Consider the following 105,471-nt stretch of genomic DNA (forward strand, 5'->3'; position numbering starts at 1 on the left):
GGGCGGCGCGTCGCCCGGCTGCCGGGCGAGGTGCGCGGGGATCTCCACGGTCACCCGGGTGCCGTGGAGATCCCCGCCCACCTCGCTGTCCAGGGTCAGCCTGCCGCCGAGCAGCTCGGTCAGCCGGCGGGCGTAAGGCAGGCCAAGGCCGGTGCCGGCCCGGCCCCGCTGGTGCGGTCCGCGCACCTGGTAGAACTCCTCGAAGACGCGCTCCAGTTCGTCGGCCGGGATGCCGACCCCGGTGTCCTGGACGCGGAAGACGAAGCGGTCGACGCCCTCGTGCTCCTCCACCGTGACCTCCAGCGCCACCCGCCCCTCGACGGTGAACTTCAGGGCGTTGGACAGGACGTTGCGCAGGATCCTGGTCACCATGACCTCGTCGGTGACCAGGGGCCGCGGCGGAGTGTGGTCCGGAATGCTCAGGTGCACCCCGGGCTGCGCGGTGCTCTGCAGCATGCCGCGCAGCTGGTGCAGCAGCGAGCGCAGATCGACGTCGACCGGATGCGGCTCCAGCCGGCCCGACTCCGCCTTGGCGATGTCGAGCAGCTCGTCCACCAGGGCCAGCAGGGTGCTGCCCGACGCCTGCACCATGGACACCTGCTGCCGTTGCTCGTCGGTCAGCGGATCGCCCGCGGAGTCCAGCAGCAGCCGGGCCAGCGCGATGACGGAGTTCACCGGGGAGCGCAGCTCGTGACTGACGTTGGCCCAGAAACGGGACTTGTACTCGTCGGCCAGTTCCAGCTGGCGGGTCTTGTCCTCCAGCTCCGCGTACAGGGCGACGACACCGCTGTTCGTCTCCTCCAGCTCGCTCGCCAGCTCGGAGTAGAGCGCCACGACGCCGGCGTTGGTCTCCTCCAGCTCGGCGTTCAGACGCTGGAGTTCCTCCTGCTGGTGCTGCGACTCCTCCAGCGAGGCGAGCAGCTGGCGGTTCTGGGTGCGCAGCGCGTCGACCAGGTCGGCCGCCGCGTCGGCGCCGGAGAGCCGGCCGCGGACATCGGCGGCCAGGTCGCCGACAGGGACCGACGGCGCGGGAAGGCGCTGGGCGAGGAGGAGTTCCTGGCCGTCGCCCACAGGCCGCAGATCGCTCACGTCGAGCAGCCGGGCGGCGGCGGACAGCAGGGTCGCCGGCGGCCGGCGCGCCTCGGCCCAGCCGAAGCGCACGGCCAGCAGCACGGCGTCGCTCCCCTCCAGGCCGATCCGGGCCATGAGTCCTGAGGCGCCCAGCAGGTGTTCGCCGGCCTCGCTCACCACGGTCGTCAGCCGCACCAGGGCACTGCCCTTCAGGCCCGCCGCCCGGCACGCCGACTGGGTGCAGCGGCGCAGGGTGACGACGTCGCCCCCCTCCCGCAGGGCGACCGTGACCAGCTCGTGGCCGGACGGACCGGTGGTCATGGCCGCCCGTGCACGGCCACGACGATCCCCGCGTCGTCCTTGCGCACCGCCGCCTGGTTGAGGACCTGCGCGGCGACCAGGACCGGGTCCTGCGGGAACAGGCCGGGGAAGTCCGCCGGCTTCCAGCGGTCGCTGAGACCGTCGGAGTGCATCACCAGGGCGGCGCCGGGCGGGAACGGCGCCTCGAAGGTGCGCGGCCGGGGCAGCTGCACACCGGCGATGCCCGGCATGGACAGCAGCCCGGTGCGGGCGCCGTCGGCCACGACCAGCGCCGTGATGTTGCCGGCCCCGCTGAGCCGCACCCGCTGTTCGGACGGGTCGACCAAGGCGATCGCCAGGGCCGCGCCGCGGGTGCCGCGCAGCCCCCGGTGGATCTCCGCCAGCACGTCCGCCGGGCTCGTGTGGTGACCGTCACGGAACACCTCCCGTGCCCGGTCGGCGACCCGGGCCGCCAGCGGCCCGTGGCCCAGCCCGTCGCACATCATCAGCAGCAGCGCGTCGGGGCCGTGCCCGTCCACCGTGCGCACCGCCCAGCTGTCGCCGCACACCTGCTCGCCGCCGATCGGACGGGTCAGCCCGCTGGTTCCCACCGGGCCGGACGCCGGGGCCCCGCCGTCCGCCCAGAAGCGCGCGGAGAGCACCGTGCCGCGTCCGCGCAGGGTGTGCACGCCGAAGACGTCGGCGAGGCGTCCCATGGCGCCGAGACCGATCCCCAGGCTGCCGGCGGCGGACATACCGTCGCGCAGCGCCCGGGGGACGTCCTCGATGCCGGGACCGCTGTCCAGGGACAGGCACTCGACGGCCGCGTGGCCCCGCGCGCGCACCACGCGCAGCACCAGGGAGCCGTCGACGGCGTGCTTGAGGAGATTGGTGGCCATCTCCGTCACGCACAGTTCGGCCCGTGCCACCTGTTCCTCGGGCAGGCACAGGCCGCGGGCGAGCTGCCCCACCTGGCGGCGCGCCGCCGCCGCCAGGGCGACGTCCGCGCGCAGCCAGTGCACGTCGCCCGCCTCAGCGACCAACGCGCCTTTCACCGGCCCCACTTCACGATGCGCACCGTGGTGCCGCCGGGTCCGGTGTCGATGTCGAAGTCGTCGACGAGCCGCTTGGCGCCGCTGAGCCCGAGCCCCATGCCGGAGCCCGAGGTCCAGCCGTCCGTCAACGCCAGGTCCAGGTCGCCTATGCCGGGCCCCTGGTCCTCGAACGCCACGTAGATGCCGGAGCGTCCGGCGTCGGTGATCGTCGCCGCCCGGACCACGCCCCCGCCGCCGTAGACCAGCATGTTGCGGCCGAGTTCGCTGGCCGCCGTGACCAGCTTGGTCTGGTGGACCAGCGACATGCCGCTGCGCTGGGCGAGGGTGCGCACCATCTGCCGGGCGGAGACCACGTCGCTGCTGTTCGCCACGGAGACGGTGTCGGCCGAGGCCAGCGCGGCGCCGTAGTCCTTCATGCTCGGTCCGCGCTGAGCCGGCGTAGCAGTTTCAGCCCGCGCTCCAGGTTCAGGGCGGTGCGGACGCCCTGGAGGGACAGCCCCAGCTCCACGAGTGTCATGGCCACGGCGGGCCGCATGCCGACGACGATGGTCTCCGCGCCGAGCACACGGGAGATGGAGGCGTTGGTGGCCAGCATGCGGCCGACGAAGGAGTCCACGATCTCCAGCGCCGAGATGTCGATGATCACGCCCTTGGCGTTGGTGTCGACGATCCGGTTCGACAGGTCGTCCTGGAGGTCCATCACCATCTGGTCCTCCAGGTCGACCTGGATGGAGACCAGCAGGATGTCACCGATCTTGAGGACGGGGACGCGGTCGGTCACAGCAGGCCCCGCGCGTCGTCGGCGGCGTCCTGGGCGACTTCCTTCAGCGCCTGGCGCAGCGCGTCGGACAGCGAGGCGTTGGTGGGGATGTCACCGAACTCGATGCCGAGCGCCACGATGGTCTGGGCGATCTGCGGGCGGATGCCCGAGATGGTGCACTGCGCGCCCATCATCCGGGCCGCGACGACGGTCTTCAGCAGGTGCTGGGCGACCTGGGTGTCCACGGTCGGGACGCCCGTGATGTCGATGATGGCGTGCGTGGAGTCGGTGTCGACGAGCGTCTGGAGCAGCTTCTCCATGACGACCTGGGTGCGCGCCGAGTCGAGCGTGCCCACCAGCGGCACGCCGACGACGCCGTCCCACAGCTTGACGACGGGCGTGGACAGTTCGAGCAGCTGCTCGGCCTGCGAGGAGATGATCTCCTCGCGGGTGCGGACATACGCCTCCGTCGTCAGCAGCCCGAGGTCGTCCAGCAGCCGGGCGAACTGGAGGTACTGCTGCGCGCCCTTGCCGTCGGCGGCGAGGGACGGCTCCAGCACCTCCTTGAGGGAGAAGACGCTGCGGGCGGTCTCGGTCGGGGTGAAACCCTGCCGGGCCCGGCTGCGGGACAGCTCGATCAGCAGACTGCGGGTCTCGGCGAAGTGCTCGCCGCGGCTGTCGAAATCCGCGGCGTTCAGTCCGCGCAGGATCGAATCGTACAATTCGCCTAGTTCGCGGCCTAGTTCGGCCAGGCTCAGCCGGCCCTGGAGGTCTTCGCCGACGGCCTGGGTCCACTGCGCGAGGAACGCGTCACGCTGTGCGGTCAGTGTCTCGACCAGGACGGGCATCTTGCTGTCTGTCGTCACGTCTTCCCTGCCAAGCTTCGATCGAATATGCCAGGTAGACGATACGGCACACGGCCCTACGCCCACCCGGGCGCTCTTCGGCCCCGCTCACCCCTCCGGATACGCCGCCATGACGACCTCGATGGTCTTGCCGCCCGCGACGGGAGTGACCGTGACCTGCCGGCACAGCCGCTGGACGATGCGCCAGCCGAACCCGCCCGGGGTGGCGGCGTCGGTGCGCGGCACGGTGTGCGGCGCGGTGGGCGAGGCGTCGGTGACGCTGACGACGAGGGCGCCGCCGTCGAGCCGGGCGGCGAAGGCGGTCAGACCGCCGCCGTGCCGCAGCGCGTTGGTGACCAGTTCGGTGACGACGAGCAGGACGTCGTCGAGAACGGTGTCCGCCGGCTGCGCGGCGGGGGTGGTCAGCAGGCGGCGGACCTGGTCCCGGGCGTCGGCCGCGGTGGGCGGCCGGCTCAGGTCGGTGCCGGGTGCTGCGACGGTCACGTCTGCTCCTTCGCCGTGCGCGGATCCGTCGCCCGGCCCCTGGGACGGCCGGCGCCGGTGCGGCGTACGGTCGGTCATGGGCGGGTCAGCTTCAGGGCGGCCGCGAGATCGGGTGCCTGGGTGAAGGCGCGGGCGGTGTCGGTCAGCTCCAGCAGCCGCCGCACCAGCGGGCTCACCGCGGCCAGGACGAACGGCACCCCGGCCTCCTCGTGCCGCTGGCGCGCCGTGAGCAGCGTGTGCAGCAGGGAGGAGTCGGCGAAGCTGACCTCGGCGAGGTCGACCACGGTGGCCCGGGCCGGCCCTTCGGCGGGGACGGCGAAGCACCGAGCCGCGTCGTCGGCCTCGTCGGAGTCGAACTCGCCCGTCACGCGGACGATCCGCACCCCGTCGAGCACGGTCTCGGATATCTCGGGTTCGTCGTTCATCAGGGCATTCTCACAAGCCGTCGCCGCCGCGCGACAGTCGGGGCACCGCCGTATCCGCTCACGGCTCGGTGAACAGGTGCGCGGTGCCGGTGACGTCCAGCAGCCGCTGGAGTGCCGCGGGCCGGTTGTCCAGGTGGAGCCGGGTGCCGGTCCCGGCCGCGCCGCGGTGGATCATCAGCAGCGCGGCCAGGCCGAGGGAGTCGCACAGCGTCATCCCGGCGCAGTCCAGGCGCAGCCGGCGGGGCGGCGGATCGGCCGCGAGGAACGTCTCGGCCGCCGTGGTGAGTTCGTCGGCGGTGTCCCAGTCGAGGTCGCCGGTGATCCGGATCCGGGCATCGCCGTCGTCGTCCAGGGCCGAGGTGAGGAGGAAGGCGTCGCCGGGAAGAGTGGTCATGCCGGGGCGCCGGGTTCGGGGACGCGGGCGGGTGCGGTACGGGCGGCCAGGACGGCACGGCCCCGGGTGAGGAAGTCCAGGGAGCGGGGGAAGTCCTTCAGCAGGTCCTGGAGGAGGGCGAGGCCCGGATCGAGGACGCGCGCGGGCACCCGGCGGGCTTCGAGGATGTCGCCGGTCCAGTCCAGGAAGCCGGTGAACAGGCGGCTGTCGTCGGCGTAGAGGGCGCAGGAGAGGAAGTCGACGATGTGCGCGACGTCCTCGGCGGTGCGCTCGCGCTGTGCCTCGGTGTAGGCGCGCATCGCCGGCAGGCGCTCCTCCAGACCGGCCAGCGTGTCCCTGACCAGCTGCCGTTTGCCGCGCAGCACCAAGGAATACTCCTGGTCGATCAGATGCGGCAGGTCGTCGACCCGCTGCCGGATCGCGCCGGGCACCGGCCGGGGCAGACCGCGGGCCAGCAGGTCGGCGGCGGCGCGCGCGTCGGGCGCCCAGGCGTCGGCGCCCAGCAGCCGGGCGTGGCGCCCGTCGTCGCCGAAGGCGGCGCCGCCGACCAGGACGGGGATCCCGAGGGCCTGCACCGCGGTGATCGCGCTGTGCGCGTCCGGCAGCCGCACCGGCAGCGAGGAGGACAGCGCCACCACGTCGGGCGCGGTCCGGTGCAGATGGGCGATCAGGTGCGGGGTGGGGACCTGCGCGCCGAGGAAGTCCACCCGGTGGCCGCGGTGGCGCAGCACCTCGGCCAGCAGCCGGGCCGGCAGGGCGTGCCACTCGCCGTCCACGCAGGCCACGGTCACCGTGCCGGCCGGCTCGCGCGGGGGCGCGGGCGGGACGCGGTGGGCCATGGCGGCGATGACCCGGTCGTGGATCGCGGTGGCCGCGTGCTCCTGGGCGACGGTGAACCGGTCCGCCGCCCACTCCCGGCCGACCTTGTGCTGGACGCCGGCCACGACGTCCAGCAGGACGTCCTCCACGGCGGCGCCGGCGTCCAGCGCCGTGAACACGGCCTGTCCGGCGGCGTACTCGTCGCGGTCGCACACCGCCTGCCACAGGGCCGCGCGGGCGTGTGTCAGTACGGCGCCGTCGTTCTCGACGGCGGTGGTGTCGGTCATGCGGTGTACCTGCCCGGGGTGCGTCCGTCCACCGCCGCCAGGTGCGTGGTGCGGGGAGTGGTGATCGCCATGACGGCGATGTCGTCGTGCCGGTTGTCGCCGATCCACGCGGCGACCAGCATCTGGATCCGCTCGACGACGGCCTCGGCGGGCATGCCGGCGCACTCCGCCAGCGCCGCCTGCAAGCGGGCGTCGCCGAACATCGCGTCGCCCAGCGGCCCGCCCCGGGCCTCGGTGACGCCGTCGGTGAACAGCAGACACGTCTCGCCCGGCCCGAGGTCGACCTCGGCGGTGTGCGCCCGGACCTCGGGCAGCGCGCCGATGAGGGTGCCGGAGGTCGCCGCCTCCCGCACCGTGCCGTCCGCGCGCACGATCAGCGGCAGCGGGTGGCCGGCGCTGGTCAGCCGGAGCCGGGTGGCGCCCGACCGGCGCCGCACCGAGGCCAGCACCAGGGTGGCGAACCGGGTGTGCCGGCTGCTCAGCAGCGCGCCGTTGAGCAGGCTCAGCAGGTGCTGGTGGTCGTCGGCCAGGGGCAGCAGTGCCTGGAGGGTGCTGCGGATCTTGCCGGTCAGCACGGCGGCCTCGAGTCCCTTGCCGCACACGTCGCCGAGGACCGCCAGCGTCTCGTCGCCGGGCCCGGCGCCGGGGTGGACGTCGTAGAAGTCGCCGCCGACGCGCTCGGTGTCCGTCGAGGTGCGGTAGCCGCCGGCGAACTCCACGCCGTGCACCTGCCGCAGGCTCGGCGGCAGCAGCTCGGCCATCAACGCGGCCGTGATGCCGCTCTGCTCCCGGTACAGCCGGGCCGCGGACAGCGCGGCGCCCGCCCGGGCGGCGAACACCCGTGCGAAGACCTCCTCCGAGGCGTCGAAGGCGGCGTGGTCGCTGCGCCGCAGCAGGATCAGCGCCCCGGCCGGGACGCCGTGCCCCGGCAGCGGTGTGACCACCACGGACCCCACCGGGCCCGCGAAACCGTCCGGCACCGCCCACTCGGGCAGCACCGCCGGGTCGATCCAGCGCGAGGGCACCGGCGGGAAACCGCGCAGCGCCTCGGCCAGACCCGGCACCGTGGCCGGGTCGAGGCGCACCGACCGGTGCACGACCGCGCCGCCCACGCAGCTCGCCAGCGGGTGCCGCTTGCCGGCGGCGGGCGTGACCAGGACGGCGGCGTCGGCCAGGTACGCGGTGGCCAGCTCCACCGCCAGCTCCATGCACCGCTCGACGTTCAGCGAGGCGAGCAGCCGGGAGGAGGCGTCGGCCAGGAAGGCGGTGCGCTCCTGCTCGGTGCGCAGCGCCGCCTCGGCCAGCGACCGGTCGGTCTCGTCGACCAGCCACCACACCACCTCGCCGCCCGCCCCGAGCGTGGCGTGCGCGGCCAGCGTCCACGGGCCGTGCCGGCCGCGCACCGTGTCCACGGCGCCGCTCCCGCCCCGGACCGCACGCCGGTGGCCGTCCACCAGCCAGTCGGGCGCGACCTCGGCGAGCGCCGTGCCGGGGATCGCCGCCGGGAAGAGGTCGGCCGCTCTCGCGTTGATCTCGACCACGGAGCCGAGGGCGTCGACGACCAACGCCGGGTAGGGCGCCCGCATCCACGAGGCGCCCACGGACGACAGCAGCCCCCGCGCGGAGCGCGAGGAGCCTTCCACACTCGTCATGATTCTCAGACCCGCTTCCGCGCGCCTGGTCACCTTCCACTGGAAGACACGGCTCCGTCACCCTCTCGCACTTCGGGCACCGCATCAACCAGCCCTCACCCCGCGGCGGTCGTCCGGGCGGTCGGCGGCGCCGCCCGGCGGGGCTCGCGGCGCGCTCGCCCGCGCGCCCGCCGGACGCCCGGGCGACCGGCGGAAACAGTTCCTCGCGGTTCTGTTAATTCTTGCTCCGTTCGCCCTCCTTGCCAGGGGCGCGCCCCTGAGAGGAAGGTTCTTCTGCGGTGGTCACGGCCCGTCTCTCCCACCGCCACCCGCTCACCCCGCACCGGCCGGCGACGACCTCGCCGAGCCGCGCCGGGGCGGTGGAGGACCCGCCGGCGGCGCCCCGCCGGTGCTCCACCACGGCAGGACCGCCCTCCCCGCGACCACGGCGGTCCTGCCGGCTCATCGTCCCCCCGCCGACCGGGAGCGTTCATGAACCAGCCAGGCCACGGCCCGCGAGCGGACCGGCCCGGGACGGCGGACGGGACGACCGGGACGACCGGGGCGAACGGGGCCGCGACCGCGGCGTTCGCCGGGGCGGTGGGGGCCGTGGGGGCTGCTGGTGTCGTCGGGGCCGCCGGGGGCGTGGGGGCAGCCGGGGCCGCCGAGAGCGTCGGGGCCGCTGAGACCGTCGTCGGAGCCGTCGGAGCCGTCGGAGCCGTCGGAGCCGTCGGAGCCGCCGGGACTGCCGGAGCCGCAGGGGCTGTCGGGGGTGCTGAAGGCGGGGCTGCCGGGGCCGTCGGGGGTGTGGGCGGTGCCGAGGTCACCTTTGGGGAGGCGTTTCAGCGGGCGTTGCGGGCCAGTGGGCTGTCGCTTCAGCGGCTGCACCACCATCTCGCCCGCCGGGGCATCTCGGTCAGCCCGGTGACGCTGAGCCACTGGCAGCGCGGCCGCAGCCAGCCCGAGCGCCACCAGTCCCTGCTGGCCGTGACCGAGATCGAGGCCATACTCGGCACGCCCAGGGGCCACCTCCGGAACCTGCTCAGCCCCCGCCGCCCCCGGGGCCGGGCGGTGGCCGCGGACAGCGGGGTCTCCGAGGCGATGTCGCGCATCCTGACCCCCGGCGCCCCCCTGGAGAAGATCCTCGGCGCCGCCGCCTACCGCTTCAACGAGCACCTCGTCAGCCTGTCCGTGCACGAGACCGTGCACCTGGACGCCTACGGGTGCATCGCGCGCTACACGGTCAGTCACGTGGTGCGCGCCACCAGGGACGGCGTACGGCGGCTGACCGCCCACCACAACCTGGACGACCCCGCCACGCCCTCCGTGCAGGTCACCGTCGGCTGCGGACGCCTGGAGGCCCTGCTCTTCCGGCAGGAACTGGCCTCCGCGGTCATCGACATCGGCTTCGGGCGCGAGCTGCGCCGGGGCGACACCGCGATCGTCGAGTACGCGCTCGACGTCGGCCCGCGGTGGAACCCCTCCGACCACCACGAACGCACCCTGCCGGTACCGGTGCGGCAGTACCTGCTGCACGTCTTCTTCCACCCCCGCAACCCGCCCCCGGCCGTCTACGGCTACTACCGGCACAGTTCCCGGGCGGCGCGGGAGAACGTCCGGCCGCTGGCCCTGGACGCCTCGCACAGCGTGCACATCCTGCCCGCCAAGTGCCGTCCCGGGATCTACGGCGTCTGCTGGAACGGGAGTTCGGTCGCCGAGCCGCCCGACCGTCCGGCCCGGCGCCCCGGCGACTGACTCCGCACGCCCACCCCCCATGCCCGAGGAAACACACCATGCCCCGAGCCCGCTTCACCCTCGAAGCCACCGCCGCCGACGTACGCAGGACCCGCGGCAGGATCTGTGCCGCGGTACGGTCCTGGGGCGTACCGCTCGACGCGGAGGCGCACCTGCGTCTGGAGCTGGTGGCCTCGGAACTGCTGACCAACGGCCTGGTGCACGCGGGCGGCCGGATGACCGCCGAGGTCGCCCTGACCGGGTCCTTCCTCGTGGTCGAGGTCCACGACGACAGCCCGCGGCTGCCGCGCAGGCGCGAGGCGGACGTGGACGACGAGCGGGGCCGCGGGCTCGCGCTGGTCGAGGCGTGCTGCCTGTTCAGCGGCGCCGAGACGACCGACGGCGGGAAACGCTGCTTCGCGGTGCTCTCCGTGGCGGGGGCCGTCCGCGACACCCCGGCGGGGCCGGCGCTCTGCGATGTCGGCGGCGCCGCCGGGTCCGCGCGGTGGACGCTCACCCCCACCGCGCGGCGGCTGCTGCCCGACCTCCTCAGCGACCTGTCCGCGCCGGACGAGGACGCCGGCGCGGACGCCCTGCCCGGGCGCGCCCGCGCGTAGCGCGCCGGGAACGCCTGCCGGCGGGCGGCCTACCGGCGCGGCGCGGCCACCGTGCTCACGGACGGCTCTCCGGGGCCAGTCGTCCTTCGACGACGCGGAGCGCGGTCTCGCCCCAGCGGATGTTCTCGCGCTCGAAGGCCATGCCGCGCAGCAGCGTCAGATAGGGCCCGACGCGCTCGGCCCGCGCGAAGTGCTCCTCCTCCGTGCGCCCGTCCAGCAGGCGTTCCTGGAGCCGTTCGTACCGGGCGAGCTTGGCCCCGGCCCGCTCGACGCGCGCGGCGATCGCCGTCCGTACGGCCGTGAGGTCGCCGACGTCGGCGGACTGCACCTTGACCATCAGTTCGTCCCGGATGGCCGTCGGCCGGCCCGGCGGCTCGGCGACGTAGGCGCGCACGGCTTCCAGTCCGGCCTCGGTGAGCGAGAACAGCCGCTTGTTCGGCCGGCGTTCCTGCTCGACCACCCGGGCGGCGATGAGCCCCTCGCCCGCCATGCGTTCCAGCTCCCGGTAGAGCTGCTGGGGGGTGGCCGTCCAGAAGTTGGCGACGGAGGCGTCGAACCCCTTGGCGAGGTCGTAGCCGGACGCCTCTCCTTCGAGGAGCGCCGCCATCACCGCGTTGCGCAAAGCCATGGCCGCAAGCTAGCACGCCGTTGACCAGGCAAGGAGGGGACCGATCGAGGCGACTGACCGGGGGTGCGCGGGGGAGGGGACGGGGGGTGAGCGGGGGTGTGGGCAGGGGTGGACAACCCGTCCGGCACGCCCCTACTGTCCGGTACACCTATTCAACTAATTGACCAGGGGTGGCACCGTGCATCCGTTCCGCAAGGCCGTCGAGAACCGCGACACGGCGGCCGTCGAGGCGCTCCTCGCCGACGACGTCGTCTTCACCAGCCCGGTCGCCTTCACGCCGTACCCGGGCAAGGCGATCACCGCGGCGATCCTGCGCGGCGTGCTCCGCGTCTTCGAGGACTTCGCCTACGTCCGCGAGATCGCCGACCCGGACGGCCGCGACCACGCGCTCGTCTTCACCGCCACGGTCGCCGGCAAGCGGATCCAGGGCTGCGACTTCCTCCACTTCGACGAGGAGGGCAAGATCGACGACTTCACCGTCATGGTCCGGCCGCTGTCGGCCGCCCAGGCGCTCGCCGAGGCCATGGGCGCGCAGTTCGACCGCATCGCCCGGGAGGCCGCCGAAGCGAGCGGGGCGAGCGAGGAGACGGCCGGGGAATGAGCGGCGCCGGGGTGGGGCGGGGTCACTCCCACGCGCGGTGCGGAAGCCGCGGCGACGGCGAGGCGCTGGGGCCGCTCCGGATGCACCAGCCGGCCGGCCACGGCCGGCGCCCAGGCCGCCAGCGACGCCACCGCGGCCAGCGCGGTGCGGGGCAGGACGTCGGCGGCGGTCGCCGAACCGTTGGCGGCGACGGCGAACGAGAAGAGCGGCAGCGCGGCCCCGAGGCCGCCGAGCCGCGTGGCGTCGGCGCCGGGGCGCGACCGCGGCGCGGACGGGGCGGATTGCGTCCGAACGGGGTGGTGAAGGAGCCCAGCATGGCATAGACCGCGAGTTCCGCCCGCCCGGACAGCACGAGCGGCAGCGCCACCGCCGCCATGGCCACCGCCGCGCGGAGGGCGAAGTGCCGGACCGGCCCTACGCCCGCGTCGCCGCCCCGAGGAACCGTTCGCGATTGACGATCGCCCGGTCGATCTCCCCGTCGGCGACCAGCCGTCCCGAGTCGTCCACGGCCCGGACGCGGAAGGTGAGCGTCGGCCCGGTGCACGGCGAGGTCGAGGCGGAGATCCTGGACCAGGAGCCCGACTCGCACGCGACCTGGCGGAGTCTGGAGCGGCGCCCCGCGCACCGCGGCGAGGTGCGGTTCCGGCCCACCGCTCTGGGCGGCACCGCGCTCTCACCGGGGCCGGCCGCCGTCACCTGGCGCGGGCCGCCCCCGTGCTCTCCCGTTCGATCAGCCGGGGCACCGGCACCCGCACGGTGCGGGCCGGGCCGCCGTCGAGGAGGGCGGTCAGTTCGCGGGCCGCGGTGCGGCCGAACTCGACGCTGTCCCGCGACAGGGCGGACAGCCACGGCCTGACCATCCGGCACAGGGCCGAGTCCTCCCAGGCCACCACCGACACGTCCGCCGGGACGGAGAAGCCGAGTTCGGCGGCGGTGGCGACCCCCGCGAGGGCCATCACGTCGTTGTCGTAGATCAGCGCCGTCGGGGGAGCGGGCGCGCCGAGGACCCGGCGGGTGACGGCGGCGCCCTCGGCGTCGGAGTAGTCGGTGGTCACCGACTCCACGCCGGTCAGCCCGCGCCGCCCGGCCTCGGCGCGCAGCGTCCGGATCCGGCGCTGGGTGTGGGCGAGGCCGGACAGCCCCGCGATGTGCACGATCCGCCGGTGGCCCAGCGCGTGGAGCCCGTCCACCACGGCCGCCATCGCGCCCGCGTCGTCCGCCCACACGGTGGAAAGGCCAGGGTGCCGCTCGTCCGGCGCGCCGCCGATCACCACGGCGGGCAGCCCGAGTTCGTCGAGCAGGTCCGGACGCGGGTCGTCGGTGCGCGGGTCCACCACCAGGACGCCGTCCACCCGGTGCTCGGCCCACCATCTGCGGTAGACCGCGCACTCGTCGGCCAGGTCCTCCACCACCTGGAACAGCAGCCCGAGATGGCGCTCGGCCAGCACCTCCTGGATGCCGGAGACCAGTTGCAGGAAGAAGGAGTCCACCCCGAGCGTGTCCGCGGGCCGGGCCAGCACGAAGCCGATCGTGGCCGCGCCCTCGCCGGACAGCGCGCGGGCCGCCGTGCTGGGCCGCCAGCCGAGCTGCTCGGCGACCCGGCGGACCCGGTCGCGGGTGACCTCGGAGACACCGGGCCGGCCGTTGAGCGCGAAGGAGACCGCGCTCTCGGAGACACCGGCGCGGCGCGCGATGTCCTTCATCGTCGGCCGGCGCGCCGGAGACCGCTTGGCCGGCATGTACGTCCTCATTTCCCCGCGCCGCGGTGATCGCCGTAGCCCGCGACGCGGTGATCGCTAAAGCGCTTGAGTGAAAGAAGTCAGATCGGGACTCTAAAGCGCATTAGCTGTACTGGCAAGTCATCACCGACATCCCTCTGACCTGCTCCTACGTCCAACTAATCGCTTTAGTGGCACCTCATCCATTGACTTCCCGATGAATCGGCGTGCATCGTCGCTGCCGAAACGATTCGCAACCCGCCGCCGACGCCGCAAGGGAGCCGTGTCACCGTGCCCATGTCCCGCAGAGCACTCGCCGCAGCCGCCGTCACCGCCCTCGTCCTGCCGCTGAGCGCCTGCGGCTCCTCCGACGGCGGCGGGGGCGCCACGGCCGACGCCTCCGGCAAGGTCGAGGGCGACATCACCTTCGAGACCTGGAACCTGCGCGCCAACTTCAAGGACTACTTCGAGGGCCTGATCGCCGACTTCGAGAAGAAGTACCCCGGCACCCACGTAAAGTGGATCGACCAGCCCGCCGAGGGCTACGCCGACAAGATCAGCGCCGACGCGGCCGGCGGCACCCTGCCCGACGTCGTCAACGTCTCCCCGGACCTGGCAGCGCCGCTCGCCAAGTCGGGCCTCGCGCTGGACCTGGACAAGGCCGCCGCCAAGTACCGGTCCGAGTACCTGCCCGGCGCCTGGGCCGGCCACCAGGTCCCCGGCATGACCGGGACGTACGCCTTCCCCTGGTACCTGAACACCGGCCCGCTGTTCTACAACAAGACCCTCTTCGCGCAGGCCGGCCTCGACGCCGCCAAACCGCCGCGCACGTACGACGAACTCTTCGCCGACGCGCTCCAGCTGGCGCACAAGTCCGGCGGCAAGGTCGCCACCCTGGCCAACGTGCCCACCATCGAGGACTTCGGCCGCTACGGCTCGTCCCTGATGAACAAGGCCGGCACCGGCTTCGCCTTCAACGACGCCAAGGGCATCGAACTCCTCACCAAGTACAAGGAGTTGTACGACGCCAAGGCGCTCGATCCGCAGGTGCTCACCGCCACCCCCGAGTCCACCGGCAAGAAGTTCCTCACCGGCGCCGTCGCCATGAACCCCGGCAGCGCCCTGGACCTGGACCACTTCAAGAAGCAGGCGCCGAGCCTGTACAAGAACATCGGCATCACCGACCAGATCACCAGCACCGGCCACGTCAACATGTACGTGATGGGCCTGATGGTGAACTCCCGCACCAAGCGCGCCCCCGCCGCCGTCACCTTCGCGCACTACGTCACCGACGCCGAGCACCAGATGTCGTTCGCCAAGAAGGTCGCCATCTTCCCGAGCACCGCCGGCTCGCTCGACGACCCGTACTTCACCAAGGAGGACGGCACCGACGAGACCCGGGTCCGCGTCGCCGCCGCCAAGTCCCTGAAGAACGCGGTGAACTACACGCCCGTGCTGTTCAGCGAGCAGATGAAGACCGCCCTGCGCAACGAGGTCGCCAAGGCGCTCCAGGGCAAGCAGAGCCCCAAGGAAGCGCTCGACAACGCTGTCAAGGCGTGCGACCTGCTCCTCCAGCAGCAGGGCTGACCGACCATGCCCCCCACCCGGTCCACCCCGGCCGTGCCCCGGACCCGCCCCGCACGCCCGGCCCGCCCCACCGTCCGCCGGCCGGCCCGGCTCACGGGCCGCCGCCCGGCGCGGCTGCCCGTGATCCGGGTGCGCCGCCAACTGCCCACCAGCCCCTGGCTGTTCGCCGCCCCGGGGCTCCTCGTCACCGGTGTGTTCATCCTCTATCCGTTCCTGTCCACGGTGGCCAACGCCTTCACCGACCGCCGCACCCTTGTCCCCGGCCGCTTCGTCGGGCTCGCCAACTTCCGCGAGCTGCTGCACGACGACATGTTCTGGATCGCCCTGCGCAACAGCGTGCTCTACATCGCCGGCGTCGTCCCCGCCCTGGTGATCCTGCCGCTGCTGCTCGCCCTGCTGGTGCAGAAGAACATCCCCGGCATCGCCTTCTTCCGGTCCGCCTTCTACACCCCGGTCGTCGCCTCGATCGTCGTCGTCGGCCTGATCTGGGTGTGGCTGCTGGACGAACGCGGCCTGGTGAACGCGCTGCTGCAGACCGTGGGCCTGGACCGGGTCGGCTTCCTCAGCGACCAGTGGCTGCTGCTGATCAGCGCCATGACCGTCACGGTCTGGAAGGGCCTCGGCTACTACATGATCGTCTACCTCGCCGCGCTGGCCAACGTCCCGCGCGAACTGCACGAGGCGGCCGCCGTGGACGGCGCGGGCGCGGTGCGCCGCTTCCTCACCGTCACCGTGCCGGCCGTCCGCTCCACCATGGTCCTGGTCGCCGCGCTCTCCTCGGTCGCCGCCTTCAAGGTGTTCTCCGAGGTGTACCTGATGGCCGGGCCCAGCGGCGGACCGGCAGGCGAGGACACCACCCTGGTCATGCTCGTCCAGCGCACCGGCACCGGACTGTCCGGCCGGGTCGGCTACGCCTCCGCCCTCTCCCTGGTCGTCTTCGTCGTCACCGTCGTCCTGATGCTGCTCGTCCTGCGCGCCGACCGGAAGGAGGAGTCATGAGCACCGCCGACACCCCGGCCGCGCAGCCACCCGCCGCGCAGCCACCCGCCGCGCAACCCTCCGCCGCGCGGCCACCCGCCGCACCGGCCGCGCGGCCACCCGCCGCCCGGACCCGCAGGTCCCGCCTCACCGACGAGAACGGCCGCCGCGTCCCCGTCTGGGAGCTGGTCCTGCGCTACGCGCTGCTGCTCGCCGTCCTCGCCCTGACCGTCGGCCCGTTCCTGTGGCAGCTGTCCACCTCGCTCAAGGGCCCCACCGAGGACATCTTCAGCTCCCCGCCCAAGTTCCTGCCCGGCCATCCCACCCTGCACAACTACGAACGGGTCGCCGACACCATCCCGGTGTGGGACTACGCCCTGAACTCCCTGAAGGTCGCCGCCGCCAACGTCGTCACCAACTGCGTCGGCTCCGCCCTCGCCGGCTACGCGCTGGCCCGGCTGCGCTACCGGGGCCGCGGCGCGACCACCCTGGTCTTCGTGCTGGCCATGCTCGTGCCCGCCGAGGGCATCATCATCGCCCAGTTCACGACGATGCGGGAACTCGGCCTGAACAACACGCTCGTCGGCGTGGTGCTGCCCGGCGCCGTCGCCGCCCTGAACGTGCTGCTGATGCGCAACGCCTTCCGCAACCTGCCCTACGAGGTGGAGGAAGCCGCCTACGTCGACGGCGCGAACGTGTGGCAGCGGTTCTGGCGGATCGCGCTGCCCTCGGTCAGGGGCACCCTCGCCGTCGTCGCGATCTTCGCCTTCATGGGCGCCTGGGACGACTTCCTGTGGCCGCTCATCGTGCTCAGCGACCCCTCCAGATTCACCCTGACCATCGGCCTCAACTACCTGCACGGCACCTTCGCGGGCGACGAACGCCTCGTCGCCGCCGGCACCGTCATCGCCGTGGCCCCGCTGATCGCCCTCTTCGCCTGCCTCCAGCGGTTCTTCTTCCGCGGCGTCGGCGAGGGCGCCGTCAAGGGCTGAGACCCCGGCCGCCCCGACCGCCGTACCCCACCCCGCAAGGACCCCGTATGCCTGCTGCCGTGCGCTTCGGCGTCAACTACACCCCGAGCCAGGGCTGGTTCCACCACTGGCTCGACTTCGACCTCGACGCCGTCCGCGCCGACCTCGACTCCATCGCCGCGCTCGGCCTGGACCACATCCGCGTCTTCCCGCTGTGGCCCTACTTCCAGCCCGACCGCGCCCTGATCCGCCCCCGCGCCGTGCAACAGCTGGTCCAGCTCGTCGACGCGGCCGGCGAACGCGGGCTCGACGTCAACGTGGACGCGCTGCAAGGACACCTGTCCAGCTTCGACTTCCTGCCCGCCTGGACCCGCACCTGGCACCGCCGCAACCTGTTCACCGACCCCGAGGTCCTCGACGGCCAGGCCGCCTACCTGCGCACCCTGGCCGCCGCCCTCGCCGACCGGCCGCACTTCCTCGGCATGACCCTCGGCAACGAGATCAACCAGTTCTCCGGCGCCCCCCACCCCGACCCCGACCGGGCCACCGCCGAGCAGATCGACGCCTGGCTGGAACGCATGCTCACCGCCTGCGAGAAGGGCGCCCCCGGCAAGCTCCACCTGCACGCCGAGTACGACGCCACCTGGTACCGCGACGACATGCCGTTCACCCCCGCCCAGGCCGCCCGGCACGGCGCCCTCACCGCCGTCCACTCCTGGGTCTTCAACGGCACCGCCCAGCGCCACGGCCGCACCTCCGTGCCCACCGAGCAGCACGCCGCCTACCTGATCGAGCTGAGCAAGGCGTGGGCCGAGGACCCGCACCGCCCGGTCTGGCTCCAGGAGGTCGGCGCGCCCGCCCCGCTGATCCCCGCCGAGCACGCCGCCGCCTTCGCCGAGGCCACCGTCGCCGCCGCCCTGGACTGCCCCGACCTGTGGGGCGTCACCTGGTGGTGCTCGCACGACGTCTCCCGCCGCCTCGCCGACTTCCCCGACCTCGAATACAGCCTCGGCCTGCTCACCAACGACCGCCGGCCCAAGGACATCGCCCGCGCCCTGTCCCGCGCCGCACGCGCCGCCCGGGAGCGCCCCACCGCCCCGGCCCCGCGCACCACCGCCCTGACCGTCCCCGCCGACCCGGCCGCCCGCTCCCGCTGCGCACCCGGCGGCGACGTGTTCGAGGCGTTCTTCCGGCTGACCGCCGACGGCGCCCGCCCCACCACCGTCCTCGACACCCACGCGGCCGACGGCGCCCATCTGTCCGCCCGCGGCATCACCGAAGTCGTCACGTCCGACCAGGTACTCCCCCACCCGCAAGGAGGCCCCCGCTCGTGAACCCCACCCGACGCACCGTGCTGCTCGCCGCCGCCGGCTCCGCGCTGCTGCCCGCCCTGCCCGCCACCGCGACGGCCGCCCCGAGGGCCGCGGCCGCCCTCCAGCCGTACACCTCCTACTGGTACCCCGACTCGCTGCCCGCCGGCAGCCCCGGCGCCGGCATCACCTGGCGCAGCCTCAAGAGCTGGCGCGCCGCCGCCGACGCCGATCTCGCCTTCAACGCCGCCGCCGTCCCGCTCGCCCCCCGCTTCACCCCGGTCCCCGCCAACGCCACCGCCCGCGCGGACCAGGCGCGGATCCAGTCCCTGGTCTCCTTCGGGCCCACCGCGGGCAACCCGTCGCAGGGCTCGGCCACCGCCGACTCCTACGCCCTCACCCATTGGGCGTACCTGGACGAACTGGTCTTCTGGGGCGGCTCGTCCGGCGAGGGACTGATCCTCGCCCCGATCGCGCCGATCGTGGACGCCGCCCACCGGCACGGCGTGCCCGTCCTCGGCAACGTCTTCCTGCCGCCCGCCGCCTACGGCGGACAGCTCCAGTGGACGCGCGACCTCGTGCAGCGGGACGCCGCCGGGCACTACCCGCTCGCCGCCCAACTCGTCGCCGTCGCCGCCGCGTACGGCTTCGACGGCTGGTTCGTCAACGCCGAGACCGGCGGCGGCGACAGCGCCCTGGGCGCCGCCATGCTCGGCTTCGTCAAGGAGCTGAAGGCCCTCGCCGCGGCCAAGGGGCAGCGGGTGACCTGGTACGACGCGATGACCGTGAACGGCTCGGTGAGCTGGCAGGGCGCGCTGAACGGACAGAACCAGGCCCTGTTCCAGGCCGCCGACGCCATGTTCCTCGACTTCCGCTGGAGCGCCGGCACCCTCGCCGCCTCCGGGCGAAAGGCGGAGCAACTGGGGCGCGAGCGCTACGAGTTGTGGGCCGGCGTCGACGTGGAGTCGAACGGCCCGGACACCTCCGTCGACTGGGACGCGATCGTGCCCGCCGACGCCCCGCACACCACCTCCCTCGGCCTCTACCGCCCCGAGCAGACCCGCAACCACCTGCCCGCCGGCCACACCCCGGACGACTTCCACGCCGCCGACGACCGGTTCTGGACCGGCCGCTCCCTGGACCCGGCCCGCCCCGACACCACCGACCGCTGGCGGGCCCCCGCCGTCTTTGTCGCCGACCGCTCCACCGTGACCTCGCTGCCGTTCGCGAGCGTCTTCAGCACCGGCCACGGACTGCGCTGGTACGAGGACGGCGCGGTCGCCTCCGACACGCCGTGGAACCACCTCGGCCTCCAGGACCGGCTGCCGTCCCGCCGCTGGGTCGTCCGCACCGGCGGCGAACGGCCCACCGTCGCCTTCGACTTCGCCGACGCCTGGCGCGGCGGCAGCAGTGTGCTGGTGGCCGGCGCGCTCGACGAGCCCGCCGTGCTCGACCTGTACGCCACCCGGCTGCCGATCGGCCCCGACACCGTGGTCGAGCTGACCCACCGCGCGGAGACCGGCGGCGTGCGGGTCGAGCTGGCCGTCGCCACCGCCGAGCCGGACGCGGCCGGGGCGGCCCCACCGTACACGTATCTCCCGCTGCCCGCCGGGAGCGGCGACGGCTGGCGGACCACGGCCGTCCGGCTCACCGGCCTGTCCGGCACCGTGCACGCGCTCGGCGTCCGCCTCACCGCCGCCGACGGCGGGCCGGTGCGCTGGCGGCTCGGCCGGCTCGCCGTCCGCGACCGCGCCACCACCCCGGCCGCCCCCACCGGCGCGCGGATCACCGCCGCGTCCGGCGGCGACCTGCGCCTGGCCTGGAACCACCCGGCGCCCGGCACGGTCCGCCACTACACCGTGCACCGCGTGCTGCCCGACGGCACCCGCCGCTTCCTCGGCGGCACCTGCCAGCGCGCCCACTTCGCCGGCGGCCTCACCCCCGCGCCGGGCGAACGCGCCGCACGGTTGGAAGTGCGCGCGGTGGGGGAGCTGTACACCTCGTCGGCCCCCGCGACCGTCACCCGCGCCTGGTGACCCCCACCCGGTGCCCCGCACCCCGGTAACCACCCGCCGATCCGCCCGCTGACGTACGACCTACGGAGCATCCCGCATGCATGACGACCGCAGCCTGGTCGAAGCCCGCCTCAAGCGCGTCCTGGACGAGCGCGTCCGCCCCGCCGTGTACCCCGAGTCCGTCCCGCTGGACGTGGCCGTGTGGCACGCGCCCGGCGAGCCGGTGCCGGTCGCCGAGGGCCTGGCCGCCGAGCCCGCGCCGATCGAGGTGGGCGCCCGCTGGGGTGCTCCGTGGGGCACCAGCTGGTTCCGGGTCACCGGGACCGTCCCCGAGGCGTGGGCCGGGAAGACGGTGGAGGCCCTGCTCGACCTCGGCTTCGACGAGAACATGCCCGGCTTCCAGTGCGAGGGCCTGGTCTACCGGCCCGACGGCACCCCCGTGAAGGGCCTCAACCCGCGCAACCAGTGGGTGCGGATCGGCGCGCCGGTCGCGGGCGGCGAACAGGTGCGCCTGCACGTCGAGGCCGCCTCCAACCCGGTCATCCTCGACTACCACCCCTTCCTGCCCACCCGGCTCGGCGACAAGGAGACCGCTGGCAGCGACCCGCAGTACACGCTCACCCGCATGGACCTCGCCGTCTTCGACGAGACCGTGTGGCAGCTCGTCATCGACCTGGAGGTCCTCGGGGAGCTGATGGGCGAGCTGCCGGTGGACTCCCCGCGCCGCCACGAGATCCTGCGCGCCGTGGACCGCGCCCTGGACGCCGTCGACCTCCAGGACGTGAACGGCACCGCCGCACGCGCCCGCGCGCGGCTCACCGGCGTCCTCGCCGCGCCCGCGGTGCCCTCCGCGCACCGGATCAGCGCCGTCGGGCACGCGCACATCGACTCCGCCTGGCTGTGGCCGCTGCGCGAGACCGTCCGCAAGGTGGCCCGCACCACCTCCAACATGACCGCCCTGCTGGAGGACGAGCCCGACTTCGTCTTCGCCATGTCCCAGGCGCAGCAGTGGGCCTGGATCAAGGAGCACCGGCCCGAGGTATGGGCGAAGGTGAAGAAGGCGGTCGCGGACGGGCGGTTCGTGCCGGCCGGCGGCATGTGGGTGGAGTCCGACACCAACATGCCCGGCTCGGAGGCGATGGCCCGGCAGTTCGTGCACGGCAAGCGGTTCTTCCTCGACGAGTTCGGCATCGAGAACGACGAGGCGTGGCTGCCCGACACCTTCGGCTTCGCCGCCGGACTCCCGCAGATCATCAAGGCGGCCGGCTCCACCCGGCTGCTGACGCAGAAGATCTCCTGGTCGCAGACGAACCGGTTCCCGCACCACACCTTCTGGTGGGAGGGCATCGACGGCACCCGGATCTTCACCCACTTCCCGCCCGTGGACACCTACAACTGCTCCATGAAGGGCGGCGAGATCGCCCACGCGGCCCGCAACTTCAAGGACAAGGGCGTCGCCCGGCACTCCCTGGCGCCCACCGGCTGGGGCGACGGGGGCGGCGGCACCACCCGCGAGATGGTCGCCAAGGCGGCCCGGCTGCGCGACCTGGAGGGCTCGGCGCGCGTGGAGTGGGAGACCCCGGCCGCCTTCTTCGACAAGGCCGAGGCCGAGTACCCCGAACCGCCCGTCTGGGTCGGCGAGCTGTACCTCGAACTGCACCGCGCCACCCTCACCAGCCAGGCGAAGACCAAGCAGGGCAACCGGCGCAGCGAGCACCTGCTGCGCGAGGCCGAGCTGTGGGCGGCGACCGCCGCCGTCCGCACCGGATTCCCGTACCCTTACGAGGAGTTGGACCGGATCTGGAAGACGGTGCTGCTGCACCAGTTCCACGACATCCTGCCCGGCTCGTCCATCGCCTGGGTGCACCGCGAGGCCCGCGCCACCTACGACCGGATCGCCGCCGAACTGGACGCGATCACCGAGGCCGCGCAGCGCGCGCTGGCCGGCGAGGGCACGACGGAACTGGTCTTCAACGCGGCCCCGCACCCCCGCGCCGGCGTCCCGGCGGGCGGCGCGGCCGCCCCGGCCGCCCCGGGCGGCACCCGGCTGACGCCCCGCGAGGACGGCGGACACGTCCTGGACAACGGCCTGCTGCGGATCGCGGTCGACGCCCGCGGGCTCGTCGTCTCCGCCTACGACCTGGAGGCCGACCGGGAGACCGTCGCCCCGGGCCGCGCCGCGAACCTGCTCCAACTGCACCCCGACTTCCCGAACATGTGGGACGCCTGGGACGTGGACGAGTTCTACCGCAACACGGTCACCGACCTGACCGACGCCGACGAGGTCACCGCGGGTGAGGACGGCGCCTCGGTGCGGATCGTACGGTCCTTCGGCGCCTCCCGCGTCACCCAGGTGCTGTCGCTGGCGGCCGGGGAACGGCGGCTGGTGCTGGACACGGAGGTCGACTGGCACGAGACGGAGAAGTTCCTCAAACTCGCCTTCCCGCTGGACGTGCACGCCGAACGGTACGCCTCCGAGACCCAGTTCGGGCACTTCCACCGCCCCACCCACACCAACACCTCCTGGGAGGCGGCCAAGTTCGAGGCGTGCAACCACCGCTTCGTGCACGTGGCCGAACCCGGCTGGGGCGTCGCGATCGTCAACGACTCGACGTACGGCCACGATGTGACCCGTACCGTCCGGGCCGACGGCGACCGGGGCACCACCACCACGGTCCGGGTGTCGCTGCTGCGCGCCCCGCGCTTCCCCGACCCGGAGACCGACCAGGGCGTCCACCGCTTCCGGCACGCCCTGGCGCCCGGCGCGGACATCGGCGACGCGGTCCGCGAGGGCTGGCGGATCAACGTGCCCGAGCGGCGCCTGACCGGGGCCGGCGAGGTCGCCCCGCTGGTGACGGTGGACGACCCGGCGGTGGTCGTCACGGCGGTCAAGCTCGCCGACGACGGCAGCGGCGACGTGGTGGTCCGCTTCCACGAGGCGCACGGCGGCCGGGCCCGGGCCACCCTGACGGCCGGCTTCGCCCACGCCGGGGTCACGGCGACGGACCTGCTGGAACGGCCGCTCGCCGAGGCCGCCGCCCCTGAGCACGACGGCGAGCGGATCACCGTACGGCTGCGCCCGTTCGAGCTGGTGACGCTGCGCTTCCGGCGCGCCTGATGACCGTGGCCGGTCGTGGGGCGGCCGGCACGCCGCCCTACGGCCGTCCGTCCGCCCCGGCCACGCCCGCCTCGCTGAGCGCCAGCCACACCCGGTCGCGGGTGAGCGGGAGTTCGGTGAAGCGGATGCCGGTCGCGTCCCGCAGGGCGTTGGCGAAGGCGGGCGCGACCGGGTTGAACGGGCTCTCGCTCATCGACTTGGCGCCCAGCGGGCCGATCGCGTCCGCCGTCTCCATGAAGTGCACCTCGGTGCGCGGGACGTCGGCGTACTGGGGCAGCCGGTAGCGGCGGAAGGCGGCCGTCTCCACCGCGCCGGTGCCGTCGATGCGGACGTTCTCGAAGAGGGTCGCGCCGAGCGCCTGGGCCACCCCGCCCTCGACCTGGCCGCGGCACTGCATCGGGTTCATCACCTTGCCCGCGTCGGCGGCGTGCACGCTGCGCAGGATGCGGATCTCGCCGCTGCCGGGATCGACGGCCACCTTGAACCACTGGGCGTTGAAGGCGACCGAGCGCGGGGTGCCGCCGAAGTGCCCGTCGGCGGCGAACTCCACGCCGACCGCGCGGGCGGTCTGGTGCAGTTCCTTGAGCGTCAGCCGGCCGCCCGGGTGCAGCACGGCCTCCTCCGCGAGCGCGCACTGGTCGCGCGGGACGCGCAGGTGCGCGGCGGCGAAGTCGAGGAGCATGTCCGCGAGGGCGCGGGCGGCGCGCAGGGTGGCCTTGCCCGCGACGACGGTGCCGGTGGAGGCGAAGGCGCCGGTGTCGTGGCGTACGACGTCGGTGTCCGACTGGCGGACGGTGATCCGCTCGACGGTGGTGGCGAGTTCGCCGGCCGCGATCTGCTGGTGCACGGTGGTGGTGCCGTTGCCGAACTCGGCGGTGCCGACCGCCAGATCGAAGGTACCGTCGCCCAGCAGGGTGGCCCTCGCGTCGGCGATGTGGCCGCCGGGCGGGCCGGTCGCGATCATCGCGAGGGCGGCTCCCTCGCCCACCAGCCAGCCTTCCGGGGCCGGCTGGCCGGCGTCGGTCTGCGCCTGCGCCCGGCGGACGATCCCCACGCACTGGTCGAGGCCGTAGCTCGCGATGTGCAGATCCTCCTCGTGGCCGCCGGGAGTGGCCATCGGCTCGTCGGGGCCGATGACGTTGCGGGCCTTGAACTCCAGTGGATCGAGGTCGAGTCGGCGGGCCAGTTCGTCGAAGGCGGACTCGACGGCGAACATCACCTGGCCGAGGCCGTAGCCGCGGAAGGCGCCCGCCGGGACGGTGTGCGTGTACACCGAGTAGGCGTCGACCTTCTTGTGCCGGGCGCGGTAGACGGCCATGGACTCGCCGACGCTGTGGAACATCACCGCCGGCCCGTGGTTGCCGTACGCCCCCGTGTTGGCGACCACCCGCAGCTGGAGCGCGGTCAGCGTGCCGTCGCGGCGGGCGCCCGCCTTGACGTGGACGGTGAAGGGGTGGCGGGTGGTGGCCCCGTAGAACTGCTCGGCGCGGGTGTACTCCAGCTTCACCGGGCGGCGCAGCCGCAGCACCGCCAGCGCCACGACGTCCTCGACCAGCATCTCCTGCTTGCCGCCGAAGCCGCCGCCGACCCGGCCCGCGACCACCCGCACCCGCTCCTCGGGCAGGTCGTACAGGGCGCACAGCGCGCGGCGGGTGAGGAACGGCGTCTGGGAGCTGGTGCGCACGGTCAGCCGGTCGTCCTCGTCGAACCAGGCGAGAGCGCCGTGCGTCTCCAGGCTGGCGTGCTGCGCCCGCTGGGTGCGGAAGGTCTCCTCGTAGACCAGGTCGGCCTCGGCGAAGCCGGCCGCCACGTCGCCGATCTCGCCGTGCGCCTCGCCGACCACGTTGGCCCGCGGCCGCGCGATCCGGGCGGTGGCCGCGTCCTTGTCGTGCACGACGGGCGCCCCCGGCCACATCGCCTCCTCCGGGTCCAGCACCGCGGGCAGCACCTCGTACGTCACCTCGATCCGCCGGCAGCCCTCCTCGGCGGCGGCCTCGCTGTCGGCGACGACGGCGGCGACGCGCTGGCCGATGTAGCGCACCGTGTCGTCCAGCACGCGGGTGTCGTCCGGGTCCTCCTCCGGGTGCTCGTGCCGGGCGGTGGAGAAGTGCCGTTCGGGGGCGTCCCGGTGGGTGAACACGGCGTGCACGCCGGGCACGCGCAGCGCGGCGGAGGTGTCCACGGCGACGACGCGGGCGTGGGCGTGCGGCGAGCGCAGCAGCTTCATGTGCAGCAGGCCGGGCACCTCCACGTCGAAGGTGTAGCGGGCGGTGCCGGTGACGACCTGCGGCCCGGCCGGGGCGGGCAGGCTGCGGCCGACGCTCTCGCCGGGCGCCGGCGCCTCGACGTTCTTCACCCCGCGCACCGCGTCCTCGATGGCCCGGTAGCCGGTGCAACGGCACAGGTTTCCCTTGAACGCCCGGGGCAGATCGGCGAGTTTGTCCTCGTCCAGGGCGGCCGTGGTCATCAGGAAGCCGGCCGTGCAGAAGCCGCACTGGAAGCCCTGCGCGTCGAGGAACCGCCGCTGCACCGGGTGCAGTTCGCCCTCGGGCGAGGCCAGGCCCTCGACGGTGGTGACCGTGCGGCCGTCGGCGCGGAAGGCCGGGTACAGGCAGCTGTGCACCGGCTCGCCGTCGACGTGCACCGTGCACGCGCCGCAGTCGCCCGCGTCGCAGCCCTTCTTCACGCCGAACCAGCCGCGCTCGCGCAGATACGTGCGCAGGCACTGGCCGGGACGCGGGTCCTCCTCGTGCTGCCGGCCGTTGACCTCGATCTTCATCGTGTCGCCCCTCCCAGCTCCCGGCGGATCTCCTCCGCGTACCGGAACGTCATGTGCCGCCGCCACTCGGGCAGCCCGTGGATGTCGTCGAACCACTCGCCGTCGGCGACGGCCGAGCCGAGCGCCGACCGCAGCGCCCCGGCCGTCGGCGGCAGCGGGAACCACAGCCGCACCGGCCGGACCGTCGCGGCGGTCACCGTCACCGCGAGCGAGCCGTCCACCGGGTCCAGCGCCCCGATCACCAGCACCCCGGAGCGCCCCAGCCCGTACAGCGACGCCTGCCGGAAGGCCGTACGGCAGCCGAGGGCGCGGGCGGGCAGGGTGACCGAGCGCAGCAGCTCGCCCTCGGCCAGGACCTTGCGGCCCGCGCCGGTCACGAAGTCGGCGACCTTCACCCGGCGGCGCGCGCCGTCCTGCGCGATCAGCAGACAGGTTCCGTCGAGCGCCGAGGTCAGCGAGGTCATCGGCCCGGCCGGCAGGGCGTTGCAGAGGTTGCCGCCGACGGTCGCCATGTTCCAGATCTTGAACGAGGCGAGGAACGCCCGGCAGCACTGCTCGAACAGCGGCGCCGCCTCGGCGGGCAGCGCCTGCGCGAACCGGGACAGCTGGGCGATGGTGCAGGTGGCCGCGATCTCCAGCGAGCCGTCCGGCTGCCGTCGTACGGGCGTCCAGCCGGTGCGGCTGAGGTCGACCAGGCGGCGCAGGTGGGGCTGCGGCTCCGAGAACAGATAGGTGCCGCCGCCCAGCCAGGCGTCGCCCGGCCGCCAGGGCGCGGGACGCCGGGCGTCGCGAATCTCCACCACCGTGTTGAGGTCCATGGCCGGAAGTGAAGCAAGCCGGAGGGGGTCGCGACGACTGGTTCACAGCACGGAAACCCACTTGTTCCAGGCCCGTCTCCTGGTGAATCAACCAAGAGGCATACCGCTCGTGTGCTCTTGCATTTACCATGCGATGACTCGTATCCACCTGGTGAATGTGAGATGCCGGACGACAAGACCCCGCTGCCCGGCGCCCGCACGAGGAGCCGGAACATGCACGTCGAACACCTGTTGCAGGACGAGTCCCTGGGCCTGCGCCTGCTCTGGGCCGAGGACGCGCTGCTGCGCCGGGAGATCGGCGGCGTCACGGTGACCGACCTGGAGGACCCGGCCCGCTTCGTCCGCCCCGACGAGGTCGTGCTCAGCGGGCTCGTCTGGTGGAGCGCGGACGAGGGGAGGGACAAGGCGGAACGATTCGTCGCCGGGCTGAAGGACGCCGGCGCCGTCGCGCTGCTGGCCGGCGAGGAGACCCACGGCTCGGTCCCCGCCGACCTGGTCGAGGCGTGCGCACGGCACGGGCTGCCGGTCGCGGGCGTCCCCGCCCATGTGATGTTCCGCGCGATCACCGACAGCGTGTACCTGCGCCAGTGGGGAGAGCTGGGCCGCGGACGGGCGCTGCCCGAGCACGTGCGCGGCCGGCTGAACCGGCTGGTCGCGCAGGACGCCGACCCGGCCCTCGTCCTCGCCGCCGCCTTCGCGCACCTGGACACCGTCGCCGCCTACGTCCTGACCGCGACCGGCCGCACCGTCGCCGCCACCCCGGGCGCCGACCCGCTGCCGGCGAAGGCGGCCGCCGCGCTGCCCGGCGGCGACAGCGGCACGACGGCGCCGGTGGAGGCCGACGCGGTGCCCGGACCGTACGAGCGCTGGTGGCTGCACCTGCCGGACGGGGCCGCCGCGCCGCCCCTGCTGCTGCACGAGATCACCGCCGTCCTCGGCCGCTGCCAGACGGCGCTGATCCGCCGCCGCGCCGCCGGACGGCGCACCGCGGACGCGCTGGGCCGGCTGCTGACGACGGCCACGGCCACGACCGCCGCCGCGGCCGGTGACACGGCCGCGGCGCTGCGGGCCTGCGGGCCGGCGGCCGAGGGGCCCTACCGGGTGGTCGTGGCGACCACGACGGCGCGGGGCGCGAACGCGGCGGCGCGGGGCGCGAACGCGGCGGACGGCGCCGCGCCCCGGCCTGCCGAGGCACGGGGCCCGCGGGCACGCGAGACCGACCCGGCGTCGGGCCCGGCCCCCGGTCCGGCGGCCCCGTCCGTGCCCGCGGCACAGAGCGCGCTCGCGGAGGCCGTCGCGCACACCGGCGCGCCGCTCAGCGCGGTGGGACGGCTGCCCGACGGGACCGCGTTCGCGGTCGTGCCCGAGGACGCGGCCGCCGAACTGGCGCGGGCCTGGCCGCTGGTGGCCGCCGCCGACCCCGGAGTCCTGCTGCACGGCGGCCTCGCCGCACCGGCCGCCGACGCGAGCGCGCTGCCCGGCGCCCTGGCCGAGGCCCGCTACGCGCTGACCGCCGCGCGCACGAGCGGCGCGGCCGCTTCCGCCCTGACCGACGTCACCAGCCTGACCAGCCTGGACACCCTGCTCACCGGCGTACCGGCCGAGGTCCGCACCGCCTACAGCCGCACCGTCCTCGGGCCGCTGCTCGACCCGGCGAACGCCTCCGCCGCCGCCCTGCTCGACACCCTGCGGATCTTCCTCGCCCACGACGGCTCCTGGGCCCGCACCGCCGAGGCCCTGCACCTGCACGTCAACACCGTCCACTACCGGATCCAGCGCATCGAGCACTTCACCGGCCGCGACCTGTCCCGGCTGCGCGACCGCCTGGACCTGTGGGCGGCCCTGCTGTGCCACGCCGACCAGGACGCCGACGGAGCCGCTACGACCGCTCGACGTGCACGTTCGTCGACTTCACCCGCGCGACGACCGTGACCCCCACCGCCAGGCCCAGCTCGTCCACCGCCTCCCGGGTCACCAGCGACACGATCCGGTGCGGCCCGGCCTGCACCTCCACCCGCGCCACCACCTCGTCCACCGCGAGCGCCGTGACGATCCCGGTGAACGCGTTGCGCACCGACGTCGGCGGACCGGCCGCGACGGCCCGCTCGTCCTCGGCCGCCCGCTCCCGCACGAACCGCGCGAGCCCCGCCCCGTCGATCACCCGGTTGCCCGCGCCGTCCCGCCCCATCGGCAGCCGCCCCGCGTCCGCCCACCGGCGCACGGTCTCCGGACTCACCCTCAACAGGCGCGCGGCCTGACCAATGCTGTACATGGGCACCCGGGAAACCTTAGGGCCTGTCCGGGGCGCCCCCGCCGTCCGCCCACACGCCAGGCGGGGGTCCGCCCCGGTCCCCAACGCCGTGCTGCTCTGGCCCCCCGGTACGCCGCCGCCGTCGCCCGGCTCCGTGCCGGGGACACGAGATGCGGGACGAGGACACCGCCTGTAAAGGGGTGTACGGGCGGCGCGGGTCGTGGCAGCCGCCGCACTGCCGGGGGAACTGGCCCGGGCGGCCTGCCTCGTGGCCGGGGTCCGGCCGCCCGGGTGGGCGCCGGCGGGCGCCGAGGCGCTGGTGCTCGCGGTGCTGCTGCGGGAAGCCTGGGTGCCGCGCGCTTCGTACGTCGCCGCGCGCGCCCGCCGCGCGGGCCGCCGGGCAGCGCGACGAGCCGCCGTACGAGAGGCGGTGCCGGCTTCCACAACGGCCCGCTCGGCCTGTCCGCGAAGACGTCCGGCGGCGTGGACATGGGCTTCGACCGGGAGCCCGGGGGCACGTTGAACTCCGTGACGACCGGGGGCAGAGCTACTACGGAGGAGCGGGAGCCGTGCCGTGCGCTGTCGGCGGCATGGTGGTCGGCCAGGCATCGGAGTCCGCCTACCAGGACGCCACCAGTTGACGTCCGGTCATCACCCAGAATGAAGGAGTTCCCGTGCACCCGAGCACCGACTCGACTGTACTGGCCTACAAGGGCCTCAGCGGCATACCCCTCTGGCTCCTGGTCGGCATCGCCGTGATCGTCCTCGTGGCGTTCGCGATACGGAGCCGGAACGGCAGGTAATCCCCCTTCCGCCCGCTTGCGTACCCCGCTGGACCGTCCCGGCTGCCGACTCACCCGGGACGGTCCACCGCTGCCGACCCGCCCGGGACGGTCCAGCGGGGTACGGGAACAACCCCTCGCCCACCCCCGAGATCACCCGGACGAGTGGCAGCGGCCCCGCCGCGCCCCCCGGCGGGCCGGGGGGCGACCGGGAGCACGGTAAGCAGGGAACCCCTGCCCGCACCCGCGCCCCGGAGTGACGACGTGGACGCCTACGCCACGCACGAACCGGCGACCGCCGCCACCGGCGAACCGGCGTCGGACGCCGTCGTCGTCGGCGGCGGGGCCGCCGGGCTCTCCCTCGCCCACCGGCTGGCGGCCGTCGGTTCCCTCACCGTCACCCTCGTCGAGGCGCCGGACGGGCCGCGGCGGCCGGCCGAACGGACCTGGTGCTACTGGGACCGGGGCGCCGACGACCTGGACGAGGCGGTCGGCGCCTCCTGGACCCGGCTGCGGGTGCACGGCGCCGACGGCGCCCCCGTCACCGTCGAGGCGTGGCCGTTCAGTTACCGCATGATCCGCTCCCCGGCGCTGGAACGACTGGTGCACGACCGGCTCGCCCGCACCCCCGGCGGACGCCTCCTGCGCGCGACCGCCGACACCGTGCGCACTGCCACCACCGCCGACGGCGCGCGGGCCGAGGTCGACTGCACGACGCCCGACGGCCGGCGGCTCACCCTGCGCGCCCGCCACGTCTTCGACTCCCGGCCGCTGCCCGCCGAGCCGCCCGCCCGGACCCGGCTGCTCCAGCACTTCCGCGGCTGGTTCGTGCGCACGGACACCGCCCGCTTCGACCCCGCCGTCGCCGATCTGATGGACTTCCGGGTGCCGCAGCCGCGCCACGGCCTCGCCTTCGGCTACGTCCTGCCACTCGCCCCCGACCGGGCCCTGGTGGAGTACACCGAGTTCTCCCGCACCCCGCTCACCGCACCCGCCTACGAAGCGGCGCTCGCCCGCTACACCCGCGACGTGCTCCGGCTCGGCGCCTTCACCGTCGAGGCGGCCGAACAAGGCGTCATCCCGATGACCGACGCCCGCTTCCCGCACCGGGACGGCGCGGTCGTCCGGATCGGCACCGCAGGCGGCGCCACCCGCCCCGCCACCGGCTACACCTTCGCCGCCGTCCAGCGGCAGAGCCGGGCCGTCGCCGCCGCCCTGAGCGCCGGACGCGCGCACACGCCCCGCCCCCACCGGCGCCGGACGCTGGCCATGGACGCGGTACTCCTGCGCGCCCTGGACACCGGGCGGATCGACGGCCCCGCCTTCTTCACCACCCTGTTCCGCGACGTCCCGCCGCACCGCCTGCTGCGCTTCCTCGACGGCGCCACCACCCTGGGCGAGGACTGGTCCGTCGGCCTGTGCTGCCCCGTCGTCCCCATGCTCCGCACCGCCCTCGAACTGCCCTTCCTGTCCCGCCGCCCCCTCGCGCCCCGAGCCGAAGAGAGCCACCGATGACCCTGCTGCGCGACCACGACCTGGCACGCGCCTTCGACCACGCCTCCCACAGCTACGACCGCCTCACCGCCCTCAACCCCGGCTACCGCGCCGACCTCGCCCGCTCGGCGCGCCGCCTCCGGCTGCCCCGGGGCGGCGCCGGACTGCACCTCCTCGACCTCGGCTGCGGCACCGGCGCCTCCACCCGCGCCCTGCTGACGGCCGCGCCGCACGCCCGGATCACCGCCGTGGACGCCTCCTCGGGCATGCTCCGGCGCGCCCTCGCCAAGCCCTGGCCGGACCGGGTGCGCTTCCTCCACCTGACCGCCGAGGAGGTGGCGGGCGCCGAGGAAGGGCCGTTCGACGCGGTGTTCGCCGCCTACCTGTTCCGCAACGTCACCGACCCGGACGCCGTCCTCGCCGCCGTACGCGCCCTGCTGCGGCCGGGCGGCCGGCTCGCCGCGCACGAGTACAGCCTCAGCGGCGCGGCCGCGCACCGCGCCCTGTGGACGGCCGTGTGCCACGGGGTGATCATCCCGGCCGGCACGCTCAGCGGCGACCGCGCCCTCTACCGCCACCTGTGGCGCAGCGTCCTCGCCTTCGACACCGCCCCCGAGTTCGCCGCCCGGCTCACCGGCGCGGGCTTCACCGGCGTACGCGCGGTTCCCGTCGCCGGATGGCAGACCGGCATCGTCCACACCTTCCTCGCCCGCGCGGACACCGCCGCGACGACGCGGACCGGCACACGGACCGCCACACGGACCACCCGGTGAACGCCGCCCCGCGCCGGACCGCCCGCCGGGGCCGCGACCGCAAGGCAGAGATCCTCTTCCCGGCGCCCGGCCGGGACCGCTTCCCGCACACCGACGCGCCGAGCGTCGCCGTCGCGGGCGGCGGCATCGCGGGCCTCGCCGCGGCCACCCTGCTGGCCGAACGCGGCGCCCGCGTCACCCTCTACGAACAGCACGACGCGCTCGGCGGCCGCCTCTCCGGCGAACGCACCCGCCTCGCCGACGGCTCCCGGGCCACCATGAGCCGCGGCTTTCACGCCTTCTTCCGGCAGTACTACAACCTGCGCGGCCTGCTGCGCCGTACCGACCCCGGCCTGGACCGGCTGCGCCCGCTGCCCGACTACCCGCTGCGGCACAGCGGCGGACTGACCGACAGCTTCGCCCGCGTCCCGCGCACCCCGCCCCTCAGCGCCCTCGGCTTCGTCGCCCTGAGCCCCGCCTTCGGCTGGCGCGACCTCGCCGCCATGGACGCCCGGGCCGCGCTGCCCCTCCTGGACGTCCGCGTGCCCGAGGTCTACGCCCGCTTCGACGCGGTCAGCGCCACCCGCTTCCTGGAAGGCGTCCGCTTCCCCGAGGCCGCGCACCACCTGGCGTTCGAGGTGTTCTCCCGCAGCTTCTTCGCCGACCCGCGCGAGCTGTCCGCCGCCGAGCTCATCCTGATGTTCCACATCTACTTCCTCGGCTCGGCCGAGGGCCTCCTCTTCGACGTACCGGACGAGCCCTTCCCGCAGGCCCTGTGGGAACCGCTCGGCGACTACCTCGGACGCCTGGGCGCCCGGGTGCGCACCGGCACCGCCGTACGCGCCGTCCGGCCGGAGACCGGCGGCGGCGTCACGGTGCGCACCGACACCGCCGTCCACCCCCACGACGCGGCCGTCCTCGCCTGCGACCCCGGAGCGCTGCGCGCGCTCGTCGCCGCCTCGCCCGGCCTCGGCACGCCCGACTGGCGCGCCGCCGTCGCCGCCCTGCGCACCGCCCCGCCCTTCCTCGTCTCCCGGCTCTGGCTCGACCGGCCGGTCCGAGCCGACCGCCCCGGCTTCCTCGGCACCAGCGGGTACGACGGCCTGGACAACGTCAGCGTCCTGGACCGCTACGAGGGCGAGGCCGCCCGCTGGGCCGCCCGCACCGGCGGCTCGGTGGTCGAACTGCACGCCTACGCCGTCACCGGACCGGCCGACCGGCGGGCCGTGCGGGACCGCCTCCTCGCCGGCCTGCACCGGGTCTACCCGGAGACCCGGCAGGCCCGCGTCGTCGACGCCCGGCACGCCTGGCACGCCGACTGCCCGCTGTTCACCGTCGGCTCGCACGCCCGGCGGCCCGCCGTGGCGACCCCGCACCCGCGGGTGGTGCTCGCCGGGGACGCGATCCGCTGCGACCTGCCCGTGGCCCTGATGGAACGCGCCGCCACCACCGGCTTCCTGGCCGCCGGCGCCCTGCTCGCCGCCTGGGGCGTCCGCGGCCAGACCCTGTGGACCGTCCCGCGCGCCGGCCGCACCCCGATCCTCCGCGCCCTGGCCGCCACCCACCGCTGACCGCCGCGGCGGCCCACCGCCGACCGGTCAGCCCGGGAAACGCCCCGTGCTGCGCAGTTCCCAGCGGCGTTCGGCGTAGGCGAGGTCGTCGCGCCACAGGCGGGCCGCCGTCCGGCGGACCAGGGGGCGCAGGGCGGGGGCGGCGGCGCGGGCCAGGGCGAAGCCGCGGCGGTCCGAGGCGGCGACCACCGCCTCGATCACGGCGGTACGCGGCCGCCCGTCCGCCGCGCCCGTCAGCGGCGTGGCGTGGGTCTCCACCACCGACCCGGCGCCCTCGCCCCCGGTGATCCGCATGACGACCGTACGCGGTCCTGGAGCCGTGAACTCCGCCCGGACCGGCACCACGCACCGCCCCGCCACCCGGAAGGAGACGTCGACGACGAACACGTCGTCCGCCTCGCCGCGCGGCGGCCGGGCCACCGTCAGGTCCACGAACGAGTACGGGTGGAACCACGCGCCGTGCCACGGGTCGAGCCGGTTGGCCACCACGTCCTGCGGCTCGCACCGCCCCACCGCCGTGTACACGGCGTCCAGCGCGCCGCCCGGCGCCGGCCGCCGCGGCACCCGGGGCAGCCGGGTCGGCTCCTCGCCGCCGACCGCGTCCAGCCGCACCCACACCAGCACCCCGTCGTCGTGCACCGGATACGGCTCCCAGCCGGCGAACGGCCCGCCGTCCAGGGCCAGTCCGTGCCAGTGGCACACCAGCGTGCCGCACACCACCCGGCTCTCCCGCAGCGGCGCCCCCAGGTGCGGGCAGACACCCGGGCCCGCGTGCGGCTCGCCGCCCTCCGCCCGCCACAGCACGACCTCCGCCCCGCCGACCGTCCGCCCGAACGGAGGCCCACCGGCCCGTACTTCCCGGGAGGCGGCGACGACGTACCAGTTGCCCGACGGACGCGCCGACGCCCGCTTCAGCGCGTCGGCGATCAGTGCCGGGCGGGCCTGCCGCCAGGTCGGCGGCTGCGCCGCCCAGTCCGCCCGGCCGCCCGGCCGCCGTCGCAGCGGCGGCCGCCAACCGGTGCGCCCCGTCGGGTCGTTCACCGCACCGGCCCCTTCCACTCCAGCGCCGCGGCCTCAGCGGCCTCAGCGGGCGCCGCCGCCGCACGCACCCCGCGCGCCCGCCAGCGCGCCCCGGCGATCTGCACCGCCCCGGAGGCGGCGACGGCCGCGCGGCGGGTGCGGGAGACCGCGGCGCGCCGGTGCAGCACCGTGTACCGCTGCCCGGCGATGGCGTCGAGGATGCCCCCGTAGAGCGTGAACGCCGTACGGATGCAGGGCCGCACCCGCGGGTCGAGCATGGCGATGCCCGGCTCCGCCTCCCGGTACACCCCCCGCGTCAGCGCCTCCGCCGCCACCAGCGCCGCCCGGATCCGCGCGTCCTGCCGTCCGGTACGGCGGCTCCACTCCAGCAGCGGCCGGTCCACCCCGTGCGCGGCGAGCAGGTCGGCGGGCAGGTAGACGCGGCCCCGGTCCAGGTCCTCGCCCACGTCCCGCAGGAAGTTGGTGAGCTGGAAGGCCACGCCCAGGGCGGCGGCGTGCGGCGCGGCCTCGGACCGGGGCACGACCGTGCCCAGCACCGGCAGCATCTGCAGCCCGATCACCGCCGCCGAGCCGTGCATGTACGCCCGCAGGTCGGCGTAGGTCGGATAGTCCGTGACGTCCAGGTCGGCGCGCATCGAGGCGAGGAAGTCGGCGAACAGGGTGTGCTCGATGCCGTGCCGCTCGGCGGTGTCGGCCACCGCGCGGACCACGGGCTCGGTCCCGCCGCCGGTGCGCAGCGCGTGCGCGAGGTCGCTCTCCAGCAGGCGCAGCAGCCGGTCCCGCTCCGACGGCGTACGCCCCCGCTGGAGGTCGTCCACGATGTCGTCGGCCCAGCGCGCGAAGCCGTACAGCGCGTGCACCGCCGAGCGGCGTTCGAGCGGCAGCAGCCGGGTGGCCAGGAAGTAGGTCCGGCCGTGGCGGGCGTTGAGCCGGCGGCAGTGGGTGTAGTCGGCGCGCAGCGCGGGGTCGGTGATCCGCGCGGCGTCCAGTTCACGCCGGGTCATGGGCTCCCTCCGCGAGCGGTACGGCCGCGGTCCGCGCGCGGAGCGGTGCGGCGCGGTGGGTGAGGGGGCGGGCGCCGCCGGTGATGCGGGCGGCGGCGAGCTTGCCGCTGACGAGGACCGTCGGCACGCCGACGCCCGGGGTGGTGCCGCAGCCGGCCAGGACGGCGTTCTCCAGTCCGCGCACCAGATTGCGCGGCCGGAACGGACCGGTCTGGGCGAAGGTGTGCGCGACCGAGAACGGGGTGCCCGCCGCGTGGCCCCCGGCCGTCCAGTCCAGCGGCGTCACCAGCAGCTCCTCCCGCACACTGCCCGCGAAACCGGTCAGACCCCGGCGCTCCAGCTCGGCGACCAGGCTGTCGCGGTAGCGCGGCCCGAGGTCGCGCCAGGCGGCCGCGCCGGGGCCGACGTCGGTGTTCGGGCAGGGCGCGAGCACGTAGTGGAGGTGGCCGCCGGGCGGCGCGAGCGCCGGATCGTGCGCCGTCGGGCGGGTGATGAGCAGCGACGGGTCGCTCATCAGCCGCCCGGTGCGGGTCAGTTCGTCGAAGGTGTCTTCCCAGGCCGCGCCGAAGGACAGGGTGTGGTGCGCCAGGCCCGGCCAGGTGCGGTCGCAGCCGGCGTGCAGCACCACGGCGGAGGGCGCGTGCCGCAGCCGCACCGGGCGGCGCGGGGCGCGGCCCAGCAGCCGGTGCGCGGCGGCCAGCTCGCAGCTGAGCACCACCGCGTCGCAGGCGATCCGCTCACCGGAGACCAGCCGTACGGCCCGCACCCGGCCGGCCGCGCACTCCAGGTCGCTCACCTCGGCCGACCAGCGCAGCTCTGCGCCCGCGTCGGCCGCGGCGGCCGCCATGCCGCGGGGCAGCGCGTGCATACCGCCTTTGGGGAACCAGACGCCGGCCACCGTGTCCATGTAGGCGATCACGGCGTACGCCGCCAGCGCCCGGGCGGGGGCGACCCCTGCGTACAGGGCCTGGAAGGTGAAGACCCGGCGCAGCCGGGGGTCGCGCAGGAAGCGGCCGATCCGCCGGTCGAGCCGCCCGAAGCCGCCCAGCGCGGCCAGCCGCGCCAGGTCCGGGTGCAGCAGCTGGAGGGGCGAGTCGAAGTTGGCGTCGATGAAGCGCCGCATCTGCGCCCGGTACAGCAGGGTGAGCCAGTCGCGCAGCGCGCGGTAGCCGGCGGCCTCGACGGGACCGGCGAAGCGCCGCACCTCCGCCTCCATCGCCTCGGCGTCGGTGTGCACGTCGAGCGAGCTGCCGTCGGCGAAGGCGGCCCGGTAGGCCGGGTGCAGGGGGGTGAGTCCGACATGCCGGTCGAGGCGGTCCCCGACGGCGGCGAAGGCCTCGTCGGCGAGGTGCGGCATGGTCAGCACGGTCGGCCCGGTGTCGATCTCGTAGCCGCCGAGCCGGACCCGGCCGGCCCGGCCGCCCGGACCGGCCTCGCGTTCGACGACCGTCACCCGCCGGCCCGCGCCCAGCAGGTGCAGGGCGCAGGCGAGGCCGGACAGCCCGGCGCCCACCACGACGACGTGCCCGGTCGGCCCGGGCACCGTCCTCACGGTGCCTTCCGGACGCGGCCGGGGGCTTCGGCCGCCGGGGGCCGGGGTCGCAGCATGGACAACGCTCACTCGCTCTCGGTGACCCGCACGGCAGTGCGTGGGCCGCGCGCGCTCGCGCGGATGCGCTGATCCCTGCCCCGCGCGGACCCCTTCGCGCGGCACCCTCACTCCACCGGCCCAGCGGCGTACCGCCCGGTGCGCTCAGTCGCGGCCCCGGGCGTGCTTGAAGCGCGCCAGGCCCTCGGCGAGGTCGACCACCGGGTGCGGGTAGGCGAGGCCGGCCCGCCGCTCCTCGGGCAGCCGCCACGGCTCGTGCACGAACCGGGCCTCCACGTCGCGCAGTTCGGGCACCCAGCGGCGCACGTACGTGCCGTCCGGGTCGTAGCGCTTGCCCTGGACGACGGGGTTGAGGACCCGGTGGGGACGGGTGTCGGTGCCGGTGCCGGCCGCCCACTGCCAGTTGAGCTGGTTGTTGACGACGTCCCCGTCCACCAGCAGGTCGAGGAAGTGCCGGGCGCCGGTCCGCCAGTCCACGTACAGCGTCTTGGTCAGGAAGCTCGCCACCAGCAGCCGGGCCCGGTTGTGCATCCACCCCTCGTGGCGCAGCTGGCGCATCGCCGCGTCGACCAGCGGATAGCCGGTACGGCCCTCCCGCCACGCGGCGACGTCCCCGGCCGCCTCGTCAAGGCCGCGCCAGTGGTCGTCACGGGTGCGGTAGTCCCGTACGGAGGCGTCCGGACGGGCCGCGAGCACCTGATGGTGGAAGTCGCGCCAGCACAGCTGCCGTACGAACGCCTCCGCGCCCGCACCGCCGTGCTCCCGCGCCCGCCGGACCAGCTCGACCGGCGAGAGCGTCCCGAAGTGCAGATGGGGCGAGAGCCGGGAGGTGCCGTCGCCGCCGAGGTCGTCGTGCCGGTCCTCGTAGGCGGCCACCCCCGAGCGCAGCCACCGGGACAGCCGCTCGCGCCCGGCCTTCTCGCCGCCGGCGGGCAGGGCGGGGGAGAGGCCGGACAGGTCGTCGCGGGCGGGCAGCGGCGCGCCGCGCACCGCCTCGGGCACCCGCACGGTGCGCGGCGCCGGGCGGGCCTCCCGCAGCCGCTCGGTGGACCAGCGGCGGAAGTACGGGGTGAAGACGGCGTAGTGGTCGGCGCCGGACGGCACCAGGGCGCCCGGCGCGACGGCGGTGATCACGGCGTCGTGCACCCGCAGGTCGACGCCCCGGCCGCCCAGGTGCTCGCGCAGCCGCCGCTCGCGCCGCTGGGCGTAGCCGGTGACGCCCGCGGCCAGGTGCACCTGGCCGGCGCCGCACTCCTCGGCCACCGCCGCGACCTCGCGGACCACCGGGCCGTCGCGCACCACGAGCCGGCCGCCGCGCCGGCGCAGCCCGGCGTCGAGGTCGGCCAGGCAGTCGGCGAGGAAGGCGGCGCGGTTGGGCACGTCGAACCCGGCCGCGTGGATGCCGGGGTCGCGGACGAACAGCGGGACGACCTCGTCGGCGGCGGCGAGGGCGGCGCGCAGCGGCGGGTGGTCGTGCAGCCGCAGATCGGAGGTGAACAGGACGACGGCGGCGGTCATGGCGTCACTTCCGGTGCGCGGTCGGCGGAGAACGGTGGGGGGGTGGCGGTGAGGGAAACCGGTTCACTTGCGGTGGGCGGACATGCCCTTGGCGGCCGCCTGGGTGATGTTGCGGGCCATCCCGCCGAAGACGACGGAGTGGAACGGGGCGACGGACCACCAGTAGGCGTGGCCCAGCAGGCCGCGCGGGTGGAACAGGGCGCGCTGCCGGTAGCGGGTGCGGCCCCGCGCGTCCGTCTCGGCGAACATCTCCAGCCAGGCGAGCCCGGGCAGCCGCATCTCGGCGCGCAGCCGCAGCAGCCGGCCGGGCTCGATCTCCTCCACCCGCCAGAAGTCCAGCGAGTCGCCGACCCGCAGCCGCTCGGCGTCGCGCCGGCCGCGGCGCAGCCCGACCCCGCCGACGAACCGGTCCAGCCAGCCGCGCACCGCCCAGGCCAGCGGGAACGAGTACCAGCCGTGGTCGCCGCCGATGCCCTCGATCACCTTCCACAGGGACTCCCGGGAGGCGTCGACGGAGGCCGTCCGCTCGTCCTCGTAGAGGCTGCCGCCGGCCCAGTCGGGGTCGGTGGGCAGCGGATCGCTGGGCGCCCCGGGCACGGCGGCGGACGACCAGCGGGTGGCGACCTGCGCCTCGCGCACCTTGCGCAGGGCCAGGGCGAGCGCGTCGTCGAACGGCAGCGGCCGGCCCGGCAGGTCGGGGACGTAGCGGGCGATGTCGTGCTCGCGGCAGACCACCTCGTGGCGCAGCGACTCGGTCAGCGGCCGGGCGATGGCGGCGGGCACCGGGGTGACCAGGCCGACCCAGTGGCTGGAGAGTCCGGGGGTGAGGACGGGCACCGGCACGATGATCCGGCGCGGCAGGCCCGCCACGGCGGCGTAGCGGGCCATCATCTCGCGGTAGGTGAGCACGTCCGGGCCGCCGATGTCGAAGGTCCGGTCGACGTCCGCGGGCATGGTGGCGGAGCCGACGAGGTAGCGCAGCACGTCGCGGATGCCGATGGGCTGGATGCGGGTGCGCACCCAGCTCGGGGTGACCATGATCGGCAGCCGTTCGGTGAGGTAGCGCAGCATCTCGAAGGAGGCCGAACCGGAGCCGATGACGATCGCCGCCCGCAGCACGGTGGCCGGCACGGGCGCGTCCACGAAGATCCGCCCGACCTCGGCGCGGGAGCGCAGGTGCGGGGAGAGCTCCCGTTCCGGGACGGAGCGCGGGGTCAGGCCGCCCAGGTACACGATCCGGCGCACCCCGGCGGCGTGCGCCCGCTCGGCGAAGATCCGGGCCGCGCGGCGGTCGGTGTCCTCGAACGAGGAGCCGGTGCCCAGCGCGTGCACCAGGTAATACGCCACGTCGATGCCGCGCATCGCCCCGGCGACGGAGTCCGCGTCCGTGACGTCGGCGGCGACGGTCTCCACGTCCGGCGCCCAGGGCTGGTCGCGCAGCTTGCCGGGGGAGCGGGCCAGGCACCGCACCCGGTGGCCGGCCGCCAGCAGTTCGGGCACCAGGCGGCCCCCGATGTACCCGGAGGCCCCGGTGACCAGGCAGTGCAGGGATTCCGGTTCGGGCTGTCCGTCCGTGCTCACGCGCGTGTCTCCCACCGGTCGGTCCGACGCCGTGTCCCGCGCCCGGTTCGAACACCGGCGCGGACTGTCCACGTACCCGCTCAACGGGACGACGGCCCGGCGGACGCGCTACGTCACCCGATCGGGCTAACGCCGGGCCCGGCCTGATCCAGACGAGAAGCCCTACCGCCTGCTGCGGATGAGCAGGTACAGGAAGTACGGCGTTCCGATCACCGCGGTCATCAGACCGGCGCCGAGCTGGGCCGGCGCGATGACGGTACGGCCCACCAGGTCCGCCGCGCACACCAGGACGGCGCCGAGCAGCACCGCGACCGGCACCACCCGCGCGTGCCGGCGGCCCACCAGGGCCCGGGCCGCGTGCGGCGCGACCAGGCCGACGAAGCCGATGGTGCCCGCGGCGGCCACGGCGGTGGCGCTCAGCAGGACGCTCAGCGCCAGGAAGCCGAGCCGGCCGCGCCCCGTGTCGAGCCCCAGCAGCCTCGGGGTGTCCTCGTCCAGCGACACCAGGTCGAGTGCGGCGCGGCGGGCGACCGTGACGGCCAGGCCCACGGCCAGCACCGCGCCGAGCGGCGCGACGTCGGGCAGCGTACGGCCGTAGGTGGAGCCGGACAGCCAGGTCAGCGCCTTCGTCGCGTTGAACGGGTCGGTGAGGATCACCAGCAGGGCGATCAGGGCGCTGGTCGCGGTGGCGACGCCGAACCCGACCAGGACCAGCCGCTCCTGCCGGAACCCGCCGCGGGCGGCGAGCCCGAAGACGACGACGGAACTGGCCGCCGCCCCGGCGAAGGCGGCGCCGGCCAGGCTCCACGAGCCGGCCAGGGGGACCGTCGTCACCAGGGTCACCGCGCCCAGCGCGGCCCCGCCGGAGACGCCGAGGGTGGCCGGCTCGGCCAGCGGGTTGCGGGTCACGGCCTGCACGAGCGTGCCGGCCAGCGCGAGCGCCCCGCCGGCCAGCAGCGCCGCGAGGACCCGCGGCACGCGCGTGTCGAGCACGAACGCGACGGTCCGCCCGGCCCGGCCCCGCGTCCAGTTCAGCACGTCGCCCAGCAGCAGATGGGTGTCGCCGAGCAGCACGGCGGCGACGCTGACGCCGACCAGGACGAGCACGAGGACGGCGGTGGTGGTCAGGAAGACGGCCCGGCCGCGGACGCGCAGCCGGTCAGGTGCGGTCGCCGAGGCGGCGGCGCGCGTCCGGGCCGCCATCACGGTCAGGAACACCGCGCCGACCAGGCTGGTGACGACGCCGGTCGGGACGGCGACGGCGGTGTCGGCCGGGACGACGGCGCGCAGCAGCACGTCCGAGCCGAGCACCAGCACCGCTCCGGTCAGGCCCGCGACCGGCGCGCCGAGCCGCGTCCGGGTCAGTCCGCGCAGCCGGCGGGCCAGGGGCCGCACCAGCGCGGGGGCGCACAGGCCGACGAAGCCGATCGGTCCGGCGAGGGTGACGGCGGCCGTGGAGAGCAGCGACGCGCACACCACGACGGTGATCCGGGTGGCCCCGACCCGGACGCCGAGCCCGCGGGCGGCGTCCTCGCCGAGGGCGAGGGCGTCCACGCGGCGGGCGGCCAGGAGCAGTCCGGCGAGTCCGGCGAGGGCGATCGGCGCCATCTGGAGGACGCCGCCGAACCCGCTCTGGGCGATGCTGCCCTGGTTCCACTGGTAGAGGCCCTCGGTCTGCCGGGGGAACAGCAGGAGCAGTCCTTCGGTGACGGAGGTCAGGCCGAGGGTGAGGGCGCTGCCGGCCAGGACGAGGCGGACGGTGCCCGCGCCGAGCCCGGACAGCCCGAGGACCACGGCCGCCGCGGCGAGCCCGCCGGCGAAGGCGATGCCGGAGGAGGCGATCAGGGGCAGCGAGACGCCGGTGACGGCGGCCAGTCCGAGGGCCAGATAGGAGCCCGCGTTGACGGCGAGGGTGTCGGGCGAGGCGAGGACGTTGCGGCTGACGGCCTGTAGGGCGGCGCCCGCCGCGCCGAGGACGACGCCGACGAGCAGTCCGGCGGTCATGCGCGGCAGCCGGGAGGCGACGACCACGGAGGCGTCGCCGGGTGCGGCCCGGCCGGTGAGCGCCCTGAAAACTTCGGGGGCGCCCACCGAGGCGGTGCCCTGGGTGATGTCGACGAGGGCGAGGACGGCGACCAGCAGGACCAGCGCGACCGTCACCGCGACGGCCCCCCTGGGGGATCTCGCCGCGGCCGGGCGGGTGGCGGGAGGGGAGGCGGTGACGGTCACGGTGCTACTTCTTCGTCAGCGCCGCGACGACGGCGTCGGCGTACGCGCTCATCGACCCGGGGCCGCCGAACATCCAGATGCCGTCGGGCAGCCGGTGCACCTCGCCCTTCTTCACGAACGGCAGCGAGGTCCACACCGCGTCCTTGGCGAGGGCGCCGGTGAAGGGCGTGCTGGTCTTGTCGTCGTCGCTGGCGATGTAGGCGAACCGCACGTCGCCGCCGAGCTTGGTCAGGCCCTCGATGTCGGTGGTGGCGAGGCCGTAGTCCTTGTCGCCCTTGAGTGTCCAGGCGTTCTTCAGACCGAGCCGCTCGTTGACGGCGCCGATGAGCGAACCGCTGGTGTACGGCCGGATGGAGACCTGGTTGGCGTTGACGTAGCCGTCGGCGAACGCGTACCGGGCGCCGGCCAGCTTCGCGTCGGCGAGCGCCTTGCGGCCGGCGGCGAGCTTGGCGTCGAACGCCTTCTCCAGCGCCGCCGCCTTGTCCGCGGTGCCGGTGGCCCGGGCGATGAGGTCCAGGTTGCCGGTCATCTGCCCGATGGGGTCGGCTGCGTTCGCGGAGCGCACCTCCAGCACCGGGGCGACCTCGCGCAGTTGCTTGAGCGCGGCGGCGGACAGGTCGGTGGTGGCGACGATCAGGTCGGGGCGGAGCGCGGCGATGGCGTCCATGCTGGGCTCGCCGCGGGTGCCGATGTCCTTGGGGGAGTTCTTGAGCGGGACCGCGCTGTCCCAGCTCTTGTAGCCCTTGACGTCGGCGACGCCGACCGGGTCGACGCCGAGCGAGACCAGGCTCTCCACGACGTTCCACTCGGTGCCGACGACCCTGGTGGCCGGGGCGTCGAGCTTGACCTTCGCACCGGAGGCGTCGGTGAGGGTGACGGGCCCGGCGCCCTTCGTCGCGGCGGACCCGTCGCTGTCCTTGGCGGGCTCGGTGGTGCCGCAGGCGGCCAGGACCAGCGCGGCGGCGGTGGCGGCCGTCGCGGTCAGCAGCGTGCGTCTTACGGGGTGGTGCCTCATGCGGTGGTGCCGAGCCTTTCGGTGCGTGTGTGGTGGCGGCCGAGGGCGCGGGTGCGCAGCCGGCCGGTCAGGGGGTCGGTGCCGACCTCGATGCGGATGCCGTAGACGTCGGTCAGCCGCTCGGGGGTCAGCACCTCCTCGGGCAGTCCGGCCGCGACGACCCGGCCGGTGCGCAGCAGCACGATCCGGTCGGCGACGGCGGCGGCCTGGTCCAGGTCGTGCAGGACGGCGCCGACGGCGATGCCGCCGTCGTCGGCCAGGTCGCGCACCAGGTCGAGCAGTTCGACCTGGTAGCGCAGGTCCAGGTAGGTGGTGGGCTCGTCGAGGAGCAGGACGCCGGTCTCCTGGGCGAGGCAGGAGGCGAGCCAGACGCGCTGCAGTTGCCCGCCGGAGAGGTGTTCGGCGCCGCGGTCGGCGAGTTCGGCGACGCCGGTCAGGGCGAGCGCCCGTTCGACCGCGGCCCGGCCGCCGGGGTCGGTGCGGCCCCAGCGGCCGCGGTGCGGGTAGCGGCCGAACTCCACGACGTCCCGCACGGTCAGTCCGCTGGGTGTGGGGCGGCCCTGGGTGAGCAGGGCGACCCGGCGGGAGAACGCGCGCGGGGTCAGGGCGAGGCCGTCCGCTCCGCCGTCCAGGACGAGTTCGGCGGTCCGGGGCTTCTGGAGGCGGGCCAGGGTGCGCAGGAGTGTCGACTTGCCGCTGCCGTTGGGGCCCACCAGTACGGTGACCTCGCCGGGGCGCAGCGTCAGGGCCGCGTCGTGGACGACGTCGACGCCGTCGTAGGCGACGGTCACACGTGTGGCGGACAGCTCGTGACCGCGCGGGCCCGAGGGCAGGGGTATCTCTTCACCGGGTTGCACGGAGGCAAGGTTAGCCTAACCTAAATACCCCTGGTCGCCGCCCCTGCCGGGCCTCCGGCTCAGGCCGTCCGGGCCGCGTCGTCCCCGTGCGCCTCCAGGATCTGCCCGGCGGCCAGCGTCGGCGTCAACTCACCGTCTCTCACCCGCTGTTCGAGGCTCGGCGCGAGCGCGCGCACCGCCGGGTCGGCGTACAGCCGGCCCAGGATCTCGTCGCGGACCATGTCCCACGTCCAGTCCACCTGCTGGTCACGGCGCTTGGCGGCCAGCCGTCCGGTGGAGTCCAGCAGGGTGCGGTGCTGTTCCAGCCGCTCCCACACGGTGTCCAGACCGGCCGACTCCCGCGCGCTGCAACTGAGCACCGGCGGCGTCCAGAAGGCGTCCTTGCCGTGCATCAGGCGCAGCGCGCCCGCCAGTTCACGCGCCGCCGCGCGGGCGTCGCGCTCGTGCGGGCCGTCCGCCTTGTTGACCGCGATCACGTCGGCCAGCTCCAGCACACCCTTCTTGATGCCCTGCAACTGGTCGCCGGTGCGGGCGAGGGTGAGCAGCAGGAAGGAGTCGACCATGTTCGCGACCGCGGTCTCCGACTGGCCGACGCCGACCGTCTCCACCAGGATCACGTCGTAGCCGGCCGCCTCCATCACCACGATCGACTCGCGGGTCGCCTTGGCCACCCCGCCCAGCGTGCCCGCGGTGGGCGACGGGCGCACGAACGCCGCCGGATCCACCGCGAGCCGCTCCATCCGCGTCTTGTCGCCCAGGATCGAACCGCCGGTCCGGCTGGAGGACGGGTCGACGGCGAGCACCGCCACCCGGTGCCCCAGCGAGGTCAGCAGGGTGCCGAACGCGTCGATGAACGTCGACTTGCCCACCCCCGGCACCCCGCTGACCCCGATCCGCCGCGCCCGGCCGCCGTGCGGCAGCAGCGCGGTCAGCAACTCCTGGGCCAGCGCCCGGTGCTGGGGGCGGGTGGACTCGACGAGCGTGATGGCGCGCGCGATGACGGCACGCTTCCCGTCGAGGACACCCTTCACATACGCGTCGACGTCGACCGCCCCGGGCCTCAAAGGTCGTGCCCCAGCTCGTCGGCGAGCCGGCGCACCAGGTCGTACGCCGCGTCCGGGATCACCGTGCCGGGCGGGAAGACGGCCGCCGCGCCCATCTGGAGCAGCTCCGGCACGTCCTGCGGCGGGATCACCCCGCCGACCACGACCATGATGTCCTCCCGGCCCTCCTCGGCCAGCGCCTCGCGCAGCGCCGGCACCAGGGTGAGGTGGCCGGCGGCCAGCGAGGAGACGCCCACGATGTGCACGTCCGCCTCGACGGCCTGGCGGGCCACCTCCGCCGGGGTCTGGAAGAGCGGGCCGACGTCCACGTCGAAGCCGAGGTCGGCGAAGGCGGTGGCGATCACCTTCTGGCCGCGGTCGTGGCCGTCCTGGCCCATCTTGGCGACCAGGATGCGCGGCCGGCGGCCCTCCGCCTCCTCGAAGGCGGACACCAGCGTGCGGGTGCGGTCCACGGACGGGGACTCACCGGTCTCGTTGCGGTACACGCCGGAGATCGTACGGATCTGGCCGGCGTGCCGCCCGTACACCTTCTCCAGGGCGTCCGAGATCTCGCCCACGGTCGCCTTCGCGCGCGCCGCGCGCACCGCCAGCTCCAGCAGGTTGCCCTCGCCGGCGGCGGCCCGGGTCAGCGCGTCCAGCGCGTCCCGGCAGGCGACGTCGTCGCGCTCCGCGCGCAGCCGCCGCAGCTTCTCGATCTGCTGGGCGCGCACCGAGGAGTTGTCGACCTTGAGGACCTCGATCTGCTCGTCGCTGTCCACGCGGTACTTGTTGACGCCGATCACCGGCTGGCGGCCGGAGTCGATCCGCGCCTGGGTGCGCGCCGCCGCCTCCTCCACCCGCAGCTTGGGGATGCCCGCGTCGATGGCCTGCGCCATGCCGCCGGCGGCCTCCACCTCCTGGATGTGCTGCCAGGCCCGGCGCGCCAGGTCGTACGTCAGCTTCTCCACGTACGCGCTGCCGCCCCACGGGTCGATCACCCGGGTGGTGCCGGACTCCTGCTGGATCAGCAGCTGGGTGTTGCGGGCGATGCGCGCGGAGAAGTCGGTGGGCAGCGCCAGCGCCTCGTCCAGGGCGTTGGTGTGCAGCGACTGGGTGTGCCCCTGGGTCGCCGCCATCGCCTCCACACACGTGCGGGTGACGTTGTTGAACACGTCCTGCGCGGTCAGCGACCAGCCGGAGGTCTGCGAATGGGTGCGCAAGGACAGCGACTTGTCGTTCTTCGGGTCGAACTGCCGCACCAGCTTCGCCCACAGCAGGCGGGCCGCGCGCAGCTTGGCGACCTCCATGAAGAAGTTCATGCCGATCGCCCAGAAGAACGACAGCCGGGGCGCGAACGCGTCCACGTCCAGGCCCGCCTCGCGGCCCGCCCGGATGTACTCCACCCCGTCGGCCAGCGTGTACGCCAGCTCCAGATCGGCCGTCGCCCCCGCCTCCTGGATGTGGTACCCGGAGATGGAGATCGAGTTGTAGCGGGGCATCCGCTGGGAGGTGAAGGCGAAGATGTCGGAGATGATCCGCATCGACGGCTTGGGCGGATAGATGTAGGTGTTGCGGACCATGAACTCCTTGAGGATGTCGTTCTGGATGGTCCCGGCCAGCTTCTCGGGCGGCACGCCCTGTTCCTCGGCCGCCACGATGTACAGCGCCAGCACCGGCAGCACGGCGCCGTTCATCGTCATCGACACGGTCATCCGGTCCAGCGGGATGCCGTCGAACAGCTGCCGCATGTCGTAGATCGAGTCGATCGCCACGCCCGCCATGCCGACGTCACCGGTCACCCGCGGGTGGTCGCTGTCGTAGCCGCGGTGCGTGGGCAGGTCGAAGGCGACCGACAGACCCTTCTGGCCGGCGGCGAGGTTGCGCCGGTAGAAGGCGTTGGACTCCTCGGCCGTGGAGAAACCCGCGTACTGGCGGATCGTCCAGGGCTGGTTGACGTACATCGTCGGGTACGGGCCGCGCAGGTACGGCGCCATGCCCGGCCGGGTGTCCAGGAAGTCCAGGCCCTCCAGGTCCCGCCCGGTGTACAGCGGCTTGACCGGGATGCCCTCCGGGGTCTCCCAGTCCGCGCCCTCGGCGCCGGCCGCCTTCGCGACGGCCGCCCGCCACCGCCCGGCGTCGCCCTCGACGGCCGGGCTGCCCAGCTCGATCCCGGTGAAGTCGGGGATTCCCATCAGGACGCCTCCATACGGTCGAGGGTGGCGCCGAGCACGGCCACGGCGTCGCAGCCCGCGAAGACGTAGGAGTCGACACCGGTGTACTGTCCGGGCCGCCCGGCGAGGAACACGTGTGTGGCGCCGGCCGCCCGCAGCCCGGCGGCCACGGTCTCCGCCTGCTCCTCGTACAGCGCGTCACTGGAGCACAGGCACACCTCGGTGGCCCCGCTGTCCTCGAACGCGCCCTCGGTGACCGGCTCGACGCCGCCCGCCTGGAAGAGGTTGGCGGCGAAGGAGAGGCGCGCGGTGTGCGCGGCGGCCGGACCGATCGGCACCAGGAAGACCCGCGGCCGGGCGCCCGTCGCGGCCAGACGGGCGTCCGAACGGGCGCGCAGCGCCTCGTACGCCTCGTCGCGGCGCACCCGCGGCAGCCCGCCGGACCGCGCCTCGGGCGCGCTCTCGCGCACCACGGGCTTCTCCGCCAGAGACGGGAACTCGCTGACGCCGGTGACGGGTTCGCGCCGCTTGGCCAGCCGCTCGGAACGCACCCGCCAGGTCTCGGCCAGCTCCCGCCCCAGCTCGCCCGAGCGCAGGGCGGCCGCCTGGCCGCCGGCCCGCTCGATCCACCGGAAGAACTCCCAGCCCGCCCGGGCCAGTTCGTCGGTGAGCCGCTCCACGTACCAGGAACCGCCCGCCGGGTCGATCACCCGGGACAGGTGCGACTCCTCGACCAGGATGGTGGAGGTGTTGCGGGCGATGCGGCGCGCGAAGGCGTCCGGCAGGCCGAGCGCGTGGTCGAAGGGCAGCACGGTCACCGCGTCGGCGCCGCCCGCCCCGGCGGCCAGCGTCGCCACGGTGGTGCGCAGCATGTTCACCCACGGGTCGCGGCGCGTCATCATCACCGGCGAGGTCACCGCGTGCTGGAGCTGCGCCCCCGCGCGCGGCGCGCCGCACACCTCGGCGACCTTCGCCCACAGCCGGCGCGCGGCCCGCAGCTTGGCGATCGTCAGGAACTGGTCGGCGCTGGCCGCGTACCGGAACTCCAGCTGTGCGCATGCCTGTTCGACGCTCAGCCCGGCCTCCGTCAGCTCGCGCAGATACGCGACCGCGGTGGCCAGCGAGGCGCCCAGCTCCTGGGCGGCCGAACCGCCGGCCTCGTGGTACGGCAGCGCGTCCACGGTCAGCGCCCGCACCCCGGGGTACGCCGCGGCGCACCGCCGGGCCAGCTCGGCGGCCGGGGCGAGGTCGCCGGGCCGTCCGGTGCGGGCCTCGTGGCCGAGCGGGTCCGCACCCAGGTTGCCGCGCGCCGCCTCGGCGGCCACGCCCCGCTCCTCGTACAGCCGCAGCAACTCGTGTGCGGCGGGCCCGGTGTCCGCGCCCGCGTCCAGGACGACGGGCGCCAGGTCGAGGTAGACGCCGTCCAGCACCGCGCCGAGCTCCGGCACCGGGACGCCGCCCTCCCCGGCGACCAGCCAGAGGGAGGTGACACCGTTCTCCAGGTCCGCGAGCACCGTGTCGCGGTCGGCCACCGTGTGCCGTTGCCGGACGTCCCAGCCGCCCACGGTGTTGCCCTCGGCCCGGCCGCCCCGGACGAAGGGCGCGAAACCGGGCAGACCCGGTTCGGGCGCGGTGTCGCGCGCGGTGTAGAGGGGGCGGGTGCGCAGCCCGTCCTCCAGTTGGGTGGACAGGGCTTCCTCGGCCGCGTCGCCCTCTACGTCCTTGCCCGCTTTGCGCAGGACACCCGCCACGAGGCGCTGCCACTGCTCATGGGTCACGTCAGGGAACTCGGCGGCCAGTTCGAGCCCGTCGTCAGGCAGGACCGTCATGCTCGGATGCTAGGGCACGGAGCCGAATCCGCAGGAGAGGGCACGGCTGTGACCTTGCCCTCCCGGTCTCTGTGACCTCCGCCTCTTCGCGTCGGGCCCGCCCGGCGGCGGCCTTGGCCGGAGGCCGTCCGCCGCCGGGTGGGATGATCGCGGACGCGCCCAGGAGGCGGCCGGGGGCGTCCCGCCCGCGCGCGGATTCGACGGAGGCGGAAGAGATGAGCACGAGCACGGGGACGAACGGCGTCGACCACGAACTCGTGGCGGCCGCGGCCGAGGTGGCCCGCACCCGCTGCCGGGGCGACCACCACACCATGGCGGCCGCGGCCCGCGCCCGGGACGGCCGGGTCGTCACGGCGGTGAACGCCTACCACTTCACCGGCGGCCCCTGCGCCGAGCTGGTCCTCATCGGCGCGGCGGCCGCCCAGGGGATCTACGAGCTGGAGACGGTCGTCGCCGTCGGCGACCGCGACCGGGGCGTCGTCCCGCCGTGCGGCCGGTGCCGGCAGGCCCTCCTCGACTACTTCCCCGGCCTGAGGATCATCGTCGCCGACGGGGAGGGCCTGCGGTCGGTGCCCGTCGCCGACCTGCTGCCCGCGACCTACGTATGGGCCGACCACCAGCTCGACGCCGGGTAGAGCGCGCCGTTCGTGAGGGTGCGTGGGTGGCTCCCCCCGGGGTGGCCGTGCCAAGATGACTACTCGCAAGTAAGTTACTGGCCCGCAGTCGTCGTGTCCGCCCCCGGGGAAAGGAGCCACCGTGTCCCGTGTCCTCACCGTGGCCCGCAGCGTCTTCATCGAGGTCTCGCCCGAGACGGCCTACGCGGCGGTGAGCCGCCCCGGTGACATGGGCCGCTGGAGCCCGGAGAACCTGGGGACGGCCGAGGGCACGCCGGCCGGCCCGGCCGCGCTCGGCGCCTCGTTCGTCGGCCGCAACAAGCGCGGGGCGTTCCGGTGGACGACGCGGTGCACGGTCACCGCGGCCGATCCGGGCCGCCGGTTCGCCTTCCGCGTCCACGCCATCGGACTGCGGCGCCCGCGGCTGCCCGGGCCGATCGCCACCTGGGAGTACGCCTTCGAGCCCGAGGGCGCCGGGACCCGGGTGACGGAGACCTGGACCGACGACCGGCGACGGTGGCCCGACGCCGTGGCCCACGCCTTCGACCGGATCGTCACCTCGGGCAGGACCTTCGCCCAGTTCCAGACCCGCAACATCGACATCACCCTGCGGAACCTGAAGCGGGAACTGGAGAAGGCGCACAGCTGAATTCCCCCCGCGCGCGGCGATGAGTTCTCCGGTCCCCGGGAGTCCTATGGTCGTCGACGACATGGGAGGAACCATGGCTCAACTGCTGAAGGTCCAGAACTTCAACGTCTCCAGCGACGGCGTCGCCGCCGGCGAGGACCAAAGTCTCGAACTTCCGTTCGGGATTGTCGGGCCCGAGCGGCTGTTCGGCTGGGCCGGCGCCACCGCGAGCTGGCCCAACCGCACCGATGCGGGCGGCAGCCGCGGCCTGGACGACTACTTCACCCGCGACTTCTCGCACAACATCGGCGCCGAGATCATGGGCCGCAACAAGTTCGGTCCGCAGCGCGGCCCCTGGCAGGACGACGAGTGGCGCGGCTGGTGGGGCGACGAACCGCCGTTCCACACCCCGGTGTTCGTCATGACCCACCACGAACGCCCCTCGTTCACGCTCTCCGACACCACCTTCCACTTCGTCGGCGGCGACCCGGCCGCGGTCCTCGACCAAGCCCGCGAGGCGGCCGGGGGCAAGGACGTACGGCTCGGCGGCGGGGTGAGCACCATCCGGCAGTTCCTCGACGCCGACCTGATCGACACCCTGCACGTGGCGGTCTCGCCGCTCAAGCTCGGCGACGGGCTGCGGCTGTGGGAGTCGCCCGAGGAACTGCTCGACCGCTTCCACCTGGACGTCGTGCCCAGCCCGAGCGGAGTGACGCACCACGTGTTCTGGCGCAAGTGACCCGCCGCTCCGCGCACCGAATCACCCGCGCCGCCCGCCACCGCCCCGGGCTCAGCCCGTCACGGCCGGCCTGAGGACCTCCGCGCACCACTGACGGAACGTCGTCGGGGTGGCCGACTCGGGGGTGCGCGGGGCGGCGTTGTCCATGCCCTTGTTCTTGGCCTCGAACATGTCCACCGTGGCCTGCGCCATCGCCTCGGTCGTCCCGAAGCCGGTCAGGCGCTCCTTGAGGGCCGCGCCCGGGATCCGCCGGTAGCCGACCTCGGTGCCGAGGACCTCGCCGGCGATCCGCGCCATGTCGGTGGGCGACAGGTCCTCGGGGCCGAGACAGGCGACCTCGCCGGCGCCCGTCCAGGTGTCGTCCAGCAGCAGGCGCGCGGCGGTGGCGGCGATGTCCTGGGTGGCGACGGTGGGAACCTTCAGGTCCGCGTCGGCCATCAGGGAGAACACGCCCTGCTCCCTGATGGCACGGGCCTGGCGGAGCAGGTTGTGCATGAAGGACGGGCAGACGACCGCCCGGTAGGCGACGCCCGAGGAGGCGATCAGGTCGTCCATCGCCAGCGAGGCGGTGACCAGTCCGGCGTGCTCGGCCATCGGCGTGCCGCGGCCGAGCGCGGAGACGCCGACGACGCGCCGGACGCCGTGGCGGGCGAACGCGGCGCAGGCGGGGCGGCTGAAGCCGACGAAGGCGGCCTCCGCGCTCGGCGCGGCGCCGTCGCCCGGCGCGAGCCAGAAGACGGCCTCGGCCCCGGCGCACGCCCGGTCGACGACGGCGGCGTCGCCGTGCGAGCCCTGGACGATCTCGACCCGTTCGCGGACTCCCTCCTCCAGACGCGAGGGATCGCGGACGACGAGGCGCAGCGGCGCGCCCCGGTCGAGCAGGCCGGCGACGAGCCGGCGGCCGATGGTGCTGGTGGGTGCGGTGATGACGATCATGAGTACTGCTCCGTCTCGACGGTGCGGATGAACTGTCGTGCGGTCAGGTGGGTGTCGTGCCCGCGGGACACGCGCGGGGGCAGGGCGGTTGTCAGGCGGCGCGCGGGAGGTACGCCAGGCCGTGGGCGCCGGAGGCGCCGGACGCGGCGACGTCGATCCTGGCCAGGCTGCGCAGCGTGGCCAGGTCCACGACGTGCACGGTGGAGGAGGCGTAGCCGGCCACGTAGGCGAGCCGGCCGTCCGGTGACGAGGTGATGGTCAGCGGGCAGCGCCCCACCTCCACCCCGCCGAGCCGCTCGCGGGTGTCGGCGTCGAACACCGTCAGCCGACCCGGCGCCATCCGCACCTCGCCGCCCGCCGGACCGTCCTCCGTGCGCACCTCGCCGACCAGCAGTTCGCCGGTGGAGGTCAGGTGCAGCGGCACCGCGCGGTGCTCGGTGGGCAGGGTGGCGACGACGGACGCCGTCCGGGTGTCGACGACCCTGACCCCGGGAGCGGGCCCGTCGTCACGGCCGGCGAACGAGCCGCTGAACGGCGCGGCGACGAAGGCGTACGCCCCGTCGGCCGAGACGGCGACGCCCTCGCTGCCGGGCACCTCGACCCGCGCGGTGACGGCGCCCCGTTCGAGGTCGAGCGCCGAGACGAACGGCGCCTCCTTGTTGGCGACGTACGCCGTCCGGCCCGCCGCGTCGACGGCGACCCAGTGCGAACCGGCCGCCCCGGTGTCGATGCGGCCCACCGGCCGGCGCGTCTCCGCGTCGATCACGACGACGCCGCCGGGCCGGTCGGCCGACGCCTCCACGGTGACGTAGAGGCGGCCGCGCCGCGCGTCCAGCGCCAGTCCGTGCGGCGCGTGTTCCGGGGCGAGGTCGACCACCTCCACGACCCGGCGGGCGTCGGGGTCGATGACGACCAGCTCGGTGCGCCGGCCGCCGTGGGCGTGGTAGAAGCCCGAGCGGTACGTCACGGTGCACCACAGCAGCCGCCGCACCGGGTCGAAGCACAACTCGTGCGGCTCGGCCAGGACGTCGAGCGAACCGAGGCGCCGGTCGTCGGCGGCGTCGTAGAAGGAGACGGTCGGACCGCTCTGGTCGACGACGGCCAGTACGTCGCCTTCCCGGCCGGAACGCGCGGATTTCTGCATGGGAGTCCCTCGCACACGTGGGGGCGTCCTCGCGGACACCCGCTGTCTTGGCGAACACCTCCACTGTGGGCACGAGAGAATTCCGCGACAATGCAAGAATCGGCACCCGATAGTTGACTCATACGCAAAAGTACAGCTCAGTGCCATGAGGAGAGGTGGACCAGGAGTGGCGATGGACCTCAATCTGCTGCGCGCTCTGGACGCGCTGCTCCAGGAGAACAGCGTGACCCGCGCCGCCGAGCGGCTCGGCACGTCCCCCGCGGCGGTCAGCCGTACCCTGGCCCGGCTGCGCCGCGCGGTGGGCGATCCGCTGCTGGTCCGCGCCGGCCAGGGCCTGGTCCCCACCCCGCGCGCCCTCGAACTGCGCGACGAGGTACGCGCGTTGCTGCGCGGCTGCGACGACGTCCTGCGCCCCGGGGCGGGCTTCGAGGCCGTGCACCTCCAGCGCGCCTTCACCGTGCAGACCACCGAACTGCTCCTGGCGGGCCTGGCCGGCACCCTGACGGAGCGGGTCCAGGCCGAAGCCCCGCACGTGGACGTGGTGTTCCTGCCGGAGGCGGTGGAGGGCGGGCCCGCGCTGCGGCAGGGCGCGGTCGACGTCGAACTCGGCGTCCTGGGGCACCTGGACCCGGAGATCCGCACCCGGCACGTCGCCCGCGCCCACCTGGTCGGCGTGGCCCGGGCCGGCCATCCCCTCTTCGGCCGGCGGATCGACGCCCGCCGGTTCGCCGCGGCCGGACACATCGGCATCTCCCGGCTGGGCAAGCGGTTCGGGCCCATCGACACCGCGCTGGCCGAACGCGGGCTGCGGCGCCGGGTCGCGGTCGTCGTCCCCAGTCACACCGGCGCGATGCTGCTGGCCAGGGACACCGACCTGGTCGCGCTCACCCTGGCCGACTGGCTCCCGGGGACCGTCGCCGCGCTGGGGCTGCGCACCTTCCCCATCCCCCTGGACCTGGCCCCGCTGGAGTTCGGCATGGCCTGGCACCCGCGCAACGACGCCGACCCGGGCCACCGCTGGTTCCGCGACCACCTGGCCGCGTCGGCACGGGCCCTGTCGGGGACGGCGGGCGGCGGCTCACCGTGAAGCAGCACGACGTCGTACGGGACGACTGCTCACCGTGCGGCACGGAGCCGTACGGGACGACCGCTCGCCGTGCTCAATCCCGCGCCGCCCAGGCGTCCGCCCTCGCCCGGTCGACGGCCGCGCGCAGCCCGGGCAGGTCGATGAACTCGGTGTGGGTGCCGACGCCGCCGCAGGCGAACGCCCCGGCCACCGACCCGGCCAGCACGCACTCCTCCCACCCCCGCCCCTCGAACAGGGCGTGCAGGAAACCGGTGACGAACGCGTCGCCCGCGCCGTTGGTGTCCACCACCGGCCGTTCGGGGCGCACCGCCGGGAAGTGCCGTACCCGGTCCTCGCCGCGCACCAGCAGATGGCAGCCCTCGGCGCCGTCGGTGGCGACCACCGCCCGGGCCCGGCCCCGGTCGAGGACCGAGCGCAGCACCGGCTCCAGCCGGTCGTGGATCGCCGCCGCGCTGAGGAAGACGTAGTCGGAGGCGAGGGCGTAGGCACGGTGGTGCGGGTCGCGGCCGTCCCAGTCGTGCAGGTCGGTCGAACTGGTCACGCCGAGGCGGTGGACGTCCTCGTACATGTCCCGGTTGTGGCCGACGATGGAGAGGTGGACATGGGCGGCGCGCTCCAGGAACGGCAGGTAGAAGTCGCGGGGCAACCGCAGGGCGGCGGGGTGCCGGCCGTCGAAGAAGGAGAAGCGGCGGCCCTCGGCGTCCACCAGGTTGGCCGAGCGCGGGGTGCCGTGCGGGGAGACGCGGTGGCTGAAGTCGAGGCCGTGGCGGGCGTAGTGGTCCAGCACCATACGGCCCTGCGGGTCGTCGCCGAGGAAGTCGAGGAACTTGGTCCGCAGGCCCAGCGCGTGGCAGCCCAGCGCCACCCCGTTGCCGGTGTGGCCCACGTAGTCCCGCAGCGGCTCCACGAACACCGAGTCGCCGGGCGGCAGCCGCAGTTCGGGCACGCGCACGATGGTGTCCACCCCCACGCCGCCGACCACGAGGACGTCGTGGTCGCTCGTACGGCGGTCTCCGGCACGCGGGGCGCCGTCGGGCGGCTCGGGCGAGGTCATGTGCGCACTCCTCGGGGGGCGGTGGGCGAGGCAGGCAGCGAGTCAAACACCAAGTCCCGGTCGCTGCAAGGACTTGCTGCAACTTTCAGCACGCCCGTGCGGGCGCGGCGGGAGTGGTAGAACCGTGACTCCACGCACCGCGCACCGACCCGAGCGAGGCGCACCCGACCGCAGCGAGGCACACCCGAGCCCATGACCACCCGCATCCTCGTCACCGGCGGAGCCGGCTTCATCGGTTCCGCGTACATCCGCACCCTGCTCGGCCCATCCGGTCCGCCCGGCGTCACGGTCACCGTGCTGGACAAGCTCACCTACGCCGGCAGCCTCACCCGCCTCGAACCGGTGCGCGCCCACCCCGCGCTGACGTTCGTGCACGGCGACGTGTGCGACGCGCCGACCGTGCGGCGCCTGGCGGCCGCACACGACGAGATCGTGCACTTCGCCGCCGAGTCGCACGTGGACCGCTCCATCGAGGACGGCTCCGGGTTCACCCTCACCAACGTCGTCGGCACCCAGGTGCTGCTGGACGCGGCGCTGCGGCACGGGGTGCGCGCCTTCGTGCAGATCTCCACCGACGAGGTGTACGGCTCGATCCCCGAGGGCGCCGCGCGCGAGGCGGACCCGCTGCGGCCCAGCTCGCCGTACGCCGCCTCGAAGGCCGCGGCCGACCTGATCGCGCTCGCCCACCACCGCACCCACGGCCTGGACGTCCGGGTGACCCGCTGCACCAACAACTTCGGGCCCTACCAGCATCCGGAGAAGGTGATCCCGCGGTTCGTGGCGACCCTGCTGACCGGGGGCCGGCTGCCGATGTACGGCGACGGCCGGCAGGTGCGGGACTGGCTGCACGTGGACGACCACGTCCGCGCGGTGGAACTGGTGCGCACGGCGGGCCGGCCGGGCGAGGTCTACAACGTCGGCGGCGGCACCGCGCTGACCAATCTGGAACTGGCCGACCGCCTGCTGGCCTGGTGCGGAGCGGGCCGGGACCGGATCGAGCACGTCACCGACCGCAAGGGCCACGACCGCCGCTACGCGGTCGACGACGGCAAGATCACCGCCGAACTGGGCTACCGCCCCCTCACCGACTTCGCCCCGGCGCTGACCGCCACGGCGGACTGGTACCGGGCCCACCGGTCGTGGTGGGAACCGCTGCTCACCCCATGAACCGGTCCTGAGCCGGTCCTGAGGTGGTCTTGAGGTGGCCTTGAACCGGCTGAGCAGGAGGCGAAGTCTGTAGCAGCTCAGATAATAGCCATGGCTACAGTAGCCATGTACGGTATTTCTCATGACCAAGGGTTCAACGGGCCCCACGCCCGGCTTCCTGGTGTGGCGGCTCGCCAACAAGTGGCGGGTCGCGGTCGACCGTGCGGTGGCTCCCCTCGGCCTCACGCACGCGCAGTACTCGCTGGTCGCGTCGCTGTACGGCATGTCGCGCGCCGGCGAGCGGCCCAGTCAGCGCCGGCTGGCCGACCACACCGGCCTTGAGGCGCTGTACGTCTCGAAGCTGGCGCGCACCCTGGAGTCGGCCGGGCTGATCGAGCGCACCCGCGATCCTCGCGACCCGCGCGCCGTGCAACTCGCCCTCACCGAGCAGGGACAAGCCGTCACCCGGCAGGCGATCGCGGTGGTCCAAGGGCTGCTCCAGCAGTTGCTGGAACCGCTCGGCGGTCTTGGCGCCCCGCGGGCCCGCGCGTTCACCGAGGACCTGACGACCCTGCTCGACACACCACTCGCTCCGCCCGTGCCGAACGCGTCGAACGCGTCGAACGTATCGAACGCCGAGAGGACCAAGGGGACACCATGACCACCACGGAGAACACCGGCACCGCACCGGCCGCAGCCGCTTCCGGCGCCGCCACCGCACCCCTCGCCGACGCCCGCGCTCTCGCGCTGGCCCACTACGCCGCCCGCGGCGTCCTGGAGCACGTCCTGGCCGGGCACGGTCTCACCTTCCAGCAGCACATCGCCCTGCGTGCCGCCGTCACCGCCGACGCGCCGCAGTCGCCGGACGATCTCGTCGCCCAGGTGCGCGGCGCCCTGAAGGCCGACCCGGCCGACATCCGCGCCACCCTGGACGCACTGGTGGCCGGCGCACTGCTCGCCGTGGACGGCCCGCACCTGCGTCCCACCGGGGCGGGACGTGAACGCGTCGGTGCCGTCGCCGCGGCGACCGCCCCCCTCAGCGCCCGCGTCTGGGCCGGGATCCCCACCGCCGACCTGGCCGCCGCCGGCCGCGTCCTCGCCACCGTCACCGAGCGCGCCGACGCGGAACTCGAGGCGCTGACCGCCCGACAGGCCGCCTGACGCGGGACGTCGAACGCGCTCCCACCGGACGGGCGGTTCAACGGGGGCGGTCCGGGAGCCGAACCCCCGGACCGCCCCCGCCACTCGCGCCGGACACGCCGTCGTCACTGCCGTGAACGGCCGGCGTCCTGGAGCCGTTGGTCGGGGTGGTGGTTGCCGCCCCGGGCGCGCAGGGGCACCTCCGTCTCGGTGAGCACGCGGTGCACGAAGCCGTACGACCGCCCGTGCTCCTCCGCGATCGCCCTTATGGACATGCCCTGTTCGTACTGCTTCCTCATCTGCCGCGCCAGCTCCGCGCGGGCCGTGCCGGTGATCTGCTTGCCCTTGTCCACGACTCGGTCCTTTCGGTGATCGTCGTCCGGGTGTCCTCGTCGTCTACCCCGAACGGCGCACCAGTCACCGGCCGGCCGACTCCCGTCGCCGTCGGGCGGGTTCGGCCGTCACGCGGCCGCCCGGGGCGCGGCCGCCCCGGCCGTGAACTCGGCCAGTTCCCCGGCCGACTCGGGGGTCAGGCGGTAGAAGCCCTGGAGGCTGATCGAGCGCTCCAGACGGCCGTCCTGGACGTACTTCAGACCCCGCGTCGCGCCACGGCGGTTGCGCCAGGTGAGCCGTGACAGGAGATCACCGGGGACGGGTATGTCGAAGCGCACGGGCGTCGCGTCCACGTGCACCGCCTTGGCGCCGCACCCGTCGGCGCCGAGCATCCACCAGTCGCCGTGCCCGGGGTGGGCCGGGTCCCGCCACGTGTCCGGGGCGGCGCCGCAGCAGTCGCCCCGCTCCAGATCGATCACCCGCATCCGGCTCACCACGTACACGACGCACCGGTTGACGTGCACCGCGAACACCTCGTCGCCCGGCCGGGCGCCGGACCAGGCGGGCAGCGAGGTGTGGACACCGCTGAAGGCGACCGGCGGACGCTCGCCCACCCGGCCCTCCTTGCGCAGGGCACGGCAGGTGTCTTGGGTCCACAGGACGGTGAAGGCATCAGACATGGCGTGATCGTAGGGGCGGCCACTGACATCGACGCCGGTTCGCTCCAATGGCGGACATCCGCTCGTGCGCGGCGCCCGGTCCGTACGAGGGTGGCACTGGTCGCGGCGGGGGCTTCCCGCCGGCCGCCCGTCGCCCCCGAGGAGATCGGCATGCTTCAGGACTCCGGAGCCAAGCCCGCCGAGCCGGGCGTCGTGGCGGCCAACGCGGAGGTACGGCGGCGCTTCGCCTTCGACGACACCCAGGACCTGGACGACGCCCGCCGCGGCTTCATGGGCACGGCGCCGGAGAGCCTGATCCGCGCCGAGGACGGGCGGGTGGTGTGGGACCTGGATGCCTACGGCTTCCTCGACCAGGACTGTCCCGACACCGCCAACCCGAGCCTGTGGCGGCAGAGCCGGCTCTGCTCCGAGCACGGGCTGTTCGAGGTGACCGAGGGCATCTACCAGGTACGCGGCTTCGACCTGTCGAACATGACCCTCGTGGAGGGCGAGCGGGGCGTCTTCGTCATCGATCCGCTGCTGTGCGCCGAGACCGCGGCGGCCGGGCTCGCCCTGTACCGCGCCCACCGGGGCGAGCGCCCGGTCACCGGCGTGCTGTACACCCACAGCCACGCCGACCACTTCGGCGGGGTCCGGGGCGTCCTCGGCGACGAGGACGTGGCCCGCGGGGCGCCCGTGCTGGCCCCGCACGGCTTCCTGGAGCACGCCGTCAGCGAGAACGTCTACGCCGGCACCGCCATGAACCGCCGCGCCGCCTACATGTACGGCGCCGCGCTGCCGAAGGGCGAGCGGGGGCAGATCGGGGCCGGTCTCGGACAGACGACCGCGACCGGCTCGGTCGGTCTGATCCCGCCGACCGCGGACATCACCCGCACCGGGCAGTCGGAGACCGTCGACGGCATCCGGATGGTCTTCCAGCTCACCCCCGGCACCGAGGCGCCGGCCGAGCTGAACCTCCACTTCCCCGACCGCGCGGCGCTGTGCATGGCCGAGAACGCCACCCACAACCTGCACAACCTGCTGACCCTGCGCGGCGCCCAGGTCCGCGACCCGCGCGTGTGGGCCCGCTACCTGGCCGAGGCCGTCGCCCTGTACGGCGCCTCCTCGGACGTCGCGTTCGCCTCCCACCACTGGCCGGTCTGGGGCCGCGAGCGGGTCGTCGCCTTCCTCACCGGGCAGCGCGACCTGTACGCCTACCTCCACGACCAGACCCTGCGCCTGCTCAACCAGGGCAGGACGGCGCTGGAGATCGCCGAGGAGATCCGGCTGCCCCCGGCGCTGGAGCGGGCCTGGCACACCCACGGCTACTACGGCTCGGTCAGCCACAACACCAAGGCCGTCTACCAGCGCTACCTCGGCTGGTTCGACGGCAACCCGGCCCACCTGTGGGAGCATCCCCCCGTCGAGGCCGCCCGGCGGTACGTGGAGTTCATGGGCGGCGCCGACGAGGTGGTGCGCCGCGCCCGCCGGTCCTTCGCCGACGGCGACTTCCGCTGGGTGGCGCAGGTGGTGCAGCACGTGCTGTTCGCCGACCCGGACCACGCCGAGGCCCGGCGGCTCCAGGCCGACGCCCTGGAGCAGCTGGGATACGGCAGCGAGAACGGCACCTGGCGCAACTTCTTCCTCACCGGCGCCCATGAACTGCGCCACGGCTCCGTCGGCACGCCCACCGCCACCACCTCACCCGATCTGCTGGCCGCCCTGACCCTCGACCAGCTGTTCGACTCCCTGGCCATCCGGGTGGACGGCCCGCGCGGCTGGGACGCGGACATCGCCGTCCGCTTCGAGATCACCGGCGGCGGAGCGACCACCCTGCGGCTGCGCAACGGCGTCCTCACCCACGGCGCCGACACCGGTACCGGCGCCGACGGCCCCGCCGCCGGCCCGGACGTCACGATCGCCCTTCCCGAGAGCGACCTCAGGGCGCTGCTGCTGGGCGCGACGGACCCGGCCGACCTGGCCGCCCGGGAGAACGTCCGGGTCACCGGCGACCTCGGCGGGCTGACCGCACTCCTCGGCCACCTCGACGCCCCCGACCCCGACTTCGCCATCGTCACCCCCTGAGGTGCTCCCCGGGCGGGACGCGGCCATCTGGGTGACGATGAAGATGTCCTGAACCTGCTGTGTCGCGCCCTGAGAGAGGTGGACGACCATGACACTCCCCTCCGATTCCCCGGACCACAGCCCCCCGCACGAGACCCCGCCCCGGACCGCGCAGCCAGGCGCCTCCCAGGCCCCGCACCGGAGCGCCGCCGAGCCACCGGCCCGGGACACCGCGCCCGGCGGCGAGACCCTCGGCGCGCTGGCGAACCTCGGCTGGCAGGCACTGTTCACCATCGGCCTCGCCTCGATCGCCCTGGGTGTCATCGTCCTGATCTGGCCGGGCGAGACGCTGCGCGTCGTCGGTGTGCTCTTCGGCGTCTTCCTGCTGGTCAGCGGCGTCTTCCAGCTGACCTCGGCCTTCGGCGCCCATGTCCCCGGACACCTGCGCGCGCTGCACTTCATCACCGGCGCGCTCTGCGTGCTGCTGGGACTCGTCTGCTTCCGCGGCACCCTGGAGTCGATCCTGCTGCTCGCCCTGTGGCTCGGTTTCGGCTGGCTGCTGCGCGGCATCATGATGACCGCCGCCGCGGGCTCGTCGCCCGGGATGCCGGCGCGCGGCTGGCAGCTGTTCCTGGGCATCCTGACGCTGCTGGCCGGCATCGTGCTGATCGTCTCGCCGTTCGGCTCGATCGCCGCGCTCACCCTGGTGACCGGCGTCATGGCCATCGTGCTGGGCGCGGTCGAGGTCGTGCACGCCGTGCAACTGCGGATCGCGGCGGGCCGGCTCACCCGGGGCGCCGCCGGCAAGCAGCGCGGGGCCCGCTTCCACGCACACCCCCACCCGCAGCACTGACCACCCGTGCCCGGTGTCCCGCGCCGCCCCCGCCCGCACCAGGGCGGGGGCGGCCGGGGACAACGGGCACGTTCCGACGCCCGAGGCCACGAGGACGACGCCATGCAGGGTTCCCAGTACACCGTGAGCGACGTGATGACCGGCACCGTCGTGGCCTTGGCCGGCGGTGCGGCGTTCAAGGAGATCGTGCGCACCCTGCGGGAGTGGGGCGTCAGCGCGATGCCGGTGCTGGACGAGCGCGGCCGGGTGATCGGCGTCGTCTCCGAGGCCGATCTGCTGCGCAAGGAGGAGTTCCGCGCCGCCGACCCGGCCCCGTCCGCCGGGCCGGACCGTCCGCACGGCGCGGCCAAGGCGCGGGCGGTGACCGCCCGGGACCTGGCGACCGTCCCCGCCGTCACCGTGAGCGCCGACGCCACCTTGGCCCGCGCCGCCCGGCTCATGGCCCGGCACGGCGTCAAACGGCTGCCCGTCGTCGACGGCGAGGGGCTGCTCAAGGGCATCGTGAGCCGTTCCGACCTGCTGAAGGTGTTCCTGCGCGGGGACGACGACATCGCCGAGGAGGTACGGCGGGAGATCGTCGCCGGCCGCTTCCCGGTCCCCTTCGACGCGGTGGACGTGGAGGTGCGCGACGGGGTGGTCACCCTCAGCGGCCACGTCGCCGACACCTCGCTGGTGCCGCTCGCCGTCCGTCTGGTCGGCTCGGTGGAGGGCGTCGTGGACGTACGCTCCACGATCGCCGGCCCGCGCCGCCGCCCCGTACTGGAACCGGACCTGACCGACGGCTGACGGCCGGACCAGGGGAGTGGTCCGTACGTCCCGGGGCCGGCGGAAGAGGGCCCGACGTCCCGGGTACGGGAGGGGGCCGGGCGTCCCCGAGGAGGGGCCGAACCGTTCTCGTCCGGTGCCGCGCCGGGTGCGACGGTGACAGGAGAAGGACCTGCCGCACGACGCGGCAGCTGGGGCGAGAGGCGAGGCGGTGGTCGCGATGGAGGCGCCCCTGATCGTGGGTGTGGACGGATCGGGTCCGAGTCTGACGGCGGTCGACTGGGCGGTGGACGAGGCCGCCCGCCGGCACCTGCCGCTGCGGCTGGTCTACGCGTCCCTCTGGGAGCGCTACGAGGGTGTGGTGCCCACCGGCGGCACGGACCGGCCCTCGGAGCAGGTGATGGCCGAGCACGTGGTCGCCTCCGCGCTGGAGCGGGCCCGGCGGCGTGACCCGGAGGTGAAGGCGAGCACGGACATCCTCCCCGAGGACGCGGTCTCCGCCCTGGTGGACGCGGGCGACACCGCTTCCGCGCTGGTCATCGGCTCGCGCGGGCGCGGGGGGCTGAAGGGGCTGCTGCTGGGTTCGGTGAGCCTGGCGGTGGCGGCCCGGGCGCGCTGCCCGGTGCTGGTGGTCCGCGGCGACGGCCCGGGCGTGACCGGGGCGCACGAGCGGATCCTGCTCGGCGCCGGCGGTCCGGACAGCGCCGCCGAGGCGGTGCGGTTCGCGTTCCAGGAGGCGGAGACGCGCGGCTGCGTCCTCGACGTCGTACGGGCCTGGCGCACCCCCCTGCCGACGGCCGGGCGGGCGGTGGCGCCGCCGGAGAACCCGCCCCTCGGGTACGAGGAGCGGGCCGCCGCCCTTCTGGAGGAGCTGCTGAGCGCGGCGGCGGCCGACCATCCGGCGGTCCGGGTGCGCCGGGCGACCGTGGAGGGGCCGGCGCACCGGGTGCTCGTGGACCGCTCGGCCGCCGCCGATCTGGTGATCGTCGGAGCGCGGCGCGGGACGGGACAGCTCGGGCTCCAACTGGGCCGTACGGCGCACGCGTTGCTGCACCACGCGCGGTGCCCGGTGGCGGTCGTGCCGCAGCGGGCCTGACGGACCGCCCCGGTGCGCACCGCCGGGCGTGGGGCGCCGCGGTTCAGGCGCGCCAGTACCCCAGTGCGTGCAACCGCTCCCTGGGCACGCCGAGTTGTCTGCGGACGAAGGCGGCGAGCTTGCGGGTGGTGGCCGTGTCGCAGGCGATCCACACGTAGGCGTCGGGGTCCAGGTGTGCCGGCAGACTCGACCGCACGGCCTCGACCAGCCGGTCGCCGCCGTCCTGCCGGGGGACCCGCACGACCCGGCGGCCGGGGCCGTCCCGGCGCGGGAAGCCGTCTGCGTCCGAGGGGTCGGAGGTCTCGAACCAGATGGTGGCCGGGACCGAGGGCGCCGATTCCAGCAGGGAGTCGATGGCGGGCCGTGACGCGGCGTCGCCGATCACGAGGAGCTGCGAGGGCGGCGGGTCCGGCAGCGTGAACTCGGAGCCCTGCACGGTGGCTTCGATCGTGTCGCCGGGGCGGGCGGCGCGGGCCCAGTCGCCGGCGCACCCCGCGTGCAGGACGAAGTCCATGCCGAAGGTCCCTTCGGCGGGGTCCGGGTCCACCAGGGTGTAGGCCCGCTGGTGGGGGTGCCCGTCGTCGTCGAACCAGAGCCGCACCCACATCGTGGGGTGTGTCCCGGTCGCCCGCAGCATGCCGCCGTCGCCGAAGGACAGCCGGTGCAGACGCTCGGAGATCCGCTCGTTCGACCGCACGGTGAACGTGAAGTCCTGGCCGCGCATGAGCCTGAGGGCGACGCCCTGCCAGCCGTGTCCCATGTTCCGCCCCCTGAGGTGCTGTGATCCGGTGTGGAGAGTGACGGCGTCAGTGCCGCGAGGTGGGACGCGGGCGGTGGTGCGCGCACGGGTGTGCGGTGAGCAGCAGCCGGATCCGGTCGCCGGCCTCCACCGCGTCGCGGGCCGGGTCCGGGAACAGCAGGCGCACGTCGCAGTGGCCTTCGCGGTACTCGCAGCGCAGGGCGATGCCGTACCGGTCCACGGCGAGCGGCAGCGCGCGCAGCACGCCGTGCGGCAGCCGCGGACCGACGAGGGCGACCAGGGCCGCCACCATGTCCTCGTGGGCGTCGGCCAGATGCGTGAGCAGCGCGGCCTCCTCGACGGCGAGCGGGTCGGGTGCGGCGCGGGTGAGGTCGGCGAGGCCGACGTCGTGTTCGCCGGTGAGGGTCCGCAGCGTGATGTGCTCCGCCTCGAAGCGGAGGGCGTCGCCGTCTTGGGGCCGGCCGGGGACGAGCCGGCCGGCGACGGTCACCTGGGCCCGTACCCGGTCGCGCAGGGCGACGGGCGCGATGTCGGTGAACTCCGCGCGCGCGGGGAGGCGGCCGTCCGGCGCGGCGGCGACCTGTGCGGCCAGCGGACAGCCGGCCCGGGACGAGAGGGTGATCCGCCCCCGGGCGTCCACGGAGTGCAGGCCGATCAGGTCGTAGTCCTGCCGTTCGGTGCTGAGCGACAGGGAGGTCGCCCGGGCCAGCACCGAGCGGACGTACTCCGCCGCGGTCTGCTCGGACACGGCGGTGTCGATGGCGGCGGCCAAGGCAACTCCTCGGGGGACAGGGGACGGTACGGTTTTACTTAGGCAAGCCTAACCTAACCGTCATGCCTCCGGGTGTCCACGGCGCGCCGCGAGGCTCGCCCGTACGGGTGCCGGTGCGGTCCGCCGGCGTTCGACCAGGCCCAGGACGACGCCGACGACGATGATCAGGCCGCCGAGGAGCTGCGGCAGCCGGACCGTCTCGCCGTTGATCACCACGGCGCCGAGCACGCCGAACACCGGTACCAGGTTGAGGATGTTGACCGCGACGCTCGACGTCATCCGGCGCAGGCCGTAGTTGTAGAGGAGGAAGCCGCCCACGGAGCAGGCCACGGCGAGATAGGCGAGCAGCGCCGAGGCCGTGGCGTCCGGCAGCCGCCAGTCGCCGGCCTCCAGGAGCGAGGCGAGCAGGAAGCCGGCGGCTCCGGCCACGGTCTGCCGGTAGGTGAGGCTCAGCGCGTCCTGCCCGCGGACCGCGTACGTGCCCAGCACGTTGTACCCGGCCCACGCCAGGCCGCCGAGCAGCAGCAGGACATCGCCGAACCAGCGGGCGCCGCCGCCGGCTTCGGCGCCGTTGCGCACCACGAGGACGGCGCCCGCGGTGGCCAGCAGCACGCCGCCGACCCGCGCCGGCGGCATCCGGGTCCTCAGCACCGCCAGCTCCAGGAGCATGGTCATCAGCGGATAGGACGCCACGATCAGGGAGGCGTCGGAGGCGGTCGACAGTTCGACGCCGATGTTCTCCAGCACGAAGTAGGCCGTGATGCCGAGCAGTCCGCTCAGCGCGATCAGCCGCCGCCGGCGGGGGTCCGGCCGGGCCGGCGGGGTGCGGCGGCGCACCCGCGCCATGACGCCGAGCAGTACGGCGGCGACCGTGAAGCGGACGGCCCCGATGGTCAGCGGGCCGACCTGTGCGAGCACCTCCTTGGTCACCGCGTACGAACTGCTCCACAACAGTGCCGCCGCGACCACGGAACAGATCGCCAGGACCCCGGTCCTCCGCTCGTCCACCCTGCTGCCCCTTCCCGTACGCACCCACGACGCCGTCCGGTTCGCACGGCAGGGCGGCGAACATCGGACGGCGTCCGTGCCGGAAAGCTAGCAATAGGATGCGGTGCATGGCACGCTGGCCGAATATGATTCGGCGGCCGGGAGATGTGGCGAAACATGGACGAACTAGATTCGGCGCTGGTGCGGCTTCTTCAGCAGGACGGTCGGCGCACCAATCGGGACCTGGCGCAGGAGCTGGGCATCGCGCCCTCCACCTGTCTTGAGCGGGTCCGCTCCCTGCGGGAGCGCGGCGTGCTGCTCGGCTTCCAGGCCGAGGTGGACCTTCCCTCGATCGGCCGGGGACTCCAGGCGATCATCGCCGTGCGGGTGCGGCCGCCGACGCGCGCCGTCATCGAGCAGTTCCAGGCCTTCGTGGCGCGGATGCCCGAGGTGATCGAGGTCTTCGTCCTCACGGGCACCGACGACTTCCTCCTGCACGTCGCGGTCCGCGACACCGACCAACTGCACTCGGTGGTCCTCGACAAGCTGACCGAGCGACGCGAACTCGCGGACGTGCGCACCTCGGTGGTCTACGGGCATCTGCGCAAGCACGTCATCGAGCCGATGTGAGGAACCGCCGGGGCGCGCCCGGCCCGGGGGAGCCGGCCGGGGCGGTGGCCGTCAGGGCGCCTTGACCGTGATGTCCCCGGTGGAGGTGCCCAGGTCCAGCGCGTACCGGGCCTTGGGGTCGGTGGGCACCGAGACGTGCGGGCTGCCGTTGCTGGTGTGGGCGGTCACCCGGTAGGGGCCGGCGGCCGCCGTGACGGTGACCGGGGCGTTGGAGGTGCGCACCCACACGTCCTGGGCCGCCGTCGTGCCGATGACGACCGGGCCGTTGGAGGACTTGGCCTTGACCCCGCCGCCCTTCAGCCCCTTCGCCTTGATCCGGCCGTTCGAGGTGTGAAGGTCGACCGCGCCGTCCGCGCCGTCCACGGTCACGTCGCCGTTGCTGGTGCCTACCTGCACCGCGCCCACTCCCGACAGGTCGATGGCGCCGTTCGACGTCGTACCGGTCACCGGCAGTCCCGCCGGCACGTCGACCGTGTAGTCGATCGAGCAGTCGTCGCCGCAGCCGGCCAGCACCAGGACACCGTCGTCGACGCGGAAGGACGGGGAGTCCGGTTTGTCGCCGCGGTAGCCGACCTCGCGGTGGACCGACACCTTCGTGGTGTCCGAGTCGCCCCGGATCTCGACCCCGCCGTCCTTGTTGTCGAGCCGGATCGACGTGATCCTGTCCGAGACGGAGTGGTCGTCCTTGAAGTGGTCGTCGCTGATCACGCCGCACGCGCCGAGCGCTCCCGCCGCGATCACGGTCACGGACGCAGCCGCGAGCAAGCGGAGCCGCTGGTGCATGAGAATCTCCCCGTTCGGCACAAGTGGCCGAGCACGTCGGCCGTTTCGGTCACTCCCCGGGCCGGACCCGGGACCGGGTCCGCCGCCGTCACGACGCTACAAGGACCGCGACCGACCGCACCATGGGGTTAACCCCCCACCCCCGCCTGTGGTTTGCCGCCGGTCGTCGCGGTCGTCGCGGTCGTCGCGGTCGTCGCGGTCGCCTCGGCCGCTCTGGTCGCCCGGTCGCGCTCAGGGCGCAGGTCGTGGGGCGCACGTCGCGCCGACGGTGTCGGCGAAGGCCCGGGCCAGCGGCGTCAGCGCGCTCCAGCGGCGCACCGCCCAGCCCACCGACAGCTCCGGCAGATCGGGGACGGGAAGGAAGCGCAGCGGCCCGGAGCCGGCGGCGGACCGCTGGCCGGGCAGGGCGGGGACGATCGCGTGCCCGAGGCCCAGCTCCGCCAGCAGGATGGCGGTGTCCCAGTCGGCGACGCTGGTGTCGGACCGCACCTGGATGCCCAGCCGCGCGAAGACCGCGTCCAGATGGCTCCGGGACGAGGAGTTCTCCGGCAGCCTGATGTGCCGGATGCCCGCCAGATCGGCGGCCCCGACATGGGAGCGCGCCGCGAGCGGGTCGTCGGCCCGGACGGCCAGCACCCACGGCAGCTCGACGACGGGACGCTGCTCGATGCCCGCGACCGGGTCGCCGAGCGTGATCCAGGCCAGATCGACCGTGCCGGCGGTGAGCGCGTCGAAGCAGCTGCGGCTGGAGGTCTCGGTACGGAACTCCAGACTCACCTTGGGGAAGCGCCCGCGGAAGGACACCACGGCCTCCGCCATGAAGTGCCGCACCGTGGTGGCGCCGGTCGTCACCCGGACGGAACCCGCGTCGCCGCGCACCAGCTCGTCCAGATTGCGCAGCGCGGTGTCCAGACCGGCGATGCCGTCCGCCGCCGCGGCCCGCAGGATCCGCCCCGCCGCGGTCGGCGCCACCCCGCGCGGATGGCGCTCCAGGAGGCGCACCCCCGTCTCCCGCTCCAGCCGCTTCACATGCTGGCTCACCGCCGACTGCGTACAGGACAGCTCCCGGGCGACCGCACTGAGGCTGCCGGCCCGGCACACCGCGACGAAGACGCGCAGATCATCAAGAGTCATGGCACCCAAGCTAGTTCTTGGATGCGTATCACCAAACCCTAGGATTGACTTGGGCATCGGGGACTTGGACGATCTTCCCGGGGCGGCAACCTCCTCCCGCGCTCAAACCCTCCGGTCCGGACCGGAGCGGGCCGGCGGGACAGGTGTCGACCCCGCCCACACCCGAGAGGAAACACACGTGTCCACGACTCCACCACGCAACGACAGCCCCGCAGGCGGCCGTCTGACCATCGCGGTACTCGGCCCGGGCGGCGTCGGCGGCCTCCTGGCCGCACTCCTGGCCCGGGCCGGACACCGGGTCGTCTGCCTCGCCGGACAGGACACCGCTCACGCGCTGCGCCAGGACGGCATCCGGGTGCGCAGCGGCCAGTTCGGCGACTTCGTCCAGCCCGTCGAAGCGGACACCGCACTGCGCGAGCCGGTCGACCTGCTCCTGATCACCGTCAAGCACACGGCACTCGACGCCGCGCTGGAGCGGGTGCCGGCCCGCCTCCTCGGCGACGACGCCCTGATCCTCCCGCTGCTCAACGGCGTCGAGCACCTGGCGGCGCTGCGCGACCGGTACGGCGCGGACAGCGTCGCGGCGGGTGTGATCCGGGTCGAGTCCACCCGCACCGCGCCCGGCGCCATCGAGCACGGCAGCCCGTTCACGGAGATCGACCTCGCCGGCCGGAGCGAACGCCTCGCCCCGCTGGCCGCGCTGCTCACCGACGCGGGGGTGCGCACCCGCGTCTTTGACGACGAGACGGCCGCGCTGTGGGCCAAACTCGCCTTCCTCGCCCCGTTCGCGCTGCTCACCACCCGCTACGGGCTCACCATCGGCGCGGTGCGCACCGAGCGGCGCGCGGAGCTGACCGCGCTCGTCGAGGAGACCGCCGCGGTGAGCCGGGCCTGCGGCGCGCCCGCCGACCCCGCGAAGGCGCTGGCGCTGTACGACGCGTTCCCGGCCGGCAGCAAGTCCTCGATGCAGCGCGACGCGGAGGCGGGCCGTCCGCTGGAACTCGACGCGATCGGCGGGGCGGTCGTACGGGCGGCCGAACGGCACGGAGTGCCGGTGCCGGTGACGAGCCTCCTGGTGGCCGAGCTGACGGCCGCGCCTGCGGCGGGCGACGACTGACCCGGGACGGCGGCCCGGCGCCGGGGCCGGGGGCGGCCGGCGGGCCGGTCCGCGGCGGGGGCGGGGCGGGCCGCCCCAGTGGTCAGACGCGGCCGATCTCGCTCGGGAGTTCGAGGGAGAGGACCCGGTCGGCGTAGGCGAACGTCTCGAACTTGGCGCCGTCCGGCACGTCCGGGTCGTCCTCCAGCCGCCGCAGCGCCTCCAGCACGGCGGGGGTGTCGAGGTCGTCGTCGTAGGCGGCGCCCAGCCGCCGTACGGTGTCCGCGTGCATCGGGCGCGAGGGCGCGTCCGCCCAGGCCGCGACGCGCCCGCGCCACCGGCCCAGGGTCGCGCCGGCCTCGGCCAGCGCCGCCTCGGTGATCCGGGCCGGGAGGGCGTACGGCAGGGCGAGCAGGGCCAGCCGGAGAGCCGACGGGTCGGCTCCGTCGGCGGCCGGTGTGTCCGTACCGCCGGGCGGCTGCGCCGGGCCGACCACGACCAGCAGCCCGTCCTCCGTCGGCGGGGGCGCGGCCGACGGGGCCAGGACATGGACGTCGACGGGGCCGCCGAACGGCGCGGACACGGTGGCGTCGGGGGTGCGCACGGCGGGCGGGTGGATGCCGAGGCGTCCGGCCGCGCCGGTCAGCGCCCGCGCTCGCTCCTCGGGCAGCGCCCGCTCGACGTGGCCGGTGATCACCTGGAGGTCCTCCAGTTCCGCGATCCGGAACAGCACATCGGCGACGAGCATCGCCCGCAGGTCGCCGAGGAGGTCGTGGCGCCCGGCCGGTGCGGGGTGCACACAGACCCGCAGCAGTCCGCCCGGCCCCCGCCGGACCGGGGTGAGCCGCCGCGACCGGCTGTCGGTGAGTCGCACGCCGTCCTCCTTGCCCGGTACGGCGCCTGCCGCCGTGCCGGTACGAACTCCGGTTCTCCGCACGGCCGGTGACGCCACCGCGCCGGCGACGCCGACGAGCGCCGACGCCGCCTGTCCGGATTCCCGCTGTCGCTCCCACTGTGCGGACCGGCGCCGGATGAGGCAAGCGCGGCACTCGGCCGGCCCGGGGCGGCGGCGCCGGGGGCCGGTTCCGTGACCCGCGTGGCCCCGGCGGTCTTGACCGTGGCCGCGGGCGCCGGTTGACTCGGACCCGGCGATGGATCCCGCCTGGACTCCGGTCCGAACCGCCCCGATCCCGGGCTGATGGTTCCTGACCACGGTCAGGAACCCATGCCCCCGGGAGGTGCGTACGGTGAAGCCTTCGCCGCCGCCCGTCGCCGTCCACAGAGACACACACGGCGTGCACACACCCGCCGGAGTGTCTCCGGCCGTTCGTTCCCCGCCGTTCGTTCCCCGCGGGACTCACCACCGCGCCCCGGGCCGCCCGACGGACGGCGCGCGTGGCGTGTGCCGCCGCCGGACGCGGCCCCTTCCCCGCGTGGCCCTGCTCCCGCGCCTGCGTGCGGCGCCCCGCCGGAGCCGAGCCCCCGCACCCCTCCTCCTCCCGCGACGCACCACCCTTGAAAGGACGACCCCCCATGCCTCTGCGGATCACGGCCCTGCACGCCGTGGAGATCCTGGACTCCCGGGCTCGGCCCACCCTCGCCGTCACCCTCACCACCGCCGACGGGGTCCGCGTCCGCGCCGGCGTGCCCTCCGGCGCGTCCACCGGCACCCGCGAAGCCGTCGAACTGCGCGACGGGGACCCGGCCCGCTACCACGGGCAGGGGGTGCGCACGGCCGTCGGTCACGTCAACGGCGAGATCGCCGAAGCCCTCACCGGCCGCGGCTACGCCTCGCTCGCCGACGTCGACCGCGCGCTGATCGACCTGGACGGCACCCCTGCCAAGTCCCGCCTGGGCGCCAACGCGCTCGTCGGCGTCTCCCTCGCCGCGGCCCGCGCCGAGGCCCTGCTCGCCGGGCGCGAACCCTGGCAGCACCTCGCCGCGATCGCGGGCACCGCGCCCCGGCTGCCGGTACCGCACTTCAACGTCGTCAACGGCGGTGCGCACGCCGCCAACGACCTCGACTTCCAGGAGTTCATGCTCGCCCCGCTCGGCGCGCCCGGCCTCGCCGAGGCGGTGCGCGCCGGAGCCGAGGTGTACGCGCGGCTCAAGGCGCGGCTGGCCGCCGAGGGGCACACCACCGGCCTCGGCGACGAAGGCGGCTTCGCCCCCGCCGTCGACAGCGCCGAGACGGTGCTGCGACTCCTGGTCGAGGCCATCGCCGACGCCGGCTACACCCCCGGGCGCGACGGTGTGGCCATCGCCCTGGACCCGGCCGCCAGCGAGTTCCGCCACGCGGACGACGGGCTGTACCACGTGGCCGGCGACGCGCTGACCAGCGACCGGCTCATCGACCGCTACGAGGAGATTGTCGACCGCTTCCCGGTGTGGTCGATCGAGGACGGTCTCGCCGAGGACGACTGGGACGGCTGGGTCCGCCTCACCGAACGCCTCGGCCCCCGGGTGCAGGTGATGGGCGACGACATCTTCGTCACCGACCCGGAGATCATCGCCGGGGCGATCGAGCGGAAGGTGGGCGACTCCGCGCTCATCAAGGTCAACCAGATCGGCACCGTGACGGAGACCCTCGACGCGATGCGGGTGTGCCGCGCGGGCGGCTACCCGCAGATGGTCTCCCACCGCTCGGGCGAGACCGACGACACCTTCATCGCCGACCTGGCCGTCGGCGCCGGCTGCGGACAGCTGAAGTCCGGCGCCCCGGCCCGCGGGGAACGCGTCGCGAAGTACAACCGGCTCATCGAGATCGCCGCCGCCGACCCCGCCCTCGCCTACGGCCTCGCCCCCCGGTGACGCGCGCGGGCGGCGGTCGTACGGCTCGCCTGCGGCGGCGCTCTCACGCGATGTTCAGCCGGACGCCGATGAGCGTCGTCGCGACGCCGCCGGCCGCCATGGCGAGGGCCCACAGGGCGGGGCGGCCGGCCAGGAGACGGGCGAGCGCGGCGCCGAGGGCGGACAGGGCCAGCACCGCCAGGACCACCACGATCCAGGGCGGACCTGGCAGGACCGCGCCCAGGGCGAGGGGCAGCGCGGCGCCCGCGAAGCTGGCCACGCAGGCGACGAGTGCGGCGCCGTAGGAGCGCAGCAGGGCGAGGCGGCCCAGCCGGGTGGCGGCCATCCGGCCGCTCCCGCTGAGGCTCAGTTCCTTGGCGACGTGCACGAGGTGGGCCCGGCGTTCGGCGTAGTCGGCGACCATGACGGTGAACGCCGAGGTGATCAGCGCGGCGCAGCCCACCCGCGCGGCCAGCCCCCAGCCGACCGGGCTGCCGGATCCGGTGAGGGAGGCCGCGGCGAGGGTGAGGGCGTTGAGCAGGCCGTCCGTGATCCCGAGGACCAGGGGCAGCCGGACCTTCTCGACGGCCGCCGCCGGGGAGGCGGTCATCGCTTGCGGGGGGTCCGTTCGAGTGTGTACGTGCCCGCGACCACCTCGTCGGTGCTGTGCACGACGGCTCCCGTGTGCTCGATGGCGCGCTGGACGGCCCGCGGGTCGAGATCGTCGCCCTCGATGGTGACGTCGGTTCCGATGGTCTCGACGTCGATCTCGGTCACGGTGACGTTGACGGCCTGGACGCCGGGGACGTCCTCGATCGCCCGGGCCAGCTGGGGCAGGCTCGGCTCGGAGACGGCCATGTCGACGTCGAGGACGAGTCGGCGGATGGGCATGGGAGGCGTCCTTCTTCGGGCACGCGCACGCGGGCCGGGGGACAGGACCCATTGGCCTGGTCGGCGGTTGGGCCGCCGGCGTACCGGGGGCCGCGGCGGGATCCACCACCGCTCGGCGCGGGCGAACGCGCCTGCACATCAGCTCGTCGCATGGGTATCCCGCCGTCCGCGCGGTGAAACACCCACCGCGCGGGCGTCAGGTCCGCGTGGTGCTCGTGGTCCCCGTGGCGGAGTGGGGCGGCGCGGAGTCAGGCGCTGGAGCCGGCGCAGGGGCAGGGGTCGGCGGCTTCTGTCCGGCGGATCGGCCGGCCGTCGCGACCACGCTGGTGAGGACGCCCGCGAGCAGCCCCCAGAAGGCGGACCCGATGCCGAGGAGGGTGACACCGGAGGCGGTGGCCAGGAACGTCACGACCGCCGCCTCCCGCGACGCCTTCTCGGACAGGGCGGTGGCCAGGGAGTTCTCGATCGTGGCCAGCAGGCCGACGCCCGCGAGGGAGAGCACCAGGGCCTGCGGCATCGCGGTGAGCAGCGAGGCGACCGTGGCGCCGAACACGCCGACGCACAGGTAGAAGACGCCCGCCCACACGGCGGCGGCGTACCGCTTGTCCCGGTCCGGGTGCGCCTCCTCGCCGGTGCAGATCGCGGCCGTGATGGCGGCCAGGTTCAGTCCGAAGGCGCCGAACGGGGCGAGTACGGCGTTGACGGCACCGGTCCACGTCATCAGGGGCGAGACCGGCACGTCGTAGCCCGAGTTGCGCAGCACCGCCGCCCCGGGCAGGTTCTGCGAGGCCATCGTGACCACGAACAGCGGCACACCGACGCCGACGAGGGTGCGCCAGTCGAACTCCGGCGCCGTGAACACCGGCCGGGCGAGCGAGACCCGCAGTTCGGCCAGGTGCCAGCCGCCGGTGAGGACCGAGGCGAGGACGCCGCCGGCGAGGGCGACCAGCACGGCGTAGCGCGGGGCGAGCCGGCGGGCCAGGAGGTAGAGCGCGAACACCGGGAAGGCCAGGGCGAAGTCGCCGTGCATCGTGCTGAACAGTCCGGTGCCGAACCGCAGCAGCACCCCGGCGAGCAGCGCGGCGGCCAGCGGCACCGGGACGCGGTCCATGGCGTGGGCGAACCATCCGGTCACACCGGTGACGAGGATGAGCAGCGCCGAGAGGACGAACGCGCCGACGGCCTGGGCCATCGGCACGCCGACGAGGGCGGTCGTGAGCAGCGCGGCGCCGGGTGTCGACCAGGCGGTGACGACGGGGGTGCGGTACCGCAGGGAGAGCCCGACGCAGGTGACGGCGAGCCCGACGCCGAGCGCGAGCATCCAGGAGCCGATCTCCGCGGGTCCGGCACCGGCGGCCTTGGCCGCGGTGAACACGAGCGCGGCCGAGCTGGTGACGCCCACGGTGACGGCGACCAGACCGGCGGCGACCGCCGAGGGCGGGGCCGCCGCGCGCAGACGGTCGGTGAAGGAGGACATACGGGGCGACTTCCGGGACGAGGCGGCGAGGGGCGCGGTTGTTCCATAAACAGAACGTTCTGTTTGTGGAACACTAGAGAGCGGGGCCGAGACCCGTCAACCACGGCGACGACAGCGGGAGCACGATCCGGCGATGGGGCTGAACGACGAAGTGGGGCGCAGGCTGCGCGAGCTGCGCACGGCCCGGGGCCTGACCCTCTCCGAGCTGGCCCGACGCTCCGGCGTGGGCAAGGGCACGCTCTCCGAACTGGAGGGCGGCACCCGCAACCCCACGCTCGACACCCTCTACGCGCTCACCACGGCGCTCAACCGGCCGCTCAGCGCCGTGCTCGCCGACGAGACGCCGCCGTCCACCGGGCAGCACCGGGGCGCCGTCTCCGGCAGCGCGGTCACCGCGGCTCTGATCGAGCGGTACGAGGACGGGGAGGCGGTCACCGACGTCTTCCGCGTCACCATCGCCGCCGGCGCCACCCAGGAGTCGGCCGCGCATGTCGCGGGCACCACGGAGAGCCTGATGATCCTCAGCGGCACGGCCGTCGTGGGCGCCCTGGACGCGCCGCGCAGCGTCGGGCCGGGCGGCTCGGTGCGCTGGGCGGCCGACACCGCACACCTCTACAGCGCCCCGCACGGCGAGGTCCACGGCGTCCTCTTCGTCCGCTACCCGGTCACCGCCCGGTGATCCGGTCCGGCCGCCGCACACGGCGATGAGCCGCGGCGCCCCCGTGAGGGGCGCCGCGGCGCACCGAACCCGCGCGGCTCACCGCGCCGAGCGCGTCACCGACTGCTCGTGAGATACGCCCACAGGGCGCTGGGCGAGCCGGACTGCACGGTCAGCGGAGTGCTGGGCGACGTGCCGGGTGTGAGGTGGACGCGGTCGTCGGGCGAGGTGTGATTGCTCAGGAACGCCTCACTCGGTCCCGTGGCGGGGCGGCACCACAGAAAGCCGTCGTCGTCGGGCCGGTACGGGTTCACCGTCACGGTGCTGCCGCCCAGCGGGTGCCCCGGGTGGGCCGACGTGGAGTTGACGTACTGCCCGTCGAGGATCAGGTACGAACAGTCGTCCTGGCCGGTGCGGCCCGCCGGGACCACGCTGAACTCCTGGCCGCTCTGGTGCCGGGCGGCGGACAGGACCACCGTGGAGCCCTCCTGGTCCGGGCGGTCGACTTCGAGCGCCAGCGGTTCGGGTGTGTCCTGCTGGAGGACGACCTCGCTGGTGCTCAGCGCCTGGCCGGGCTCCTGGAGGAACCAGCGCTGTGCGGCGCTGCCGTCGAAGTCGCGGCCCGCCACCTCGCCGCCGCCGCCGGTGGCCGTGAGGAACTGGTGGGTGACGAAGTTCTGCAGGGCCCAGGTGCCGTCGGCCTGCGCGACCGGCGCCCAGAGCTGGTCCTGCGCCTGCGCCGGCCACAGCACCGTGCGCGCGTTCCGGGCGCCGCCCTCCTGCCCCAGATAGCGGCCGCTGTACGGCGGCTGCGCGTGGTAGAGGCGGTAGTAGTCCGGGAACTCCGGGTCGGGCGACAGGGTGAAGGTCTGGGCCGGCAGGTTGGCCTGGTTGAGCGGCTGGTCGGTGACCGCGTGGCTGCCGGTGGACGGCCCCGCCCCGTTGGTGGTGGCCGCGTTGCGCAGCACCGCCTGGACCGGCGGCACCGGATTCGCCGCCGCCTGCGCGGGCGGCGGGGGGTTCGGCAGGTTGCCGAGCTGGTAGCGCACGGGATAGTGGTCCGAGACGACGAAGGTGCTGAGCACGGTCGTGCCGGTGACGCTGGGCGGCTGCTGCGCGCCGCCGACGGGGACGGCGGCGTAGTCGAGGACCGCAGTCGAGGACGGATGGGTGTCCTCAGTCGGTGCGTGGACGGTGAAGCGGCCGGCCACCGCGGCGCCCAGGTTGTTCGGGTCGCGGTTGTAGTCGCCCACGGCGATCCAGGGCAGCCCCGCGGTGTTCATCTGGGTCTGGATGTTCTCCAGCAGACTGGGGTCGTCGTTTCCGCTGCCGGACACGCCGTGCAAGGTGTAGTAGACCACCCCGCCGACGTTGATCCCGAGAGCGGGACGCGAGTCGAGGAAGCCGGACCTGGCGACGTACACGTCCTGCGGCGCGACCCGGGTGGTGCTGAAGACGGCCAGGTTGACCCGGCCCTCGGTGGTGGGGGAGGCGTCGGTGGCGGTGCTCAGCCAGTACAGATACCCCAGGGGCCGGCTCTCTGTTCCGAGCCGGTACTCCCGGACCGGGACGACTTCGAGATCTTCCCAGTACTGGATGTTGTTGTGGGCGATCACCGCCCCCGGCTGGGCGCTGGCGGGCGGGGCGCCGGCCTCCTGGAGCAGGACGACGCTGGCGCCGCCCGCTCCCCGGACCAGCCGGGGCAGGTCGGCGACGTACTTGTTGCTGTTGACGATCCCGCCGTTCGCGCCCTGCATGTTCCAGGTGGTGACCGTGCGCCGGTCGTTCTGGCGGGGATCGACGCCGCCGCCGGTGTCGCGCAGGAACAGCGACGGCCGCTTGCCCACGTCGGCGGCGACCACGCCCTGCCCCGTGTAGTCCAGGGTCTCCCGGCCGGTCCAGTCCGCGATCGCCTGCCCGTCCTGGCCCAGCGGCTTGAACCGGTGCGGGTCGGCGTCGTCGGAGCCGAACTCGAAGGCGGTGCCGGGCTGGGTGCCGTAGGGCGCGTACGGTTCGAACGGCCCGCCCGGTGTGGTCTGTTTGATCATCGTGTTGCCGTAGAAGACGTTCTGCGGCCCCGACGATCCTGACCACTTGACCGCCTTGGGGCCCGCGGCCCACCAGATCGGATACCAGGTCCCCTCGTCGATCTCGCCGCCCTCGCCGCCGCAGTTGGCCTGGCAGCTGGCCGAGCGGTGCTCGTAGGGGACCCGTACCGTGTTCTGCTCGAAGAGGTTGCCGTGCTCCCAACCGCCGTGCAGATTCAGGTCCGAGTCCAGGTCGTTGCGGAAGGCGACGTTGCCGCTGGCCGACCACTGGAAGGTGAAGTGGCGCAGGTTGCGGCTGAGGTTGTACGCGTACAGCGAGTCCCACACGCGGCTGCCGCGCAAGTACCCGTTGCCGCCCTTGCCCTTGTTCCACGCGCCGTCGAAGCTGTTGCGCTCGATCTGGAGGTTGCGCGCGTCCTCGGTGACGATCGGGTGAGAGCCGGTCATCGTGGCCTTCACTCCGCGCACCCAGTCGTTGGCGGCCCACTTGAAGACGATGCCGTGCATCGCGTACTCGGGCGCCATGTTGCCGTAGTTGTGCACGGCCTGCTCGGGGGTCAACTGATACGTGCCGCCGCCCAGTTTGGGCAGGCCGGTCATGTCCTGGGTGAAGGCGAAGTTCTCGAACCCGACCCCCTCGACCACGTTCAGCGGGGTGACCTTGCTGGCGTACGGCTTGTCGCCGAGCGCGGGCGAGCCGTCCGAGGTGGAGTCGACCGGCAGGTCCCACTCCAGCGGCCGGTCCAGCGTGATCGTCCGGGCGGTGGCGTCGATGCCGGTGACCCGGAACATCTGCTGGCGCATGTGGAGGTCGTCCATCGAGCCGCGGTCGCTGACGCCCTGCTGCTCGTAGAACTTGACGCTGTTGGCCGCGCCCACCCACACATAGCCGCCGAGCGAGAACTTCTTCATGTCGGTCTTCGCGTCCAGGGGCACGACGTCGCTGCCCTGCCGGGCCGCGTAGCCGGGGTCGCCGGTCCGGGCGGCCACCTTGATGCCGGAGGCCCAGTGCTGGTTGACGCTGCCCTCGAAGATGTCCTTGCGGTTGGCCGGGGCCGCCGCCCAGTCGTCCTGGTACCGGGCCGCCACGTCCCGGGTCTGCACCCGGAACATGCCGCGCCCCGGCCACATCCAGCCGCCGGTGCCGACGTCGCTGCCGCTGCCGGCCTTCATGCTGTCCTGGTCCCAGCGGCCGTTGACCAGGGTGTCGTAACGGGTGTTGTTCACGTCCGGCCGGAACACCAGCCGGGTGCCGCCGTCGCCCGAGCCCTGCCCGCGCACGATCAGGAAGTCGGCGTCGACGTAGATCTGCCGGGACACGTCGATACGCCCGGACGGCAGCGAGAGGAGCGAGAGCCGGTCGAAGTTGGCGTTCGGCGAGCAGGCGCTCTTGATGTCGTCGATGGCCTTCTGGAGGCCGGAGGTGTCGTCGGCACCGTCGTCCGCGACCACGCCGTACTGGGCGGCGAGACGGTCCGGGGTGATCCGGCAGGAGGCGTCGTCGGTCAGCTGCCCGTCGCCGGGCAGCGGCAGGCCGCCCCGGTACCCGACGCGCGACCAGTCGGGCATGCCGGCGGGCGCGGCCGTGCGGTTGGCGTAGCTCAGATCCGGACCGTCCGCTCCGGGACCGGCCGTCACCGAGGCGGACGCGGCCGAAACCGCCTTCGCCGAGGCGGAGTTCACCGAGCCGGCCGAACCGACCGAACCGACCGAACCGGCCGAGCCGGCCGAGCCGGCCGAGCCGGCCGAACCGACCGATCCGGCGGCGGCGGCCTGGGCGGCCTGGGCGGGCGCCGCCGAGGCGAGCACCGGTAAGGAGAGGGAGAGCAGCAGGCCGGACAGCAGCCCGGCCGCCGATCGTGAGCGTTTCACGTGACCCCTTCTCGTTTCATCGTGGTGTCCTTCTCGAACCTTCTCGAACCTTCTCGATGCTTCTCGAACCGGACGCGGCCGCTACGGGCAGGAGAACCGCAGGGAGGAGATCCGGTCGTTGTCGTACGACTTGCTGGTTCCGTAGGCGTAGTCGCCCGTCAGGCCCCAGCTCCACGACGACGCGTAGTCGATCTGGGAGAAGTGCAGCTCCCCTTGGGGGTCGTCCCAGAACTCGATCGCGCACTGCGAGTTGTTCAGCCACGACGACACCTGGTTGTCGGCCGGGTCACCGTTCAGGAAGTGGACGTTCGACATGCGCACGATCGCCGTGGTGCCGCCCGCCGGGGGAGGGGTGACGATGGCCTTCGAACCCGTGCCGCCGCCGTTCTGGTAGAGGCAGAGCGCCCAGCCGGGGCAGCCGTCGTAGGGCGGGTTGGCCGCGGACGCGGGCGTCGCGGAGAAGAGCAGCGCCGCGCCGGCGGCGACGGTGGCGACGGCGGCGGTCGCCGACTTCAACGAGGTGAGGATCACGGAGAGACCTGCTTTCGGGCTCGGCCCGCGTCGGCGACGCGGGCGGTGGGAACAGCGGACGGCCGACGCGCCCCCGGAACCGAGGACGTGCCGTGGCAGAAGGGTGCGCCGAGCGGCGGCGCGCAGGCGTCAGTCAAGTGACCGCCCTCTCGCGCCGTGCCCTCTCGTGGCGCTCTCCGCGCCTCAACGACGCGCGTCGAGCAGCAACTTGCCGGAGGTGCGCCGCGACTCGATGTCGACGTGGGCCTGTTCGGCCGCCGCCAGCGGATAGCGGCCGGTGACGTCGACCCGCAGGCTGCCCTCGCGGATCAGGTCGAACAGGTCCCCGGTGTGCTTGAGCAGCAGCTCTCGGGTGTGGATGTGGTCGGCGAACACCGCGTAGGCGACCTTGACGCTCTTGGGCAGGTCGGTCATCCGCACGGTGGGGACGTCACCGATCAGCGGGCCGTAGTAGACAAGGGTCCCCGACCGCCGCAGCGCGTCGAGCGACGGCTGGAACGTGCCGGCCCCGCCGCCGTCGAAGACCGCGTGCACCCCCTGACCACCCGTCAGTTCGGCCACCCGGTCGGTGAAGTCGCCGCCGGAGGAGACGAGCACCTCGTCCGCGCCCGCCGCCTTCGCGGCCGCGGCCTTCTCCTCCCGGGACACCAGGCCGATCACCCGTACGCCGCGCAGCTTGAGCAGTTGGACGACCATCCGGCCCACACCGCCGGCGGCGGCGTGCACGAGTGCGGTCCCGCCCTCGGCCAGCGGCGCCGACTCGGTGACGAAGTGGTGCGCGGTGAGGCCCTGCATCATCGTCGCTGCGGCGACGTCGCTCGGGAGGTCGTCCGGCACCGGGACCGCCTGGTCGGCGGGGACGACGATCTTCTCGGCGTAGCTGCCGTAGACGTACACCCACGCCACCCGGTCGCCCACGGCGAAGCCGCTGACGCCCGGGCCGACCGCGGCGACCCGGCCGGCGCCCTCGACGCCGGGGACGAACGGGAGGCCCCTGGGCAGCCCGTAGCCGACCCGGGAGCCGGTGTCCATGAAGTTGACGCCGGCGAAGTCGACGTCGACCAGCAGCTCTCCGGGTCCCGGCTCGGGGTCGGGCAGCTCCCGCACCCGCAGGACGTCCGGCCCGCCGAATTCCTCCACCACCACGGCACGCATGTGACCCGCCTCTTCCGCTCGCTCCTCGCCGGCCCGGCCGCCTGGGACGGCGCCGGGGCCGGCCACGTTGTGACGGTGAGCGTAGGGAGCGGTTTTTGGACCGGCAAGTCCAGAAAATGGGTTCGGGTTCGCTCCACGCGGCCCCGCTGCCGAGCACGGTGCGGCGGGCCCGGCGCGGGCGGGGCGGGGCACCGTGCGGCGGGCCCGTGGTGGGCGGCGCCGGTACAGTCGAATGACCTAACGTCTCCGGGTCCCGGCCGCACGACCTGCGACCGGACGGGCCCCCTGTGCCGACGGCCGTGCGGCGCCGGGGCCGCGCCGCACCGTCAAGTGACTGTTGTGGCCGGGCTCGCCGCCGGACGACAGTGTGGTGTGCCGGACTCCGCCGAGGGAAGCGACCGCCCCCGCGACCGCCCCTCGGCGCTCCACACCCGCGGCGCCTTCCCGGCGCGGGCCGGTCAGCATACGTATGACGGAGGGTTTGACATGATCGACAGGCGCACCTTCGGCAAGGCGGTCGGCCTCGGCACCGGCGCGGCCGCCGTCTCCCTGGCCGGCCTGCCGGCAGCGGAGGCCGCCTCGGCCGCACCCCGCCCCGAGGGCGGCGACACGTCCCCCCGGACCGTGCCCGCCGTCGCACCCGGCGCGCACACCGCCTTCCCCACCCTCAAGCAGGTCCGGGCCGGCGTCCTCGACATCGGCTACGCCGAGGCCGGCCCCGCGCACGGTCCCGTGGTGATCTGCCTGCACGGCTGGCCGTACGACATCCACAGCTACGTCGACGTGGCGCCCCTGCTGGCCGACCGCGGCTACCGCGTCATCGTGCCCTACCTGCGCGGCCACGGCAGCACACGTTTCCTGTCCGACCGCACCGTCCGCAACGCCCAGCAGTCCGCGATCGCGCTGGACATCCTCGCCCTCATGGACGCCCTGAAGATCCACCGGGCCGTCCTCGCCGGCTTCGACTGGGGCTCGCGCACCGCCGACATCATCGCCGCCCTGTGGCCGGAGCGGGTCAAGGCGCTCGTCTCCACCAGCGGCTACCTCATCACCAACGTGGAGGCCCAGCAGACATTCCTCGCCCCGGCCGCCGAGCACACCTGGTGGTACCAGTACTACTTCGCCACCGAACGCGGCCGCCGCGCGATGGAGGACCCCGGCAACCGCGACCAGCTGTGCCGCCTGGTCTGGGACCTCGTCTCGCCCACCTGGGACTTCGACGACGCCACCTTCGCGCGCACCGCGCGGGCCTTCGAGAACCCCGACTACGCCGCCATCGTCATCCACAACTACCGCTGGCGGCTCGGCCTCGCCGACGGCGAACGCCGCTACGGCCGCTACGAGAAGCAGCTCGCCGCCCGCCCCGCCATCCCCGTGCCCACCGTCGTCCTCGACGCCGAGCACGACCCGTTCGCCACCCCCGGCCACGACGTCAACCGCGACCGCTTCACCGGCCCGTACGCGTACCGCGTGATCGAGGGCGTCGGCCATGACCTCCCCCAGGAGGCGCCCACCGCCTTCGCCCGGGCCGTGGTCGACGCCGACCGCCTCTGAGGGACGGCCCCGCGGTTCCGCGGCCCGGCCCGCCCGGCCACGGCCGCCCGGCCCGGCCCCGTCCGCTCAACCGTCCCCGGACAGCGCGCGGACGCCCCGCTCGTGCAGCCAGTCGAGGACGTGGTCGGCGACCTGCCGCCAGCCGCTGTCGACGACCAGCGAGTGCCCGCGGTCCGCGAACTGCTTCAGATCGGTCACGGCCGTCGAGTCGCCGTACAGCTTGTACACGGCACGGGTGACCGCGTCGGGCACGAGCAGGTCCTCCTGCCCGGACACCAGCAGCAGCGGACCGCGCGCCGTGTTGCCGGTGTCCGCACGGGCGCGCGGATGCGGGTCCGCGCCCGTGCGGCCGAGGTCGGCGAGCAGCCGGTACGGCGCCGGCACGACATAGCGCTCGAAGAGGCGGCCGGACTCCTCGGCGCCGACCGTGTTGGCGAAGAGGCGGCGGAACCGCTGCGGCGACAGGACCGCCGACGGCCCTTCCGGACCGCCTTCCTGCCAGGCCGGGGGAGCCGGGAGGGGAACGCCGTTGATCGGGGCCGGCGCCAGGGCGACGGCGGCGCGGCCCGCCCCGGCGCCGAGCAGGCGCTGCGCGATGAGGCCGCCGGCCGAGTGACCGACGAGGACCGGCGCGACGGCGAGCGAGCGCACGAGTGCGGCGTAGTGCTCCGTCAGCGCGTCCAGACCGGGGCCGCCGCCCGGCGCTCCGGGCCGGGTGCGCGCCTCCCGGACGGTGGCCGCCTCGCCGGGCCAGCGCGGCAGGAAGGGGAGGTATCCCCGGTGCGCGAACCGCCGGGCCCACGACTGCCAGGACAGCGCGTGCAGCCACGGGCCATGGACGAAGACGACGGGAGTACGTTGCAAGGCTGGCCCCTTCGCGCAGGACGGCCGCCCGGCACCGGCACGCGGGCGGTCGTCCCAGGATCAGCCGGGGGCCGCCCGGCGGCGACAGTCGAATGACTCACCGCGCGCCCCCATCGGCGTGCCGGATCGCCTGACGTCCGCTGTCCACCCGCGGCGGGCTCCCCGGAAGCTCGCCCATCCGGTTCAGGGCGTCGCGCAGCGCGGCCCGGCTGGTGATGCCCAACTTCGGGAAGACGCGGTAGAGATGGGCGCTCACGGTACGCGGGGACAGCCCCATCCGCCGGCCGATCTCCTTGTTCGTCAGACCACCGGCGGCCAGGTCGGCGATCCGCAGCTCCTGCCAGGTCAGCGGGGCCGACGGGTGCGCGGGGGCGCCCGACGGGGCGCCGGCGGCCCGCAGTGCGAGGCGGGCCCGCTCGGCCCAGGCGGTCGCGCCGAGCCGTTCGAACTCCTCGGCCGCCCGGGCCAGCGGCCGCCGGGCCGCCCCCGCGTCCCGGGCGTGCCGCACCCGGACGCCGTGGGCCAGCCGGATCCGCGCCAGCTCGAACGGGAAGCGCGCGCCGGCCGGGTGGGACTCGGCCCGCTCGAACATCTCGGCCGCCTCCGTCATGTCGTCGGCCGTCATCGCCAGCGCCCCATGGGTGAGCAGCGCGAGACGCGGGGAGAGATCGGCCAGTCGCGCGTCGCGCGCGGCCAGCGCATGGGCCCGGGCCTGCTCCACGCGCCCGGTGTGCAGGGCGGCCTCGACGAGGTCGAGCAGGGTCCGCGAAGCCTGGTAGACGTACGGCCGGAAGGCGCCCGCGGGTGTGATGCCGGTGGCGTACGCGTACGCGGCCTCGTAGTCGCCGGCGCTCAGCGCGGCCGTCGCGCCCGCGGAGTCGGCGAGCTGGGTCAGGAAGCCGACACCGCGCGGGCGCGCCCACGCGTCGACCTCGGCCCGCAGCGCGTCGGCCCGGTCCACCTGCCCGCGCAGCGCGGCGAGTTGGGCCAGATAGCCGCGGGTCTGCTGGGCGAACAGCTCGTGGCCGTGCTCGGCCGCCAGGGCCAGGGCGCGCCCACCCGTGCGCTCGGCGGCGTCCCACTCACCGGCCGCCGTCTGGTCCAGCATGATCAGGTGCAGCATGATCATGCCGCTGGACGCCGCGCCGGTCTCCAGTTCGCGGGCCGCCACCTGCTCCAGATGAGGGCGGAACAGGCCCAGCACGTCGAGGTGGTACGCCGAGACGCCCAGCCGCGAGACGTCCCAGGGTTCCCGGTCGCGCAGGTGCGCCGCGGCCCGCTCCACCGGCCCGGACCAGCCGGCGCCGTGCCGGACGACATCGCTCCAGGTGTCGCCGTACAGCCGCGACCGCTCGTCGGCCAAGTCACCGAGAGAAGCGAGGAGTTGGCGGGTGCGCTCCCATACGGCGCGGTCCGCGGCGTACTGGCTGACGGCGAGCAGCAGCGTCACCAGGCGGCCGAGGACCTCGTCGTGCCCCCGTGGTCCGCCGTCGTGCAGCCTCTCGATCGCCGCCGTGATCTGGCGCAGCGCGGAGCGCACCTCGCCGTGCTGGTAGAGGGCCAGATACCCGGCGGCGAGCACCGAGGCCGGGGAGTCGTCCGCGCCGGGGGCGGGGTCGGCCGACACGAGGCGGCGTGCCTGGCCGAGGCGGGCGGCGTGCCCGGCGACGAACGCCGCGTCCGCGAGCCGCCTGGACCGCTCGGCGTGGGTCTCGCTCAGCTCCGCTGCACGGGTCAGCCAGGCCACCGCGGCGAGCGCGCCGCCGCGCCGGGTCGCCGACTCCGCCGCCGCCTCCAGGACGGCCGCCACCTCCTCGTCCGGGTCGACGGTGGCCGCCGCCAGGTGCGCGGCGCGGCGCTCCAGGTGTGCGCGGTGCACCCGTGCCAGCGTGTGGTGGGCGGCGCGGCGCTGGTTGGGCGTGGACATCTGGACGACGCTCGACCGCACCAGCGGATGCCGGAAGGCGAGGTCGCCGCCGACCGGCTCGACGACCAGCAGACCGCGGGCCACCGCCTCCTCGGCGTCGCGCATGCGGTAGCGCGCGGCGCCGGCCGCCGTGTCGCCCGGCCGGGTCCCGACCCCGTCCAGGGCGCCCTTCAGCAGCTCGGCGCGGACGCCGTCGCCGAGACCGGCGATGCGGGCGCCGTACAGGTGCTGTAATCGGCGCGACAGCGGCAGACCGGGCCGGCCGAACACCTCCTCGGGCGCCGCCGGGTCGCCGGAGCGGTCGCCGATCTCGACCGGGAGCTCCAGCAGCGCCAAGGGGTTGCCCTGGGCCTCGGCCAGCACGAGCCGGCGCAGCCGCGGCGGCAGGCCCGGATGACGCAGGTCGAGCAGGCGCGCCGCGTCGTCCTCCGGCAGGGCGCCGACCGGCGCCTCCGGCAGGGCGGCGGCGTCCCACCGCGAGGCGATGTCGGCGCGGACGGCCGCCAGCAGCCTCACCGGGCTGCCGGCCAGCCGGCGGCCCACGAAGGCGCAGACGGCGGCGCTGGGGTCGTCCAGCCACTGGCCGTCGTCGAGGACGAGCAGCAGCGGCCGGCGGGAGGCCGCCAGGGACAGCAGGCCGAGCACCGCGATGCCGAGGGTCATGACGGACGGCGGCGCGCCCTCCGGCCGGCCGAACACGGCGTCGAACACCGCGCGGGCCGGCGGCTCCAGCCGGGTGGCGTCGGGGAGCAGCGGATACAGGAGCTGGTGCAGTCCGGCACAGGGGAGTTCGGACTCCGCCTCGACGCCGGTGGCCCGGATCACCAAGTGGCCCTCGCGGGCCGCCAGTTCGGCGGCGTGGTCGAGCAGCGCGCTCTTGCCGACCCCCGACTCGCCCCTGAGGACGAGCGCCCGGGCGTCCGCGGCCGTCACGAACGCGGCCAGCCGCGCCTGTTCGCCGTCGCGGCCGACCATCGTCATGACCGACTCCAATCAACTACCCGGTTAGTTGATTACATCCCGCACTCCTGAAACTGTCAAGTAAACGGTTAGTTAGCAGCTGGGTTAGGCTGCGCCCATGCAGCGCGACGCCGAAGCCACCAAGCAACGACTCATCGCGGCGGGGCGGGCCGAGTTCGCCGCCCACGGCCTCAACGGCGCCCGCGTCGACCGCATCGCCGACGTCGCCAGGTGCAACAAGGCGCAGATCTACCACTACTTCAAGAGCAAGGCGGGGCTCTTCGAGGCCGTCTGGACCACACTGGTCGAACAGATCATCGGCAACCTGCCGCACGACGTGGAGGACCTGCCCGGGGTCGCGGTCCACCTCAGCGACCTCTACGCCGAGCACCCGGAGCTGCCCCGGCTGATCACCTGGCAGCGGCTGGAGAGCGGCGACGAGCCGAACGCCTACGCCGTCGCCGACGTCCGCGCCCGCAGCGCCGCCATCGCCGAGGCCCAGGCCGCGGGCCTGGTCTCCACCCGCTTCGACTCCCGGGTGCTGCTCGCCCTGCTGATCCACATCGCCATGCTGTGGGAGTCCGCCAACCCGGAGGTGCTGGCGGTGGCCGACCTGCCCGACCGCGCCGAACGCCGCGAGGTCGTCCGGCGGGTGGTCGAGGCACTGGTGAACTGAGCTACAGCTGACGTTCGCTGATGCTCCGTCACATGAGTGCACTCCGGCTCGCGCCGGCCCGACGCGCGGGACGGGCCTCGGCGCGGCACCGTGACCGAATGCGCCACCAGAGGCCCTTGGGTCCCTGACCGGGGGTGCGGCACAGTCCCTCGGGTCCCTGGCGGGCGGCGCCCGGCCGGCTTCAGCCGGTGTGCTCCTTCAGCGCCTTCTCGATGGCGTCCACGACGCCGATGGCGTCGTTGTACGAGCCCGGCAGGAAGTCCGCCGTGCCGACCACGCGGTGGTTCCGGGCGGCCGGCAACTCCTTGAACGCGCGCAGGGCGAACAGCTTCTGGATGTCGTTGGCGGGGGAGCCGTCGTTGTTCGTGTAGTAGACGAGGTGGTCGGCGTCCTTCAGCAGGTCCGCCCGCTCGTACGACACGGACTTGGTGGCCCCCTTGTCCACCGCCGCCGTGGCGGAGGCGAACCGCGCCCTCAGCCGGGCGAGGATGTCGCCGACGGGCGAAGACGGGCCGTAGATCCAGTAGTTGCCGCTGTCGAAGCCGCCCTGGATCACGTCCCAGCGGCTGCCCGACAGTTTCGCGCCCTCGGCCGCGCGCACCGCGGCGATCCGGTCGGCGTACTTCTTCTTCAATCGCGCCAGTTGAGCGGTGCGGTTGACGAAGGAGGCCGTCGCGTCCGGGTACGCGGTCTAGGAGTCGGACTCGCGGAAGGACGCGAACGCGGTCGGCGCGATGGCCGAGAGCCGCCGGTACGCCTTGCTGAGGTAGGGCACGTCGACGCCGACGATCAGGTCCGGCTTGAGCGCGGCGATCCGCTCGTAGTCCAGGTCGGCGCCCGTCGACACCTTCGCGGCGGCCTTCCAGCCCTTCAGGTAGCGCGGGGGCACGTAGTTGGCGCCGCTGTCCTCCACACCGACCGGGGTGAGACCGAGGTCGAACAGCGACTCGGTGGACCAGGAGTGCACGGAGACGATCCGCAGCGGGTGTGCGGGCACGGTCACCTTGCCGTGCGCCGTGCCGACCACTCGGGTCGCGGTGGTCGTGCCGCCCGCACCGCCGGCGGCGGACGAGCCGGAGTCACAGGCGGTGAGGGCCAGCGCCAGCGCGGCGGCGGCGACCGCCGGACGCAGCACACGTGTGCGGCGCCGGACGGTGCGGGCGGCGTGCGCGGTGGCCGGGCAGGCGGGTGAGGGTACGGGGTTCACGAGGGTTCCAGGTGTGCGCGGGTGGCCGGACCGTACGGTCCGGGCCGGGGGAGGGGACGGGACGCGGCGAGGGGGAGGGACGGGCTCAGGACGTGGTGCGCGGGCCGACGCCCGCGTGGGCGGACTGGACGTGGGTGGCCAGGCCGTCGAGCAGGACGGTGAAGTTCTCCCAGCTGTAGGCGTACCAGGAGGACAGGTCGGGCTTCCAGAGCTGTCCGGCGCGGACGGCGGGCGTGCGCTTCCACAGCGGGTTGTCCGGCAGCGGGTCGGACACCGCCCACACCAGCAGATCGACCGGGAGGGACGGCACGTTCTCCCAACTCACCGCCTGGCTGTAGGTGTTGTCGGCGCCGCCGGGCACCGGCAGCAGCCGCATGCCGAGCGCGCTCACCGTCTTGAGCACGGCCCACGTCTTGGGGTTCATCACGCCGATGGTGTTCTTGTCGATGCCGAAGACGAAGCCGACGCGCAGTTCCTTGTCGGCGGCGACGGCCTTGCGCAGCCGGCTGCCCGCCTCCTCGTACCGGGTCTTGGCGCCGGTGTCGGCGAGCCGGGCGCCGAGGGAGCCGGTCAGCCGGTCGGCGGTGCCGGCGATCTGCTCGATCGAGCGGTAGGTGCTCAGACCCACCACCGGCGCGATCTTGGTGACCGCGGGGAGCTGGGAGGCGACCTGGAGGGTGCCGTCCGGCTGCACGGCGTCGATCAGCAGATCGGGGCGGGCCTGCGCGAGCGCTTCGATCCGTACACCCTTGTCCGCCGAGTAGATCTTGGCGACCCCGGACCAGTCCGGCTTGACGGCCGGGACGATGCCCTGGCCGGAGTCGGTGGCCGCGACCGGGTGCAGTCCGGCCGCCCAAAGCGCGGCGCCCACGGTGTCGGTGAGGAACGCGATCCGCTTCGGCCGCCGGGACAGCCGTACGGTACGGCCCCGGTCGTCGGTGAAGGACCACCCGGCGGCGCCGGAACCGCCGGCGGTGGAGGGGCCGCCGGAGTCGTCGGCGCCGCACGCGGTGAGGCCGAGCAGGGCGGCCGCCCCGAGTCCGCCGGCGAGCAGCCCGCGCCGGGACGGACGCGCGCCGTGGAGGGCGGAGAGCGGGGAACGTGTGTCGCGGGGACGGATGTGGGTCGCGCTGGGCATGGGTGTGTCCTTGATCGAGGTGAGGGTGCGGCGGCCGGGCCGCCGGGCAGGGGCCGCGGGCAGGTCGCACAGGGGCCGCGGGGTGAGCGGAGTTCGGAGAGTGACGGGGACCGGAGAATTCCTGAGCGGGGTCCTCAGGCGTCCGGGCGGCGTAACGGCTCGCGCGGCGGCCGCGGGTGAACGGCTCGGCAGCGCGCGGTGCGGCCGTGGGCGGTGGCCGGGCCGCTGACGGCGGTCGGGGCGGGTCTGTGCGCCAAGGCAGGTGCGGGTCCGTGCGCGGTGGTCACGTCCGGGCCGCCCGCCGCCGGGCGAGCAGCAGCCGGCACAGGTACAGACCGCCGAGCACGCCGGTCAGCGCGCCGACCGGCAACTCGGTTCCGGGCAGCACCCGCCCCGCGGCGAAGTCGCTCGCCGACAGCAGCAGCGCCCCCATGGCGCCGGACGGCACGACCAGCGCGCCGGGGGAGCGGACCAGCGGACGGCACAGGTGCGGGGCGGCCAGCGCGACGAAGGTGATCGGGCCGACCGCGGCGGTCGTGGCCGCGGCCAGGGCCGTGGCGGCGATCGCCGCCACCAGCCGGGCGCGCCCCACCGGCACACCCAGGCCCCGCGCGGTGTCCTCGCCGAGTTCCAGCCAGTCCAGCGCGCGGGCGCACAGCACGGTCACCGGCACCAGCACGGCCAGGGCGAGGGCCAGCGGCGCGACCACCGACCAGGTCACGGAGTTGAGGCTGCCGATCAGCCAGATCTGCGCGTCCTGCGCCTCGTAGAGGCTGGCCCGGGTCAGCAGATAGGCGGTCAGCGAGGTGAGCATCGCGCTGACGCCGATGCCGACCAGCACGACCCGGTGGCCGACGGCCGGACCGCGGCCCGCCGCGACCAGGCCGACGACCAGCGCGGTGACGAGGCCGCCGCCCATCGCCGCGAGGGCGGTGGCGTACGGCCCGCCGTGGAAGAGCACGATCTGCGCCACCGCGCCGGTCGCCGCGCCGCTGGTGAAGCCGACGATGTCCGGACTGCCCAGCGGATTGCGGGACATGCTCTGGAACACCGCGCCGCTCATCCCCAGCGCGCCGCCCGCCAGCAGCGCGCACACCAGGCGGGGCAGCCGCAGGTCGGTCACGATGAAGGAGTCGGCCGCCGAGCCGTGGCCCAGCAGACAGGCCAGCACCCCCGACAACGGCACCCGGTAGGCGCCGGTGGTGAGGCCGAGGGCGCCCACCACCAGGCAGGCGGCCGTCAGCAGCAGGCACACCACGGCGGTACGGGGCCGCCAGCGCAGCGAGATCCGGCCGCCGTCCAGGCGCAGCACCCGGCCGCCCGGGACGGCGCCGCGAGGCGCGACGGAGCGGAGGCCGGAGCCGGGGGAAGCGGGAGAGGTGGGGGAAGCGGGGGAAACGGGAGAGGTGGGGGAAGCGGTCTGGGGGGTCACAGTTCGGCGATCCTGCGGCGGCGGACGAGGGCGATGAAGACGGGCGCTCCGGCGAAGGCCGTCACGATCCCGGCCTGGATCTCACCGGGCCGGGCGAGCACCCGGCCGAGGATGTCGGAGCCGACCAGCAGGGCCGCGCCGCACACCATCGCGTACGGCATGAGCCAGCGGTGGTCGGACCCGGTGAGCGCCCTGGCCAGATGCGGAACGGCCAGGCCGACGAAGGCGATCGGGCCGACCGCGGCGGTCGCCGCCCCGCACAGCAGGGTGACGGCGAGCAGGCCGAGGAGGCGGGTGCGGCGCACCCCGGTGCCGAGGGCGCGGGCCGTGTCGTCGCCGAGCGCCAGCGCGTTGAGCGGGCCGGACAGACCGAGGGCGAGCAGGGCACCGGCGCCGAGGAACGGCAGTACCTCGGTGACCACGGACATCGGCTGCCCGCCCAGGGAGCCCACACCCCAGAACCGGAACTGGTCGAACACGTCCGGCCGCAGCAGGGTGACCACGGAGATCAGCGCGCTGAGCACGGCGCTGACCGCCGTGCCGGCCAGCGCGAGGCGTACCGGCGGCGGCCCCGACCGGCCGCGCGAGCCGAGCAGGTGGACCAGCGCGGAGGCGAGCCCCGCGCCGGCGAACGCGAACCAGACGCAGAACGACGGGTCGGTGCTGTGCCACAGCGCGATCGCGACCACCACGGCGGCCGAGGCGCCCATGTTGACGCCGAGGAGGCCGGGATCGGCGAGCGGGTTGCGGGTCAGCGCCTGCATCAGCACACCCGCCAGGCCCAGCGCGGCGCCGACGGCGATGCCGAGCAGCGTACGGGGCAGCCGCAGGTCGAGGACGACCGAGTCGTCCACCGAGGCCCGGCCGTGCAGCAGCGCGCGCAGCACCTCGCCGGGTGGGATGGCCTTGGCGCCGACGGCGACGCTCACCACGGTGACCAGGGCCAGCAGCGCGCAGGCGAGGAGGAGTCCGAGCAGGCGCGCGGCGGTGACGGCCGTGCGGCGTCTTCGTCCCTCGCCGTCGGTTCCGGGCACCACCTCGGTGGTGCTGATCGTGGCGGTGCCCATCGTGCCCCTCGAAAGTTAGCTTAGCCTTGCCTAAGCAAGTTATAGGTGTCGCCGCAGGCGCGACAAGCCGGTCGGACGCCACCTCATGTCGCCGATCCGCCACACGTCGTCGGTTCGCTGCGTCGTCGGTCCGCCACGGTGCCGGGTCCGCCACGGTGCCGGGTCCGCCACGGTGTTGGGTCCGTCGCGGCACCGGTCCGCTACGTCGCCGGTCCGTCCGCGTCGCCGCGCGAGCGGGCGAAGTACGCGGCGGGCGTGGTGCCGGTCACCCGGCGGAACGCCGCGACGAAGGCGCTGGGTGTCGCGTAGCCCACCCGCTCGGCCACCCGCCCGACCGGCTCGCCCTCGGCGAGGTGGGCGAGGGCGGCTTGCAGTCGGGCGTGGGTGCGCCACCGGGTGAACGTCATCCCCGTCTCGGCCAGGAACAGCCGCAGCAGCGTGCGCGTACTGGAGCCGACCGCGTGCGCCAACTCCCCCAGCCCGCGCGGGTCGGCGGGATCGTCCAGCAGCAGCGCCGCGGTCTCCCGGGCCCGCGGGTCGGCCGGCAGCGGCAGCTCGAACACGGCGCCGTCCGCCGGGCGCAGCACCTCCAGCAGCACGGCCTCCGCGTGTGCGCGCACCTCCGGCGCCAGTGCGCCGGCCAGGTAGCCGATCAGATGCCGGGCGAGCGGGGACACGGCGAGCACGGTCGGCCGGGGCCAGGCCAGCGGGCAGCTCACCGGGTCCAGGTAGACACCCTGGAGCACCGACTCCCGCAGCGCGCCGGTGGCGTGCCGGACGCCGCCCGGGATCCACAGCGCCAGATGCGGGGGCAGCACCCAGCAGCGGTCCTTGATGTCCACCATGACCACCCCGCTGCTGGCCCAGGCGAGTTGGTGGTCGTCGTGGACGTGGTGCAGGAAGGTCTGGCCCCGGACCATCTCGAACCGTTCCAGGTCGATGGTGTTCTCGTGTGTCATGCCCGGTGTCCCTGCCTGCCCTGTTCCCGCGCCCCGGTCCGCCGCGCACGGCCGGCGGACGACACACGTGTCCCTGGCCGATGCGCGACATACGGTGGCGCACTGCTGTGTTTACGACAAAAGTAAGGCGACCCTAACGTGGCTGGGTGACCGTACCCGCCCCCGCCCCGCCCCGTCGACACCCCGCCGCGGCCGCCCGCTCCGCGCTCCCCGCCTCCGCCGCCCCGGCGCCCGCGCCCACTACCTCGCCAAGGGCCCTGCTGCGGTGGTCGCTGGGTGAACGCCGGCGCGACCTGGCGCTGGCGTCGGCGCTGTTCGGCACGCACCAGCTGGGAGAGGCGCTGGTGCCGGTGATCGTGGGCGCCACGGTCGGTGAGGCCGTACGGTCCGGAAGCCCGGCGGCGACCGTCCGCTGGCTGTGCCTGCTGGCGGCGGACTTCCTGCTGCTGTCCCTGTCGTACCGCTTCGGCGCGCGGGCGGCCGTACGCGCGCGGCAGCACACCGAGCACCGGGTGCGCATGGCGCTGACCGAACGGGTGCTGCGGCCGGCCGGCGGGGTGCGGCTCGCGCCGGGCGAGCTGCTCAGCCGCGCGTCCGGCGACGCCGAGCGGGTGGGCGCCTTCGCCGGCACCCTCGCCGGCACCGTGGCCGCGGTGGTCGTCCTGGCCGGTTCCACGGTGCTGCTGCTGCGCCTCTCCCTCGGACTCGGCGCGCTCGTGGTGGCCGGCACGGCCGGGGTGCTGCTCGCGCAGAACCGTCTCTCCCACCTGCTGCACCGCACCAGCGGCGCCGAACAGGCCCTCCAGGCGCGGGCCACCGCGCACGCCGAGGAACTCGTCCGGGGGCTGCGGGTGCTCAAGGGCATCGGCGCCGAACGCGCCGTGGCCGCCGACTACGCCCGGGTCAGCCGGGACGCCGTACGCGCCGCGCGGCGGGCCGTGTCCGCCGAGGGCGCGCTGGTGTCGGTGGGCGTCCTGCTGACCGGGCTGTATCTGACGGCCGTCGCCGCGCTCGGCGGCGGTCTCGCGCTGGACGGCCGGATCGGCCTGGGTCGGCTGATCGCGGTGCTCGGCCTCGCCCGGTTCGTGATCGGTCCGATGCGGGTCGTCTCCGCCGCCCACGCCCGCTACGTACGCGCCCTCGCCTCGGCCGCCAGGATCAGGGACGTACTGGCCACGCCACCGGGCGTGGTGGAGACGACGGCCGAACAACCCCAGTACGGCGACGAGGACTTGGCGGACACGAGCGAGGGCCGCCCGAGTCCGGTGCGACCGGGTCCGGGACCGGGCGCGCCCGCGAGCGGCGCACCCGCCCTCGAATTCCGCGACGTGTCGCTGCCGGGCGCGGTCACGGCCCGGTGGACCGCGCCCGGCGGGCAGATGACCGGGCTGGTCTGCGCCGACCCGGCCCTCGCCGACGCCGTGGCCCTGCTGCTGGCCCGCGAGGAGGACCCCGGGGCGGGACGCATCCTGCTGGACGGCGCGGATCTGCGGGAGTTCGGGCTGGACGCGCTCCGGGCCACCGTCCTGGTGTGCCACCACGATCCGGTGCTGCTGCCCGGCACCGTCGGCGACAACCTGGCCGCCCTCACCGAGGACGCCGCCGCCGTGGCCGAGGCGGCCCGGGCCTCCTTCGCCGACCAGGTCGTGCGCGCCGTACCGCAGGGTGCCCGGACACCGGTCGGCGACCGCGGCGAGACGCTGTCCGGCGGCCAGCGCCAGCGGGTCGCGCTGGGGCGCGCGCTCGCCGCCCGGTCGCCGGTGCTCGTCCTGCACGACCCCACCACCGCTGTGGACGCGGCGACGGAGGACGCCGTCGCCGAGCGGGTACGCCGGACGCGCACCGGCCGCACCACCCTCGTCCTCACCACCAGCCCCGCCTGGCTCGCCCGCTGCGACTCCGTCATCCACCTGCCCTCGACCGACCGGACGGAACAACGATGACGACCCCGACGAGTCCGGCGCCCGTGGCCCCGGCCGCCCCCGCCCCCGTGCTGTTGCCCGTCGCCACCGCTCGGCAGACTCGTGCTCGGCTGCGGGTGGCCCTCGGGGGGCGGTGGCCGGTGCTGTGGGCGGCGGTCGCCGCGCTCGTGGTCGACAGTGCGCTGACCCTGGTGGGACCGCTGGCGATCGGCCGGATCACCCAGGCCGTCACCGACCGCCGTACCCCGGACGCGCTGGTCGGACCGGTGCTGTTCCTGACCGCCGCCGCCGTGGCCGGCGCGCTGACCGGCTGGGCGGCGACCGTACTGCTGGCGCGGGTCGTGCTGACGGTGACCGGACGGCTGCGCGAGGACGCCGTCGCCGCCGCACTGGCCCTGCCCGTGGACGCCGTCGAGGCGGGCGGCTCCGGCGACCTGGTCGCCCGGGTCTCCGGCGACGCCGAGCGCGTCTCGGAGGCCGCCTCCGGCGCCCTCGGCGACTTCGGCGCCGCGGCGCTCACCATCCTCGCCGCACTGGCCGGACTCGCCGCCCTGGACTGGCGGTTCGCCGTGGCCGGACTGCTCGCGGCGCCCCTCCAGGCACACACCCTGCGCTGGTACCTGCGCACCTCCCGGCCCCTGTACGCCGCCGGCCGGACCGCCGAGGGCCGCCGTGCCTCCGCGCTGCTCGGCGCCTTCACCGCACCCGCCACGCTGCGCGCCCTGCGCCTGGGCCCCGGCCGGCGGGCCGGCGTCGCCGACGCCTCGGCGGAGGCGATGGCGTACGAGTTCCGGGCGACCCGGGCGGCGACCCGCTTCTACGGCCGCCTCAACATCGCCGAGTTCACCGGTCTGGCCGCGATCCTCCTCGTCGCCTGGGCGCTGGTGCGCACCGGACGCGCCGACGTCGGCGCGGCGACCGCGGCGGCACTCTTCTTCGTCGGCCTGTTCGACCCGGTCAACACCCTCCTCGGCACCTTCGACAGCGTGCAGCAGGCGGCCGCCGCGCTCGCCCGGATCGTCGGCCTCACCCTGAACGGGCCGGTTGACCAAGCCCGTTCCGACGCCTCCCCGGGCCGGCCGGGGGCCGGAATCGCCGTACGCGGCGTGCGCCACCGCTACGGCGACGGCCCCGACGTCCTGCACGGCATCGACCTCGACATCCGCCCCGGACAGCGCCTCGCCGTCGTCGGCGCGACCGGATCGGGCAAGTCGACCCTGGCGACGCTGATCGCCGGAACGCGTCCGCCGTCCGAGGGCGACGTCACGCTCGACGGCGTCCCCACCGGCGACCTCGCCCGCACCGTGACGGACGGCGGCCGGCGCGTCGTCCTGGTCACCCAGGAGCACCATCTCTTCCCCGGCACGGTGGCCGACAACCTCCGCCTCGCGTGCCGCGACGCCTCGCGGGACGAGCTGGACGCCGCGCTCGCCGCCGTGGACGCCGCGGACTGGACCGCCGCGCTGCCGGACGGCGTCGACACGATCGTCGGCCCGGGCGGCGAGGTACGGCTGACGGCGCGTCAGGTGCAGCAACTCGCCCTGGCTCGGGTGCTGTTGCTGGACCCGGACGTGGTCGTACTGGACGAGGCGACGGCGGAGGCCGGCAGCGACACCGCCCAGACGCTCGACCGGGCGGCCCTGGCGGTGACCGAGGGCCGCACCGCGGTCGTCGTCGCCCACCGCCTCTCTCAGGCGGCCACCGCCGACCTCGTGGCGGTGCTGGAGGACGGCCGGGTGACCGAGCTGGGCCGGCCCGACGACCTCCGCGCGGCGGACGGCACGTACGCCCGCCTGTGGGCGTCCTGGACGCGCGGCCGGCCGTGACTCCCGGGCCGCCCCGGAGGCGGCCCCGGCACACGACCGGGCCGGAGCCGTGAACGGCTCCGGCCCGGGACGCAGGGGGGAGGGGACTCCCGGCGGTCGGCGGTCAGCGCCGACCGGTGTCCTTCACCGACTCCTTGGCCTCACGGGCCTGGCCCGCGGCCTCGGCCGCGTGGCCCTTGGCGACCAACTTCTCGTTGCCGACGGCGCGTCCCGCTGCCTGAGCGACCTTGCCGACTGCCTTCTCGGCCTTGGCCCGAGCCTTCTCGCTGGCGGCCATGCTGCTCACTCTCCTCGGTCGAACGTCTTGCGCTGCTGACAATGCGCCTGACCCGTCACGCCGCGGGTAAACCCGGCGCGGCGCACCGGCGCCGTTCGGCGGGCCGGCCCGCGCACCGGGCCGGGGCCGTTCGGCGGGCCGCTCGGCGGGGCCGGGCGGTCAGGGTTTGCGGGCGATGCCGGCGTAGAGCGCGGCCTCGGCGTCGGTGACGTTGAGGTGCGGCTCGTCGGGGTCGGGCCGCCAGCGCAGCACCGGGGTGAGGCCGGGTTCGAGGAGGTCCCAGCCGGCGAAGAAGGCGGCGATCTCGTCCAGGGTGCGGGCCTGCCCGGGCGTCCCGGCCGCCTCGTACACGGCGGTCAGGCGGGCGATGGCCTCCGGGTCGAAGTCCGGGGTGACATGACTGATCGTCAGGGTGCTGCCCGAGGGCAGGGCGGCCTTGAGGCGCTCGACGATGCCGTGAGCGTCGTGCCGGTCGGTGATGAAGTGCAGCAGCGCGTTGAGACTGAGGGCGATGGGCGCGCCGAAGTCGAACGTGGACCGGAGCACGGGATGCTCCAGGAGCGCGCCGGGGTCGGTGACGTCGGCCTGCATGTAGGCGGTGCTGCCCTCGGGGTGGCTGCGCAGCAGCGCGCGGGCGTGCGCCAGGACGATCGGGTCGTTGTCGGTGTAGATGACCCGGGCCCGGGGACTGACGGCCTGGGCGACCTCGTGCAGGTTGGGCGAGGTCGGGATGCCGGTGCCGATGTCCAGGAACTGCGTGATGCCCGACCGGGCGAGATGGCGGGTGGACCGGTGCATGAAGGCGCGGTTGCCACGCGCCGCGATCAGGACGGAGGGGAAGGCGGCCATGGCCCGGCCGGCCGCCTCCCGGTCGGCGGGGAAGTTGGTGATCCCGCCGAGGAAGTAGTCGTACATGCGCGCCGAGTGCGCCCGGTCGAGTTCCAGGTCCACCACACTGCCGTGGTCCCGCGTACCGCCGCCGTCCATCGTCCCTGCCCCCGTCTCCCGCGTGGTGATCGAACGCCAGGCCGCGCCAGGAAGCGCCACCCCGCACCACCTGAGCTTCCCCCGTGCGCACCGCCGGGACAACCGTGCGGCTCAGGCCAAGCTCCCCGCCTCGCGCATCCGGGCGAACCGGGACGTCGTGACCTGCGCCGCGCCGCGCACCGCATTAATCACACTATTGCCGGTCGGGTAAAAACTTGCGGAATCCCTTGCACGCGGCGGCCGTTCGGCCGGTTGGCTGACGAGTGGGAAACGTCCACCCCCCACACCGACCCCGCCCCACCGTGGAGCGGTGCGGTGCACAGCGAGAAGGACCACAGTGAAACTCGATCTGGCACCCCCGGCGGTCCGCCGGACCGCCGCCCGGATCATCGCGCCCGACCCGGCCCAGGCCGGTCGCCGCCCCCTCGCCGCCGCCTTACGCTCCCTCGACCACCCGTACGACCACGTCCACCCGTACCACCGTGCCCACCTGTGCGGCCACGCGCACGGCCATCCCCACGACCACCCGCACCTCGCCTCCGCCGCCGCGCACACCCGCACGCACGAGGGCGAGGTGTGATGAATCCTTCCCTCGACGGCCCGCACCGCCCCCACACCCGGCGGCCGCCCGTCCGTCCCGAACGGCTGGCGCTCACCTTCGGCGCCTTCCACGCCTACCACCGCAAGCTCTGGATGCGCTTCGCCCACACCCAGGTCGGCAGCCGGACCGGAGCGGAGGCCGTCGTGGACGCCGCGTGCGCCCGGCTGCGGGCCGACTGGGCGCACGTGCTGCTCCAGGACTCGGTGCCGCGGTACGCCTGGCTGATCCTCAAGGAGGAGGTCCACCGCTGGCTCGACGCGCGCGGACTGCCGCCGCAGGTGGGCGACGCGGCCTTCCAGACCGCCCTGCAGAAGCTCCTGCTGCACGAGATGCGCGACGAACTGCGCGTCATATCCCAGGAGATCGGCCTCTACGCCGCCATCTCATCCCTCCCGGAGCGCCGTTACGACGTGATCGTCCTGCGTTTCCTGCTCGGCATGCCGGCCGACGAGGTCGCCGAGTACCTCGGGATCGACACCGCCACGGTGCGCTCCCACGTCCGCCATGCCCGTCGATCCCTCGCCAAGGAACTCCACATTCCCTACCAGGAGACGGACAACTAGCAGTGGCCCGCACCGACCATGAGCCCGCCGCCGGCATCGACGCCGCCCTGCACGCGGCCCAGGCCCTCACCGACGCCTACGACGACTACGACACCGACGCGGCCCTGCGGCGCGTCACCGCCCTCGCCGACGCCGCCCCGCCCCGCCCCGACACCGTCCCGCCCCACACCGGCGGCACACCCGCCCGCCCGCCCGCGCGCTACCGCACCGTGCACGAACAGGCCGCGCACGACCTGGACTTGGCCGTCACCCTCGTCGTGGACGCCCCGCAGGCGCATCTGAGCCTCGCCCGGCTGGTCGACCACGAGCACATCGAGCCCGAGGGCGCCCTCGTCTTCGCCGCCCTGCTCCATCTGGCCGGGTACCGCGACCAGGCCCAGTTCTGGTTCGAGTTCGCCGCCGGGGCCGGCAACCGCACCGCCGCGTTCTGCCTCTACCTCCTCCACCTCCAGCGCGCCGAACACCGCACCGCCGCGCACTGGCGCGCCCATGCGCGGGCCGCCGGCCCGCCGCCGGAGCGGCCGGCCGGCGCCCATCGGCCGCAGCGTTTCCTGCTGCCCGAGGGGGTGCGCCGCGACCTGATCCGCCGCTGCTGGCGGGGCCGGCGGCCCACCCTGCCGCCCCGCCTCGAGGCCGTCATCCACAGCCTGCCCGTCCACTCGGCCGACGAGGACTTCGGCGAGATCCCCCGCCCCGACCGCACCCTCACCCAATTCCCGGCCCACGAGCCCGCCACCGGCTGAGACCGGCGTCCGGGAGGCCGTGCCCGGCACGGCCTCCGACCGGCGCGGCCCCGGCGGTCAGGACGACCAGGTGTCGTGCGCCCAGTCGGCGAAGCGGGTCCAGCGGACCTCCGGGTGGGCGGCGTGCAGGGCGGGGATGTCGACGCGGTAGCCGGGGCCGTTCAGGAACGTCCACATCGCCCGCATGTCCGGGTTGCCGATCGCCGTCAGCGGCACCCGCTCATGGCGGACCTCCTGTCCCAGGGCCGCGCCGAGCGCCGCCGCCATCCCCAGCGGCGTGGGCGCGTCACTGGCCAGTTCGACGCGCCGGCCGACGTAGGGTCCGGGATCGAGCAGCACCCGCGCCGCGAACGCGCCCAGATCGGGCCGGGCGAGCTGTTGCAGCGGCCGGTCGGGCGGCAGCGGCAGATCGAGGACGCCGTCGCGCAGCCGCTCGGCGCCGCCCAGGGCGTTGTCGAAGAAGTACGTCGGCCCCAGGATCGTGTACGGCACGTCGCCGCCGGTCAGCTCCGCCTCGACGCGGGCCTTGCTCTCGAAGTGCGGCACCCCGCTGTCCTGGTCGGCGCCTGCGACGGAGCTGAAGACGAGGTGCCCGACGCGTTCCCGGGCCGCGGCGGACAGGATCGCCTGCCCCTGGCCCACCTCGGCCTCCACCCCGGCCTCGAACGGAGTGGTGAACGCGAAGACACCCGCCGTCCCGCGCATCGCCGCGGCGAGCGAGTCGGCGTCGCCCAGGGAACCCGCCACCACCTCGACGCCCCGCCCGGCCAGCTCCCGCGCCCTGCCGTCGTCGGGGTCGCGCACCAGCGCCCGGACCGGGGCGCCGCGCTCCAGCAGCGCGTCCGTCACGGCCCCGCCCTGCCCGCCGGTCGCGGCAAGCACCAGGATCGGCCCATCGACCATCGCAGAACTCCTTCTCCAGCAGGCGGCCACCGAGCCGGCCCCGACGGCGGCCGGCTCGTGCGGAGCGCCCCCTCGGGGGGCCGGGGCGCGCTCCGCACATCCGGCGAGACGATCCAAGAAGCCGGGGGAGCGCTTGTCCAGCATCGCCGCGCGGCGGCCCCCGGCGTGTCCGGCGGGGCGTGGCGACGGAGTGAGGACGGCTTCCGGGGCGGTTCAGCCGGCGAGTTCCCGGGAGCGGGCGGCCGTCCGGGCCAGCGCCTCGTGCAGGGCGTCCTGGACTCGGTGGTCCGCCAGGCAGGAGATGCCCCGTTCGGTGGTGCCGCCCGGGGTGGCCGCCCGCCGGTAGAGCCGTTCGGGACCGCCGTCGCCGGCCGCCAGCAGGTCGGCGGTGCCCCGCAGGACCTGGCAGGTCATCCGCAGGGCGTCCGCCGGGCCGAAACCCGCCTCCACCGCGAAGTCGGCGAACGCCTTCGCCAGGTAGGCCACCAGCGCCGGGCCGCTGCCGACGAGCGCGGTCCCGGCGTCGAGCAGCGACTCGTCCGGCACCACGAGATACGCGCCGATGGCGGAGAGGACCCGCTCCGCCCGCTCCAGATCCTCCGGGCGCGCCCCCGGCCCGGGGCACAGCAGCGTCATGCTCTGCCCGGCCTCGGCGGCCAGGTTCGGCATCGCGCGCAGCACGTGCGGGGTGCCGAGGCGGGCGGCGAGGGCGGCAAGACGGACCCCGGCCATGACCGACACCACCGTCGCGCTCCGGAACGCCTCGACCGGCAGCCCGGCGGCGAAGCCGTCCAGTGCGGCCGGCGGGATGGCGAGCACCACCGTGTCACCCGGCTCGGGACGGTACGACTCCCGCACCCGCAGCCGCGGATCACGGCCCAGCGCGGCCCTCCGGTCGGCGGACGGCTCCACCACCGCGACCTCCGCCCCAGGCAGCTCGTCCGCCAGACGGCCCGCGACGACCGACCCCATGTGTCCGGCTCCCACGACCACGCTGCGACCCATCGGCGCCGGCTCCCGTCCGCTGTTCGACCCGCACGGCTCGACCCGTACGATCCCTGACTCGCCACTGATTGACCGGCGCGGCCGCACCCATGCTCCGGACGGCGGGAAATACCCCGAATACCCCGGCGGCGACGAGGGCGGGGAAGGGGCGGCGAACACGTCCGCCGCCGCTGTCGGCGGGGGAACGCCGCCCGGCGAACGCCCAGTTCACACGGTGCCGGAGGCCGGCGGGAGAGCGCTCTGTACGGTGTTTCCGGCGGGCCGTTAGGGTGCGGGCATGAGCAATCAGGCCCCGACCCTGGAGGATGTCGCCCGTGAGGCGGGTGTGTCCCGGGCGACCGTCTCCCGGGTGGTGAACGGCGTCCGCAACGTGGACCCGGCGATCCAGGAGCTGGTGCACCGCGCGATCGAGCGGACCGGCTACGCCCCCAACCGCGCCGCCCGCTCGCTGGTCACCCGGCGCGCCGAGACCATCGCGCTCGTCGTCTCCGGGGCGGGCGACGCACCGGAGGAGGCCCGGGGGGCCTTCGCCGCGCGGGCGTTCGCCGACCCCTTCTTCGGCAGGGTGGTCTCCGGCGTGGTCGGCTTCCTGAGCCCGCGCTCGATGCATCCGGTGCTGATGTTCGCCGAGTCGGCCGAGGACCGGCGCGAGGTGCTCACCTATCTGCGCCAGGGCCGTGCCGACGGCGCGCTCGTCGTCTCCACCCACGCCGACGACCCGCTGCCCGCGCTGCTGGCCGACGCGAAGCTGCCCGCCGTGCTGTTCGCCCGCCCGGCCCGCCCGGTGCCGCTGAGCTGTGTGGACCTGGACCACCGCGACGGCGGCCGGCTCGCGGCGGAACACCTCCTGGCGCGCGGCTGCCGCCGGCCGGCCACCGTGGCCGGGCCGCTCGCCGTCGCCGCGAGCCAGGAGCGGCTGGCGGGCTTCCGCGACACGCTGGCCCGCCGCGGACATGCTCACGTGCCGGTCGCCGAGGGTGGGTTCACGCTCGACAGCGGGATCGCGGCGATGGAGCGGCTGCTCGCCGAACACCCGGACGTGGACGGTGTGTTCGCCGCCAACGACCTCATGGCGCAGGGCATCTGCCAACTCCTCCAGGAGCGGGGCAGGCGGGTGCCCGAGGACGTCGCGGTGATCGGTTTCGACGACTCCGGGATCGCGCTCGCCTGCCGGCCCCCGCTGACCACGGTCCGCCAGCCGGTCGAGCAGATGGCCGCGGAGATGGCCCGCCTGCTCGACGAGCACATCCGCGGCGCACGCACCGCTCCCGCCTCCGTCGTCTTCGACCCCGAGCTGATCGTGCGGGAGACCGCGTGAGGGCGCCGTGCGGCCGGCGCGCTCACGCGGCCGCGGGAGGACGCCTCACCTCCGGGTCCTGAACGAGCCGCCGGTTCCGCGCCGTCGGCGGCGCGGGCCGCAGTGCCGAGACCCAACCGTTGCCAAACGGCGGTCGCCCGCCTCCGCCGCAGGTCACAGGCCCTACGGCCGTGCTCGCCAGCTGTCTCGCCCGCGGGTTCGCCGCTGCGGTGGGCAAGCCGGACGGACCACACCTCTTGACGGCGTTCTTCTCATGGGGCTTAACTCACATCCTAAATTAAGCCCTGGGGACTTCAGGAGTCGAACGCCGTGTCGGCGGCGTCCGAAGGCATCTCCACGGCTTTCGACCCCCGGAAAGGGACACCAGGAGTCATGCGCAAGATCCGAGCCGCGGCCGTAGGCGCCGTCACCCTGTCTCTCGCCCTGGCGGCCACGGCCTGCGGAGGCGGTTCGTCCACCGGCGGAGGGTCCAACGACTCGCCGAAGACGCTCACTTACTGGGCCTCCAACCAGGGCGCCAGCATCGAGGTCGACAAGAAGGTCCTCCAGCCCGAACTCGACAAGTTCGAGAAGCAGACGGGCATCAAGGTCAAGCTGGAGGTCGTCCCCTGGGCGGACCTGCTGAACCGGATCCTGACCGCGACCACCTCGGGGCAGGGCCCCGACATCCTGAACATCGGCAACACCTGGAGCGCCTCCCTCCAGGCGACCGGCGCGCTGCTGCCGTGGGACGCGAAGAACTTCGACAAGATCGGCGGCAAGGACCGCTTCGTGGACTCGGCCCTCGGCTCGACCGGTGTGACGGGCCAGGACCCGGCGGCCGTCCCGCTGTACTCGATGGCCTACGCGCTCTACTACAACAAGAACATCTTCGCCGACGCCGGCATCGCCAAGCCCCCGGCCACCTGGGACGAGCTGGTCGCCGACGGCAAGAAGATCCAGGCCAAGGGCAAGCAGGCCATCGGCACGGAGGGCTCGAACCTCTCCGAGAACATCCACCAGGTGTTCGTCCTCGCCAAGCAGCACCACGCGGACTTCTTCACCGCCGACGGCAAGGCCGACTTCACCAACGACGGCGTGGTAGCGGCGGTCAAGCAGTACGTCGACCTGATGGCCAAGGACAAGGTCGTCCCGGTCAGCAACGCCGAGTACTCCCAGAACCAGTCGCTGAGCGACTTCGCCAAGGGCAAGACGGCGATGGTGCTGTGGCAGACCGCCTCCGCCACCTTCAAGTCGCTGGGCATGAAGGACTCCGACTGGGCCGTCGCCCCCGCGCCCGTCCCGTCCGGCGCCCCGGGCACGGGCGCCCAGGTGAACTCGATGGTGGCCGGCATCAACATGGCCGTCTTCAAGAACACCCACAACGTGGACGGCGCGACGAAATTCGTGAAGTTCATGACCAGCGACGACGAGCAGAAGCTCCTCAACAAGGCCTACGGGTCCATCCCGCCGGTCAAGTCGGCCCAGTCCGACCCGGCGTTCAACGCGCAGGGCACCGCCGTGCTCCGCCAGACCCTGGCCTCCAGCGCCGTGGCGCTGCCCCAGGTCGCCGACGAGTCCCAGTTCGAGACGGCGGTCGGCACGGCGGTCAAGGACCTGTTCGCCGAGGCGGCGGCCGGCCACGCGGTGACCACCGAAGCGGTGAAGGCCAAGCTCCTCAAGGCCCAGCAGCAGATGCCGAAGAAGTGAGTGCGGACACCCTCATGACGACCACGCTCCCCGAGCAGGGAACGCGGCCGGTGCACAAGAGCTCCCCCGGGGCGGCGCGCGGCCCGCGCCGCCCCGGGCGGATCAAGCGCATCGGACTGCCGTACCTGCTCCTGCTGCCCGCGTTGCTCCTGGAACTCCTGGTCCATCTGGTGCCGATGGTGATCGGCATCACGATGAGCTTCAAGGAGCTGACGCAGTTCTACATCCGCGACTGGGGCACGGCGCCCTGGTCGGGCATCGACAACTACCGTCTTTCGGTGGACGTCAACGGCCCCGTC

93 protein-coding genes, 1 pseudogene and 1 riboswitch are annotated in these 105,471 nt (G+C 74.5%); of the genes and pseudogenes, 39 read left to right on the forward strand and 55 right to left on the reverse strand.

Going from position 1 to position 105,471, the window contains the following annotated elements; translation table 11 throughout:
• From ABEB07_RS36290 to ABEB07_RS36335, 10 genes are all read right to left on the reverse strand, one after another.
• Nucleotides 1-1,392 (reverse strand): sensor histidine kinase (locus ABEB07_RS36290; RefSeq protein ID WP_345672311.1); only part of this gene is annotated, 1,392 nt, incomplete at its 3' end.
• Nucleotides 1,389-2,435 (reverse strand): ATP-binding SpoIIE family protein phosphatase, encoded by a 1,047-nt coding sequence (locus ABEB07_RS36295; RefSeq protein ID WP_345672312.1) that lies wholly within the window; start codon nt 2,433-2,435, stop codon nt 1,389-1,391. The genes ABEB07_RS36290 and ABEB07_RS36295, both read right to left, overlap by 4 nt.
• Nucleotides 2,423-2,842, reverse strand: coding sequence for an ATP-binding protein (locus tag ABEB07_RS36300; RefSeq protein ID WP_176147143.1), 420 nt, complete (start codon nt 2,840-2,842; stop codon nt 2,423-2,425). Before ABEB07_RS36300 ends, ABEB07_RS36295 begins: the two co-directional genes overlap by 13 nt.
• Nucleotides 2,839-3,207, reverse strand: coding sequence for an STAS domain-containing protein (locus tag ABEB07_RS36305; protein ID WP_164583335.1), 369 nt, complete (start codon nt 3,205-3,207; stop codon nt 2,839-2,841). The genes ABEB07_RS36300 and ABEB07_RS36305 overlap by 4 nt, the downstream gene beginning before the upstream one ends.
• Nucleotides 3,204-4,052, reverse strand: a complete 849-nt coding sequence (locus ABEB07_RS36310) for an STAS domain-containing protein (RefSeq protein ID WP_425589143.1) — start codon at nt 4,050-4,052, stop codon at nt 3,204-3,206. Before ABEB07_RS36310 ends, ABEB07_RS36305 begins: the two co-directional genes overlap by 4 nt.
• Nucleotides 4,053-4,139: 87 nt before the next feature.
• On the reverse strand, nt 4,140-4,535 hold the full coding sequence (locus ABEB07_RS36315; protein WP_345672313.1) for an ATP-binding protein: 396 nt from the start codon (nt 4,533-4,535) through the stop codon (nt 4,140-4,142).
• A 74-nt stretch (nt 4,536-4,609) separates the two neighbouring features.
• A complete protein-coding gene (locus ABEB07_RS36320) occupies nt 4,610-4,960 on the reverse strand; it encodes an STAS domain-containing protein (protein WP_345672314.1) in 351 nt (116 codons plus the stop codon).
• A 58-nt stretch (nt 4,961-5,018) separates the two neighbouring features.
• Entirely contained in the window at nt 5,019-5,354 is a 336-nt protein-coding gene (locus tag ABEB07_RS36325; RefSeq protein WP_345672315.1) for an STAS domain-containing protein, read from the reverse strand.
• Nucleotides 5,351-6,460, reverse strand: a complete 1,110-nt coding sequence (locus ABEB07_RS36330; protein WP_345672316.1) for a cobalamin B12-binding domain-containing protein — start codon at nt 6,458-6,460, stop codon at nt 5,351-5,353. Before ABEB07_RS36330 ends, ABEB07_RS36325 begins: the two co-directional genes overlap by 4 nt.
• Nucleotides 6,457-8,112 carry a PP2C family protein-serine/threonine phosphatase gene (locus tag ABEB07_RS36335; RefSeq protein ID WP_345672317.1) on the reverse strand — a complete coding sequence of 552 codons (1,656 nt, stop codon included), beginning with the start codon at nt 8,110-8,112 and terminating at the stop codon, nt 6,457-6,459. Before ABEB07_RS36335 ends, ABEB07_RS36330 begins: the two co-directional genes overlap by 4 nt.
• Before the next feature lie 831 nt (nt 8,113-8,943).
• Here ABEB07_RS36335 and ABEB07_RS36340 point away from each other — a divergent pair.
• Both ABEB07_RS36340 and ABEB07_RS36345 read left to right on the forward strand, forming a co-directional pair.
• Complete coding sequence (locus ABEB07_RS36340; RefSeq protein WP_345672318.1) at nt 8,944-9,846, forward strand: hypothetical protein; 903 nt, start codon at nt 8,944-8,946, stop codon at nt 9,844-9,846.
• 38 nt (nt 9,847-9,884) lie between these two features.
• Nucleotides 9,885-10,442 (forward strand): ATP-binding protein, encoded by a 558-nt coding sequence (locus tag ABEB07_RS36345; protein ID WP_345672320.1) that lies wholly within the window; start codon nt 9,885-9,887, stop codon nt 10,440-10,442.
• 55 nt (nt 10,443-10,497) lie between these two features.
• Here ABEB07_RS36345 and ABEB07_RS36350 read toward each other — a convergent pair whose 3' ends face one another.
• The gene (locus ABEB07_RS36350) at nt 10,498-11,070 is read right to left on the reverse strand and encodes a PadR family transcriptional regulator (RefSeq protein WP_345672321.1); all 573 of its coding nucleotides are present in this window, start codon (nt 11,068-11,070) and stop codon (nt 10,498-10,500) included.
• 178 nt (nt 11,071-11,248) lie between these two features.
• On the opposite strand from ABEB07_RS36350, the gene ABEB07_RS36355 reads away from it, so the two are divergent.
• On the forward strand, nt 11,249-11,671 hold the full coding sequence (locus ABEB07_RS36355; protein ID WP_176147134.1) for a nuclear transport factor 2 family protein: 423 nt from the start codon (nt 11,249-11,251) through the stop codon (nt 11,669-11,671).
• A 692-nt stretch (nt 11,672-12,363) separates the two neighbouring features.
• Here the strand turns inward: ABEB07_RS36355 and ABEB07_RS36365 are convergent.
• On the reverse strand, nt 12,364-13,410 hold the full coding sequence (locus tag ABEB07_RS36365; protein WP_164585431.1) for a LacI family DNA-binding transcriptional regulator: 1,047 nt from the start codon (nt 13,408-13,410) through the stop codon (nt 12,364-12,366).
• A gap of 270 nt (nt 13,411-13,680) precedes the next feature.
• Here ABEB07_RS36365 and ABEB07_RS36370 point away from each other — a divergent pair, with 270 nt between their 5' ends.
• The 6 genes from ABEB07_RS36370 to ABEB07_RS36395 all read left to right on the forward strand — a co-directional run bounded on the left by ABEB07_RS36370 (nt 13,681) and on the right by ABEB07_RS36395 (nt 23,368).
• Complete coding sequence (locus ABEB07_RS36370; RefSeq protein ID WP_345672322.1) at nt 13,681-14,976, forward strand: ABC transporter substrate-binding protein; 1,296 nt, start codon at nt 13,681-13,683, stop codon at nt 14,974-14,976.
• 6 nt (nt 14,977-14,982) lie between these two features.
• Nucleotides 14,983-15,975 carry a carbohydrate ABC transporter permease gene (locus tag ABEB07_RS36375; protein WP_239146515.1) on the forward strand — a complete coding sequence of 331 codons (993 nt, stop codon included), beginning with the start codon at nt 14,983-14,985 and terminating at the stop codon, nt 15,973-15,975.
• Nucleotides 15,972-16,946, forward strand: coding sequence for a carbohydrate ABC transporter permease (locus tag ABEB07_RS36380; protein ID WP_345672323.1), 975 nt, complete (start codon nt 15,972-15,974; stop codon nt 16,944-16,946). The genes ABEB07_RS36375 and ABEB07_RS36380 overlap by 4 nt, the downstream gene beginning before the upstream one ends.
• A 47-nt stretch (nt 16,947-16,993) precedes the next feature.
• A complete protein-coding gene (locus tag ABEB07_RS36385; protein ID WP_345672325.1) occupies nt 16,994-18,259 on the forward strand; it encodes a glycoside hydrolase 5 family protein in 1,266 nt (421 codons plus the stop codon).
• Complete coding sequence (locus ABEB07_RS36390; RefSeq protein ID WP_345672327.1) at nt 18,256-20,271, forward strand: endo-beta-N-acetylglucosaminidase; 2,016 nt, start codon at nt 18,256-18,258, stop codon at nt 20,269-20,271. The genes ABEB07_RS36385 and ABEB07_RS36390 overlap by 4 nt, the downstream gene beginning before the upstream one ends.
• Nucleotides 20,272-20,347: 76 nt before the next feature.
• Nucleotides 20,348-23,368, forward strand: coding sequence for an alpha-mannosidase (locus ABEB07_RS36395; RefSeq protein ID WP_345672329.1), 3,021 nt, complete (start codon nt 20,348-20,350; stop codon nt 23,366-23,368).
• Nucleotides 23,369-23,405: 37 nt separating this feature from the next.
• Here ABEB07_RS36395 and ABEB07_RS36400 read toward each other — a convergent pair whose 3' ends face one another.
• Nucleotides 23,406-26,147 (reverse strand): molybdopterin-dependent oxidoreductase, encoded by a 2,742-nt coding sequence (locus ABEB07_RS36400; RefSeq protein WP_345672330.1) that lies wholly within the window; start codon nt 26,145-26,147, stop codon nt 23,406-23,408.
• Nucleotides 26,144-26,965: an FAD binding domain-containing protein gene (locus tag ABEB07_RS36405; RefSeq protein ID WP_345672332.1), complete on the reverse strand. Its 822-nt coding sequence runs from the start codon at nt 26,963-26,965 to the stop codon at nt 26,144-26,146. The genes ABEB07_RS36400 and ABEB07_RS36405 overlap by 4 nt, the downstream gene beginning before the upstream one ends.
• Nucleotides 26,966-27,178: 213 nt before the next feature.
• Between ABEB07_RS36405 and ABEB07_RS36410 the strand changes: the two genes are divergently transcribed.
• Nucleotides 27,179-28,897, forward strand: coding sequence for a helix-turn-helix domain-containing protein (locus tag ABEB07_RS36410; protein ID WP_345672334.1), 1,719 nt, complete (start codon nt 27,179-27,181; stop codon nt 28,895-28,897).
• On the opposite strand, the gene ABEB07_RS36415 is transcribed toward ABEB07_RS36410, so the two are convergent.
• Nucleotides 28,845-29,243, reverse strand: a complete 399-nt coding sequence (locus tag ABEB07_RS36415) for a TOBE domain-containing protein (protein ID WP_345672335.1) — start codon at nt 29,241-29,243, stop codon at nt 28,845-28,847. The genes ABEB07_RS36410 and ABEB07_RS36415 overlap by 53 nt on opposite strands.
• Before the next feature lie 647 nt (nt 29,244-29,890).
• Here ABEB07_RS36415 and ABEB07_RS36420 point away from each other — a divergent pair.
• The 4 genes from ABEB07_RS36420 (at nt 29,891) to ABEB07_RS36435 (ending at nt 33,815) form a co-directional block, all read left to right on the forward strand.
• Entirely contained in the window at nt 29,891-30,019 is a 129-nt protein-coding gene (locus ABEB07_RS36420) for a hypothetical protein (RefSeq protein ID WP_275404910.1), read from the forward strand.
• Nucleotides 30,020-30,262: 243 nt separating this feature from the next.
• The gene (locus ABEB07_RS36425) at nt 30,263-31,513 is read left to right on the forward strand and encodes a lycopene cyclase family protein (protein WP_345672337.1); all 1,251 of its coding nucleotides are present in this window, start codon (nt 30,263-30,265) and stop codon (nt 31,511-31,513) included.
• Nucleotides 31,510-32,265: a methyltransferase gene (locus tag ABEB07_RS36430; protein WP_345672339.1), complete on the forward strand. Its 756-nt coding sequence runs from the start codon at nt 31,510-31,512 to the stop codon at nt 32,263-32,265. Before ABEB07_RS36425 ends, ABEB07_RS36430 begins: the two co-directional genes overlap by 4 nt.
• On the forward strand, nt 32,262-33,815 hold the full coding sequence (locus ABEB07_RS36435) for an FAD-dependent oxidoreductase (protein ID WP_345672340.1): 1,554 nt from the start codon (nt 32,262-32,264) through the stop codon (nt 33,813-33,815). The genes ABEB07_RS36430 and ABEB07_RS36435 overlap by 4 nt, the downstream gene beginning before the upstream one ends.
• 27 nt (nt 33,816-33,842) lie before the next feature.
• On the opposite strand, the gene ABEB07_RS36440 is transcribed toward ABEB07_RS36435, so the two are convergent.
• The 11 genes from ABEB07_RS36440 to ABEB07_RS36490 all read right to left on the reverse strand — a co-directional run bounded on the left by ABEB07_RS36440 (nt 33,843) and on the right by ABEB07_RS36490 (nt 49,712).
• Entirely contained in the window at nt 33,843-34,856 is a 1,014-nt protein-coding gene (locus ABEB07_RS36440) for a DUF5914 domain-containing protein (RefSeq protein WP_345672341.1), read from the reverse strand.
• Nucleotides 34,853-35,860, reverse strand: a complete 1,008-nt coding sequence (locus ABEB07_RS36445) for a phytoene/squalene synthase family protein (protein WP_345672343.1) — start codon at nt 35,858-35,860, stop codon at nt 34,853-34,855. The genes ABEB07_RS36440 and ABEB07_RS36445 overlap by 4 nt, the downstream gene beginning before the upstream one ends.
• Nucleotides 35,847-37,412, reverse strand: a complete 1,566-nt coding sequence (gene crtI / locus ABEB07_RS36450; protein WP_345672344.1) for a phytoene desaturase family protein — start codon at nt 37,410-37,412, stop codon at nt 35,847-35,849. Before crtI ends, ABEB07_RS36445 begins: the two co-directional genes overlap by 14 nt.
• 201 nt (nt 37,413-37,613) lie before the next feature.
• A complete protein-coding gene (locus ABEB07_RS36455) occupies nt 37,614-38,987 on the reverse strand; it encodes a cryptochrome/photolyase family protein (RefSeq protein WP_345672345.1) in 1,374 nt (457 codons plus the stop codon).
• Between the two features lie 63 nt (nt 38,988-39,050).
• A complete protein-coding gene (locus ABEB07_RS36460) occupies nt 39,051-40,568 on the reverse strand; it encodes an SDR family oxidoreductase (protein WP_345672346.1) in 1,518 nt (505 codons plus the stop codon).
• Between the two features lie 162 nt (nt 40,569-40,730).
• Entirely contained in the window at nt 40,731-42,797 is a 2,067-nt protein-coding gene (locus tag ABEB07_RS36465) for an iron ABC transporter permease (RefSeq protein WP_345672347.1), read from the reverse strand.
• A gap of 4 nt (nt 42,798-42,801) precedes the next feature.
• Nucleotides 42,802-43,812, reverse strand: a complete 1,011-nt coding sequence (locus ABEB07_RS36470; RefSeq protein WP_345672348.1) for an iron-siderophore ABC transporter substrate-binding protein — start codon at nt 43,810-43,812, stop codon at nt 42,802-42,804.
• Entirely contained in the window at nt 43,809-44,669 is an 861-nt protein-coding gene (locus ABEB07_RS36475) for an ABC transporter ATP-binding protein (protein ID WP_345672349.1), read from the reverse strand. The genes ABEB07_RS36470 and ABEB07_RS36475 overlap by 4 nt, the downstream gene beginning before the upstream one ends.
• A 59-nt stretch (nt 44,670-44,728) precedes the next feature.
• Nucleotides 44,729-45,733, reverse strand: a complete 1,005-nt coding sequence (gene meaB, locus ABEB07_RS36480) for a methylmalonyl Co-A mutase-associated GTPase MeaB (RefSeq protein WP_164584728.1) — start codon at nt 45,731-45,733, stop codon at nt 44,729-44,731.
• A complete protein-coding gene (scpA, locus tag ABEB07_RS36485; protein WP_345672351.1) occupies nt 45,730-47,904 on the reverse strand; it encodes a methylmalonyl-CoA mutase in 2,175 nt (724 codons plus the stop codon). The genes meaB and scpA overlap by 4 nt, the downstream gene beginning before the upstream one ends.
• Entirely contained in the window at nt 47,904-49,712 is a 1,809-nt protein-coding gene (locus ABEB07_RS36490) for a methylmalonyl-CoA mutase family protein (RefSeq protein WP_345672353.1), read from the reverse strand. The genes scpA and ABEB07_RS36490 overlap by 1 nt, the downstream gene beginning before the upstream one ends.
• Nucleotides 49,713-49,927: 215 nt before the next feature.
• Here ABEB07_RS36490 and ABEB07_RS36495 point away from each other — a divergent pair, with 215 nt between their 5' ends.
• The 3 genes from ABEB07_RS36495 (at nt 49,928) to ABEB07_RS36505 (ending at nt 51,693) form a co-directional block, all read left to right on the forward strand.
• A complete protein-coding gene (locus tag ABEB07_RS36495) occupies nt 49,928-50,347 on the forward strand; it encodes a cytidine deaminase family protein (protein WP_164581920.1) in 420 nt (139 codons plus the stop codon).
• 121 nt (nt 50,348-50,468) lie between these two features.
• Nucleotides 50,469-50,975 carry an SRPBCC family protein gene (locus ABEB07_RS36500; RefSeq protein ID WP_345672354.1) on the forward strand — a complete coding sequence of 169 codons (507 nt, stop codon included), beginning with the start codon at nt 50,469-50,471 and terminating at the stop codon, nt 50,973-50,975.
• A 73-nt stretch (nt 50,976-51,048) separates the two neighbouring features.
• A complete protein-coding gene (locus ABEB07_RS36505) occupies nt 51,049-51,693 on the forward strand; it encodes a dihydrofolate reductase family protein (RefSeq protein ID WP_345672404.1) in 645 nt (214 codons plus the stop codon).
• A gap of 51 nt (nt 51,694-51,744) precedes the next feature.
• Here the strand turns inward: ABEB07_RS36505 and ABEB07_RS36510 are convergent, their stop codons facing one another.
• The gene (locus ABEB07_RS36510) at nt 51,745-52,629 is read right to left on the reverse strand and encodes an NAD(P)H-binding protein (protein ID WP_345672355.1); all 885 of its coding nucleotides are present in this window, start codon (nt 52,627-52,629) and stop codon (nt 51,745-51,747) included.
• Between the two features lie 91 nt (nt 52,630-52,720).
• Nucleotides 52,721-53,773, reverse strand: a complete 1,053-nt coding sequence (locus ABEB07_RS36515) for a YncE family protein (RefSeq protein WP_345672356.1) — start codon at nt 53,771-53,773, stop codon at nt 52,721-52,723.
• 172 nt (nt 53,774-53,945) lie between these two features.
• On the opposite strand from ABEB07_RS36515, the gene ABEB07_RS36520 reads away from it, so the two are divergent.
• Nucleotides 53,946-54,860: a LysR family transcriptional regulator gene (locus ABEB07_RS36520; protein ID WP_164581909.1), complete on the forward strand. Its 915-nt coding sequence runs from the start codon at nt 53,946-53,948 to the stop codon at nt 54,858-54,860.
• A gap of 73 nt (nt 54,861-54,933) precedes the next feature.
• On the opposite strand, the gene ABEB07_RS36525 is transcribed toward ABEB07_RS36520, so the two are convergent.
• On the reverse strand, nt 54,934-55,914 hold the full coding sequence (locus ABEB07_RS36525) for a carbohydrate kinase family protein (RefSeq protein ID WP_345672357.1): 981 nt from the start codon (nt 55,912-55,914) through the stop codon (nt 54,934-54,936).
• A 192-nt stretch (nt 55,915-56,106) separates the two neighbouring features.
• Here ABEB07_RS36525 and rfbB point away from each other — a divergent pair, with 192 nt between their 5' ends.
• From rfbB to ABEB07_RS36540, 3 genes are all read left to right on the forward strand, one after another.
• Complete coding sequence (gene rfbB, locus ABEB07_RS36530; protein WP_345672358.1) at nt 56,107-57,081, forward strand: dTDP-glucose 4,6-dehydratase; 975 nt, start codon at nt 56,107-56,109, stop codon at nt 57,079-57,081.
• A 121-nt stretch (nt 57,082-57,202) separates the two neighbouring features.
• Nucleotides 57,203-57,721 carry a MarR family winged helix-turn-helix transcriptional regulator gene (locus tag ABEB07_RS36535; protein ID WP_345672359.1) on the forward strand — a complete coding sequence of 173 codons (519 nt, stop codon included), beginning with the start codon at nt 57,203-57,205 and terminating at the stop codon, nt 57,719-57,721.
• Nucleotides 57,718-58,221, forward strand: a complete 504-nt coding sequence (locus ABEB07_RS36540) for a MarR family transcriptional regulator (RefSeq protein WP_345672360.1) — start codon at nt 57,718-57,720, stop codon at nt 58,219-58,221. The genes ABEB07_RS36535 and ABEB07_RS36540 overlap by 4 nt, the downstream gene beginning before the upstream one ends.
• Nucleotides 58,222-58,325: 104 nt before the next feature.
• On the opposite strand, the gene ABEB07_RS36545 is transcribed toward ABEB07_RS36540, so the two are convergent.
• Nucleotides 58,326-58,553: a helix-turn-helix domain-containing protein gene (locus ABEB07_RS36545; protein ID WP_164581881.1), complete on the reverse strand. Its 228-nt coding sequence runs from the start codon at nt 58,551-58,553 to the stop codon at nt 58,326-58,328.
• Between the two features lie 108 nt (nt 58,554-58,661).
• On the reverse strand, nt 58,662-59,213 hold the full coding sequence (locus ABEB07_RS36550; protein WP_345672361.1) for a hypothetical protein: 552 nt from the start codon (nt 59,211-59,213) through the stop codon (nt 58,662-58,664).
• Between the two features lie 150 nt (nt 59,214-59,363).
• On the opposite strand from ABEB07_RS36550, the gene ABEB07_RS36555 reads away from it, so the two are divergent.
• The 4 genes from ABEB07_RS36555 to ABEB07_RS36570 all read left to right on the forward strand — a co-directional run bounded on the left by ABEB07_RS36555 (nt 59,364) and on the right by ABEB07_RS36570 (nt 63,970).
• Nucleotides 59,364-61,277, forward strand: a complete 1,914-nt coding sequence (locus ABEB07_RS36555; protein ID WP_345672362.1) for an alkyl/aryl-sulfatase — start codon at nt 59,364-59,366, stop codon at nt 61,275-61,277.
• An 88-nt stretch (nt 61,278-61,365) separates the two neighbouring features.
• Nucleotides 61,366-62,109: an HdeD family acid-resistance protein gene (locus tag ABEB07_RS36560; protein WP_345672363.1), complete on the forward strand. Its 744-nt coding sequence runs from the start codon at nt 61,366-61,368 to the stop codon at nt 62,107-62,109.
• Nucleotides 62,110-62,211: 102 nt separating this feature from the next.
• Nucleotides 62,212-62,895: a CBS domain-containing protein gene (locus ABEB07_RS36565; protein ID WP_345672364.1), complete on the forward strand. Its 684-nt coding sequence runs from the start codon at nt 62,212-62,214 to the stop codon at nt 62,893-62,895.
• Between the two features lie 199 nt (nt 62,896-63,094).
• Complete coding sequence (locus ABEB07_RS36570; protein ID WP_345672365.1) at nt 63,095-63,970, forward strand: universal stress protein; 876 nt, start codon at nt 63,095-63,097, stop codon at nt 63,968-63,970.
• 43 nt (nt 63,971-64,013) lie between these two features.
• On the opposite strand, the gene ABEB07_RS36575 is transcribed toward ABEB07_RS36570, so the two are convergent.
• The 3 genes from ABEB07_RS36575 to ABEB07_RS36585 are packed head-to-tail and all read right to left on the reverse strand — an operon-like array spanning nt 64,014 to nt 66,510.
• Nucleotides 64,014-64,730 (reverse strand): siderophore-interacting protein, encoded by a 717-nt coding sequence (locus ABEB07_RS36575; protein ID WP_345672366.1) that lies wholly within the window; start codon nt 64,728-64,730, stop codon nt 64,014-64,016.
• Between the two features lie 46 nt (nt 64,731-64,776).
• Nucleotides 64,777-65,502 (reverse strand): DUF2470 domain-containing protein, encoded by a 726-nt coding sequence (locus ABEB07_RS36580; RefSeq protein ID WP_345672367.1) that lies wholly within the window; start codon nt 65,500-65,502, stop codon nt 64,777-64,779.
• 60 nt (nt 65,503-65,562) lie between these two features.
• The gene (locus ABEB07_RS36585; protein ID WP_345672368.1) at nt 65,563-66,510 is read right to left on the reverse strand and encodes a DMT family transporter; all 948 of its coding nucleotides are present in this window, start codon (nt 66,508-66,510) and stop codon (nt 65,563-65,565) included.
• A gap of 156 nt (nt 66,511-66,666) precedes the next feature.
• On the opposite strand from ABEB07_RS36585, the gene ABEB07_RS36590 reads away from it, so the two are divergent.
• The gene (locus ABEB07_RS36590) at nt 66,667-67,119 is read left to right on the forward strand and encodes an Lrp/AsnC family transcriptional regulator (protein ID WP_164583483.1); all 453 of its coding nucleotides are present in this window, start codon (nt 66,667-66,669) and stop codon (nt 67,117-67,119) included.
• 51 nt (nt 67,120-67,170) lie between these two features.
• Here the strand turns inward: ABEB07_RS36590 and ABEB07_RS36595 are convergent, their stop codons facing one another.
• Nucleotides 67,171-67,902 (reverse strand): DUF4097 family beta strand repeat-containing protein, encoded by a 732-nt coding sequence (locus tag ABEB07_RS36595; RefSeq protein WP_345672371.1) that lies wholly within the window; start codon nt 67,900-67,902, stop codon nt 67,171-67,173.
• A 231-nt stretch (nt 67,903-68,133) separates the two neighbouring features.
• On the reverse strand, nt 68,134-69,036 hold the full coding sequence (locus ABEB07_RS36600; protein WP_176147092.1) for a LysR family transcriptional regulator: 903 nt from the start codon (nt 69,034-69,036) through the stop codon (nt 68,134-68,136).
• Between the two features lie 178 nt (nt 69,037-69,214).
• Between ABEB07_RS36600 and ABEB07_RS36605 the strand changes: the two genes are divergently transcribed.
• A complete protein-coding gene (locus tag ABEB07_RS36605) occupies nt 69,215-70,153 on the forward strand; it encodes a ketopantoate reductase family protein (protein ID WP_345672373.1) in 939 nt (312 codons plus the stop codon).
• Between the two features lie 82 nt (nt 70,154-70,235).
• Here the strand turns inward: ABEB07_RS36605 and ABEB07_RS36610 are convergent, their stop codons facing one another.
• Complete coding sequence (locus tag ABEB07_RS36610; protein WP_345672375.1) at nt 70,236-71,006, reverse strand: hypothetical protein; 771 nt, start codon at nt 71,004-71,006, stop codon at nt 70,236-70,238.
• A gap of 264 nt (nt 71,007-71,270) precedes the next feature.
• Nucleotides 71,271-71,347, forward strand: a riboswitch (Fluoride riboswitch).
• Nucleotides 71,348-71,665: 318 nt separating this feature from the next.
• On the opposite strand from ABEB07_RS36610, the gene eno reads away from it, so the two are divergent.
• Nucleotides 71,666-72,943: a phosphopyruvate hydratase gene (eno, locus tag ABEB07_RS36615; RefSeq protein ID WP_345672377.1), complete on the forward strand. Its 1,278-nt coding sequence runs from the start codon at nt 71,666-71,668 to the stop codon at nt 72,941-72,943.
• A 43-nt stretch (nt 72,944-72,986) separates the two neighbouring features.
• Here eno and ABEB07_RS36620 read toward each other — a convergent pair whose 3' ends face one another.
• From ABEB07_RS36620 to ABEB07_RS36630, 3 genes are all read right to left on the reverse strand, one after another.
• Nucleotides 72,987-73,532 (reverse strand): hypothetical protein, encoded by a 546-nt coding sequence (locus ABEB07_RS36620; RefSeq protein ID WP_345672378.1) that lies wholly within the window; start codon nt 73,530-73,532, stop codon nt 72,987-72,989.
• Nucleotides 73,529-73,813 (reverse strand): DUF211 domain-containing protein, encoded by a 285-nt coding sequence (locus ABEB07_RS36625; protein WP_345672380.1) that lies wholly within the window; start codon nt 73,811-73,813, stop codon nt 73,529-73,531. Before ABEB07_RS36625 ends, ABEB07_RS36620 begins: the two co-directional genes overlap by 4 nt.
• Nucleotides 73,814-74,009: 196 nt before the next feature.
• Nucleotides 74,010-75,290 (reverse strand): benzoate/H(+) symporter BenE family transporter, encoded by a 1,281-nt coding sequence (locus tag ABEB07_RS36630; RefSeq protein ID WP_345672382.1) that lies wholly within the window; start codon nt 75,288-75,290, stop codon nt 74,010-74,012.
• 133 nt (nt 75,291-75,423) lie between these two features.
• Between ABEB07_RS36630 and ABEB07_RS36635 the strand changes: the two genes are divergently transcribed.
• Nucleotides 75,424-75,969 (forward strand): helix-turn-helix domain-containing protein, encoded by a 546-nt coding sequence (locus tag ABEB07_RS36635; RefSeq protein ID WP_345672383.1) that lies wholly within the window; start codon nt 75,424-75,426, stop codon nt 75,967-75,969.
• Nucleotides 75,970-76,064: 95 nt separating this feature from the next.
• Here the strand turns inward: ABEB07_RS36635 and ABEB07_RS36640 are convergent, their stop codons facing one another.
• The 3 genes from ABEB07_RS36640 to ABEB07_RS36650 all read right to left on the reverse strand — a co-directional run bounded on the left by ABEB07_RS36640 (nt 76,065) and on the right by ABEB07_RS36650 (nt 81,554).
• The gene (locus tag ABEB07_RS36640; RefSeq protein ID WP_345672384.1) at nt 76,065-79,868 is read right to left on the reverse strand and encodes a hypothetical protein; all 3,804 of its coding nucleotides are present in this window, start codon (nt 79,866-79,868) and stop codon (nt 76,065-76,067) included.
• 81 nt (nt 79,869-79,949) lie between these two features.
• A complete protein-coding gene (locus ABEB07_RS36645; protein WP_345672386.1) occupies nt 79,950-80,399 on the reverse strand; it encodes a peptidase inhibitor family I36 protein in 450 nt (149 codons plus the stop codon).
• A gap of 183 nt (nt 80,400-80,582) precedes the next feature.
• Nucleotides 80,583-81,554: a quinone oxidoreductase family protein gene (locus ABEB07_RS36650; RefSeq protein WP_345672387.1), complete on the reverse strand. Its 972-nt coding sequence runs from the start codon at nt 81,552-81,554 to the stop codon at nt 80,583-80,585.
• 486 nt (nt 81,555-82,040) lie between these two features.
• On the opposite strand from ABEB07_RS36650, the gene ABEB07_RS36655 reads away from it, so the two are divergent.
• Entirely contained in the window at nt 82,041-83,108 is a 1,068-nt protein-coding gene (locus tag ABEB07_RS36655; protein ID WP_345672388.1) for an alpha/beta fold hydrolase, read from the forward strand.
• Between the two features lie 66 nt (nt 83,109-83,174).
• Here ABEB07_RS36655 and ABEB07_RS36660 read toward each other — a convergent pair whose 3' ends face one another.
• A complete protein-coding gene (locus ABEB07_RS36660) occupies nt 83,175-83,972 on the reverse strand; it encodes an alpha/beta hydrolase (protein WP_345672389.1) in 798 nt (265 codons plus the stop codon).
• Between the two features lie 97 nt (nt 83,973-84,069).
• Entirely contained in the window at nt 84,070-86,874 is a 2,805-nt protein-coding gene (locus ABEB07_RS36665) for an AAA family ATPase (protein ID WP_345672405.1), read from the reverse strand.
• A 103-nt stretch (nt 86,875-86,977) separates the two neighbouring features.
• Between ABEB07_RS36665 and ABEB07_RS36670 the strand changes: the two genes are divergently transcribed.
• Nucleotides 86,978-87,535: a TetR/AcrR family transcriptional regulator gene (locus ABEB07_RS36670; RefSeq protein WP_164589138.1), complete on the forward strand. Its 558-nt coding sequence runs from the start codon at nt 86,978-86,980 to the stop codon at nt 87,533-87,535.
• A gap of 181 nt (nt 87,536-87,716) precedes the next feature.
• Here ABEB07_RS36670 and ABEB07_RS36675 read toward each other — a convergent pair whose 3' ends face one another.
• The 6 genes from ABEB07_RS36675 to ABEB07_RS36700 form a co-directional block, all read right to left on the reverse strand.
• Nucleotides 87,717-88,169 carry a TroA family protein gene (locus tag ABEB07_RS36675; RefSeq protein ID WP_345672390.1) on the reverse strand — a complete coding sequence of 151 codons (453 nt, stop codon included), beginning with the start codon at nt 88,167-88,169 and terminating at the stop codon, nt 87,717-87,719.
• Nucleotides 88,170-88,226: 57 nt separating this feature from the next.
• Entirely contained in the window at nt 88,227-88,742 is a 516-nt protein-coding gene (locus tag ABEB07_RS36680) for an ABC transporter substrate-binding protein (RefSeq protein WP_345672391.1), read from the reverse strand.
• A gap of 85 nt (nt 88,743-88,827) precedes the next feature.
• Nucleotides 88,828-89,880, reverse strand: coding sequence for an ABC transporter substrate-binding protein (locus ABEB07_RS36685; RefSeq protein ID WP_345672393.1), 1,053 nt, complete (start codon nt 89,878-89,880; stop codon nt 88,828-88,830).
• Nucleotides 89,881-90,163: 283 nt separating this feature from the next.
• A complete protein-coding gene (locus tag ABEB07_RS36690; protein ID WP_345672394.1) occupies nt 90,164-91,192 on the reverse strand; it encodes a FecCD family ABC transporter permease in 1,029 nt (342 codons plus the stop codon).
• A gap of 116 nt (nt 91,193-91,308) precedes the next feature.
• Nucleotides 91,309-92,379, reverse strand: a complete 1,071-nt coding sequence (locus ABEB07_RS36695; protein ID WP_345672395.1) for a FecCD family ABC transporter permease — start codon at nt 92,377-92,379, stop codon at nt 91,309-91,311.
• Between the two features lie 200 nt (nt 92,380-92,579).
• A complete protein-coding gene (locus ABEB07_RS36700) occupies nt 92,580-93,338 on the reverse strand; it encodes a helix-turn-helix domain-containing protein (protein ID WP_176147076.1) in 759 nt (252 codons plus the stop codon).
• A 146-nt stretch (nt 93,339-93,484) separates the two neighbouring features.
• Between ABEB07_RS36700 and ABEB07_RS36705 the strand changes: the two genes are divergently transcribed.
• Both ABEB07_RS36705 and ABEB07_RS36710 read left to right on the forward strand, forming a co-directional pair.
• Nucleotides 93,485-95,281 carry an ABC transporter ATP-binding protein gene (locus tag ABEB07_RS36705; protein ID WP_345672396.1) on the forward strand — a complete coding sequence of 599 codons (1,797 nt, stop codon included), beginning with the start codon at nt 93,485-93,487 and terminating at the stop codon, nt 95,279-95,281.
• Nucleotides 95,278-97,086 (forward strand): ABC transporter ATP-binding protein, encoded by a 1,809-nt coding sequence (locus tag ABEB07_RS36710; RefSeq protein ID WP_345672398.1) that lies wholly within the window; start codon nt 95,278-95,280, stop codon nt 97,084-97,086. Before ABEB07_RS36705 ends, ABEB07_RS36710 begins: the two co-directional genes overlap by 4 nt.
• Before the next feature lie 103 nt (nt 97,087-97,189).
• On the opposite strand, the gene ABEB07_RS36715 is transcribed toward ABEB07_RS36710, so the two are convergent.
• A complete protein-coding gene (locus tag ABEB07_RS36715; RefSeq protein ID WP_164586359.1) occupies nt 97,190-97,363 on the reverse strand; it encodes a CsbD family protein in 174 nt (57 codons plus the stop codon).
• A 159-nt stretch (nt 97,364-97,522) separates the two neighbouring features.
• Entirely contained in the window at nt 97,523-98,350 is an 828-nt protein-coding gene (locus ABEB07_RS36720) for an SAM-dependent methyltransferase (protein WP_345672406.1), read from the reverse strand.
• Nucleotides 98,351-98,687: 337 nt separating this feature from the next.
• On the opposite strand from ABEB07_RS36720, the gene ABEB07_RS36725 reads away from it, so the two are divergent.
• The 3 genes from ABEB07_RS36725 to ABEB07_RS36735 are packed head-to-tail and all read left to right on the forward strand — an operon-like array spanning nt 98,688 to nt 100,257.
• Nucleotides 98,688-98,930 carry a hypothetical protein gene (locus tag ABEB07_RS36725; RefSeq protein WP_345672399.1) on the forward strand — a complete coding sequence of 81 codons (243 nt, stop codon included), beginning with the start codon at nt 98,688-98,690 and terminating at the stop codon, nt 98,928-98,930.
• Complete coding sequence (locus ABEB07_RS36730) at nt 98,930-99,514, forward strand: RNA polymerase sigma factor (protein ID WP_176147073.1); 585 nt, start codon at nt 98,930-98,932, stop codon at nt 99,512-99,514. The genes ABEB07_RS36725 and ABEB07_RS36730 overlap by 1 nt, the downstream gene beginning before the upstream one ends.
• Before the next feature lie 2 nt (nt 99,515-99,516).
• Nucleotides 99,517-100,257: a glycoprotein gene (locus ABEB07_RS36735; protein ID WP_345672400.1), complete on the forward strand. Its 741-nt coding sequence runs from the start codon at nt 99,517-99,519 to the stop codon at nt 100,255-100,257.
• A 57-nt stretch (nt 100,258-100,314) separates the two neighbouring features.
• On the opposite strand, the gene ABEB07_RS36740 is transcribed toward ABEB07_RS36735, so the two are convergent.
• A complete protein-coding gene (locus ABEB07_RS36740) occupies nt 100,315-101,160 on the reverse strand; it encodes an NmrA/HSCARG family protein (protein WP_345672401.1) in 846 nt (281 codons plus the stop codon).
• A 213-nt stretch (nt 101,161-101,373) separates the two neighbouring features.
• Nucleotides 101,374-102,165, reverse strand: a complete 792-nt coding sequence (locus ABEB07_RS36745; RefSeq protein WP_345672402.1) for a pyrroline-5-carboxylate reductase family protein — start codon at nt 102,163-102,165, stop codon at nt 101,374-101,376.
• Between the two features lie 277 nt (nt 102,166-102,442).
• Here ABEB07_RS36745 and ABEB07_RS36750 point away from each other — a divergent pair, with 277 nt between their 5' ends.
• The 3 genes and pseudogenes from ABEB07_RS36750 to ABEB07_RS36760 all read left to right on the forward strand — a co-directional run.
• Nucleotides 102,443-103,483, forward strand: coding sequence for a LacI family DNA-binding transcriptional regulator (locus ABEB07_RS36750; RefSeq protein ID WP_176147069.1), 1,041 nt, complete (start codon nt 102,443-102,445; stop codon nt 103,481-103,483).
• A 372-nt stretch (nt 103,484-103,855) separates the two neighbouring features.
• Nucleotides 103,856-105,172 (forward strand): ABC transporter substrate-binding protein, encoded by a 1,317-nt coding sequence (locus tag ABEB07_RS36755; protein ID WP_345672403.1) that lies wholly within the window; start codon nt 103,856-103,858, stop codon nt 105,170-105,172.
• Between the two features lie 14 nt (nt 105,173-105,186).
• Nucleotides 105,187-105,471, forward strand: a pseudogene (locus ABEB07_RS36760) (sugar ABC transporter permease); the annotation flags it as partial.

The organism is Streptomyces similanensis (assembly GCF_039543625.1).
In the GTDB taxonomy this organism is placed as follows: Bacteria; Actinomycetota; Actinomycetes; order Streptomycetales; family Streptomycetaceae; genus Streptomyces; species Streptomyces similanensis.

What these genes read in the sequence shown, in the direction of transcription:
- ABEB07_RS36570 (WP_345672365.1), top strand. Translation starts at nt 63,095, where the DNA reads ATGGAGGCGCCCCTGATCGTGGGTGTGGACGGATCGGGTCCGAGTCTG.
- ABEB07_RS36505 (WP_345672404.1), top strand. Translation starts at nt 51,049, where the DNA reads ATGGCTCAACTGCTGAAGGTCCAGAACTTCAACGTCTCCAGCGACGGC.
- ABEB07_RS36535 (WP_345672359.1), top strand. Translation starts at nt 57,203, where the DNA reads ATGACCAAGGGTTCAACGGGCCCCACGCCCGGCTTCCTGGTGTGGCGG.
- ABEB07_RS36405 (WP_345672332.1), bottom strand. Translation starts at nt 26,965, where the DNA reads ATGGACCTCAACACGGTGGTGGAGATTCGCGACGCCCGGCGTCCCGCG.
- ABEB07_RS36590 (WP_164583483.1), top strand. Translation starts at nt 66,667, where the DNA reads ATGGACGAACTAGATTCGGCGCTGGTGCGGCTTCTTCAGCAGGACGGT.
- ABEB07_RS36510 (WP_345672355.1), bottom strand. Translation starts at nt 52,629, where the DNA reads ATGATCGTCATCACCGCACCCACCAGCACCATCGGCCGCCGGCTCGTC.
- ABEB07_RS36365 (WP_164585431.1), bottom strand. Translation starts at nt 13,410, where the DNA reads ATGCCGGCCAAGCGGTCTCCGGCGCGCCGGCCGACGATGAAGGACATC.
- ABEB07_RS36720 (WP_345672406.1), bottom strand. Translation starts at nt 98,350, where the DNA reads ATGGACGGCGGCGGTACGCGGGACCACGGCAGTGTGGTGGACCTGGAA.
- ABEB07_RS36540 (WP_345672360.1), top strand. Translation starts at nt 57,718, where the DNA reads ATGACCACCACGGAGAACACCGGCACCGCACCGGCCGCAGCCGCTTCC.
- ABEB07_RS36410 (WP_345672334.1), top strand. Translation starts at nt 27,179, where the DNA reads ATGCACGTCGAACACCTGTTGCAGGACGAGTCCCTGGGCCTGCGCCTG.
- ABEB07_RS36650 (WP_345672387.1), bottom strand. Translation starts at nt 81,554, where the DNA reads ATGCGTGCCGTGGTGGTGGAGGAATTCGGCGGGCCGGACGTCCTGCGG.
- ABEB07_RS36400 (WP_345672330.1), bottom strand. Translation starts at nt 26,147, where the DNA reads ATGAAGATCGAGGTCAACGGCCGGCAGCACGAGGAGGACCCGCGTCCC.
- ABEB07_RS36655 (WP_345672388.1), top strand. Translation starts at nt 82,041, where the DNA reads ATGATCGACAGGCGCACCTTCGGCAAGGCGGTCGGCCTCGGCACCGGC.
- ABEB07_RS36745 (WP_345672402.1), bottom strand. Translation starts at nt 102,165, where the DNA reads ATGGGTCGCAGCGTGGTCGTGGGAGCCGGACACATGGGGTCGGTCGTC.
- ABEB07_RS36525 (WP_345672357.1), bottom strand. Translation starts at nt 55,914, where the DNA reads ATGACCTCGCCCGAGCCGCCCGACGGCGCCCCGCGTGCCGGAGACCGC.
- ABEB07_RS36490 (WP_345672353.1), bottom strand. Translation starts at nt 49,712, where the DNA reads ATGACGGTCCTGCCTGACGACGGGCTCGAACTGGCCGCCGAGTTCCCT.
- ABEB07_RS36320 (WP_345672314.1), bottom strand. Translation starts at nt 4,960, where the DNA reads ATGAACGACGAACCCGAGATATCCGAGACCGTGCTCGACGGGGTGCGG.
- ABEB07_RS36330 (WP_345672316.1), bottom strand. Translation starts at nt 6,460, where the DNA reads ATGACCGACACCACCGCCGTCGAGAACGACGGCGCCGTACTGACACAC.
- ABEB07_RS36345 (WP_345672320.1), top strand. Translation starts at nt 9,885, where the DNA reads ATGCCCCGAGCCCGCTTCACCCTCGAAGCCACCGCCGCCGACGTACGC.
- ABEB07_RS36730 (WP_176147073.1), top strand. Translation starts at nt 98,930, where the DNA reads ATGAATCCTTCCCTCGACGGCCCGCACCGCCCCCACACCCGGCGGCCG.
- ABEB07_RS36635 (WP_345672383.1), top strand. Translation starts at nt 75,424, where the DNA reads ATGGGGCTGAACGACGAAGTGGGGCGCAGGCTGCGCGAGCTGCGCACG.
- ABEB07_RS36565 (WP_345672364.1), top strand. Translation starts at nt 62,212, where the DNA reads ATGCAGGGTTCCCAGTACACCGTGAGCGACGTGATGACCGGCACCGTC.
- ABEB07_RS36710 (WP_345672398.1), top strand. Translation starts at nt 95,278, where the DNA reads ATGACGACCCCGACGAGTCCGGCGCCCGTGGCCCCGGCCGCCCCCGCC.
- ABEB07_RS36350 (WP_345672321.1), bottom strand. Translation starts at nt 11,070, where the DNA reads ATGGCTTTGCGCAACGCGGTGATGGCGGCGCTCCTCGAAGGAGAGGCG.
- ABEB07_RS36380 (WP_345672323.1), top strand. Translation starts at nt 15,972, where the DNA reads ATGAGCACCGCCGACACCCCGGCCGCGCAGCCACCCGCCGCGCAGCCA.
- ABEB07_RS36550 (WP_345672361.1), bottom strand. Translation starts at nt 59,213, where the DNA reads ATGTCTGATGCCTTCACCGTCCTGTGGACCCAAGACACCTGCCGTGCC.
- ABEB07_RS36515 (WP_345672356.1), bottom strand. Translation starts at nt 53,773, where the DNA reads ATGCAGAAATCCGCGCGTTCCGGCCGGGAAGGCGACGTACTGGCCGTC.
- ABEB07_RS36595 (WP_345672371.1), bottom strand. Translation starts at nt 67,902, where the DNA reads ATGCACCAGCGGCTCCGCTTGCTCGCGGCTGCGTCCGTGACCGTGATC.
- ABEB07_RS36445 (WP_345672343.1), bottom strand. Translation starts at nt 35,860, where the DNA reads ATGACCCGGCGTGAACTGGACGCCGCGCGGATCACCGACCCCGCGCTG.
- ABEB07_RS36630 (WP_345672382.1), bottom strand. Translation starts at nt 75,290, where the DNA reads ATGTCCTCCTTCACCGACCGTCTGCGCGCGGCGGCCCCGCCCTCGGCG.
- ABEB07_RS36625 (WP_345672380.1), bottom strand. Translation starts at nt 73,813, where the DNA reads ATGCCCATCCGCCGACTCGTCCTCGACGTCGACATGGCCGTCTCCGAG.
- ABEB07_RS36470 (WP_345672348.1), bottom strand. Translation starts at nt 43,812, where the DNA reads ATGAGGCACCACCCCGTAAGACGCACGCTGCTGACCGCGACGGCCGCC.
- rfbB (WP_345672358.1), top strand. Translation starts at nt 56,107, where the DNA reads ATGACCACCCGCATCCTCGTCACCGGCGGAGCCGGCTTCATCGGTTCC.
- ABEB07_RS36665 (WP_345672405.1), bottom strand. Translation starts at nt 86,874, where the DNA reads ATGGTCGGCCGCGACGGCGAACAGGCGCGGCTGGCCGCGTTCGTGACG.
- ABEB07_RS36750 (WP_176147069.1), top strand. Translation starts at nt 102,443, where the DNA reads ATGAGCAATCAGGCCCCGACCCTGGAGGATGTCGCCCGTGAGGCGGGT.
- ABEB07_RS36555 (WP_345672362.1), top strand. Translation starts at nt 59,364, where the DNA reads ATGCTTCAGGACTCCGGAGCCAAGCCCGCCGAGCCGGGCGTCGTGGCG.
- ABEB07_RS36325 (WP_345672315.1), bottom strand. Translation starts at nt 5,354, where the DNA reads ATGACCACTCTTCCCGGCGACGCCTTCCTCCTCACCTCGGCCCTGGAC.
- ABEB07_RS36715 (WP_164586359.1), bottom strand. Translation starts at nt 97,363, where the DNA reads ATGGCCGCCAGCGAGAAGGCTCGGGCCAAGGCCGAGAAGGCAGTCGGC.
- ABEB07_RS36300 (WP_176147143.1), bottom strand. Translation starts at nt 2,842, where the DNA reads ATGAAGGACTACGGCGCCGCGCTGGCCTCGGCCGACACCGTCTCCGTG.
- ABEB07_RS36670 (WP_164589138.1), top strand. Translation starts at nt 86,978, where the DNA reads ATGCAGCGCGACGCCGAAGCCACCAAGCAACGACTCATCGCGGCGGGG.
- ABEB07_RS36685 (WP_345672393.1), bottom strand. Translation starts at nt 89,880, where the DNA reads ATGCCCAGCGCGACCCACATCCGTCCCCGCGACACACGTTCCCCGCTC.
- ABEB07_RS36335 (WP_345672317.1), bottom strand. Translation starts at nt 8,112, where the DNA reads ATGACGAGTGTGGAAGGCTCCTCGCGCTCCGCGCGGGGGCTGCTGTCG.
- ABEB07_RS36740 (WP_345672401.1), bottom strand. Translation starts at nt 101,160, where the DNA reads ATGGTCGATGGGCCGATCCTGGTGCTTGCCGCGACCGGCGGGCAGGGC.
- ABEB07_RS36455 (WP_345672345.1), bottom strand. Translation starts at nt 38,987, where the DNA reads ATGACCGCCGCCGTCGTCCTGTTCACCTCCGATCTGCGGCTGCACGAC.
- eno (WP_345672377.1), top strand. Translation starts at nt 71,666, where the DNA reads ATGCCTCTGCGGATCACGGCCCTGCACGCCGTGGAGATCCTGGACTCC.
- ABEB07_RS36560 (WP_345672363.1), top strand. Translation starts at nt 61,366, where the DNA reads ATGACACTCCCCTCCGATTCCCCGGACCACAGCCCCCCGCACGAGACC.
- scpA (WP_345672351.1), bottom strand. Translation starts at nt 47,904, where the DNA reads ATGGGAATCCCCGACTTCACCGGGATCGAGCTGGGCAGCCCGGCCGTC.
- ABEB07_RS36430 (WP_345672339.1), top strand. Translation starts at nt 31,510, where the DNA reads ATGACCCTGCTGCGCGACCACGACCTGGCACGCGCCTTCGACCACGCC.
- ABEB07_RS36755 (WP_345672403.1), top strand. Translation starts at nt 103,856, where the DNA reads ATGCGCAAGATCCGAGCCGCGGCCGTAGGCGCCGTCACCCTGTCTCTC.
- ABEB07_RS36620 (WP_345672378.1), bottom strand. Translation starts at nt 73,532, where the DNA reads ATGACCGCCTCCCCGGCGGCGGCCGTCGAGAAGGTCCGGCTGCCCCTG.
- ABEB07_RS36700 (WP_176147076.1), bottom strand. Translation starts at nt 93,338, where the DNA reads ATGACACACGAGAACACCATCGACCTGGAACGGTTCGAGATGGTCCGG.
- ABEB07_RS36385 (WP_345672325.1), top strand. Translation starts at nt 16,994, where the DNA reads ATGCCTGCTGCCGTGCGCTTCGGCGTCAACTACACCCCGAGCCAGGGC.
- ABEB07_RS36375 (WP_239146515.1), top strand. Translation starts at nt 14,983, where the DNA reads ATGCCCCCCACCCGGTCCACCCCGGCCGTGCCCCGGACCCGCCCCGCA.
- ABEB07_RS36575 (WP_345672366.1), bottom strand. Translation starts at nt 64,730, where the DNA reads ATGGGACACGGCTGGCAGGGCGTCGCCCTCAGGCTCATGCGCGGCCAG.
- ABEB07_RS36495 (WP_164581920.1), top strand. Translation starts at nt 49,928, where the DNA reads ATGAGCACGAGCACGGGGACGAACGGCGTCGACCACGAACTCGTGGCG.
- ABEB07_RS36600 (WP_176147092.1), bottom strand. Translation starts at nt 69,036, where the DNA reads ATGACTCTTGATGATCTGCGCGTCTTCGTCGCGGTGTGCCGGGCCGGC.
- ABEB07_RS36695 (WP_345672395.1), bottom strand. Translation starts at nt 92,379, where the DNA reads ATGGGCACCGCCACGATCAGCACCACCGAGGTGGTGCCCGGAACCGAC.
- ABEB07_RS36520 (WP_164581909.1), top strand. Translation starts at nt 53,946, where the DNA reads ATGGACCTCAATCTGCTGCGCGCTCTGGACGCGCTGCTCCAGGAGAAC.
- ABEB07_RS36395 (WP_345672329.1), top strand. Translation starts at nt 20,348, where the DNA reads ATGCATGACGACCGCAGCCTGGTCGAAGCCCGCCTCAAGCGCGTCCTG.